This is a genomic window from Amycolatopsis sp. NPDC000009, assembly GCF_055563465.1.
In genome coordinates, this window is sequence record NZ_JBVHDI010000018.1 from 1 (window position 1) to 102,671 (window position 102,671).

Consider the following 102,671-nt stretch of genomic DNA (forward strand, 5'->3'; position numbering starts at 1 on the left):
TCGGTTGAAAGTTTTCCCGCCCTCTCTAGCTCATTACTTGCGAAAGTCTCAAACAGCGCTTTAGGTGCCGGGGTTCGGGTGTCGGTCCGTGAAGGCCTCCTTGAGGGACCCAGAGTCCCTCAAGGAGGCCTTCACGGACCGCCTCTGAGGGCTGGGGGAGAGCGAGCGCGCCCCGGCGCTGGGGTCCTTCTAGACTGAGCGGCGATGTTCGCCCAGTCAGAGGTACCCGTCCCCCCGGCGGAGGTGCGTTGATGCGCCTCGTCTTCGCCGGCACCCCCGAACCCGCCGTCCCGTCGCTGCGCGCGCTCCTCGCGTCCGAGCGGCACGAGGTCGTCGCCGTCGTGACCCGCCCGGACGCGCAGGCGGGCCGCGGCCGCCGGGTCGTCCGATCGCCGATCGGCGCGCTGGCCGACGAGCACGGGATCGAGGTGCTGACCCCGCCGAAGGCGAGCGACCCCGCGTTCCTCGCCCGGCTCGCGGAGATCGCGCCCGACGCGTGCCCGGTGGTCGCGTACGGGGCGTTGCTGCCGCAGGCCGCGCTGGACATCCCGGCGCACGGCTGGGTCAACCTGCACTTCTCGCTGCTGCCCGCGTGGCGTGGCGCCGCGCCGGTCCAGGCCGCGATCCGCGCCGGGGACGAGATCACCGGCGCCTCGACCTTCCGCATCGTCAAGGAACTCGACGCGGGCCCGGTCTTCGGCGTGATCACCGAACAGATCACCGCCACCGACACCGCCGGGGAACTGCTCGCCAGGCTGGCGGAGTCCGGGGCGAAGCTCCTCGAGTCCACGATGGACGGAATCGCCGACGGAACGCTGCGCGCGGTGGAGCAGACCGGCGACGGGATGACCTACGCGCCCAAGGTGACCGTCGAGGACGCACGGGTCTCGTTCGCCGACCCGGCCGCCGCGGTCGACCGGCAGATCCGCGCGGTCACGCCGGAACCGGGCGCGTGGGCGGAGTTCCGGGGCGAGCGGCTGAAGCTCGGCCCGGTGACGGTCGTCGACGAGCCTGGGCCCCCGCCCGGTGAACTGGTCGTGGAGCGCAAGCGGGTCCTGGTCGGCACGGCGTCGAAGCCGGTGCGGCTGGGCGAGGTGCAGGCGCAGGGGAAGAAGCGGATGGCGGCCACCGACTGGGCGCGCGGTACGAGGATCGAACAAGGAGAGCGCCTGCAGTGAACGAGCGTAGGGAACGCCGGCCGTCGAGGCCGGATCGCGGCCGTCCGGGCCAGCGTAAAGAGGGGCCGAGCCGCCCGCCGCAGATCGACCCGGCTCGTCAGGTCGCCTTCGACGTCCTGCGCGCGGTCCGGGAGGACGACGCTTACGCGAACCTGGTGCTGCCGCAGCTGCTGCGCAACCGCCGGATCTCCGGCCGCGACGCGGCGCTGGCCACCGAACTGACCTACGGCACCTGCCGCGCGGTCGGCATGCTGGACGCCGTCATCGCCGCCTGCCTGGATCGCCCCCTGGAGAAGGTCGACGCCATCGTGCTGGACGGGCTGCGGCTCGGCGCGTACCAGCTGCTGCGCACCCGCATCCCCCAGCACGCCGCCGTCGGGTCCACTGTGGACCTCGTCCGCGCCGAAGTCGGTTCGTGGATCGCGGGTTTCGTGAACGCCGTACTGCGCTCGGTGTCCGAAAAGGACGAAGAGACCTGGTTGAACGAGCTGGCCCCCGACGAGGCCGCCGACCCGATCGGGGCCTACGCCCTGCGGACGGCGCATCCGCGCTGGGTCGCCCGGTCGTTCGCGGAAGCCTTGGGGGACAAGGGAGCGGAGCTGAAGGCGGCCCTGGAGGCCGACGACGACCGCCCTGACGTCCACCTGGTCGCCCGGCCCGGCGAGATCAGCGCCGAGGAGCTGGCCGCCATCACCGGTGGCGATGTCGCGCCGTACTCGCCCTACGGCGTCCGGATGCCCGCCGGCTCCGGCGACCCCGGCGACATCGAGCCGATCAAGGAAAAGCTGGCCGCCGTGCAGGACGAGGGCAGCCAGCTGTGCGCCGTCGCCGTCACCAGGGTGCCGCTCTCCGGCTCCGGCTCCGACGTGCGGTGGCTGGACCTGTGCGCCGGCCCGGGTGGCAAGGCGGCGCTGCTCGGCGCGCTGGCGGTGGCCGCCGGCGCGACCGTCGACGCCGTCGAGAAGGCGCCGCACCGGGCGAAGCTGATCGAGAAGGCCGTCCAGGACCTGCCGGTGACCGTGCACGTCGCCGACGGCCGCGAGACCGGTCTCGAACCGGGCTACGACCGCGTCCTCGTCGACGCGCCGTGCAGCGGTCTCGGCTCGCTGCGGCGCCGCCCCGAGGCGCGCTGGCGCCGTCAGCCCAGCGACATCTCGGACCTGACGAAACTGCAGGGCCAGCTGATCACCGCGGCGCTGGACCTGGTCCGGCCCGGTGGCATCGTCACCTACGTCGTCTGCTCGCCGCATCTGGCCGAGACCGAAGGCGTCGTGGGGGAGACCGCGCGCCGCGCCGGTGCCCAGATCGTCGACGCGCGGGAGTTCTTCCCCGGTGTCCCGCAGCTCGGCAACGGCCCGTACGTCCAGTTGTGGCCGCACCGCCACGGCACGGACGCGATGTTCTGCGCCGTCCTGCGGAAGCCGGACTCCGCCGGGTGAGCAGGGTCCTCGGCCTGGTCGCGAGCTCGTGCGGCGGATTGGACACCCGGTTCGCCGCGCAGCTCGCGAAACCGGCCGCGGACCGCGGCTGGGAGCTCGCGATCACGCTGACCCCCACCGCGGCCCGCTGGCTCGAGGAGACCGGCGGGCTCGGTGACCTGGAGAAATGCACCGAGCTGCCGGTCCGCAGTACCTCCCGGCTGCCGGGCGAAACCCGTCCGCATCCGGACCCCAAGGTGTTCCTCTTCGCGCCCGCGTCCGCCAACTCCGTGGCGAAACTGGCGCTGGGCATCGCCGACAACCAGGCGCTGACCCTGCTCGGCGACGTCCTCGGCACACCGGGCAGCACGATCGTGCTGGGCTACCAGATCCAGGACACGCGGATCCACCATCCGGCGTGGCGGCGCCATCTCGACACGCTCGCCTCCGCCGGGGTCACCACCGCGAGGCTCAGCCCGGAGGCATCGTGGACCTCCGTGCTGGACCTGCTGCCGCCGGTTTAGCGGGCGCAGAACCCGGTGTCCAGCGCCTTGGCGAGGTCGTCCGCCACCTTGGGCGGCGCGGGATTCAGGTTCACCACGACGTTCACCCGCCTGCCGTGCGGGACGGCGCCCGACAGGTTCGCGTAGCCGACGATGTTCCCGCCGTGCCCCCAGAACGTGCCGCCGCACGACAGCGGGACGGACGCGATCCCGAGGCCGTACCGCGCGCCCGGGAGCCCGACGGGCGCCGGAACGGTCCGCTGCATCTCCGCCAGCTGCGCACGCGGCAGGAGGCGTCCGTCGACGAGCGCGCCGTAGAAGCGGTTCAGGTCCGCGCCGGTCGAGATGAGGCCGCCGGAGGCACCCGCGGCGGACGGATCGAATTCGGTGTAGTCGGTGGTGCCGGCGGGGCCCGGAGCGTAGCCCCTGGCGTGCGGATACGGCAGCCCTTCGTCACCGCGCCGCGGCAGGGAGGTGCCGCGCAGGCCCAGCGGTTCGCTGATCCTGCTCCGGATTTCGGTGGCGACGGAACGACCGGTGAGCTTCTCGATCAGCATGCCGGCGATGATGTAGTTCGTATTCGAGTACGACCAGCTCGTGCCGGGCGCGAACAGCGGCGGATGCGCGAGACCGATCGCCACCAGCTCTTCGGGCTCGGCACCGCGATGACGCCATTCCTCGAGGTCGAGGTCTCGGAGGTAGTTGTAGAGCCCGCTGGTGTGCTGGAGCAGCTGGCGCACGGTGATCTTCGTGCCGTCGTTGCCGTTCCCGCTGACGAGCCCCGGCAGGTACCGGTCGATCGGCGTGTCCAGCCGCACCTTCCCCTCGGCGACCAGCTGCAGGATCACGACGGCGACGAAGGTCTTGGTGACGCTGGCCGCCCGGAACTTCGAACCGTGCGGGAACGGCGTCCCGGTCTCGATGTTCCCGACGCCTTCGCGCTCCGACCACGTCCGCCCGGACGGGTTCGTCACCGTCGCCTGCGCGCCGGGGACTCCATCCTGAACCAGCGTTTTCAGCGCTTTGTCGACGTCGTGATGGGCTCCGGACACGGCGAGCGCCGGGGTGGCCGTCGTCGCCGCGAGCAGCGCGACCAGGGAACCGGTGGCGATGATCTTCTTGCCTGGCAAGGATTTTCGCATGGATACCAAGCTAGGGAGGCTCCAGCGCGGTGACCATGGGGTGTGCCCCCACACCGTACTGAGGTTTGCCCCACCATGCCGGTCAGCGCAGGCTGTGCCCCGGTGCGACGACGCCGGTCTCGTAGGCGAACACCACCGCCTGGCTCCGGTTGGCCGCGCCCAGCTTGCCGAAGATGTTGCCCACATGGGTCTTGACGGTTTCGAGACTGATCACCAGCTCCGCCGCTATGTCCACATTGGACATCCCGGTGGCGATGAGCCGGAGCACCTCGGTCTCCCGTTTCGTCAGCGAGGAAGGCCGCGGAGCGAGGCCGGACGGCGCCGGGCGCGCGGTGACCATCCGCCGGATGGCGTCGGGGAACAGCAGCGTCTCCCCGGCGGCGATGGTCCGGATGGCGTGCGCGAACTCCTCCTTGCGCGCCCGCTTCAGCAGAAACCCGCTCGCCCCGGCCAGCAGCGCGTCGTAGACGTAGTCGTCGTTGTCGAACGTCGTGATCACGAGGACTTTGGGCGGATCGGGGAACCCGGCCAGCACCCGCCGGGTCGCCTCGATCCCGTCCACCCCGGGCATCCGCACGTCCATCAGGACCACCTCGGGACGCGTCCGCCGCACCAGATCGACCACTTCGCCGCCGTCGCCCGCCTCCCCGACCACGGTCAGATCGGGCTGGTTGTCCAGCAGCGAGCGCAATCCGGCACGCAGCAAGGGTTCGTCGTCGACGATCAGGACACGCAGGGTCATGAGCGCGACCGTAGCGGGATCGTGGTCACCAGCCGCCACAGCGGGTCCCCGTCGACGGCGGGGCCCGCGACGAGTTCGCCGCGCAGCGCTTCGACCCGTTCGGTGAGCCCCGGCAGCCCGTTGCCACCGCGGCCGGAGGCGGCCGCGTGCTCCATGAGCGGGTTCACGATCTCGATCCGCAGCGCGTCGGCGAGCACCGCGACCCGCACGGTCACCGGGCCGGGATGGGCGTGCCGCAACGCGTTCGTCAGTCCTTCTTGGACGATCCGGTACGCCTCCCGTGACAGGGTCGCGGGAAGTTCCGCGGCGGGCCCGGTCAGCTCGTAGTCGATCACCGCGCCACCCGCGCGGGCCCGTTCGGCCAGTGTGCCCGCCTCGATGAGCCGTCGTTCGGGTTCACGGGAGGACCGGTCGTCCCGCAGCAGGCCGAGGACGTGGTCGAGGTCTTCGAGCGCGGCCCTCGACGACTCCTCGATGGTACCCAGCGCCCGGCGCACCAGCTGTGGTTCGGAGTCGACCAGTTCGGCGGCCGCGGCGGCCTGGATGGTCGACGTCGTCAAGGTGTGGCCGATGGAGTCGTGCAGTTCGCGGGCCAGCCGGTTGCGCTGCTCGAAGTGGTTCGCCCGGATTTCGGCCGCGGCGACGCGTTCGGCGGCCGAGGGGCCCAGCAGGGCGACCGCGCTGTACTGGAACAGCTTGGTGAAACCGGCGAGGACGTACGCGATCACCACGAGCGTGAACAACCCGATGGGAAGCGTCCACGCCCCGGCGACGCCGGGTTCGATCGTCACCTCTTCGCCGAAGATCGCGATGGGGCTGCCGCCACCGCCCGCCCACACCAGGGTCAGGACGAAGCCGAGGAAGAGGAAGCAGCCGAGGCCGAACAGCACCCAGCCGAGCGCGGTGTGCGCGAGCAGCCAGGCCGCCGAACGCCAGCGCTCCGCCCAGGCGACCTTCGTGTTCGGCAGGGGCTGCGCGATCCGCGTGCCCAGCATCTGGTTGGAGAACCAGATGCCGACCCTCCGCATCGGTCCCGGCAAGCCCGCCAGCGCGACCAGCACGCCCATGGCGAGCACGCCGTAGACGAACTTCAACCGCACATCGCCCGGGACGAGGACGGCGGGGATGAGCGCGATCGGGAACGGGATCGCGGTGATCGCCATGCCGAGGAGCCCGAACGGGACGCTGCGGTAGCTGCCGATCCGCACGAGGGGTTTGAGTGGGTTGACCATGACCGGAACGCTATTCGGCGACGCGTGCGCGCACCTCCCACTGGGGTGCCATTTCGCGTCATACTCCAGACCGGCGGCTGAAGGGGACTTTCCCCGCGTGCGACGCGGTGAAGGGAGCCTTCGTGGCGTCTGATGCGGGGAGAGGCCCCATCAGCCCGCCGGTCACAGCCGGTTAGCGGGCGTTAGCGGCGCCCTCTTACACTCGGGCGCGTGGCTCACCGACCTTTGATCGCACCCAGCATCCTCTCCGCGGACTTCGCCCGGCTCGGCGACGAGATCCGCGCCGTCGCGGGGGAGGGGAAGGGTGGGGGCGATACTTCAGTCCGAGCGGACTGGGTCCACGTCGACGTCATGGACGCGCATTTCGTGCCCAACCTGACCCTGGGCCTGCCCGTGGTGCGGTCGCTGCTCAAGGCCACCGACGTCCCGATCGACTGCCACCTGATGATCGAGAACCCCGACAAGTGGGCCATCGGGTACGCCGAAGCGGGCGCCTACAACGTCACCGTGCACGTCGAGGCCGCGCACGACCCGATCGCGCTGGCGAAGAACCTGCGCGCCGCCGGGGCGAAGGCCGGCCTGTCGATCAAGCCGAACACGCCGATCGAGGACCACCTCGAGACCCTCAAGCACTACGACACGCTGCTGGTGATGTCGGTCGAGCCCGGATTCGGCGGCCAGTCGTTCATCGAGGGCGTCCTCGACAAGGTCCGCACCGCGCGTCGCCTCGTCGACACCGGCCACCTCAAGCTCGTCGTCGAGATCGACGGCGGGATCAACGCCGACACCATCGAGCAGGCCGCCGAAGCCGGGGTGGACTGCTTCGTCGCCGGTTCCGCCGTCTACGGCGCCGAAGACCCTGGTAAGGCCGTCGCGGCGCTTCGCGAGCAGGCGGCCCGCGTCCGCGGCTGATCCCGCCTCGTGATCCGCCGTCGGGTCAGGAGAAGGAATCGGCCCCGATGGGTGTTGGATGAGGGCAGCACCGTTCTCAGCGACGGTGCGAGCCAGGAGGAGGGCAGCAGGAGTGTTCACCGGCATTGTCGAGGAACTCGGCGAGGTCACCGCGGTCGAGCAGGTCCCGAACGCCGCGAGACTGACCGTGCGAGGGCCGCTGGTGACCAGCGACGCCGGGCACGGCGACTCCATCGCGGTGAGTGGCGTGTGCCTCACCGTGGTCGCGGTGGCGGGCGGTGAGTTTACCGTCGATGTCGTGCACGAGACCCTGCAGCGCTCCAGCCTCGCGAAGGTCCACGTCGGTGACGTCGTGAACCTCGAACGCGCGACGCCGGCGGGCGGCAGGCTCGGCGGCCACATCATGCAGGGCCATGTCGACGGCACGGGCGTCTTCCTCAACCGCGACGAGCAGGGACTCACCACGTTCGCGCTGCCGAAGAAGCTGTCCCGGTACGTCGTCGAGAAGGGGTCGATCGCGGTCGACGGCGTCTCCCTCACGGTCGCCTCGGTGACCGGCGAGGAGTTCTCCGTCGCCCTGATCCCGACCACCCTCGAACTCACCACGCTCGGCCGGAACACCCCGGGCGACCTGGTGAACCTCGAGGTCGACGTGGTCGCCAAATACGTCGAGAAGCTGGCCATGCCGCACCTGCGCGCGCAGGGGGACAATGGCGGTACGGAGGAGCGGGCGTGAGCGAGACGAGTGCGATTCCGGGGTCGGTGGATCTGACCCCCTGTGGAGGCGGGGTGGCCGTGAACGCCGATGCCATCGAAGCGGCCATCGCCGACATCAAGGCGGGCCGTCCGGTCGTCGTGGTCGACGACGAGGACCGCGAGAACGAGGGCGACCTGATCTTCGCGGCGGAGAAGGCCACGCCGGAACTGATGGCCTTCATGGTGCGCTACACCTCGGGTTACGTCTGCGTGGCGCTGACCGAGCCCGAGGCGGACCGGCTCGACCTGCCGCCGATGTACCACACGAACCAGGACCAGCGCGGCACCGCGTACAGCGTCACGGTCGACGCCGCCGACGGCATCACCACCGGTATCTCCGCGGCCGACCGGTCGCACACCGTCCGGCTGCTCGCCGACCCGGGGTCCAAGGCGTCGGACTTCCGGCGGCCCGGCCACGTGGTCCCGCTGCGCGCCAAGCAGGGCGGCGTCCTGCGGCGCCCGGGGCATACCGAAGCCGCCGTCGACCTGGCCCGGCTCGCCGGGCTCTCGCCGTCCGGCGTGCTCTGCGAGATCGTTTCGCAGAAGGACGAGGGCGACATGGCCCGCCGCGACGAACTCGAGGTCTTCGCCGCGGACCACGACCTCAAGATGATCACCATCGCCGACCTGATCGCGTACCGGCGGCGCACCGAGAAGCAGGTCGAGCGGGTCGCCGAGGCGCGTATCCCGCTGACCGCGGGCACCTTCCGGGCGGTCGGCTACGACAGCCTGCTCGACGGGATCGAGCACATCGCGTTCGTCTACGGCGAGATCGGCGACGGCGAGGACATCCTGGTCCGCGTGCACTCCGAGTGCCTGACCGGTGACGTCTTCGGCTCGCTGCGCTGCGACTGCGGGCCGCAGCTGGAGGCCGCGCTGGAAGCGGTCGCCAAGGAAGGGCGCGGGATCGTGCTCTACATCCGCGGCCATGAGGGCCGCGGCATCGGGCTGCTGCACAAGCTGCAGGCCTACCAGCTGCAGGACGCGGGCGCGGACACCGTCGACGCGAACCTGCAGCTCGGCGTCCCCGCCGACGCGCGGGACTACGGCACCGGCGCGCAGATCCTGTGCGACCTCGGCGTCCACTCGATGCGGCTGCTGACGAACAACCCGGCCAAACGCGTCGGGCTGGAGGGCTACGGCCTGCGGGTCAGCGGACGGGTGTCGCTGCCGATCTCGCCGAACCCGGAGAACCTGCGCTACCTCAAGACCAAACGGGACCGGATGGGGCACGACCTGTCCCAGCTGGAGCATTTCGACCAGGTCGGAGCCGAGGTCGACCAGGGCAACGGAGGTGGCACGCGGTGAGCGGCGAGGGCCGTCCGGACGTCGAACTCGACCTGTCCGACTGTAAGAACATCCGGCTCGGGATCGTGGCCACGCGCTGGCACACGAAGATCACGAGCGCGCTGCTGGAACGCGCCCTCGAGGCGGCCAAGGCGGCCGACCTGGAGGAGGAGCCGACGGTCGTGCGCGTCGCGGGCGCCGTCGAACTGCCCGTCGCCGCGCAGGCGCTGGCCCGCACGCACGACGCGGTCGTCGCGCTGGGCGTGGTCATCCGGGGCGGGACGCCGCATTTCGAGTACGTCTGTGACGCGGTCACCGCGGGCCTGACCAGGGTCGCGCTCGACGAAAGCACCCCGGTCGGCAACGGCGTGCTCACCTGCGACACCGAGCAGCAGGCCCTCGACCGGTCGGGGCTGCCCGGCTCCGTCGAGGACAAGGGCTACGAAGCGACGGTCGCCGCGCTGGACGCCGCGCACGCGCTGCGGAACCTGCGCCAGCCGTGGACCGAGCGGGGTTTCGTGTGAGCGTCGAGGCGGATGTGATGACGGAATCCGAGGTCGTGGTGGTGCGGCCCCGCCGTGCCCTGGTGATGTGCTCGGTGCTGGCGGTGATCATGCTGGCGACGTTCGTGGTCGTCGCGGTCCTGCTGCGCGGTTCGGACACCGGCGTGATCTTCCAGCCGTCCGACCAGGCGGCGATGATCGGCATCGGCGTCCTGCTCGCCGCGGGCACGATGCTGTTCGCGACCGCGCGCGTGAAGGCCGACGCCGACGGCATCGAGGTCCGGAACGTGCTGATGACCAAGAAGTTCGCGTGGAGCGAGGTGCTCTCGGTGAGCTTCCCGGACGGGGCTTCGTGGGCGCGGCTGGAGCTGCCGGACGACGAGTACTACTCGGTCATGGCGGTGCAGGCGGTGGACCGGGAACGCGCGGTGGCCGCGGTGCGGGCGCTGCGGAAGTTGCACAAGGCTGCTTGGGAAGGCTGACGCCGCTCTTCCCGACCGACCGCGTTTCGTCCTCTGAATGCGATCCTTGCGGGTGGCAAGTACATGAAGGCCCCCTTCCTTGCGCCCAGCGCAAGGAAGGGGGCCCTCATGTACTTGGGTAAGCCGAGGGATGGGGCCCTTCACACGCGGCCGCTGTGACTGCTGATACTCGCGGGCCGCAACTGGCGATCATCGGGTCCGTGAAGGCCTCCTTGAGGGACCCAGAGTCCCTAGTCCCTCAAGGAGGCCTTCACGGACCTGGCACCGGGCAGCCGTTCAGAGCGAAAGATCGACTACGATCGGCGCGTGGTCCGAGGGGCCCTTTCCCTTCCGCGCCTCACGGTCCACATAGGAATCCGTGACCGCGCCCGCCACCGTCGCGTCGGCGTACACGAGGTCGATCCGCATTCCCTTGTTGTTCGGGAAGTTCCCCGCCCGGTAGTCCCAGTACGTGAACGGGTGGTCGTACTTCAGCGGCCGCGGGAACACGTCGGACAGCCCGAGGTCCCGCAGCGCGGCGAGCGCCTTTCGCTCCGGTTCGGTCACGTGCGTCGATTCGGCGAACACGCCGATGTCCCACACGTCCGCGTCGGTCGGCGCGATGTTGAAGTCGCCGAGCACCGCGAACGGCAGCCCGCGCGCCTGCTCCTCCCGCACGGTCGCCTCCAGCGCCGAGAGCCAGGCGAGTTTGTAGCCGTAGTGCGGGTTCTCCAGGTCACGCCCGTTGGGCACGTACACCGACCAGAGCCGCAAGCCACCGCAGGTGGCGCCGATGGCCCGCGCGTCGGCCTTGTCCTCGAAGGTGGGCTCGCCGGTCAGCCCGCGTGTCACGTCTTCCAGCCCGACGCGGGACAAGATCGCGACGCCGTTCCAGCGCCCGATGCCGTACGCGCCCGTTTCGTAGCCCAGTTCTTTCACAGCGTCGAAGGGGAAGGCGTCGGTTCCGCATTTGAGTTCCTGCAGGCACAGCACGTCCGGCCGCACCGAGCCGAGCCAGTCCAGCACCCTCGGCAGCCGGGGCCCGATCGAGTTCACGTTCCAGGTCGCGATCCGCATGCCCGCGAGCGTCCCACACCCCACCGACACTCCGACGCGAAAGGCCCCTGTCGCGACGGGTCACGTCGCGACAGGGGCCGCCGGGGTGGAGGTCAGACCCCGGTGGTCGAGCGGATCCAGGAGCGGGCCGAAGCGACGCTGCCGTAGTTGTTGGTGCCGCGGATGTTCGAACCGCTCTGGTTCTGCACGGTCGAAGCGACACCGACCTGGACGCCGTTGTAGACCTGGGGGCCGCCCGAGTCGCCCTTCCACGCCGAGCCGTTGATGCCGACGCTCTGGATGGCCGGGCCGCCGTAGGCGTCGCGCGAGCTGCCGGTGACGCGGACGTCGGCCACCTTCAGCGCCGAGGCGGGCGGGCCGGTCGGGGTCTCGCGGCCCCAGCCGTAGAGCTGGTTGGTGCTGCCGACCGGCGGGTTCGAGCCGGCCAGGCTGATCGGCGTGACACCGGCGTCGGAGGCCAGGTGCAGCAGCGAGATGTCGGCGCCGTTCGGCGAGGACACCTTGCGGTCGACGGCGATTTCACGGCCGCCCTGGAGCTGGTTGCTGCCGACGCGGACCCGCATGCCGCTGCCGTCGGAGTCGAGGCAGTGCTTGGCGGTCAGGACCCAGCGCTGGGCGATGACGCTGCCGGAGCAGTTGAACCCGTCCCACTGACGGCCCGGGGTGTTGACGTAGACCTGGGCGCCCCAGCTCACGGTGGGGGCGGTGCCGCCGCCCACGATGTTGGGCTGGACACCGGTGGGGGTGCCCGCGGAGGCGACCGCGCCGGCGGTCATGGTGAGGGCTGCGGCGGCGAGGGTTGCGGCGCCCAGCATACGAAGACGGCTCACGGTGCAGGAGTCCTTTCGAGCGTCATCTGACGAAGAACCGAGTGAAGTGGAACTGGGACGGAAAGTAATCAACACGTTCACCCGCTAGGAACCAACGAACGTCTGATCCGGCCGAAGACCCGACTTAGGTCGGTATACGTAATGAAATACGGACCGCATCGTGGTAGTCGCCACTCGAACGAGGGCTAGAGCATGGGGGCTCGCAAGACTGTCGGTGGTGCCCCATAGGCTTGGCGGCGTGGCTGACCCGACCACCTACCGTCCCTCGCCGGGGAGCATCCCGGACGCCCCTGGCGTGTACAAATTTCGTGACGCCACGAAGAGGGTCATCTACGTCGGCAAGGCGAAAAGCCTCCGCAGCAGGCTGAACTCGTACTTCGCGGACCTCACCGGCTTGCATCCGCGCACGCGCCAGATGGTGACGACGGCGTCGAGCGTCGAGTGGACCGTGGTGAGCACCGAGGTCGAGGCGCTCCAGCTGGAGTACAACTGGATCAAGGAGTTCGACCCGCGGTTCAACGTCCGGTACCGCGACGACAAGAGCTATCCGGTCCTCGCCGTCACCATGAACGAGGAGTTCCCGCGCCTGCACGTCTATCGCGGCGCCCGCAAGAAGGGCGTGCGGTATTTCGGTCCGTACGCGCACGCCTGGGCCATCCGCGAAACGCTCGACCTGCTGCTCCGGGTCTTCCCGGCGCGCACCTGCTCGGCGGGCGTCTTCAAACGGCACGGCCAGATCGGCAGGCCCTGCCTGCTCGGGTACATCGGCAAGTGCTCCGCTCCGTGCGTCGGCAAGGTTTCCGCCGACGAACACCGCGCGATCGTCGAGGACTTCTGCGACTTCCTCGCCGGCCGCACCGACGCGCTGATCCGCCGCCTGGAACAGGAAATGGCCGCCGCGTCCGAGGAGCTGGAGTTCGAGCGCGCGGCCCGGCTGCGCGACGACCTCGGCGCGTTGCGGCGCGCGATGGAGAAGCAGGCGGTCGTGCTCGGTGACGGCACCGACGCGGACGTCGTCGCCTTCGCCCACGACGAACTCGAAGCCGCCGTCCAGGTCTTCCACGTGCGCGGTGGCCGGGTCCGCGGCCAGCGCGGCTGGGTGATCGACAAGGCCGAAGAGATGGACGTCAAGGATCTCGTCGACCATTTCCTCACGCAGTTCTACGGTGAGGAGGCCGAACGCGCGGACGACCCCGACCTCGGGTCGCCGGTGCCGCGCGAGGTCCTCGTCCCCGAGCTGCCCGCCGACGCCGAAGCGCTCGGCGAATGGCTTTCCGGGCTGCGCGGGTCGAGGGTGAGCCTGCGGGTGCCGCAGCGCGGGGACAAGCGCGCGCTCGCGGAGACGGTGACACGCAACGCCGGCGAGGCGTTCACCCAGCACAAGCTGCGCCGCGCGGGCGACCTCACCGCGCGCTCGGCCGCGCTGGCGGAACTGCAGGACTACCTGGCGCTGGAAACCGCGCCGCTGCGTATCGAATGCGTCGACATCAGCCATATCCAGGGCAGTGACGTGGTGGCGTCGCTCGTGGTGTTCGAGGACGGGATCCCGCGCAAGTCCGAGTACCGGCGCTTCGCCTTGCGCGAGGCCGCGGAGGAAGGCGACGTCGCTTCGATCGCCGAGGTCGTCCGGCGCCGGTTTTACCGCTATCTCAAAGAAAACGCTGACGGTACCGCGGTCGATCCGGACCGTCCGGGTATCGACCCGGAGACCGGCAAGCCGCGCAAGTTCGCGTACGCGCCGAACCTGCTGGTCGTCGACGGCGCGGGCCCTCAGGCCACCGCCGCCGCGGACGTCCTGTCCGAATTGGGCGTCACCGACGTCGCCGTGGTCGGCCTGGCGAAACGGCTGGAGGAGGTGTGGCTGCCGGGCGATCCCGATCCGGTGATCCTGCCGCGCACCTCCGACGCGCTGTATCTGCTGCAGCGGCTGCGTGACGAGGCGCACCGCTTCGCCATCCGGTACCACCGCGAGAAACGGTCCAAGCGGATGCAGGTGTCCGCATTGGACGGTGTGCCCGGGCTGGGGCAGGCTCGCCGTACCGCGCTGATCAAGCATTTCGGCTCGGTGAAGAAACTCCGCGAGGCGCGGATAGAGGAGATCGAGGCGGTGCCCGGCTTCGGCAGGCGCACCGCCGAAGCGGTCGTCGCGGCGCTCGCAGGGGAGCCCGCGGTGACGGGGGAGTCCAGTACGTGATCGGTGAAGGGACCATCGTGAGTGCGCAAGAAGAAGGCCGCGGTTCGGGGATGGAGGTCGCGGTCGTTTCCGGTCTGTCCGGCGCCGGCCGCAGCACCGCCGCGAAATGCCTGGAGGATCTGGGCTGGTTCGTGGTGGACAACCTGCCGCCCGAACTGATCGCCACCATGGTCGAGCTCGGCGCGCAGGCGCGGGGCGCGATCACCAAGGTCGCCGTGGTGATGGACGTGCGTTCGCGCGCGTTCACCGACGACCTGGCCTCGGTCATCAAGGACCTCGACGCCCGCGGGTACAAGCCGCGCGTCCTGTTCCTGGAGGCCACCGACGCGGTGCTGGTGCGCCGGTTCGAGGCCGTCCGCCGCGGGCACCCGATGCAGGCCGACGGCAGGCTCGCCGACGGCATCACCGCCGAGCGCACGCTCCTGGAGCCGCTGCGGGAGGAGGCCGACCTCGTACTCGACACGTCGTCGCTTTCGGTGCACGACCTGCGCGCCAAGATCGAGGACGCCTTCGGCTCCGAGGCGAGCACGCAGACCCGCGTCACCGTGCTGTCGTTCGGCTACAAGTACGGCCTGCCGATGGACGCCGACCTGGTGATGGACGTCCGCTTCCTGCCGAACCCGTTCTGGATCCCGGAACTGCGCGACCACACCGGTCTCGAAGGCGAGGTCCGCAACTACGTGCTCAGCCAGGAAGGCGCGGACGAGTTCCTCGACCGCTACCACCAGCTGCTGCGCCTGATCGGCGCGGGCTACAAGCGCGAGGGCAAGCGATACCTGACGCTGGCCGTCGGCTGCACGGGCGGAAAGCACCGCAGTGTCGCCATTTCCGAGGAGCTCGCCCAGCGTCTGTCCAATGAGGACGGTATGGCCGTGAAGGTGGTGCACCGCGACCTTGGCCGCGAGTGAACCGCGCGCGGTCGCACTGGGGGGCGGGCACGGCCTGCACGCCACCCTCACCGCGCTGCGCCGGGTGACCTCGCAGGTCACCGCCGTGGTCACCGTCGCGGACGACGGGGGCTCGTCCGGAAGGCTGCGCCGCGAGCTCGGGCTGCTGCCGCCGGGCGACCTGAGGCAGGCCTTCGCCGCGTTCGCCGCCGAGGACGGCGGGGTCCTGTGGGCGGAGGTGTTCCAGCATCGCTTCGGCGGCGATGGCGCGCTCGCCGGGCACGCGGTCGGGAACCTGTTGCTGGCCGGGCTGTTCGAGGTGCTCGGGGATCCGGTCGCCGCGCTCGACGAGGCGAGCAGGCTCATGGGCATCTCCGGCCGGGTCCTGCCGATGTCACCCGAACCGCTGGAGATCCAGGGTGAGGTTTCGGGGCTGGACGCCGAGAATCCCGGGGCGCTCCGGCGTATCCGCGGTCAGGTGGCGGTGGCGACGACGCCGGGGCAGGTGCACCGGATCAGCCTCCACCCGGCAGGCCAGGCCGATCGGCCGCCGCGCGGCTGCGCCGAGGCGATCGAGGCGGTGCTCGCCGCGGACGCGGTGTTCCTCGGCCCGGGGTCGTGGTTCACCAGTGTGCTGCCTCATCTCCTGGTGCCGGATCTGCACGACGCGCTGCTCCGGACGGACGCCACGAAGGTCGTGATTCTCAACCTGATCCCCCAACCGGGGGAGACGGCGGGGTTCTCGCCGGAGAAGCATTTGGACGTACTCTTCGAACACGCCCCGGAATTGCGGGTGGACGCGGTCATCGCGGACCGTGACTCGGTGCCCTCACCAGCCCGGTTGCGGGACGCGGCCGGGAGACTGGGCGCGCGGGCGTTGCTGGGGGCGGTGGCTGACCCGGTCGTGACGGGGCGGCATGATCCTGATGCGCTCGCGGGCTGTATGCGAGACGCTCTCGGTCTTACCGGGGGAGGAGCCGAAGGTATGGAGGGGCAGCGATGGCGATGACCGCCGCCGTGAAGGACGAGCTGAGCCGGCTGGAGATCACCAAGATCGGCCCGCGCCGCGCGGAGGTCGCGTCGATGCTGCGATTCGCGGGCGGGCTGCATATCGTGGCCGGCCGCGTCGTGGTGGAGGCCGAACTCGACACCGGTTCGGTGGCGAGGCGGCTGCGCAAGGAGATCCACGAACTGTACGGACACCAGTCCGACGTCCACGTCATCTCCTCCAGCGGATTGCGCAAGGGCACGCGGTACGTCGTCCGGGTGGTCAAGGACGGTGAGGGGCTCGCCCGGCAGACCGGTCTGATCGACCAGCGCGGCCGTCCGGTGCGCGGGCTGCCCGCCGCCGTCGTGTCCGGCGGTGTCGCCGACGCGGAAGCCGCCTGGCGCGGAGCGTTCTTGGCGCACGGGTCGCTCACCGAACCCGGGCGCTCGTCGTCGCTCGAAGTCACCTGCCCCGGCCCTGAGGCCGCGCTGGCACTCGTCGGCGCCGCCCGGCGGATGGGCATCCAGGCCAAGTCGCGCGAGGTCCGCGGCGCGGACCGGGTCGTCGTGCGTGACGGTGACGCGATCGGCGCGCTCCTGACCCGTCTCGGCGCGCACACGAGCGTGCTCGCCTGGGAAGAGCGGCGTATGCGCCGCGAGGTACGCGCCACCGCGAACCGGCTCGCGAACTTCGACGACGCGAACCTGCGGCGTTCGGCCCGCGCGGCCGTCGCGGCGGCGGCCAGGGTGGAGCGGGCGCTGGACATCCTCGGCGAATCCGCCCCGGAACACCTGCTCGCCGCGGGCAAACTGCGCCTGTCGAACCGGCAGGCCTCGCTCGAAGAGCTGGGTCAGCTGTCCGAACCGCAGATGACCAAGGACGCCGTCGCCGGCCGGATCCGCCGCCTGCTGGCGATGGCCGACAAGAAGGCGAAGGAACAGGGCATTCCGGACACCGAATCCGCGGTCACCCCGGACATGCTGGAGGAAGACGAGGCCTGAGTAGCACGCATTCAGTCCTCTGGATGCGGTAGTTGCACACGCAAGGACCGCATCCAGAGGACTAAATGCGGTGTTCGCCGAAGACTTCGCACGTGGCCGGGTCGCCGTCGAGCGCGGCGGTCGCCAGGAGGACGGCGCCCGAGGTCCACGTCGTGCGCTCGTCCGGCCAGAATTCCTCGTCCGCGTACTGATAGCCGGTCCAGTACGAGCCGTCGTCGAGCCGGAGCCGGGTCAGGCACGCGAGGAGTTCACTCGCGCGGGCACGGTCCCCACGGGCGGCGAGAGTCAGCGCCAGTTCGGCGGTCTCCCCACCGGTGACCCACGGTTCGTGGTGCACGCAGCGCACTCCCAGGCCGGGTACGACGAACCGGTCCCAGCCCGCCGCCAGCCGCGCCGAGACGTCGGCGCCGGTCACCACGGAACCCAGCACCGGGTAGTACCAGTCCATCGCGTGCGGTTTCGCCGCGAACAGTCCCGGCTCGCCGACCAGGGCCGCACGCAGCCGGTGTGCCGCGTCGCGCCATTGTGGACGGTCCAGCCCCATCGCGGACGCGAGCGCCAGCGCCTGCGTCAGCGCGTGGTGGATGCTGCTGCATCCCGTGACCAGCCGGATTTCGGGGTCGTCGCGCCAGGAGATGGCGCCCGACGGTTGCTGCCGCCGCAGGACTGCGTCGATGGCCCGCTCCAAGACGGGCCACATCCGGTTCAGCCAGGCGCGATCCCCGGTCAGCAGGAAATGGTGCCGAGTGCCGACCGCGACGTAGGCGGTGAAGTTCGTGTCCATAGTGGACAAGTCGATTCCGTCGTCGCGGTACCGGGCCGCCCACGATCCGTCGGGGCGCTGGTTCCGGAGAAGCCAGTCGTACGCGGCTTCGGCCTCGGCCCTGAACCCGGCGACGTCCAGGCCCATGGCGGCTTCGAGATGGTTCCACGGGTCGAGGTGCCCGTCGGTCGCCCAGGGGATCCCGCCGTCGGGCCGCTGCACGGCCGCGATGGAGGCGGCGGTGGCCTTCACGGTTTGCGCGCGTAGACGACGAGGCTCTTGCCGAGCACGGGGTTCAGCGCCCACTCGGCGAACCGCACCGGCCGGGGGCTGCGCATGATGTCCCAGACCAGGAACCGGTGGTACAGCGCGCAGAGCCGGTGCTCTTCGTCGGGACCGACCGCGCATTTGAGCCACCAGTACGGCGAGTGCAGGGCGTGGGCGTGGTGGGCGCTTTCCGTCCTCAGCCCGGCTTCGGTGAGCTTGCCGAGCAGTTCACGGCGGCGGTAGATCCTGATGTGCCCGCCTTCGACCTCGTGGTACGCGTCCGAGAGCAGCCAGCAGATCCGCTCCGGCCACCAGCGCGGCACGGTCGCCACCAGTCTGCCGCCGGGCGCCAGCACGCGGCTCGCCTCCGCGAGCACCGTCCGGTCGGCGTGGATGTGTTCCAGCGTCTCGGCGACGATCACCCGGGTGAAAGAACCGTCCGGGAACGGAAGCCGGAGGGCGTCCGCGCGGACGGTCAGCGCCGCAGCCGTGGCGGGAACCTCGCCCGCCTCCGCCAGGTTGGCGAACATGTCCCGCACGTGTTTGAGCGCGGTGTCGTCGAGGTCGGCGGCGACCACGTCCGCGCCGCGTTTGTACGCCTCGTAGGCGTGACGGCCGTCCCCGCAGCCGAGGTCCAGCACCCGGTCTCCGGGGCCGACGGGGAACCGTCCGAAGTCGACGGTCAGCACCCCGCACGCTCCCGGCCGAGGACACGCCGGTAGTACGCCGCGGTCTCCTCGGCGGTGCGCCGCCAGCTCAGCGCCCCGGCCGTCTCCAGGCCGCGGGCCGCGAGGTCGGCGCGCAGGTGTTCGTCGCCGAGGACCTTGGTGAGCGCCTCCGCGAGCGCCGGTACGTCACCCGGCGGCACCAGGATCCCCGCGTCGCCGACGACCTCGGGAAGCGCCCCGCCCGTCGTCGCGACGATCGGTGTCCCGCAGGCCATCGCCTCGACGGCCGGGAGCGAGAACCCCTCGAACAGCGAAGGTATACAAGCGATTTCGGCCGAACACAGCAATCGCGCGAGTTCGTCGTCGGTCAGCCCGCCGACGAACCGGACGTCGGCGCCGGGGCCGAGCCGGGCGAGTGCCCGCGCCGCCGGGCCGTCCGGTTTCGGTTTGCCGACGATCACCAGTTCGCCCTCGATCCGTTCCCACGCCGACAGGAGGTGTTCGAGCCCCTTCAACGGTTCATCCGCGCTGGCGATGGCCACGACGCGCCCCGGGACCCGTGGGATCTCCGGGCGCGGCCGGAAGATCCTGGTGTCGGCGGCGAGCGGGACGACGTGGATCCGGTCCTCCGGCACGCCCATGTCCCGGCCGATGGCCGCGCGGGACGCCTGGGACACCGTCAGCGTCGGCATCCGCCGTGCGACCCGGTGCTGCATGTCGACGAACCCGTACCACCGCTTGACCCGTGCCGCTTCGCGCCCGGTTACGGTGGCGAGCTTCAACGCCCGGTCCACGGCGATCGGATGGTGGACGGTGGCGACCGTCGGCAGTCCACAGTGGAGCATTCCGTACCCGAGCCCCTGGTTGTCGTGGACGATGTCGAATTCGCCCCGGCGTTTCGCGAGATGGCGCGCGGCACGCAGGGAGAACGCGAGGGGTTCGGGGAAGCCGCCGCGGCGCATGCCGAGGAACTCCACCCACGACGGCAGATCGCGCAGTTCCTTCGGTCGCGGTGTCCGGAAGGGATTCGGCTCCGCGAACAGGTCGAGCCCCGGGATCTTCGTCAACCGCACGCCCTCATCCACCTCCGGGTAGGGCGGCCCGGACAGCACCTCGACGTGATGCCCCAGCGCGGCGAGTTCGCGGCTCAGATGCCGGACGTACACGCCCTGACCGCCGCTGCGCGGGTTCCCGCGGTAGGTCAGGAGCGCGATCCGCAGTGCGCTCACCGCTCACTCCCGCGTACCCCAGTACTCGAGCTGCTCACGGATCTTCCGGGTTTCGTCGTGCCGTTCGCCGCGGACCTCGACGGAATCGCCGAGCAGCAAGGTCCAGATCGAAAGCGCCTCGGTGACCTGGCCCGCCTTGGCGAGGGCGAGCGCGAGACCGAATCGGAGATCGAGGGCGTCGGGATGCTTCTCATTCAGCCGTCCCGTCGCTTCGCCGAGGAGCCGTCGATACTCCGAAACGACGGGGGGGGGTGCTCGATTTCGGCGCTCCAGAACGCGATGTTGTGCCGCACGTGGCTGACGATCTCGTCGTCTCCCAGCGCCTGTTTCGCCTGCGGCAGCAGCTCCCGGGAGAGGCGGAGGGCTTCCTCCCCGTTCCCGGTCTTGCCGGTCGCCACCGCGAGGAAGTGCCGGGCGTGCAGCGTCTCGCGATGGTCGGCTCCGAGAGCGTGGGTGGCGTCGCGGACGAGGGCTTCGAACTCGGCCCGGGATTCTTCGAAGCGGCCGAGCTCGGCGAGCAGGTGCCCGATGTTGTTGCGGATGCTCAAGACGTCTTCGTCACCACCCGACAGGGTGGCCGTGGCGATCGGCAACAGCTCTTCGAACCGGGCGAGTGCCGCGGCCGCGTCGCCCGCCTTGCCGGTCCATGTCGCGTGCCGTGCCTTGCAGCGCAACGTGACCCGGTCGGTCTCGCCGAATTCCCGTTCCGCGCGGTGCGCCCAGGCCGCCCAGCGTTCCCGGTTTTCAACGGGGATGTGCGACGCCCGGCGTTCCAGCGCGGCGAGAGCGTCTTCGTGGAGTCCGGCGAGCCAGAAGTGCTCGGCCTCGTTGGCCGCCGCGTAGCCCTGTTCCGGCGTCGGCTCGTCGTCTCCGGTCACGAGTGCCACCTCCGAGGTCGCCGCCGCCAGCCGGGCGTGGAGCCGGGTCACCGCATCGGGGGAGAGAACGGGCGGCGCTCCGGTCCACAGGACGGTTTCGTCGGCGAGGCCCGCTCGCGTGCGGCTGACCGAGTCGCCGAGCCCGGCCAGGAAGTCGCGGACGTGCACCCGCCGATCCGGGCCACCCGCCGCCGCGCTCGCCGCGGTGAGGATCGAGATCGGGATGGGGCCGCGGTTGGCGGCGAGACCCAGCAGCTCCAGCAGGACCGCGTGACCGGGCCGCGGCGAGGCCACCGCGCCGGTGCCCTGCTCGATGTCGGGCTCCTCTTGCGCCACGCTGATGAAGGTGACCGTCGAATCGCCGAGCCGGAGCACGTCACCATGCGCCAGCGTGGCGGCCGGCACCCGCTGTCCGTTGACGAAGGTGCCGTTGGCGGAATCCAGGTCGGTCAGCCACGCGTTCGTGCCGTCCCAGCGGATCTTGCAGTGCAGCCGGGACACCCGCGAGTCCCCGAGCCGGATCGCGGCGTTCCTGCTGCGGCCGAGGGTCGTGAGCCCGAAGGACAGCTCGTGGTGCGCGGGCGGCTGACCGGGGACGTCGATGATCAGCGTGGCCGGGGTGATCCTCGGCGAGGTGGGTGAACCGGTGTCGTAGCCGCCCCAGCCGCCGGTGTCCGTCTGCTCCCGCGCCGCCGGAGCGGGGTCGACGCTCGGCTCCCACCGCCCGTCCGGGGTCAACGGCTCGAACGGAACGGCCCGTACCAGTGCTACTTCCGTCGCAGGCGGCAGGAGTGCAGGCTCCCGCGTCGCCACGACCGTCGTCACCGGTTCCAAGCCCACTTCCGTCGACAGGCTCCGGACCAGTCCGCACAGCCGTTCCCGGACGTCGGGGTCGAGGTCGTCGAGCCCGTCGATCGCGATCCGCACCGGCGCTCCGGTCCACTGTGGAGCGAGCGTCCGAAGTGGGCCGAGCAGCGCCAGGTCGAAGGCGCTCGCACCGCTGCGGGCGGTGTCGTCGAGCCCGGCGCGGTGCGCCTGCTCGGCTTCGGCGAAACCGGGCACGGTGCGCCGCAACTGACGGGCCAGTTCCCGCGCGAGCCGCTCCGCCGTGTCACCACGGCTCGCGAAGAGGACGCCGTGCAGGAAGTCGGGCGGCACATAGGATCCCGCCACCGATGGGCGGGCGAGCGCGGCCAGCATGGTCGACTTCCCCGCGCCGGCTTCACCCGTGATCGCGACCAGCCGGGCGCCGGTGAGCAGGCGTCCGACGGTCTCGCCGAGTTTCGGATCCTGCTGGTAGTTCCCGGTCAGGCGTTCGATCCTGGGCGCGGCCGGGTTGCCCGCCAGCGGGGATCGCCGCCAGGCGGGGGAGGAGTTCAGCGCGAGCCACAGCCCTTGATCGGCCTCGGCCACCTCACGGGTGCCGTCGAAACCGAGGTGGATGGCGGTCTGCATCGGGCACAGGCCGGTGATCACGCGTTTGAGATCCGCGCACCGGACGCGTTCGCCGAACTCCGCGTGCCCCGAACGCAGTACCGAGACCAGTGATCGGCTGAAACACCCGTTGGCCGCGACGCGGTCGTCCGAAGCGGTGAGCAGGTCGAAGCGTTTGCCCGCCTCGCCGACGATCCTCAGCCAGCGTTGGCCCGCCTGCCTCGCCCCGATGCCGGCGTGACAGGTGTCGAGCAGGATCACCAGACCGTCGAGCATCGAGTAGCGGCCGAGCAGCTCTTTGATGCGCTGGGCGAACAGGAAAGACCGGCGGCTGTCCACCGGCAGTCCGGTGTCCTTCGTGAGGAAGTAGAAGTCGTCGTCGGCGTATTCGCCGTGGCCGACGAGCGAGAGGAAGAGTGTCGCCTCGTCGTCCGACGCCCGCTCGAAGGCCTCCACGAGCGCGTCGTCCAGCTCGACCATGGTCGGGTCGACGAGGAGGCCGCGGCCGTCTTCGAGCGCGGGCACGCAGCCGCCGATCTCGGGGTCGAGCAGGGCCGTCGACACCTGATGCCCCGCGTCGGGGAGGAACGAGAGAAGGTTCAGTGAGTCGCATTGCGACGCGACCACCAACGACCTCCGCTCTCCCACGGAGATCACTTTGTCTCATCGGGCGGTCACCGGCAAGGGCGGCCCGGGATACTGTGCGCCATGGCTCGGATCGTTCTGGTGCACGGCATCGCCCAGGAACAGAAGTCCGCGGACACCCTCGAGGCCGAATGGCTGCCCAGTCTGGCGGGCGGCGTCCGCCTCGCCGGTGACTCCGCGCTGGCCGACGCCGTATGGCGCGACGCCCGGCCCGGCGACGCGCGGATGGCCTTCTATGGTGACCTTTTCCGCAAGGACGGCCAGCAGGGTGGCGCGGACGAACTCACCGCGGACGAGTGGGCGCTCGCCGAGATCCTGGCGGCGGAATGGCTCCGGAACGCGGCTTCGTCGGCGTCCCGCGAGACGGACCGGGACCGGGCGAAGGCCGAGTTGGCCCAGCTCGGCGGCCCGGTGGGGGAGACCCAAGGCGTGCGCGCGGCCGCCCGCCCGGTGCTGAACGCGCTGGTGCGGCTGAAGCCGTTCGCGCGGCTCGGGGTCGCGTTCGCCGAACGCGTGGTGGTCAAGGCACTCAAACAGGTGACGCTGTACCTCACCGACGAGACGATCCGGGAACGCGTGCAGGAGCGCGTCGCCGAGCACATCGGACCGGAGACGGAGGTGATCGTCGGGCATTCGCTCGGTTCGGTCGTCGCCTACGAAGCCGCCCATCTGCACGGCCGTCCGCTGCCGCTGCTGCTCACCCTCGGCTCGCCGCTGGGCCTGCGCACGGTGGTGTACGAACGGACCCGTCCGCAGCCGCCGTCCGTCCCGCCCGGCGTCGCGCGCTGGGTGAACCTGGCCGACCGGGACGATCTCGTCGCCGCCCGGCCGGACCTCAGCGGGATGTTCCCCGGCGCCGACGGTGTCCTGGACAGCGGTTACACCGTCGACAACGGGGCGAAACCGCACGAGGCGGCGTTCTACCTCGCGAAGCGCCGCACCGGTGAGGTCCTCTCCCAGGCGTTGACCGGCGGCGGGCAGGCGTAACGCGGCGGTCGACGGCCGAGGGAAGGGTGCGGCCATGCGGGTATCGGCCGAGGTCGGGCACGTGGCTCGCGCGGCGCAGCAGCCGCCCACCGCGGGACCGGGTTTCGGTGGTGATCCCCGTGGTGGACAGCCATTCCACTGCAGGGCTCGACGCGCTCGCGCAGGTCGGCCTCGGCCACCGGACCCACCGCCACCAGAGCACACAGGAGAGCCTGCCGCCCGGAGAACTCACCCGACCTGCGCGGGAGCGCTTAGCGCCTCCTTGGGCTGCCAACCCGGCGGCCCGAACACGAACCCGAGTTTGTCCCGCCACGACTCCGCCGCGCGGACGTCACGCAGGATCGAGCCGTACTCGTGGAAGCCGACCTTGAGCAGGTTGTAGGACTCGACGTTCTTGGTCAGCCCGTAGGTCGGGCGTTTGCCCTCCGGCACGAAACTGCCGAACATCCGGTCCCAGATGATCAGGATGCCGCCGTAGTTCGCGTCCAGGTACTCCTGATCGCTGCCGTGATGCACACGATGGTGTGAAGGCGTGTTGAACACGTACTCGAACCAGCGCGGCAGCTTCCGGATCTTCTCGGTGTGCACGAAGAACTGGTACACGAGGTCGATCGACAGGCCGGTGAGGATCATCCACGGCGGGATGCCCGCGAGGGCGAGGATCGACCAGAACGGCAGCTGGAAGTAGGGGGTCCACTTCTGCCGCAACGCCGTCGAGAAGTTGTAGTGCTCGCTCGAATGGTGCACCTGGTGGCCCGCCCACATGAGCCGGACGCGGTGACTCGCCCGGTGGTAGGCGTAGAAGACGATCTCCTGGCCCAGCAGCATCAAGACCCAGGTCCACCAGTCGTGCGGGCTGAACTTCACCGGCGCCAGCTCGTAGAGCGCGGCGAACACGAACAGCATGGCGATGCGGAAGACACCGTTGATCACCACCGCCACCGCGCCCATGGACATGCTCGTGCGGGTGTCCTTGACGCTGTAGCCGATGACGTTGTCGTCGTGGCCCAGCACGTGCAGCGCGAGGATCTCGATCGCGACGAACAGCAGGAACACCGGTGTCGCCAGCAGCACCGGGTCACTCAGATGGGCAAGAAAATCCGCCACCGCACCTCTCCCTCGTCCGCCCCCGTGATCTGACCATCAGGTAACTTACCTAAGGGTCACTTACCTCAGGGTAAGATAACCGCCGTGACAGAAGCAAGGGCCGTCGGCACGAAGGGGGTGCCCCGCGAAGAGCGGGAGACCCAGATCGTGCGCGCCGGGACGGAGGAATTCGGCAAGAACGGGTACGCCGGGGCGTCGATGGTGGAGATCGCCCGCCGGGTCGGCGTCACGAAACCCTTGCTGTACCAGTACTTCGGCTCGAAGGACGGGCTGTATCTCGCCTGCCTGCACCGGGCGGGGGACAGGCTGACTGAGGGGGTCGCCGAGACGATGGCGGCGGAGGGCGAGCCGCCGGAACGGATGCCGCTCGCGGTGCTCTCGGCCATTTTCGAGACGTTCGACAACGACCGGTACGCCTGGAAGCTGCTCCGCGACCCGACGGTGCCCTCGACGGGTGAGATCGCCGGCGTCGCGATCGACTACCGCTACCGGCTCGACGGGTTCGCGCTGGTCGGCGCCGCCCAGCTGATGCACTCGCGGGGCCTGGACGACGACCGCGACATCGAGGCGATCGCGCAGGTGTGGACCGGTGTGGTCGATTCGCTGATCAGCTGGTGGATCGACCAGCCGGATCAGGACGCCGCGGCGATGATCGAGCGGTGCGCGCGGATCATGCGGAACCTGTTCGGCTGGTGAACGAAAAACCACCCCGCCGGGAGGTCCCGGGCGGGGTGGCTTTCCTCCAGCTCACACTGGATACGGTCGGGGTGCCCGGCGCCGCTCCGGACACCCCGGCCGTGACTCAGGACGCGGCGCTGGATTTGCCGCGCAGCTTGACGTTGGCCGTCGAGGCGTTCTTGATCGCCGTCTCGATCTGCGCCATCGTCGAGGACGAGGACAAGCCCGGAACCGTCGCCGACTTCAGCGCGTAGAGCGTGAAGGTGTAGGGATGGCTGGAGCCGCCGGGGCAGGGACCGAAGTATTTCTGCGAGTTCGCCCCGCTGCCCATGGCCTTCTGCTTGGCGCCGTTCTGGTTCGGGACGGTGTAGCCCGCTCCCAGGCTCTCGGGCAATGAAGCCGTGGACGCCGGGATGTCCCAGATCGCCCAGTGCAGTTTGTTGCCGTTGTTGGCCACGTCGGCGAAGACGATCGCGTAGCCCTTGGCGCCGGTGGTCCCGGCGCCCCACGCCAGCGGCGGGGACGTGTCCTGGCCGGCGGTGCCGTCACCGGCGCAGGTGAACTTGTCCGGGATCGACGCGTTGTCGGCGAACGCGGAACTGGTCAGCTTGAACGCTCCCGGCTGCGAGGCGCCGGGGAACTTCAGCCGGACCACGACGTTGTCGATCCCGCTCGGGGTGCCGCCGTTCTTGTCCGCGTTGGTCGAGGTGACCCACAGGCCGCCGTCCGGGGTCTTGGTGACCGAGCGGAGCCTGCCCCAGCGGCCGGAGAACAGCGACTGCACCGAGCCGACGCCGTTGCCCGCCGCGTTGATCTGGGTGGCGAAGAGCTGCTCGCTCGTGACGGCCGCGACGTAGATCCAGTCGTTGACGATCTCGATCCCGCTCGGCCCGCCGGAACTGGTCGCCCAGGTCTTCTTCGGCGCGACCGTGCCACCGCAGGAGCCACTGGTGCCTTCGCACTGGGGCCAGCCGAAGTTGCCGCCCTTCTGGATCAGGTTCAGCTCGTCGAGCTTGCCGTCACCGAACTCCGAAGCCCACAGCTGGCCGCGGGAGTCCCACGCCAGGCCCTGCGGGTTGCGGTGCCCGAAGCTCCACACGTAGCGGGCGTTGCCGCCGGTGGAGAAGAACGGGTTGTCGCTCGGAGCCGATCCGTCGGGGTTGACCCGCAGGATCTTCCCGTTGAGCGAGCCCTTGTTCTGCGCGGTGTCCTTGTTCTGCCCGTCGCCGACGGTGGCGTACAGCTTGCCGTCCGGGCCGAAGCGCAGCCTTCCACCGTTGTGGTAACGGTTCTTGGCGATCCCGGTGAGCACCGGCGTCGAGGACGAAGACAGCTTTCCGTTGTCGTAGGTCATCTTCACGATCCGGTTGTCGCCGGATGCCGTGTGGTACAGGTAGATCGCGTGATCGGTGGCGTGGTTCGGCGAGATCGCGATACCGAGCAGGCCGCCCTCGCCGTTGGTGCCGACCGCGCCGGGCACTTTGCCGACCGTGGTCTTCTCGCCCGACGGCGTGATCCGCAGGATCTCGAACCGGTCCCGTTCGGTCGCCAGCGCCGTGCCGTCCGGCAGGAAGCCGACCGACCAGGCGAGGTCCGCCTTCGTGATGTCCTTGTCGTACTCGGGAATCCCGCCGCCCGCGGCGCCGCTCGTCTTCGCGGTCAGCGCGTTGCTCGCGGCCGAGGCGTTGCCGTCGAGGTCACGCGCCTTCACCGTGAACGTGTACGACGTGTTCGCCGTCAGTCCGGTCACCGTGGCTTCGAGCGAAGGCGTCGTCGCGACCTTCGTGGTGCCCTGGTACACGTCGTAACCGGCGATGGTGCCGCTGTTGTCCGTGGAAGCGTTCCACGCCAAGGAGACGCTGTTCGCCGTCACCGACGTCGAGCGAAGGTTCCCCGGTACCGTCGGCGGTGTGGTGTCCCCGCTGGGCGGCGTCGTGAACTGGACGACATTGCTTTGCTGCGAAGGGTTTCCGGCCGCGTCGAAGGCGCCGACCGAGATGTCGTAGGCCGTGTTCGGCTGCAGGTTGTCGACGGTCGTGGTGAGTGTGTTCCCGTCGACGCTCTTGAGGACGTTGCCGCCGCGCATGACGTCGTATCGGACCACACCGACGTTGTCGGTCGCGGCCTCCCAGGTGAAGGTGGCGCTGCGGGCCTTGATGTCCTTGGCGGCCAGGTTCTTCGGCGGGGTCGGCGCCTCGGCGTCGAGCACCCCGCTCGCGGTGAGCTTGTCCGCGTTGGGGCCGCCGTTCGCGGTCGTCGCGGTGGTGCGGATCTTGTTGGCCCCGGCGGCCAGGGTGACGTCCTTGGTGACGGTCTTCCAGGTGGCCCACGCCCCGGTACCGGGGAAGGACAGTGTCCCGGCGGCGGTCCCGTTGACGCTCAGGGAGACGGGCCGGTCGATCGTGGTTCCGTTGGCGTAGCGGAAGGTCAGTGTCTGGGTGCCGGCCTGGGCGGCGTTCACCGTGTACTCGACATAGCTGCCGACGACGTTGTCGAAGTTCACGAACCCGGTGCCGGAATAGCCCGCGTGGTTCTTTTCGACAGCGCCTTGGGAGATGGTCGCGGCTTCGGATTCGTGATCGGTCGGTGCCGCGCCGGCGGGCAGAGCCGGCAGGACGGCGAAGGTCATCGTCGTCGCGGCGGCACACGCGAGCAGCGCTCGCCACGGTGGTCGGGGTGCCACTGGAGCCTCCATGCGTGAAGTCGGGGTTCGGGAGGTGCAACGGCGGACCGGGCGAGCCCGGCGGGGGACGTGGAGTTTTAGTTAGGAAACTTTCCTATCTATGGTTCAGATCACACACCAGCGGGTGCTTCGTGTCAATACTTGACCAACATCAACACGGAGAGTCATGCCCCCCTGTCGCATTTAAGTCCTCTGGATGCGGTACTTGCGTGTGCAAGGACCGCATCCAGAGGACTAAATGCGACAGGGGAGGGTGTCGCGGCCAGCGGGACACGTGGCTTCGGCGCCGGCGGGTTGCGAAAGCCACTTTCGCAACCTTGAGCGTTGCGAAAGTGGCTTTCGCAACGTCCTCGGCTGAGGCGGCGACGCCGGAGGGGTGACGTGGTCGCTCGCTCACCCGCGCGCCGACTTCGCGACACGCTCAAGCCTGCGACCACACCCAGCCCACCCGACGCGCGTGAAGGCCCCCTTCCCTCGGCTCAGCCGAGGGAAGGGGGCCTTCACGCGGAGCCAAAAAGCGTCAGCCGGCGATGTCCGCCCGCGCGATCACCTTCGTGATCCGCGCCCGCACCAGCGACTCTTCCGGGACGGCGTTCCGCTTGCCGTAGGCCTCGGCCTTGTCCTCGCCCATGTACCGCCCACCGAGCCTGGTCGCCCATTCGAGCATCTCGTCGAGATCGTTGTGCAGCACGGCTTCGGCGGTGAACTGCACGTACGAGTACGGCGGCTTCTGGTCGTCGACGGCCAGCGACAGCCGCGGATCGCGTCGCAGCGCCTTCCCCTTGAGGGTGTCCGTGCCGGTGGTGAAGATCAGTTCGTCACCGTCCGGCCCCTCGTTCAGCAGGAACCACACCGGCGTCACGATCGCCGCCCCGTTGGCGCGGACCAGGCCGAGCATGCCCGTCCGCGTGCCCTCGCTCGCGAACTCCCACCATTCGTCCCTGCTCATTTCACGCATGAACCAGACGCTACCGCCGTCCACCCCGGTCACCCGTGCGGGGTGAAGGGGACGGCGACTAGCCTGACCTGCTGTGCGAGACGACGAGCTGACCGGGATGGGGCTGGCCGACGAGGGGCTGACCCGCCGCCTCAAGGCGCTGGCCTGCACCGCGCCCTTGCACGACCTCGACGCGCGCAAGGCGAAGCTGGACTGGGCGGACGCCACGATCTACCAGATGGCGGAGATCGCCCTGCACACGATCGACCAGGTCACCGTCTCGATGGACTTCGACACCGGCGCCGACCACGACCAGGTGATCGCGCGGCTGCTGCCGTTCGTGGCGCTCCAGGCGCCCGGCCGGACTCCCGACGAGCACGCCAAGGTCGCCCGGTGGGTCCTCGACAACCTGATCAACGTCGGCACCACCGATCGCGGCTTCCGCCGTGTCTACGGCTCCATCGGCCCCGGCGGCGGCTACCAGCGCCGCCAGTTCGACTTCAAACTGCTCGTCGAGCTGGCCGCGCCCGACGGCGAGGTCTACCTGCGCGCCACCGACGAAGCGATCAACGTGCTCGTCGGCGCGCTCGACACCGACGTCGAGTCCGCCCAGATCGCGGCCGAGGTCAAACTGGAGAACCTGATCAACCGCGGCCGCCTCGCCGACGCCAAGCTCGCGGCGGAACAGGCCCGCTACCGGACGGTCCAGTACGGCGAGACCTTGCGCGCCAAGCTCGACGCCACCCGCCGTGACGTGCGCGCGGTCGACTGGGAGCGCGAGGTCCCGGACCTGCTGGACCAGGCGCTTTCCCATATCGAGTCCCGGTTTCGCGCCGAGAACGCGATCCTCAAGAACATCACCGCGTCGAGGGACGAGACCGAGGACCTCGACCGCAAACGCCGCGCGGCCGAACTCGTCGACATCGTCGGCGACTGCATCCGCCGTCACACCCGGCTCCAGTCACGGCTGGCCGACGCGGGCGCGGTGTTCCGCGCCGAACAGGACCGTCAGCAGTTCTCCGGGCCGCCGCAGCGCGCGACGATCGACCTGTTCGGCCAGCTTCTGATGCCGACGCTGGGCCTGCCGATCGCCGAAGCCGTCGCGCCCGCCGAATCGTTCTTCCACGCCGGCGCCGGGATCTCCCCGCCGACCGTGCCGTCGCTGTCGTCGCTGGTGTCGCTCCTGCTGAGGCCCGCCCCCGAACGCGACCAGCTCGTCGGCGAGATCCCCGAACCCGAACTCATGCCGGCCGAGGTCACCGACAGGTTCGGTGACGAGCAGTGGCGCCTCGCCGACGACCTGCTCGACCTGCCGGAGGTGCCGCGGCGGCTGTCCGGGCTGCTCGAAGAGGCCCGCCGGATCGATCCCGGGCTGCCCGCCCTGGTCGCGTTGCGCGCGGTGCACGCCTACAGTCCCGAGGTCGGCGCGGCGCTCCGGCAGGGGGAGCGCCAGGTGCTGCTGGCCGTCGACGACGGCACGCTGCTCGAAGACCCGGAGTTCGGCGGAGCGGACCTGCTGCTTTCGTCGGCCACGGTCGATCGCCACGAAGAAGAGGAGGAGGTCGCGTGACGACAACCGGGGACGTCGAGTCCGCGGCCAGGCTGGTTTCCTTCGGCATGCGCCCGAAGCAGCTCCCGTCGCGGGATGTCGTGTACGGGGATCTCGTCCGGCGCTACGGCGAGGACAGGGCGTTCAAACAGCTCACGCACGCGGTCGCGGCCGGGCTCGGGCTGATGGTGCTGGAGGTCAACCTCCAGGCCGGTGCCGTGCTGGCGGCGACCGACGAGTCCGTCTTCGAGATCAAGATGGACAGCTACGCGCGGCAGAGCAAGATCCGCGAGCGCAGAGAGACAGAGAAGGTCCTGCACGGGCTCGTCCACCTCGCGACGGCCGCGCTCGGCTACCCGCGCCCGGACGATCTCGCCAACGACACCTACATCGGCCGCGTCAGCGTCGAGCAGGTGGACGCGATGGTGCGGGAGGCCTGCCGGATCCTCGACGAGCGCGCGGCGGAGGCGGAGGCGAACAACGACCCGCTGGCCGACGCGCCCGAACTCGAACAGGCCTGGCGCGCCTACGCCCGGCGTCCGGCGGCGGCGGCGACCAAGGACGGCAGGCTGGCGTCGGACACCACCCGCGGCATGGTCGCGCGCGCCCTGCGCTTCCTCGCCGATCAAGGCTTTCTTGTCCAGGTCAGCGGGGAACAGGGCGGGACCTACCGGACGACACCGCGCTATCAGGTGCAGGTGCGCGAACTCGCCGCCGACGCGGCCTTCGACGACCTGCTGGAACTGAACGTGGTCTCGGTCGCCAACGGCGGCGGGACGTTGCGCGCGGCCGCGTCGGACACGCTTTAACCAAGGGGAGTCGATGTACGAGCTTTCGCGGGTTCGCCTGCACTCGGTGGGCCCGGCGGGCGCGCGGTATCAGGACGTCGTGCTGGACTTCAGCGGCGTCGGCGCGGCCATCACCGCGCCCAAACAGGACGCGCTGTTCAGCGCCGGGATCCACCTCGCCGGCGAAGGGCCGCCGCGGCGCCCGTCTCCGGCGAGTGTGCTGTTCCTGGAGAACGGCGGCGGCAAATCCGTCCTGATCAAGCTGATCTTCTCGGTCATGCTGCCCGGCCGCCGCCAGGTCGTCGGCACGACGAACACCAAGGTGCTGGAGAAGTTCGTCGCCGCCAAGGACGTCTCGCACGTCGTGCTGGAGTGGCTGCAGGTCGAGACCGGCCACCGGGTGATCACCGGCAAGGTGTCGGAATGGCGCGGACACGTGGTGTCGGCCGACTCGGAGAACCTCGTCGATTCCTGGTACTGCTTCCGGCCGACGCCCTCGCTCGATCTGGACTCGCTCCCGCTGACGTCGGACGGCAGGCTCCTGACGATGTCCGGCTTCCACGACCAGCTCGACAAGGTGCACGGCGGCGAACCGGAGCTGGAGCTGTTCTGGACCCGGCGTCACCACGAATGGACGTCCCGGCTCGACGGCCTCGGCCTCGACACCGAGCTTTTCCGGTACCAGCGCGCGATGAACGCCGGTGAGGGCGAGGCGGCCGACGCTTTCGCGTTCAGCACCGACGAGGCGTTCGTCGAGTTCCTGTTGCGCGCGGTGCTTTCGGAGGAGGAGCCGAAAGATCTCGCCGAGGTCGTCGCGACGTATGCGCACAACCTCGCCCAGCGCGGGGATCTGCTGTCGGAACGCGATTTCGTCGCCGGTGCCCTCGACCTGCTCACGCCGCTGGCGGAGGAGGAAGGTGTCGCCGCCGCGTCACGGAAGCTCGCCGACGCGGCCCGCGCCGAGATGAGGACGCTGGCCGGCCAGGTCGCCGCGCGCGACAAGCTGGAGAACGAGCGGCTCAGCGGGCTCGAACAGCACGTCGACGAGGTGAAGTCCGCGGAGAAACTGGCCGAGGGCGACCACCGCCGGCTCACCGCCGGAGTCACCGAACTCCGCCGCCTGGTCGGGAAACTGCGGCTCGAGGAGGCGCAGGAGAGCAAGAAGCGGATCGACGGCGAACTGGCCGAGGCCAAGACCGCCGCCGAGGCCTGGCGTGAATGCGCGACCGTGCTCAACCACCTCAACGCCTCTCGCAAGGCCCGCGATTTCCGGGAACTGGTGGGGAATCGCGAGCAGAAGGCGCAGCCCGCCCTGCAGGCGCGCAACGCCGCCGCGGGCGCGCTCGCACGGGGGCTGCTGGCGCTGGCCAAGAATGCCACCGAGCAGGCGGCGAAGGCCGAAGCCCATGTCGGTGCCCTGCGTGCCGAGGCGGAGAAGGCTCAGGCGGAACGCGACGAGTCGGCGAACCTCGCGGCCTCGCGCCGTGCGGAGGCCCGCGGGCTGGGCGCGCGGATCGCCGAAATCCGTGAGGAGATCGCGGAAACCGTCCGGTCCGGCGCGCTCAAGGCCGGTGCCGACGTCGCCGAAGCGGCGCGCGCGGCCAGGACGGACGCCGAGGAGAGCGCCGCGGAACTCGTCCGGCGCGAACAGGAACTCGAACGCGTCGCCGAAGATCTGCGGTCCGCGCAAGCCACCGTCAACGACGCGCACCGCCTCGCGGGGTCCACAAAGGACCGTCTGGAGCGCGCGGCCGACGAACTCGACCGGGCGAACCGGCGTACCGACGCGCTCGCCGTCGAACCGCGGCTGAGTGAACTCCTCGGCGCGGACGACGTCACGCTGGAGACGGACCTCCCGGTGTTGCTGGAGCGTCTGCGCGAGGCGGGTTCGGCCGCGGAGAAGGAACAGACCGCGCTGCGGATGGAGGAATCCGTCGACGAGCGCGCGCTGAACGCGCTCGGTTCGGGTGGCCTCCTGCCCGCCACCGAAGAGGTCCAGGCCGCTTTGGACGCGCTGGAAGCCGCCGGGATGAACGCGTGGTCCGGCTGGCGTTACCTGTCTACTTTGGACAAGAAGCGGCGGGCGGCCGTGCTGGCCCGCGCGCCTCAGCTCGTCTCGGGGATCCTGCTCAACGAGCCGGAGCAGGTGCGGCTCGCCGAGAAGGTCCTGGCGGAGCGGCGTCTGCTGCCCACCACGATCATCCCGGTCGCGACGACCGAGGCCACCACGACCGAGCGCTTGCCGGGTGAGGCGGGGATCGAGTTCCTCGTGCCGCCCAATCCGGCGATGTACGACGAGGAGGCCGCCGACGCCGAGCGCGAGGCCATCGCGCTCCGGCACGCGGAACGTCAGCGACGGCTGGAAGCGCTGGCGACGTCGCTGGCCGACGACAGCGCCCTGTCCTGGAAGCTCAAGACCTGGCGCGAGGACTACCCGCCCGGCAGCATCGCGACTCTGGCGGAACAGCTCCAGAACGCGCGCACCGCCCACGAAACCGCGCAGACCGCGTTGGAGCAGGCGGAGAAGGAGTTCCAGCGCCTCGGCGAGAAGGCGGCCGGGCTCCGGGAACGGGTTCCCGAGCTGCGCGCGGCTTCGGCCGAGGCGGGGGAGCGGGCCCGCGGGCTCGAAACGCTCGCCGCGCGCGCCGCGAAGATTCCCGAGTGGACGGACGACGTCGAACGCGCGACCGAGACCGCCGAGCGGGCCGAGACGACGGCGTCCGAAGCGGCGGCGAAGGCGTCCCGGCTGCGTGAGCAGGCGAGCGAGGAGCAACGCACCGCCGACGGGCACCGGCGCACGGCGACGACCGCGAAGGCGGAGCTGGCCGAGGTGCCGGGGTCGAGTGACGTCACCGAAAACGACCCCGTGCCCACCGAACCGGTGGACGCGTTGCGGCGGACTTTCGCGTCGGCTTCCGAGGCGTACGCGAAGGTCGAGGTCGGCAGCGACCTCCGTGCCGAACTCGACCAGGCCGAGAGTGTCGAGGCGTCCGCGCGGGCGGCCGTGGCGGCGCTGGACGACGCCGTCCGCGAGCGGGCCTCGGCGTTGCTGGAGACACCGGACGGCTCCGACGCTTCGGCGCGGGCGGCGGCGCAGGCGCGGGCGAACCGCGCGGTCGCGGTGCTGGAGGAAGAGCGCACCGAGATCGTCGGGCTCGTCGCGACCCGAAAGGCTGAACTGAACCAGCTGCCGGAACAGCCGTCCGCGATCGCTTCCGACGCGCGGCCGAAGGACATCGAGCACGGCCTGGAACTGATCGACGAGGCGAGTCTCGAAGTGTCCGCCGCCGCGCGGAAATGGGAGGAACTGCAGGAGCGCCGCGCCGCGGCCGAAGCGACGCTCGAGTCCGCGAAGACCTCCGCGTCGGGATTCGGCCTGCTGGCCGAATCCATGGCGCACCTTTTGACGAAAGAGGACGACGCGGCGGCGTTCGAGGGCGACGTCGAATCCGCGCGCGCCAAGCACTCCCGGCTCAACACCTCGCTCACCGAGGCGCAGGACGCCGCCGACGCGGGTGACCGCCGGGTGCGGGCCGCGGCCGACCAGCTGGCGCAGTACGCCACCGACAAGCGGTTCGAGAAGCTCAGCACACCGGTGCGGCAGCAGGTGATCTCGGTCCGCCGCGATCAGCTGCCCGCCCACGCCGCGGAATGGGCGGAGGCGCTGCGGCCCCGGCTGCGCACGCTCACCGACGATCTCGCGCAGATCGACCGTCACCGCGGCGGCATCATCACCCGCCTGCAGGGCATGGTCGACGGCGCGCTGCGCACTCTCCGTGCGGCACAACGGGTTTCGCGGCTGCCGGACGGCCTCGGCGACTGGTCGGGCCAGGAGTTCCTGCGGATCCGCTTCACCGAACTCGAGGAGAACGTGCTCGCCGAGAAACTGGGCGAGGTCGTCGACGAGGCCGCGGTGGGCAAGACCTCCGACGGCCGGGATGTCAAGCGGGACGGGCTTTCGCTCGTGCTGCGCGGTGTGCAGGCCGCCGCTCCCAAGGGTTTCCGGGTCGACATGCTGAAACCGGACTCCGTGCTGCGGACCGAACGTCAGCGGGTCTCCGAGATCCGGGACGTGTTCTCCGGCGGGCAGCAGCTGACCGCGGCGATCATCCTTTACTGCACCCTGGCGGCGCTGCGGGCGAACAACCGCGGCAAGGCGCGCAACCGGCATTCCGGCGTGCTGTTCCTCGACAACCCGATCGGCCGCGCGTCGGCGGGCTATCTGCTGGAACTGCAGCGCGCGGTCGCGGAGGCGCTGGGCGTCCAGCTCATCTACACCACCGGCCTGTTCGACGCCGGCGCGCTGAGCGAGTTCCCGCTGATCGTGCGGCTGCGCAACGACGCGGACCTGCGGGCGGGCCGCAAGTACCTGTCCGTCGACGCGACGATCCGGAACGCGACCGACGAACTCGGCGAGCCGGACGGCGTCGCGCGGCTCTCGGCGACGCGGCTGTTCACGCGGCCGTCGGACGAGCCGGAGCCGGAGGAGGAGACGGCCTGACGAGAGGGGTGGCACACGGTGCCACCTGGCGCTACCATGGGGCCATGAGCGTTCAGCACGAGATCTCCCAGCGTGATCTCCGGAACCGGTCCGGCGAGATCATGGACGCGGTCGAGCACGGGGAGACTTTCACTGTGACCCGCAGCGGTTCGCCCATCGCCCAGCTGGTCCCGCTGTGTCGCCGTCACGCCGTTTCCCGGGACCAGTTCGCCACCGGCTCGGCCAACGCTCCGCTCATCGACCCGGACAGGTTCCACGCGGACCTCGACGACGCTTTCGAGGGGGAGGCGGAAGATCCCTATGGCCGCTGAGGTCCACGGCCTGCTCGACACGAACATCCTCATCCTCCGGCGGACGATCGACCACGCCCAGCTGCCGGACCTGATGTCGATCAGCACGATCACGCTCGCCGAACTGTCCGCCGGACCGCATTACGCCGCTGACCCGGCCGAACGAGCCCGGCGCACGGATCTTCTGCAACGGGTGGAATCGGAATTCGACCCACTGCCGTTCGGTACCGAGGCGGCGCGGATCTTCGGCCGGGTGTCGGCTTCCGTGCTCGCGATGGGCAGGACGCCCCGGCGGCGGGTGGCCGATCTGATGATCGCCAGCGTGGCCATCGCGCACCGGATGCCCTTGTACACCACCAATCCGCAGGATTTCGAAGGCTTGAAGGAACTCCTCGAGGTCGTTCCCGTCACCCGGCAGGCTTGAGGTCTTCCCGCGTCGAGGCCCGGTACTGCCCAGGAGCCTGACAGCGAGCGCGGCGGAAGGCGCGGCTGAACGCGTACACCGACGTGTAGCCGACCGAACGCGCGATGGTGTCCACCGTGTCGCCGGTGTCGCGCAGCCGGACGGCGGCCAGGTCCATCCGCCACCGGGTCAGGTACTCGCCGGGTGTCCGGCCGGTGGTTTCGCGGAAGCGGCGGGTCAGCGTGCTGCGCGAGGTCGCCAGTTCCGCCGCGAGCAGGTCGGTGGTCCACGGTTTCGCCGGGTCCTCGTGGATCTTCGCCAGTGCCACGCTGATCAGCGGATCGCCGAGGACACCGAGCCAGGTTCCCCGCGCCTCGGCTGGTTTCTCTGTCCGCCACGCGCGCAGCAGTTGGACCAGGAGGATGTCGACGAGCCGGTTGAGCACGAACTCGGTGGCGATCTGCGGGGAGGCCAGTTCCCGCGACAACAGCCGGACGGTGTCGTCCAGCCCGCCGCCGACGTGGTTCGCGCGGATGTGCACCAGCTCCGGCAGGGTGGCCAGCACCTGGGTGGACACCGCCGGGTCGTAGTCGTAGGACGCGCCGAGGACATGCGTCTCCACGTCTCCGGAGCCGAGGCGCAGGACGCCACCGCAGTCCCGTGCCTTCTCGGCCGCCGTGCACAGATTGGGAATGATCGCGACGTCCGGGGCGCTGCGCAGAGTGTGCTCCGGGCCGTTCGGCAACAGGACGACGTCGCCGGGCATGAGCTGCCGCGGCGGGTGCCCGGCCAGTTCCAGCCAGGCCGTGCCGCAGGTGATGGCGTAGAAGGCGGCGCGGGTGATGCCGTGCCAGAGGATGCCCCACGGTCCGGACGCCTCGATCCGCGCGCCGGCGGTGCCGCGGACTCCGCCCACGGCGAGCGCTTCGGCCAACAGGTCCATGACATCGAGGATAGTGCGACAAACGGATATGTTCATGGCATTCTCGGCCATCGATACAGTCACCGAGCGCGTCATACGATCGAGGTCATGACTGACACGTTCGACTTCGACCAGATCAATCGCACCGTGATCGCCGAGTTCCGCGAGACCGGCGGCAAGGCGGGCGGCATGTTCGAGGGGTACCCGCTGGTCCTCGTCCACCACACCGGCGCGAAGTCCGGCACGCAGCGCATCGCGCCGCTCGTCCCGCTTCTCGAAGGCGACCGGATCTACATCTTCGCGAGCAAGGGCGGCGCCGACGACAACCCGGCGTGGTTCCACAACCTGGTGGCCAACCCGGACACCAAGGTCGAACTCGGCACCGAGACCTTCCCGGTCCGCGCGCGGGTGCTCGCCGGTGCCGAACGCGACGAGGTCTACGCCAGGCAGTCCGCCGTCCAGCCGCAGTTCGCCGACTACCAGGCCAAGACCAGCCGGGTCATCCCGGTCTTCGAGCTGGAGCGGGTCTAGCGCGCCTCGTGAGTGGTGAGGGCGGTTCTGGCCGGGTACCTACTGGCTTCCGTCCGGAGCCGGTGTCGCGAAAGCCACTTCGGGACATCAGACGTCTCGAAAGTGGCTTTCGCGACATGCTCACCAGGACGGTGCCGGGGCCGGACCCGGCCAACGTTGCGAAAGCCACTTTCGCAACGTTGAAGGTTGCGAAAGTGGCTTTCGCAACCCAGTCAAGCCCGCCACCCAGCCGAACCCCGGTACCGAGCGGGTCTGGTCTCGTGAGTGGTTAGGGCGGTTCTAACCGTCCTAACCACTCACGAGGCTCGCCACTCGGTGCCAGTGGTGGGCCGGCGCGAGTCCGTGAAGGCCTCCTTGAGGGACTCTGGGTCTCTCAAGGAGGCCTTCACGGACCGAGACCGGATCACGAGGTCGGAGGAACGGCCATACCGCGCAGGTTGAACCGGATGCCGAACCGTTCCGCGATCCCGGGCACGGTGATTTCGGTGATCAGGGTCCCGGTGGCGCGGTCGAACCGCTTGATCTTGACGGGGGTCTCGCCGTCGAACCTCTCCTGGATCAGGGTGATCGACCGGTCCGTGAAGCTCGCCTGGCTGGACGAATCGCTGTCCGAGGTGAACCCGGTGCCGAACCGTGGCACGGTGACCCCGGAGGCGATTCCGGTGCTCATGATCCGGCCGTCGGCGGCGAGCCATTCGAGATGGCCTTCCCGCACGGCCTTGGCGTCGTACGTCTTCTGGGAGAACGTCTCGGGGGCGACCAGTTTCTCGGTGATGGGGCGTCCCTCGGCGTCCACGAGGGGCTGTTCGGTGTACTCGCCGTTGCCGGTGTTCCACGAAACGACGGTCGTCCGGGGTTTGCCGTCGGCGTCGGTGTAATCGGAAAGGAACGTGATGACACCGTCGTGACAGGGCACGTGACGGTTGTGGTCTCCAGCGTCGAAGACTCCTCGCCAGGCGAGGACCTTTTCCTTTCCTCCGGTCGCCGGGTACAGCTGGGAAAGCAGTTCCGGCTGCGCACTGGGATCGACCTTCGAGCGCATACCGGGAATATCGGCCGAAGCGGCGGAATGAGCTCCAGCATCGGTGGCGATTCCATTCAGGACATCGCCGCACAACGCGTTCATGAAGTAGTTTCCTTCGACCCGGTAGAGCTGTGAACCGGTCGAAGTGGAGACGGCCACCTGGTTGGTGTACCCGGATTCGGAAAAGCCTTCGTTGTAGACCGAGACGAAACCCTTGTCGCCGGGCAGCGCGAAAGCCGACTGCTGATGCCCTGCCTTCTTGTTTTCGAAGCTGACCAGACCGTCCTTGCCGAGGATGTAGTCGCGGGTGTCGTCGCTGAAGAACAGCCCGGTCTCCGACCACGCGATATGCGATTCGGTCATGCCGCTGGTCTCGATCAGCCGTGTGCCGCCGTCCGCCCGCACCAGGACCAGATAGGCGGGCTGCCGCTTTTCCGCCGGGTTGTCGGCGGAGGTGTCCGGGCTGAGGTAGAACGCGACGACGGTTTCGCCGAGCTTCACCACGGCGGGATCGGCGATGTCCGCCTCTGCTCCGCCGTCCGGCGAACTGCAGGCCGTCACGGCCAGGAGTGCGCAGGCGGCGAGCGCGGCGAGTCGGGGAAGGCGCACCGGGGCGAGTCCTTTCGGACGGTGGATGGTGCGGCCCGCGCCCGGCAGGCCGCACCGCCCATCGGATGTCGTTACTTGATGGTCTCGTAGACGTCGGTGCTGCCGTCATCCTTGATGTTGTCGGGGTAGACGCCCAGCCCGCCGTTGCTGTCCAGGTCGATGTCGACGGAATCCTTGTAGGCCTTCCACACCAGCTCGGAGCAGTTCAGCTTCCCGTTGTCGTTGTACTTGTTGTTCGCGAAGTCCGTGTCGTAGCCCAGGCCGCGGAACTTGTTGTAGGCGTGGTTGGCCGCCTTGTCGCGGCTGGACTGCTTGGCCTTGACGGACATCTTGTAGATGGGGCCGCACTTTTTCAGCGTGGACGCCGTGACGGACTTGCTCTTCTCGCCCTTGCCGGGTGCTTCCACGATCGTCTTCGTCGTGTAGTAGATGCCGACGTGGTTGTGCTTGAAAACGGAGGTCTTGGCGTAGGAGTGGAAAACGTCTCCCTTGTTCTTCGCGTTTCCGACCGTCTTCTTCGTCTTGCAGGCACCGTCGTCGGACGAAGCGATTCCGATCTCGCTCGACGTCGCCGTTTCCGCGGCCTGGGCGGGCGCGGCGAGCAGGCCGAACATCGCCGTTCCCGCCATTACCGCGGTCGCGGCGGAGGAGGTGATGATTCTTCCGAATTTGGACATGGATTTCCCCACTCTTTCAACCAGTGGACAGCGGTACCCGGCGCGATCGCGCACAGGAATTCGGGGCCCGGTCCGTTGACGGAATCGAAAGTAACGGGTTCGAAGAGCCGTGGGAGTCCGGTGAACGCCTGACAGCCCGGACGGCTGTCGTTCAGTTCGAGGTGACGAGGTAGCCGATCACCGCGGTCTCCAGGACGAGCACCAGCACCAGGATCACCACGAGCCCCAGGTTGCGTTCCCAGCGTGAACGATCGGGCTCGGTCACTGTGGGTTGCTCCTTCTGTGCTCTGGGTGTTCAGCGATGGTCAGCGTCGGTACTTTTCCCACCAGAAGTATCGGTATCCCGTACGGCCCCGGCAAGTCACCGGTAACCTCCCGCGCATGGCGGGTTCGGGAGAGGCGCATCGGTTGATCGGATGGACCGGCGACCAGGGACTGCCGTCCGACGTCGGCCGGTCCGACGTGAGCACCTGTTCCGGAGCCCTCGAACGCGACGATCCGACGAGCCTGGTTCGCGTCCGGCTCGCGCCGGTGGTCCATGAGTAGCCCCGGCGCGAAGACCTACGCGAAACCGGACACCGGGTTCGCGTGGCTGCGGATGTTCGGGGCGATTCTGGTCGTCTTCGAGCACTGCTTCCCGATCATCGAACCGACCCGGATCACCAGCCTGCCGGCGAGCTGGAACATCTCGCTGGGGTACTTCGCGCTCATGGGGTTCTTCGCCATGAGCGGCTACCAGATCGCGGACAGCTGGCGGCGGGACTCCTCGTGGTGGCGTTACCTGCTCAAGCGGGTGCTGCGGATCTGGCCGCCGCTGCTGTTCGTGGTCATGGTGACCGCGTTCGTGATCGGGCCACTGGTCACGGTGCTCAGCCCGCGCGAGTACTGGGGGAATCACGACACCTGGGGCTACGTCGTGCACAACGCGATGCTGTACCCGTTGCAGCATCTGCTCCCGGGCGTGTTCACCGAGAACCCGTACCCGTACTCCGCGAACGGTTCGATCTGGACGCTCCCGATGGAGACCACCGGATATCTGATCGTGCTCGTCATCGGCCTGGTGGGCGGCCTCGCGCGCGGCCGGATCGTCCTGGTCCCGTTGCTGCTGGCGTTCATGGTGGCCGACGGGATGATCGGGGCCTCGGTGGGTTTTCATGGCGACGCGGGCTCGTTGTTCAGCGTGCCGCTGGGCTCGATGGTGGCGTTCCTGGTGGCGTTCGTCCTCGGCATGCTGCTGCACAGCTACCGGGACCTGATCCCGTTGCGCCCGGCCGTCGCGTACGCGCTGGTGGCGCTCTACCTCGTCGCGAACTTCACCCCGCCCATCGAACCCGCGACGCGTTTCATCCTGCCCATCGCTGCGGGCTACGGCGCGATCACCTGGGCGTACCACTGGCCGCGCCGGCTGGAGGGCTACGACCAGTGGGTCTATCCCAGTTACGGGATGTACGTGTGGGGCATGCCGGTGCAGCAGCTGTACACCCTCGCCGGGGTGCGCGATTCGTACCTGCTGATCGTGCTCGCGGTGCCCACCGCCTACGTCTGCGGGCTGGTGTCCTGGCGGCTGATCGAACGGCCGACCCAGAAGCTGCGCGTCTACCTCCGGGCGCCGGACGAACCCCGGTCCGGCAACGGAAGACCCGCGCCGCACCCGGACGCCGAGATCACCCAGGTGATTCCTGCTGTCGCTCCCGCGCCGCCGCATCCGGACACCGAGATCACCCAGGTGATTCCCGCCGTCGCTCCCGCGCGGCCGCCGCACCCGCGGGCACGGCATCCGCAGGTCGCTCGCTTCGAGCCGCGGCCAGGGGCACCGGTGCCGCGAGTGGCCCACGGCCGGGAGCGCCGGAACTGAGCAGCTCCGAACCGGGGTTTTGTCGGACCCCGGTGGTAGAACCGATCCGTGACCCCCAAGATCGACACCGCGCAGCGCCGCGCCCGCCTCGCGACGCGGCATCGCCTCGCCACGCCCGCCGAGTCGGTGCACGCCGCCGCGGACGCGGTCGTCGCGCTGCACGCCACGGACCCGGCGTCGGTGCACCTGTCGGCGTGGGCGCGGGTGAAGGGCGACGGCGTCGCCGAGCTGGAAAACGCGCTCTACGAAGAACGAACGCTGATCCGGATGCTCGGCATGCGCCGCACGGTCTTCGTCCTCGGACACGAGAACGCGGCGCTCGTGCAGGCCGCCTGTTCCGCCGACATCGCCAAGAAACAGCGTCGCCTGCTCGAACAGCACCTCGGCACGCAGGGGCACCCGGAGAACGTGTCTGAGCCGGAGCGCTGGCTCGCCGAGGTCGAGGACGCGACCGAGCGTGCGCTGAAGGCCAGGGGAGCGGCGACGGCGCAACAGCTGTCCGAGGACGAGCCGCGGCTCAAACAGCAGCTGCTGATGGCGAAGGGCAAGCCGTACGAGGCGATCGCCAACGTCACCAGCCGGGTCCTGTTCCAGCTCGCGGTCGACGGCCGTATCGTGCGCGGCCGCCCGCGCGGCAGCTGGATCAGCAGCCAGTACCACTGGGCGCCGATGGCGGGCTGGCTGCCGCGGGGCCTCGCCGAATGGGATGCCGACGCCGCCCGCGTCGAGCTCGCCCGAAGGTGGCTCTACGCCTACGGCCCGGCCCCGATCGCCGACCTCCGCTGGTGGACAGGCTGGACGGCGGGCCAGACGAAGAAGGCACTCGCGGAGATTCAACCGGTCGAGGTCGACCTCGACGGTGTTCCCGGCGTGGTGCTCGCCGACGATCTGGAGCCGATCGCGGAGCCCGGGCCCTGGGTCGCGCTGCTCCCGTCGCTCGATCCGACGTCGATGGGCTGGATCGAGCGGGACTGGTACCTCGGCCCGCACAAGGCGCCGCTGTTCGACGGCACCGGGAACATCGGGCCCACCGTCTGGGCGGGCGGCCGCATCGTCGGCGGCTGGGCGCAGCGCCCGGACGGCGAGATCGTCCATCACTTCCTGGAGGACGTCGGCGCGGACGTCGAGCGGGCCGTCGAAGCGGAGGCGAACCACCTGGCCGAGTGGTTCGGAGAGGTGCGAGTCACGCCACGGATGCGGACACCGCTGGAGCGACGGCTAGCACAGGGAAGCTGAGAGTTTCCCCAAGACGGCCTGGTAGCGATGGTCTTAATCGATTCTTGACCTGACCCACCGAGTGGTGGAAGTCTCGTCAGGGCAAAGAGGGTCGCCCGAGCACGCACGCTAGGGTTGCGCCCGAGTAAAGGACGTCTTACCGGGGCGATCCCGGACGAGTCTCAAGGGAGTGGCAGCAGTGACGGTTCGCGTAGGTGTCAACGGCTTCGGCCGCATCGGCCGCAACTTCTTCCGGGCCGTGCAGGCCGCCGGTCACGACATCGAGGTGGTCGCGTTCAACGACCTCGGCGACGTCGCCACCATGGCCCACCTGCTCAAGTACGACTCCATCCTCGGCCGTTTCCCGGGCGAGGTCAGCGTCAGCGACGAGGGCATCGTCGTCGACGGCAAGACGATCAAGGCCCTCGCGGAGCGCGACCCGGCCAACCTGCCCTGGGGCGACCTCGGCGTGGACGTCGTCGTCGAATCGACCGGTTTCTTCACCAACGGTGACGCCGCCAAGGCGCACATCGCCGGTGGCGCCAAGAAGGTCATCATCTCCGCGCCCGCCAAGGGCGAGGACCTGACCGTGGTCCTGGGCGTCAACGACGACAAGTACGACGGTTCGCAGACGATCATCTCGAACGCGTCCTGCACCACCAACTGCCTCGGCCCGCTGGCCAAGGTCCTCAACGACGCCTTCGGCATCGAGCAGGGCCTGATGACCACGATCCACGCGTACACGCAGGACCAGAACCTGCAGGACGCGCCGCACAAGGACCTGCGCCGTGCCCGCGCCGCCGCGCTGTCGATGGTCCCGACCTCGACCGGTGCCGCCAAGGCCATCGGCCTGGTCCTGCCGGAGCTCAACGGCAAGCTCGACGGCTACGCGGTCCGCGTCCCGGTCCCGACCGGTTCGGCCACCGACCTCACCGTCACGCTGACCAAGAGCGCGACCCTCGAAGAGATCAACGCCGCGTACAAGGCCGCCGCCGAGGGCCCCCTGGCCGGCATCCTGCGCTACAGCGACGACCCGATCGTTTCGGCCGACATCGTCACCGACCCGGCGTCCTGCATCTACGACGCGCCGCTGACCAAGGTCATCGGCAACCAGGTCAAGGTCGTCGGCTGGTACGACAACGAGTGGGGCTACTCCAACCGCCTCGCCGACCTCGTCAAGCTCGTCGGCACCAAGCTCTCCTGACCCATGGCGCTGAAGAACCTCGAAGACCTGCTGGGCGAGGACGTCTCAGGCCGGTACGTACTCGTACGTTCCGACCTGAACGTCCCGCTCGACGGGGAGACCATCACCGACGACGGCCGCGTCCGCGCGGCCCTGCCGACCCTCAAGCGCCTCGCCGAGGCGGGCGCGAAGGTGGTCGTCACGGCGCACCTCGGCCGTCCCAAGGGCGAGCCGGACCCGAAGTTCTCGCTCGCGCCCGTCGCCGCGAAGCTCACCGAGCTGCTCGGCATCGACGTCCCGCTGGCCGGTGACCTGGTCGGCGAGTCCGCCAAGGCCACCGTCGCGGGCCTGACCGACGGCCAGGTGGCCCTGCTGGAGAACGTGCGTTTCGACGCGCGCGAGACCAGCAAGGTCGAGGCCGAGCGTCAGGAACTGGCCGCCGAGCTGGCCGCGCTCGTCCCTGGCGGCGCGTTCGTCTCCGACGGTTTCGGTGTCGTGCACCGCAAGCAGGCCTCGGTCTACGAGATCGCTCGCGCGCTTCCCGCCTACGCGGGCGGCCTCGTGCTCGCGGAGGTCGACGTCCTCAAGAAGCTCACCGAGGACCTCGCGCGGCCGTATGTCGTCGTCCTCGGCGGCGCCAAGGTGTCGGACAAGCTGGGTGTCATCGCGAACCTGCTGACCAAGGTCGACAGGCTCCTCATCGGCGGCGGCATGGCGTACACCTTCCTCAAGGCCCAGGGCCACGAGGTCGGGAACTCGCTGCTGCAGGAGGACCAGCTGGAGCAGGTCCGCGGTTTCCTCGCCGAGGCCGAGAAGCGTGGCGTCGAGCTGATCCTGCCGGTGGACGTCCTCGCCGCGACGGGCTTCGCCGCGGACGCGGAGTTCGACGTCGTCGACGCGAAGGCCATCCCGGCCGACCGCATGGGTCTCGACATCGGCCCGAAGTCGCGCGAACTGTTCGCGGGCAAGCTGGCCGACGCGGCGACCGTGTTCTGGAACGGCCCGATGGGCGTGTTCGAGTTCGAGTCCTTCGCCGGCGGCACCCGTGCCGTCGCCGAAGCGCTGGTCAAGAGCGACGCCTTCACCGTGGTCGGCGGGGGAGACTCCGCCGCGGCCGTGCGGCAGCTCGGCCTGCCGGAGGACGGCTTCTCGCACATCTCGACCGGCGGCGGCGCGTCGCTGGAGTACCTGGAGGGCAAGGAACTGCCCGGAGTCGCTGTGCTGGGAGAGAACGACTAGTGGCGCGCAAACCGCTCATCGCCGGCAACTGGAAGATGAACCAGAACCACCTCGAAGCCATCGCGCTGGTTCAGAAGATCGCCTTCGCCCTGCCGGAGAAGTACTACGCGAAGGTCGACGTCGCGGTCCTGCCGCCGTTCACCGACATCCGCAGCGTCCAGACGCTGACCGACGGCGACAAGCTGTCGCTCACCTACGGCGCCCAGGACCTGTCGCCGCACGACTCCGGTGCCTACACCGGTGACGTGTCGGGTCCGATGCTGGCGAAGCTGGGCTGCAGCTTCGTCACCGTCGGGCACTCGGAGCGGCGTGAGTACCACGGCGAATCCGACGAACTGGTGAACAAGAAGGTCAAGGCCGCGCTCAAGCACGGCATCACGCCGATCCTGTGCGTGGGGGAGAAGCTCGAGGTCCGCGAGGCCGGCGAGCACATCGCCCACACCACGACCCAGCTGGTCGAGGGCCTCAAGGGGCTCAAGGCCGAGCAGGTCAAGGACGTCGTCGTCGCCTACGAGCCGGTCTGGGCCATCGGGACCGGCAAGGTCGCGACCCCGCAGGACGCCGAGGAGGTGTGCGGAGCCATCCGCGCCACCCTCGCGGAGAAGTACGGTGCCGAGGTCGCGTCCTCGGTCCGCGTGCTCTACGGCGGCTCGGCCAAGGCCAACAACATCAGTGACCTCGTCGCCTGCGAGAACATCGATGGTGCGCTCGTCGGTGGTGCCAGCCTGGATGGTGACGAGTTCACCAAACTCTGCGCACTCGCCGCGGGCGGGCCCCTGCCCTGATCGGGGCACCTACCGGGTAACCTGGGTATCCGGTCCGTCACACAGCAGTGGACGAGTCCAGGAGTACGGTGTGTTCTGGCGGCCAAGAGCCGCTGGTGGCACACCGTTTTCCTGCATTCTCCAAGAGCGCAGAGGATGACATGAAGCTGTTCCTGCAAATCCTGTTGATCGCCTCCAGCGTGCTGCTGGTGGTCGCCGTGTTGCTGCACCGCGGCCGTGGTGGCGGTCTGTCTTCGCTGTTCGGTGGCGGTATGCAGTCGAGCCTCTCCGGCTCGAGCGTGGCCGAGAAGAACCTCGACCGGATCACGCTGCTGCTGGGCGCGGTGTGGCTGATCAGCATCATCGGCCTCGGGCTCCTGCTCAAGGTCTGATCGATCCAGGTGTTTCGGCGTGCCTATGGGGGGCGCGCCGCCGATCCCTATAGGTGTGAGGATTCATGGTTGGCGGTAACGCGATTCGGGGCACCCGTGTGGGTGCCGGTCCTTCGGGCGAATCGGAACGGGGTGAGTCGGCGCCGAGGCGCCGCATTTCCTACTGGTGCGCCAACGGGCATGAGGCACAGCCCTCGTTCTCGATGGACGCGGAGATTCCCGACGAGTGGGACTGCCCGCGTTGCGGGCTCCCCGGTGGGCAGGACGAGAAGAACCCTCCTGCCGCGCCGCGGACCGAGCCTTACAAGACTCACCTCGCGTACGTGAAGGAACGGCGTTCCGACGCCGACGGCGAGGCCATTCTCGCCGAGGCGCTGGAGCGGTTGCGCCAGCGCCGGGAGATCTAGCTTTCGCTCACCGGTCGAGCGGGTACCGGGCACGCACCCGGAACCCGCCGTCCTCGGTGTCGGCGGTCTCGAAGCTCCCACCCAGCAGTCGAGCGCGTTCGGCCAGCCCGGTCAGCCCGTGCCCTCCCGAGGGCAGGGCCGAACCGGGAGTCCGAGCGCGCTCGTTGCGTATTTCGACCTTGAGCGAACCGTGCTCGCCCTGGATCCGGATGGTCGCGGTGGCGCCGGGCGCGTGCTTGTGCACGTTGGTGAGGCATTCCTGCACGGTCCGGTAGGCCGCCGCCGAAACCTGGCTGGGCAGCAGGTCGGGGATCCGCTCGACGGTCAGATGCACCGGGACGTCGGAGCCGCGGATCAGCCGGTCGAGTTCGTTGATCCCCGGCCGGGGCCCGTCGTCTTCGGAGCCCGAGCGGAGCACGCTCACGAGTGAACGCAGCTCTTCGAGTGTCTTGGTGCTCAGCTTCCGGATGACCTGCGCGGTTTCGAGCGAGCGGGCGTCGGTGGTCTGCGCCTGCAGCGCGCCGGCCTGCATCGCGATCAGCGTGATCTGGTGCGAGACGACGTCGTGCATCTCCCGCGCGAGGCGGGCACGTTCCTCCGCGCGGACGGCGTCGGCGTGGAAGCGGCGTTCGCGGTCGCGGCTGGCGGCGAGTTCGGAGAGCTTCTGCGAGATCTCGGTCCGCGCCCCGATGAGCAGGCCGATGGCCACCGGCATCCCGGCGACGATGACGCCGTAGATGCCGTCCAGGACGTGTTCACGCCAGCTGAGCTCGACGAAGTCGGCCAGCGGCCACTGCACGAACCGGCAGGTGAAGACGAGCGCGAACCCGGTCCAGGTCTGCCAGTGCATCTGTTTGCGGGTGGCGAGGAAGCCGAGCGCGATCATCGCGGCCAGCTGTGACCAGCCGGCGAGGAACCCCGGGACGGTGACGATCACCGCGAGGAACGGCAGCTTGCGCCGGAAGGCGAGGCCGAGGCACGCGGCGCCGGACAGGTAGATCGAGTACGGCTGGGCCTTCTCGGGGATCACCAGCCACACGTCGAGCGCGGCCAGGAAGATCGCGAGTGTGTCGATGCCCAGCGCGACCAGCGCCGGGCGTTTGATCTTGGCGAACGACATGACCCCGGCGGCACGGCGCATCCGGTCGGCGGCGTCCGCTCCGGAGCCGCCCACCGAGATACCTGGCATCGAGAGACCCTCTGTGCTCATCGCTGGCGACCTCACTCGTCTTGTGGACTTGGATGGTGAGACGTGTTCTTCGCCCGATCGGGACGCGCAGGAACGAACAAATGTGCGGATGCTAACGGGTGGATGTACAAGGGCGGTAAGTTTCCCCCAGTCGGGCTAGCGACTGGGCGATCACTGTCCGTTCTGCGGACAAGTGCATGAACGTTCGGTCGGTCGAATCCACACCGGACCACCCGGGCTCGGTGGTCCGTTGATCGTTTCGACGCGCGAACAAGTCCTCTCTGATGCGAGTGTCGCCGAAAGTTGATCTACGTCACGTTTCGTGGTCGCGCGGTGACCCTGCCGCGCGAGTTCCGTGAAGGCCTCCTTCACTACCTTCAGGGTAGGGAAGGAGGCCTTCACGGACTTCCGCCATGAGAGTGTCAGACCCGGATGCGCGTGCTCGAACCCGTGACTCGCGTGCTCGGAGACGTAACTCGCGTGCTTGAAGGCGTAACTCGCGAGTTACGCCTTCAAGCACGCGAGTTACGTCCCTGATCACGCGAGGCACGCGTTGGGGCACCTTGCCGGAAGTACATGAAGGCCCCCTTCCTTGCGCTAGACGCAAGGAAGGGGGCCTTCATGTACTTGGAAGGTCAGGCTGACGGGGTCTGGTAGACCTTCGTGAGCTTCGAGGCGGAGCCTCGGTCCAGCAGCCAGAGCGTGCGACGCGAGCCGCGTGCCCCGGCGACCGGGATTTCGACCTCGCCCGCACCGGCCAGTGCCTGCGCGACGGCGTCGGCCTTGGCGTCGCCGCCGGCGACCAGCCAGATGTCCTGTGCGCGACGGATCGCGGGCAGGGTCAGCGAGATCCGGGTGGGCGGCGGCTTGGGGCAGTCCCGCACCGCGACGACCGTGCGTTCCTTCTCGTGCACCGCCGGGCTGTCGGGGAAGATCGAGGCGGTGTGCCCCTCCCCGCCGAGGCCCAGCAGCATGATGTCGAACGCCGCGTCGTTGGCGGCGAGCACGTCGGCGTACTCCGCGGCAGCGGTGTCCACGTCATCGCCGAACTCGCCGTCCGAGGGTGCCATGGCGTGCACCCGCTTCGGGTCGAGCGGGACGTGGTCGAGCAGCGCCTCACGGGCCTGCTTCTCGTTGCGGTCGTCCGAATCAGCCGGGACGAAGCGCTCGTCGCCCCAGTAGACATCCAGCCGCGACCAGTCGATGGCGTCCCGGGCACTGGAGTCACGCAGCTCCCGCAGGATCGCGATCCCGGTGCCACCGCCGGTGAGCACCACCGAAGCGGAGCCCTTGGCGGCCTGGACGTCGACGATCCGGGTGACCAGCCTGGCCGCCGCGGCGGCGGCCAGGAGGTCCGGGTTCTCGTAGACGACGACCTCGGTTTTGCTCATGAGGCGCTCTTCGCGGTCTTGGCGGCCGGAGCCTTCTTCGCCGCCGGAGCAGCCTTCTTCGCCGGAGCGGGCTTCGCGGTGCCTGTCGAGATCTTGCCGAGCCCGTTCAGCGAAGCCTCGTAGACCTCGTCCGGGTCGAGCCGCCGCAGCTCCTCGATCAGGCAGTCCTTGTTGTCCCGCCGCTGCAGGGCGATCCGGCGCGCCGGCTGGCCCGGCTGGGTCAGCCGGCCGACCCGTCCGTCCGGCCGGTGCAGTTCCACCGGGCCGGAGCGCCGGTCCAGCGTCACCGAGATGATGCCCGCGGCACCGCTGCTCTTGACCCGCTTCACCGGCACCTTGAGGTACTCGGCCAGCCAGCCGGCGAGCAGTTCGGTCGACGGCGAGTCGGCCTCGCCGGTCACGGTCGCGCCGGTGACCTTCTCGTACGGCGGAAGGTCCAAAGCGGACACCAGCTGCGCGCGCCACCGGGTCAGCCGGGTCCACGCCAGGTCGGTGTCACCCTCCACATAGGACTTCGCCCGGGTGGTGAGTGCCCTTATGGGCGCCTTTTCCGCCGCCGAGTCGGTGATCCGGCGCTGGGCCAGCTCGCCGAGCGGGTCCTTGGCCGGAGCCTTCGGACCGGTGCCCGGCCACCAGGTGACGATCGGCGCGTCCGGCAGCAGCAGCGGCACGACCGCGCTCTGCCCCTGCGCGGCCAGCGGGCCGTAGAGCCGCAGGACGATGACCTCGCTCGCGCCGGCGTCGCCGCCGACCCGGATCTGGCCGTCGATCCGCGGCGCCGCGGTCCGCGCGCCCTTGGCCACCACGATCACCCGCGAGGGGTGTTCCCGGCTGGCCTCGTTGGCGGCCTCGATCGCCTCTTCGAGTTTGTCGTCGTCGTCGGCCACTATGACCAGCGTCAGCACCCGGCCGAGCGCCACCTGCCCGCCCTGTTCGCGGATCTCGACGAGTTTCTTGTTCAGCTGCGACGTCGTGGTCGACGGCAGGTCGATGATCACGGACGCCTCCAGTTCCGGCCGGTACGCTCCAGCATTTCGTCCGCGGACGGCGGTCCCCACGAACCGGGCGGGTACGCCTCGGGCGCGCCCTTCTTCGCCCAGTGGTCGAGGATCGGGTCCAGGATCTCCCAGGACAGTTCGACCTCTTCGTTCACCGGGAACAGCGACGGTTCGCCGAGCAGCACGTCCAGGATGAGCCGTTCGTAGGCCTCCGGGGACGACTCGGTGAACGCGTGCCCGTAACCGAAGTCCATGGTGACGTCGCGGACCTCCATCGTGGTCCCCGGCACCTTCGACCCGAACCGCAGCGTGATGCCCTCGTCGGGCTGCACCCGGATCACCAGCGCGTTCTGGCCCAGCTCCTCGGTCGAGGTCGAGTCGAACGGCAGATGCGGCGCCCGCTTGAACACCACGGCGATCTCGGTGACCCGGCGGCCCAGCCGCTTGCCGGTGCGCAGGTAGAACGGCACGCCCGCCCAGCGGCGGTTCTGCACCTCCAGCGTCACCGCGGCGTAGGTCTCGGTGATCGAGTCCTTCGCGAAACCGCCTTCCTGCAGCAGGCCCGGCACCTTCATGCCGCCCTGCCAGCCGCCCGCGTACTGCCCGCGCGCGGTGGTCTCGTCGAACGGCGCCAGCGGCTTGGTCGCCGAAAGCACCTTGACCTTCTCCGCGCGGAGCGCGCGCGGGGCGAACGAGACCGGCTCCTCCATCGCGGTCAGCGCGAGGAGCTGCAGCAGGTGGTTCTGGATGACGTCGCGTGCGGCGCCGATGCCGTCGTAGTACCCCGCGCGGCCGCCGAGACCGATGTCCTCGGCCATGGTGATCTGCACGTGGTCGACGTAGTTGGCGTTCCAGATCGGCTCGAACAGCTGGTTCGCGAAGCGCAGCGCCAGCAGGTTCTGCACCGTCTCCTTGCCGAGGTAGTGGTCGATGCGGAACACCGACTCCTCGGGGAAGACGTCGTTCACGATCTCGTTGAGCTCCTTGGCGCTCTTGAGATCGCGGCCGAACGGTTTCTCGATGACGACACGGCGCCAGGTGTCCTCGCTCGCCTCGGCGAGGCCGGAGCGGGCGAGCTGCTTGGTCACCACCGGGAACGCGCTCGGCGGGATCGACAGGTAGAACGCGGTGTTGCCACCGGTGCCCCGCTCGGCGTCGAGGTCCTTGACCGTCTGAGCGAGCCTGTCGAAGGCGTCGTCGTCGTCGAAGGTGCCCTGGACGAAGCGGATCCCTTCGGCCAGCCGGTTCCACACCGACTCCTTGAACGGCGTCCGCGCGTGCTCCTTGACCGAGTCGTGCACGAGCTCGCCGAAGTCCTGGTGCTCCCAGTCCCGGCGGGCGAACCCGACCAGCGAGAACCCGGCGGGCAGCAGGCCGCGGTGGGCGAGGTCGTAGATCGCCGGCATCAGCTTCTTGCGGGCGAGGTCACCGGTGACGCCGAAGATCACCAGGCTGGACGGCCCGGCGATCCGCGGCAGCCGCTTGTCGCGCGGGTCGCGCAGCGGGTTGTTCCAGGCTCGTGTCACTCGCCGGCCTCCTGTACCGCGCGGACCAGTCCGGCCAGGCCGGCGGCCCGGTCGGTGAGGTGCAGGCGCAGCACCGGACGGCCGTGCTCGGCGAGCACCTGGCCGTCACCCAGCGCCTGCGCGTGCTGCAGGACGCCGAGCGTGTACGGCCGGTCCGGAACGTCGAGATCGTCCTCGACGGCGCCGGTGATCTGCAGGAAGACACCGTTCTGGTGCCCGCCCTTGTGGTACTGCCCGGTCGAGTGCAGGAACCGCGGCCCCCACCCGAAGGTGGTCTGCCGTCCGGTGCGCTTGGCGATCTCGCCGCGCAGGACCGCCGTCGACGCGTCGTCGAGACGGTCGAGGTACGCCTGCACCGCGATGTAGCCGGTTTCCGGGGCGGAATCGAAGAAAGCCCGCAGGATGTCCGCGAGCTTTCCGTCGGTGGTCACGCCTTCCGAGCCGAACACCTCGACCGCGCCGTCCACAGTGGACGGCTTCTCGCCGCCCTTCAGCTTGTCCGGGTTGTCGAGCAGCGACCGCGCGGCCTTCTTGGCGGCCTCGACGTCGGGCTGGTCGAACGGGTTGATGCCGAGCAGCCGTCCGGCGAGGGCGGTGGCGAACTCCCACAGCAGGAACTGCGCGCCGAGCGAGCCGGTCACGGAGATCTTCGCCGCGCCTTCCGCCGGTCCGACCGCCACGGGGGTGGCGTCGGCCTTGGCGTCCGCGAACCCGGGGGAGTCCGGACCCTCTACGGCGACCGGCAGGAGACCGGTGCCCTGCTTGCCGGTGGATTCGGCGATCAGCTGCTCCGCCCAGTCGGCGAAGCCCTTGATACCGGAACCCGTGTCCCCGATGACGACCTTCTCGGCGCACTTTTCGTGCGCCGCGACCCACGCCGCCGCGAGCTTGACCGCGGGGTTGTCCACGGAGTCGGCGGCGAGGGAGTCGGCCACCGAAGCGGCCTGGTCGAGCAGGCGGGCGACGTCCGCGCCGGCGAGCCCGGCCGGGACGAGCCCGAACGCGGTCAGCGCCGAATAGCGGCCGCCGACGTTCGGGTCGGCGAGGAAGACCTTGCGGTAACCCTCCTTTTCGGACAGTTCCGCGAAGGGCGAGCCGGGGTCGGTGACGACCACGATCCGCCGGGCCGCGTCGATGCCCGCGTCGGCGAAGGCCTTCGCGAAGATCCGGCGGTGGCTGTCGGTCTCGACGGTGCCGCCGGACTTCGACGACACGACGATGACCGTGCGCTCCAGGTCACCGGCCAGTGCGTCGGCGACCTGACCCGGGTCGGTGGTGTCGAGGACCGTCAGCGCGACGCCGTCGGTCGCGGTGATGACCTCGGGGGCCAGCGACGAACCGCCCATGCCCGCGAGGACGACGCGGTCGACGCCCTCGGAACGCAGGTCGGTCCGCAGCGCCTCGATCTCGCCGATCAACGGCCGCGAGGACTTGTGCAGCGTCGTCCACGAGAGACGGATCGACGCTTCGGACTCGGCTTCGGGACCCCACAGTGTGGCGTCCTGGGACGCCAGTTTCGATGCGACCTGGTCGGCGACGAGCCGCTCCGCGAACGGAGCGGCTTCGCCGGCCAAGGCGGCGTCGACGATTTCGACGCCGGTCGTTTCCCCTGCCATGGTCCAGATCAGTCCTTCGCCTTTTCCAGCTGCCCGGTGACGGTCTCGAGAAGCTCGGTCCACGACTTCTCGAACTTCTCGACGCCCTCGTTCTCGAGGGTGAGGAACACGTCGTCGATGTCGATGCCGACCACACGCAGCTTGTCGAAGACGACCTGCGCGTCGGGGCCCTTGCCGGTCACCGTGTCACCGGTGATCTCGGCGTGGTCGCCCGCGGCTTCGAGGGTCTTCTCCGGCATCGTGTTGACCGTGTCCTTGACGACGAGCTGGTCCACGTAGCGGGTGTCGGAGTACTGCGGGTCCTTCACGCCGGTGGAGGCCCACAGCGGACGCTGTGCGTTCGCGCCGGCCTCGGCGAGCGCCTTCCAGCGGTCCGAAGCGAACAGCTCTTCGAACGCCGCGTACGCGAGCCGCGCGTTGGCGATGGCGGCCTCACCGCGCAGCGCGGTGGCGGCGTCGGTGCCGATGGCGTCCAGGCGCTTGTCGATCTCGGCGTCCACACGGGACACGAAGAACGACGCGACCGAGTGGATGCCCTTGAGGTCGTGGCCGTTGGCCTTCGCCTGCTCCAGCCCGGCGAAGTAAGCCTCGATGACCGCCCGGTACCGCTCGACCGAGAAGATCAGCGTGACGTTGACGCTGATGCCCTCGGCCAGGGTCTTGGTGATCGCCGGGAGACCCTCTTCGGTGGCCGGGATCTTGATCAGCACGTTCGGCCGGTCCACGGTCTTCCACAGGTCCTGCGCCTCGGCCACCGTCTTGTCGGAGTCCTTGGCCAGCCGCGGGTCCACCTCGATGGACACCCGGCCGTCGACCCCGTTCGTGGCGGTGTACACGTCGCGGAACAGGTCCGCGGCGTTGCGCACGTCGGTGGTGGTCAGCTCCCGGATGGTGGCCTCGACGTCGGCGCCGCGCGCGGCGAGCTCCTTGGTCTGCTCGTCGTACGCCTCGCCCTTCGACATCGCGTTGGCGAAGATCGTCGGGTTGGTCGTGACGCCCACGACGTGCTTGTCGCGGATCAGGTCGGCGAGGTTGCCGGTGTTCAGGCGCTCACGGGACAGGTCGTCCAGCCAGATCGACACCCCGGCCTCGGACAGCTGCGCGAGCTTGTCGTTGCTCATTGGAGTCCTCTCAGTTCTTGGTGTTGGCGATCGAGCGACGGGCGGCGTCGACGACGGCCTCCGCGGTGAAACCGAACTCACGGAACAGCGTGGCGGCGTCGGCCGAGGCACCGAAGTGCTCGATCGAGACGTTCTCCCCGGCGTCACCGGTGAAGCGGTGCCACGACTGGGCGATACCGGCTTCCACGGAGACGCGTGCCTTGACCGACGGCGGGAGGACGGAGTCCTTGTAGGACTGGTCCTGCGCGTCGAACCACTCGACACACGGCATCGAGACGACGCTCGCCGGGATGCCGTCGGCCTCGAGGGTCTTGCGGGCCTCGACGGCCAGCTGGACCTCGGAGCCGGTCGCGATCAGCACGACCTCGGGGCTGCCGTTGGACGCCTCGGCGAGGACGTAACCGCCCCGCTTGACGCCTTCGGCGCTGGTGCCCTCCAGGACCGGCACGTTCTGCCGGGTCAGCGCGAGGCCCGACGGGTGGTGGACGTCCTCCAGGACGGCCTTCCACGCGTACGCGGTCTCGTTGGCGTCCGCCGGGCGGACGACGTTGAGGCCGGGGATCGCGCGCAGCGAGGAGAGCTGCTCGATCGGCTGGTGGGTGGGGCCGTCCTCGCCCAGGCCGATCGAGTCGTGCGTCCACACGTAGGTGACCGGCGCCTTCATCAGCGCGGCCAGCCGCACGGGCGGGCGCATGTAGTCGGAGAAGATCAGGAACGTCGCGCCGTAGGGGCGGGTGCCGCCGTGCAGCGCGATGCCGTTGAGGATCGAGCCCATCGCGTGCTCGCGGATGCCGAAGTGCAGCGTCCGGCCGTACGGGCTGGTCTTCCACATGTCGGTGGAAGCCTTCTCCGGGCCGAACGAGTCGGCCCCCTTCATGGTGGTGTTGTTGCTCTCCGCGAGGTCCGCGGAACCGCCCCACAGCTCGGGAAGCGGCTCGGCGAGCGCGTTGAGCACCTCACCGGAGGCCTTGCGGGTCGCGATGCCCTTGGCGTCCGGCTCCCACGTCGGCAGGTTGTCCGCGAAGCCCTCGGGCAGCGAGCGGGTGGCCATCCGGTCCGCGATCTTCTTGCGCTCCGGGTTGGCGGCGCCCCACGCCTCGAACTTCTCCTGCCATTCGGCGCGGGCGGTCTTGCCGCGGTCGACGGCCTGGCGGGTGTGCGCGATGACCTCGTCGTCGACCTGGAAGCTCTGCTCCGGGTCGAAGCCGAGGATCTCCTTGACCGCCGCGACCTCTTCGGCACCGAGAGCGGCGCCATGGGCCTTGCCGGTGCCCATCTTCTTCGGCGCCGGGTACCCGATGACGGTCTTCAGCGCGATGAACGACGGGCGCTCGGTCTCGGCCTTCGCGGCCTTGATGGCCTCTTCGATCGCGACGACGTCTTCGCCACCCTCGACGACCTGGGTGTGCCACCCGTAGGCCTCGTAGCGCTTCACGACGTCCTCGGACAGCGCGATCTTGGTGTCGTCCTCGATCGAGATCTCGTTGTCGTCCCAGAAGACGATCAGGTTGCCCAGCTCCTGGCGGCCGGCGATCGAGGAGGCCTCGGCGGTGACGCCCTCTTCGATGTCACCGTCGGAGGCGATCACGTAGACGTGGTGGTCGAAGATGCTCTCGCCCTGCGGGGCGTCCGGGTCCAGCAGGCCGCGCTCGCGGCGGGCCGCCATCGCCATGCCGACCGCGTTGGCCAGGCCCTGTCCGAGCGGGCCGGTGGTGGTCTCGACGCCCTTGGTGTGCCGGTACTCCGGGTGGCCAGGGGTCTTCGAGTCCCACTTGCGCAGCTGCTTCAGGTCTTCCAGCTCCAGGCCGAACCCGGCGAGGTACAGCTGGATGTAGAGGGTGAGGCTCGAGTGACCGGCGGAGAGGACGAAGCGGTCACGGGCGGGCCACTCGGGGTCCGCCGGGTCATGACGCAGCGTCCGCTGGAAGAGCGTGTACGCGAGCGGCGCCAGGCTCATCGCGGTGCCGGGGTGACCGCTGCCGCAGTTCTCGACCGCGTCCGCGGCGAGCACCCGCACGGTGTCGACGGCCCGCGTGTCGTTCTCGGTCCAGTCGGCGGGCACGTTGCGCCGGAGGAGTGGGTTCTTCTCGCTGGTAGAGGCGGTTTCGGACACTGAACTCGAACTCCCCGTCATCAGGTTGTGGCTTCTCTTCCCTCGTGGGTAACCCACGTGTACCGCTACTAATCTCAATCGATCCGGAAGGGACGATATTCCTGGTCCGGGCCGTTCGCAGAGGTACGCCGCGAGCTATCGCGGCCAGCCTAATGGTTCGGCCGGTCGAGGACCCGCGATCACCCTCTGGAAACAGCACGTCTAACATCGGGGAAGGGTTCAGAGCACTCCGGATCCGGGGCCGCCACATCACCCGGAAGCCTGGTGGACCCCGCCCCGAAAACTGACGCAGGGAGTGAAATGTCGTTGGTGAACGCTGCGCACGGACGCAGTGACAGCACCAGCGCCGTACATCCGACCGGTGAACTGCCGCACGGTGGCCGGCGAACAATCCGCCAGGTCGTCGGCGCGTACGCCGCCCTCGCGAAGCCCAGGGTGATCGAGCTCCTCCTGGTCACCACGATTCCCGCGATGTTCCTGGCAGGCCGGGAAATCCCGTCGCCGTGGCTGGTGCTCGCGACGCTCGTGGGCGGCACGATGGCCGCCGGCAGCGCCAACGCCTTGAACTGCGTGATCGACGCGGACATCGACAAGGTGATGAACCGCACGAAGCGCCGGCCGCTGGTGAAGGAATCCGTTCCCCGGCGCGGCGCGCTGATCTTCGGTCTCGTGCTCGGCGTCCTGTCGTTCGCCGTGCTCTATTTCACGGTGAACCTGCTCTCGGCGATCCTCGCGATCGTGACGATCCTCTTCTACATCTTCGTCTACACGCTGGTGTTGAAGCGGCGTACGTCACAGAACGTGGTCTGGGGCGGCGCGGCGGGCTGCATGCCGGTCGTCATCGGCTGGGCCGCCGTCACCGGCACCGTCGAGTGGCCCGCCTTCGTGATGTTCGGCGTCATCTTCTTCTGGACCCCGCCGCACACCTGGGCGCTGGGCATGAAGTACCGCGACGACTACGAGCGCGCCGGCGTGCCGATGCTGCCGGTGGTCGCCACCCCGCAGCACGTGGCGCGGCAGATCGTCATCTACTCGTGGGTGATGGTCGCGTGGACGCTGCTGCTGGTCCCGGTGACGAGCTGGATCTACACGACGTTCGCGCTCCTGGCGGGCGGCTGGTTCCTCTTCTACGCGCACAGCCTGAACGCGGCGGTGCGGCGGGGCGAGGAGACCAAGCCGATGTCGCTGTTCCACCGGTCGAACACGTACCTGATGATCGTGTTCGTCGCGCTGGCGGTGGACTCGGCGATCGGGCTTCCCGCCATCGGGCTGCCTTTCTGATCTTGTAAGCGCGTGAAGGCCCCCTTTCCTCGGCTCAGCCGAGGGAAGGGGGCCTTCACGCGTGTCGGGGAGAACGCGGGAATGAGATGATGGCAGGCGCCGTTGTACTTCGTTCGGCCCCTGTCCCACCTCTCGAAAGCAGGCTGCTTTGTCCGTGTCCCCGGACCGGGAACTCGACGCGCTCGAACAGGACGTCGCGCTCGAGCAGCAGTACGTCACCACCGTCTACCACAAGCTCGACGCCGAACGTGCCGGCGCGCAGCGCAGGCTCGACGAGACGTTGCGCCAGACCGGCGGCACCCCGCAGGCACGCACCGAACGCGACGTCGCCACGACGCTGTACACCGACAGGCTGGCCCAGCTGAGCTCCGTCGAGCAGGGGCTGTGCTTCGGCCGCCTCGACTTCCTCCCGGAGCACGCGGAGGAAACCACCTACATCGGGCGGCTCGGGCTGTTCGACGAGGACGACGACTACCGCCCGCTGCTCGTCGACTGGCGCGCGCCGGTCGCGCGGCCCTTCTATCTCGCCACCGCCGCTTCGCCCGAAGGTGTGCGGCGTCGCCGCCATATCCGGTCGCTGAGCCGGAAGGTCGTCGGTGTCGACGACGAGATCCTCGACCTCTCCGCCGCCGACCAGGGCCAAGACCTCGGTCTCGCGGGCGAGGCGGCGCTGCTGGCCGCGCTGGAACGCCGTCGCACCGGTGAGATGAGCGACATCGTCGCCACCATCCAGGCCGAACAGGACCGCATCATCCGCGCGTCGCCGAACGGGGTCCTGGTGGTCCAGGGCGGACCGGGCACCGGCAAGACCGCCGTCGCGCTGCACCGCGCCGCGTACCTGCTCTACACGCATCGCCAGCAGCTCACCACGCGCGGCGTATTGGTGGTCGGGCCGAACAGCACGTTCCTTCGCTACATCGGCCAGGTTCTGCCGTCGCTGGGCGAGACCGGGGTGCTGCTGGCCACGATCGGGCAGCTGTACCCGGGGCTGGACGCCGACGGCCCGGTCACCCGCGAGGCCGCCGAGATCAAGGGCCGTCCGGTGATGGCCGACGTCCTCGCCAACGCGGTCCGCGACCGCCAACGCGTGCCGGAGCCGGTGCTGGAGATCGAGTTCGAGCGCGAGATCCTCATGCTCGACCGCAAGACCTGCACCGAGGCGCGGACACGGGCCCGCCGGTCGCGCCGTCCGCACAACCTCGCGCGGCGGATCTTCGTCTCGGACCTCCTCGACGCGCTGACCAGGCAGGCCGCTCGCAAGCTGGGCGAGGATCTCCTCGACGCACGCGACGTCCAGGACATCCGGGCCGAGGTCGCCGCCGACAAGAACGTGGCCGCCGCGATCAACGGGCTGTGGCCGAAACTGACCCCGGAGGTCGTGCTCGACGAGCTGTTCGCCGACCGCGAACGGCTACGCAGCGCGGCGGGGAAAGCCTTGTCGGACACCGATCGTGAGCATCTCTACAGTCCGACCGACGCCAAGTGGAGCCCGTCGGACGTCCCGCTGCTCGACGAACTCGCCGAGCTGCTCGGCGAGGACGACACCGAAGCCCGCGCCGAGGCCGCTCGTCGCGAACGGGAAGACCGCGCCTACGCGGAAGGCGTGCTCGACATCCTCGAACAGGACGAGGAGATCGTCGACGAGGAGCTGCTGCGGGTGGGCGACGTCCTCGACGCGGAGCTGTTCGCCGAGCGTCAGCAGCGGCGCAGCGAGATGACCGCGGCGCAGCGGGCCGCCCAGGACCGGACGTGGACCTTCGGGCACGTGATCGTCGACGAGGCGCAGGAACTGACCGCGATGGACTGGCGGCTGCTGATGCGCCGGTCGCCGAACCGGTCGATGACTCTGGTCGGCGACGTCGCCCAGACCGGAGCGGCCGGCGGGGCGCGGACGTGGGGCGAGGCGCTCTCGCCGTACGTCGCCGACCGCTGGCGGCTCGAGGAACTGACCGTGAACTACCGGACCCCGGCGGAGATCATGGCCGTCGCGTCCCGGGTGCTCGCCGAGGTCAACCCGGAACTGGAGGCGCCGGTTTCGGTGCGGGAGACGGGTTTCGAGCCCTGGCTGCGGTCCGTCGGCCCGGCGGATCTCGCCACGGAACTGCCCGGCCTCGTCGACGCCGAACTGTCCGCTGTGGACGGTGGGACGGTCGCCGTGCTGTGTCCGTCGCCGTTGGCCGCTTCGCTCTCGGAGACGCTCGGCGAGGCGGGGGACCGGGTGTCGGTGATGCCGGTCGAGCGGGCGAAGGGCCTGGAGTTCGACTCGGTGCTGCTGGTGTCGCCCGACGAGGTCGTCGCCGGGTCGCCCCGCGGGCTCAACGATCTTTATGTGGCCCTGACCAGGGCGACCCGGCGGATGGGCGTAGTGCAGACCGGTGACCTTGTTCCCGCGCTGGAGGGTCTTGGCTAAGGTCGGCCGCATGCGCACATTCGGCAAGATCGTGGTCATCGGCGCGGGCGTCCTCGCCCTGGCGGCCTGTGGCGAGAAACAGAACACCGCAGGTTCGGTCCAGACCTCCGGCGCGGACCCCGCCTCGGCGGCCTCGTCGGCTCCGGCCGCCCCGAAGGGCAAGGAATGCACCGCCGAGGACGTGAAGACCACCGGGAAGTTCGGCGAGGCGCCGACCATCACCATCCCGGACGACTGCGACCCGCCGAAGAAGCTCATCACCAAGGACCTCGAACCCGGCACCGGCGAGGGCGCCAAGGCGGGCGCGAACCTGAAGATGAACTATTCGCTGGTCACCTGGTCCAACAAGCAGAAGCTGGACAGCTCGTTCGACCGCGGTGAACCGTTCGAGCTGACGCTCGGCGCCGGCATGGTCATCCAGGGCTGGGACAAGGGCCTCGAAGGGATCAAGCAGGGCGCGCGCCGGCTGCTGATCATCCCGCCGGACCTCGGCTACGGCCAGGGCGGCAACGGTATCGCGCCGAACGAGACCCTGGTGTTCGTGACCGACGCGGTGAGCGTCCCGACCGACAAGGGCTGATGGGTACTTCCGACGGCCGCGTCCACCGAGGACGGGTTCGTTCCTGGCTGGTCGACGACGGCTGGGGAGTGGTCGAGTCGGCCGATTTCGCCGATCCGATCTGGGTCCACTACGCGATGCTGGAGGGTTTCGGGCCCGGAGAATTCCGGAAGCTCGACGTGGGCGACGAGGTCGAGCTGACCGTCGAGCACGCGGAACAGGACGAGTTCCGGCTGCGGGCGCTCTGGGTCCGGCCGGTCTGACCGGCCCTGTGCCCTTGCCCGAAGTACATGATGGCCCCCTTCCTTGCGCCTAAGTACAGGAAGGGGGCCTTCATGTACCTAGGTCACGTGCGAAGGCCGAGGTTCCTCGGCTGAGCCGAGTGAAGGAGGCCTTCACGCGCAGCCGCTGTTACTGCTGGTACTGGTGGGGCGAACGTGGCGATCGCCTGAAGTCCGTGAAGGCCTCCTTGAGGGACCCAGAGTCCCTCAAGGAGGCCTTCACGGACTTCCGTCAGCCGGCGTACTCCCAGGTGAGCAGCGTGATCTCCAGTCCCTTCTCGACCTTCGTCTCGGGCGGAGCGCCGGTCAGGGCGTAGCCGACCCGGCGGGCGACCGCCTGGCTCGCCGCGTTCTCGGCGTCGATCTTCAGCCGCAGTGGTCCGAGCCCGAGGTCCAGCGCGTGAGCGGTGAGGACACGCAGCGACCGCGCCGCCAGGTCCTGCCCGCGGTGGGCGGGACCGACGGCGTACCCGAGTTCGGCCGAATCCTCCCTCAGGAACAGCACCACCTCGCCGAGCGGCTCGCCGCCGTCGGACGTGATGGCCAGCCGCAGCCCCGTGCCTTCCTCGCGGCGAGCGACGTACTTCGCGTAGTGCGCCTTCGCCGCCACCTCGTCGAACGGGGAAGGCAGCGGCGTGAACCGGGCGACGGCGGGATTGTCGAACAGCCCCGGCATGAACGCGATGTCGTCCTCGACCCACTCCCGCAGGACGAGACCCTCACCTTCGAGCCGGACCTCCTCCGGCCAGAGCGTCGTCACGGGATCAGCAGGAGCTTGCCGGTGGTGCGGCGCCCCTGGAGGTCTTCGTGCGCCTGGCGCGCGTCGGCCAGCGGATAGCGGCCGCCGATCCGGATCTTCAGCGAGCCGTCCTGGACGGCGGCGAACAGTTCGTTCACCCGCCACTCCAGTTCCTCGCGCGTGAGCACGTAGTGCGCGGAGGTCGGGCGGGTGAGGTACACCGAGCCGCTGCGGTTGAGCAGCTGCGGGTCGATCGGCGGCACCGGGCCGCTGGCCGCGCCGTAGAGGACGAGCAGGCCGCGGATCTTCAGGCTCGCCAGGCTGCCGTCCACAGTGGACTTGCCGACGCCGTCGTAGACGACCTCGACGCCCTTGCCGCCGGTGAGGTCGCGGGTGGCCTTGGCGAAGTCGACCTGGTCGTAGCGGATGACGTCGTCCGCGCCCGCCTGCCTGGCGAGTTCGGCCTTCTCGTCGGTGGAGACGGTGCCGATCACCCGGGCACCGCGGGCCTTGGCCAGCTGGACCAGCAGCAGGCCCATGCCGCCCGCCGCGGCGTGGATCAGCACGTCGTCACCGGCCTTGACCTCGTAGGTCGAGGCGATCAGCGCGTGCGCGGTGATGCCCTGGAGCATCGTGGCCGCGGCGGTCTCCTCGGACACGCCGTCCGGGATCTTCACCGCGATGGTGGCGGGGAGCAGCCGTCGCTGGGCGTAGCTGCCCAGCGAACCCTGCCAGGCGACCCGGTCGCCGACGGCGAAACCGGTCACGTCCGCGCCGACCGCGGCCACCGTGCCCGCGCCTTCCATGCCCAGGACGAACGGGGTGTCGACCGGGTAGATGCCCTCGCGGTGGTAGGTGTCGATGTAGTTGACGCCCGCCGCCGCGACGTCCACGAGCAGTTCGCCGGAACCGGGTTCGCCGACCTCGACTTCCGACAGCTCAAGGACTTCGGGACCACCGGTTCGCCGGATCTGCACTGCCGCGGACATACATCCTCCTCGTTCAAGGTCGTTCCGACCGGCACAACTATGGCCGACGCCACGGTTATTCCGCGTCCTGGGCCTTTCGCGGTTAAGCTCGGCGCGTGGCTGAGACCGAAGAGAAGACCGAGACCGCCGCCCCCACGTCGCGCCAGGTCGCGGCCGCCCGCGACTTCGTGAAGCGGCACGGGAAGCCGTCGCGCGCGGTGGTGGAGAACATCGGCCGGGTAGGCGCGCGGGTCGTGCTCGTGGGCGCCGACGGCGCGCTGGGCGACGTCGTCGTCACCTCCGTGGAGGCGGGCGAGGCGCTGGTCGAGGCCGTCGAAGACCTCGAGCCAGCCGAGTGGGACAGCGAGACCGTGAAGGCCACCAAGATCGGCGCCGAGCACCGCCGCCGGATGGCGGGGAAGTGAGCGGATCCGCGATCTTCGTCGCCTGCTCCGCGCTGCCGGAAGGCGACGGCGACGAGCACGCCGTTCCCGAGGCGCTGGCCGACCTCGGTTTCAAGACCCGCTGGGCCGCCTGGGACGACACGACCGTCGACTTCGCCGCCGCGGACATCGTCGTGCTGCGCGCCACCTGGGACTACGCCGAGCGCCGTGAAGAGTTCCTGTCGTGGACCGAGTCCGTGCCGGCGCTGGCCAATTCGGCCGAAGTCGTGCGGTGGAACACCGACAAGTCCTATCTGGCCGAACTGGGGGACGCCGGGGTCGCGGTCGTGCCGACGACCCTGATCGCGCCGGACGAGAAGGCTCCGCGCTGGCCCAAGGGCGAGTTCGTGCTGAAGCCCGCCATCGGCGCCGGTTCACGCGGTGCCGGCAGGTTCACCGCGGGCGACGCGGCCGCCGCGCACCTGTCCGGGTTGCAGGCGGACGGGAACACCGTGGTGCTCCAGCCGTATCAGTCCAGTGTGGACAGTGCGGGCGAGACGGCGCTGGTGTACTTCGGCGGCGTGTACTCGCACGCGTTCTCGAAGGCCGCGATGCTGGGCCGGGAACTCGACGAATCCGGGCTGTACGTGACCGAGAAGCTCGCACCCGCGCAGCCCGCTGCGAGCTTCCGAGCACTGGCGGAAGACGCTTTGGACGCGACGGCGGCGCTGTTGGGCATCCTGCGCGCGGAACTGCTCTACGCCCGCGTCGACCTCGTCGCCGGGCCGGACGGCAGGCCGCTGCTGCTGGAACTGGAGCTCGTCGAGCCTTCGCTCGGGTTCCGGCAGACCGACGCGGCCGCGGCTTGGCGTTTCGCCTCCGCCGTCCGCCAGCAACTCGCCTGACGTCCCGCATTTAGTCCTCTGGATGCGATCCTTGCGTGTGCAAGTACCGCATCCAGAGGACTAAATGCGCCGGGGGTCAGGCGGGTTTGGCGAGTTTCGCGGCCAAGCGCTCCGGCTTCGGCCACCGCACATCGCGGGCCCAGCCGAACTTCTCGAACAGCCAGATCACCCGCGCCGACACGTCGACCTGGCCGCGCAGGACACCGTGCCGCGCGCAGGTCGGGTCGGCGTGGTGGGAGTTGTGCCACGACTCGCCCATGGACAGGATCGCCAGCGGCCAGAAGTTCGCCGCCTTGTCCCGGCTGGCGAAGGGGCGCTCGCCGACCAGATGACAGATCGAGTTCACCGACCAGGTGACGTGGTGCAGGAACGCGATCCGGACCAGCCCCGCCCAGAAGAACCCGGTCACCACACCCCACCACGACCAGCTGATCAGCCCGCCGAGCACCGCGGGCAGCGCGAGGCTCAGCGTGATCCACAGCCAGAAGTAGCGGTTGACCACGCGAAGGTCCTTGTCGGCCACCAGATCCGGGGCGAAGCGGTCGTAGTTGGTCACCTCACGGCTGAACATCCAGCCCATGTGGGCGTGCCAGAAGCCGCGCAGCAGCGCCGAGGGCGACGTCCCGAACAGCCAGGGGGAGTGCGGGTCGCCTTCGCGGTCGGCGAAGGCGTGATGACGGCGGTGGCTGGCCACCCAGAAGATGACCGAACCCTGCACCGCGAAACTGCCGGCGATGGCGAGCGCCACGCGCAGCGGGCGCCCGGCCTTGAAGGCGCCATGGGTGAAGTACCGGTGGTAGCCGACCGTCACCCCGAGCGTCCCGACGGTGTAGAAGACCGCCGCCAGCGCCAGATCGACCCAGGTCATCCCCCAGCCCCACACGATCGGCACGGCGGCGAGCAGCGCGACGAACGGGACCAGCAGGAAGGTCTTGAGGATCAGCATCTCCCCGGAGCCTCGCCGGTGGGAGATCAGGGGTTTGGACGGACTGGCCGGTGCGTCCGGCTCGGTGCTGGCGGTCATACGACACCTCGTGCCTCGACTCGGTGGTGACCCCCGTGCGGGGCACCGAGCGCAGCGTAAGGGCAGTGTCTGGCGAGCACGCCGCCCGGGGGTTACGTCCGGTTTGCCGGGGGGTCAGTTCGAAGTGGCGAGTTCCCGGTCAGCGGCGGGTGAAACCGGCGCGGAACCACGATCGCGTGATCCGCACCACAGCGCCGCCGTCGAGATGATCACCAGCGCGGAGCCGAGGACGTGGAACGACACCAGCGCCTCCGGGACACCGAGGCCGTACTGCACCGAGCCCACGATGCCCTGGAGGACCGCGACGATCCACACGATGGTGTACCGCTGCCACAGCTGCTTCGGCGTCTCGCCACGCATCAGCTGGAGCCCGAAGACGGCCAGCACGATCAGGTAGATCACCAGCAGTCCGCCGTGGATCTGGGTGAGCGTCTCGATCGGGGCCTGGAGCCGGTGGGTGCCGGGGTCGCCACCGTGCGGGCCGGCGCCGGTCACCGTCGTACCGGCCACGAGGACGGCCCACATGGCCACGGCGAGCGCGATCAGCGTCTTGCGGCCCGCGTCCGGGATCAGCCAGCGGGCGGGCTCGTCACCCTCCTTGAACGCGCGCAGCAGCAGGACCGCGAGCCAGACCAGGGGAGTGGAGGCCAGGAAGTGGAGCGCGACGGTCCACCATTCGAGTTTCGCGAGCACGGTGATCCCGCCGACGACGGCCTGCAGCATCACGCCGGCGGGCATCGTCCAGGCCAGCTTGACCAGGCGGCGGCGGCTCGGGTGCTCGATCTGCACGCGCCACGCGGTGATCACGCACAGCGCGGCGACGGCGATGACGACGCCGGTCAGCATCCGGTTGCTGAACTCGATCCACTGGGTGAGCGCGTCGAATTCCGGGTGCGCGACGGGCACGATGCTGCCTTCGACGCACTGCGGCCAGGTCGGGCAGCCGAGGCCCGAACCCGTCACCCGGACGACCGAGCCGGTGACGCCGATTCCGGCCTGTGCGATCACCGCCGCCATCGCGACCGCTCGCTGGACCGCGAACGAGGGATACGGCAGACGCGCTACAAGGCTCTGGAACGGCACCGTCCGATGCTAGAACGCCCTTCCTGAGAGCGTTCCACCGGCCGCACCCGCTGTGTCGGCCGCCTCAGGTCAGCTTCGTGGTCTTGCTCGCCAGCGCGCCCGCGACGACGCCCCAGCCGACGAGCACCGCGAAGGGACCCCAGCCGAACGAGCCGTCCAGCAGCACCGACCGCAGGCCCTCGGCGAGCGCGCCCGAGGGCAGCAGTTCGACGATCCACGCGACCCCGGACGGCATGGTCGACGGCGCCAGCAGGATGCCGCCCGCGAGCAGCAGCACGAACCAGACGATGTTCGCCAGCGCCAGCACGGCCTCCGCGCGCAGTGCCCCGCCGAGCAACAGGCCCAGCGCGCCGAACGCGAGCGTGCCGACGATCAGGAACGGGATCGCGCCGAGGAGCCCGCCCAGCGACGGCGACCAGCCCAGCAGCGCGGCGACGGCACCGAGGATCACCGCCTGCAGCGCGACCACGACCAGCGCGGCGGCCACCCGGCCCGCGACGAGCAGCCAGCGGGGGAGCGCGGTGGCGGAAAGTCGTTTGAGGACGCCGTAGCGGCGGTCGAAGCCCAGCGCGATCGCCTGCCCGGTGAACGCCGAAGACATCACCGCCAGCGCCAGGATCCTCGGCGTGATCCAGTCCACTTTGGACGAATCGCCGAGCTGCGAGGACGGCAGGATGTCCAGCAGCGACAGGCCGATCAGCAGCGCGAGCGGGATCAGCAGGGTCAGCAGGATCTGCTCGCCGTGGCGCAGCGTCAGGCTCGCCTCGACCTTCGCGTGCGTGCGCAGCATCTTGCCGAGCGAACCGCGGCCGGGAGCCGGGGTGAACGTGCCCGGGGCGAACCGGGGCGTGGGAGTCGTCGTCATGCGCGCAGTTCCCGTCCGGTCAGCTCCAGGAAGACCTCTTCCAGCGTGCGCCTGCCGACCTGCAGCTCCTCGGGCATGACACCCTGCTGCGCGCACCACGCCGTCACCGTCGACACCACCTGCGGATCGATCGCGCCCTCGACGAGATAGGTCCCCGGCGCCGACTCGTGGACGAGGTGCCCCTCGGGCAGTGCCGCGGTCAGCAGCGCGGTGTCGAGCCGCGTCCTTGCCTTGAACCGCAGCTGCGCGGTCTCCCCGGCCTCGACGGTCAGCGACTGCGGAGAGCCTTCGACGACGACCTTGCCGTGGTCCACGATCACCACGGTGTCGGCCAGCGTTTCGGCCTCCTCCATCAGATGCGTGGTGAGCAGCACGCTGACCCCGTCGGCGCGCAGCGCCGCGAGCAGATCCCAGACCAGGCGGCGGGCCTGCGGGTCCATCCCCGCCGTCGGCTCGTCGAGGAAGAGCAGCTCCGGCCGCCCGACGAGCGCGCAGGCGAGCGAAAGTCGTTGCTGCTGCCCGCCGGAAAGCCGTTTGAACGGCGTCTTCCTCGCCCCCGCGAGACCGAGGACGTCCAGCAGCCAGGCCGGGTCGAGCGGGTTCGCCGCACACGCGGCGACCAGCCCGAGCATCTCGTCGGCGCGGACGCCGGGATACGCGCCGCCGCCCTGGGGCATCACGCCGATCCGGGGCCGCAGCGCGGCGCCGTCGCGCGCCGGGTCCAGGCCCAGCACGCGGACTTCGCCGGCGTCAGGCCTCAGGAAGCCTTCGCAGATCTCGACGGTGGTGGTCTTGCCGGCCCCGTTCGGGCCGAGCAGAGCGAGCAGTGTGCCACGTTCCATCCGCAGGTCGAGTCCATCGACGGCGGTGGTGGATCCGTAGCGTTTCACCAGCCCGGTGATCTCGACGGCGGGGGCGTTCACGACAGGTCACGATACGGCCTCACGCCGGGACCGAATGCTCCGGGGACGGTCTGGACAGCAGCAGTGGTGAGAGGCGATGCACGATGAACAGCCCCAGTAGCGTGACGACCCCGGCGGCGGCCCACGCGAACGGCAGGACGAAACCGCGGCCCTCGAAGGTGCTTCCGGTCGTCGGCAGCAGGAACGGCAGGACGGCGGTGACGATCGTCGCCGCGATGCGGAACCGCGAGGTCCCCGCCGCCGCGGCGAGCGGGATGATCGCCCACAGCAGGTACCAGGGCTGGAGCGCGACGTGCAGCACCATCACCGCGCCCAGCGAGACACCGAGGCCGATGATCGGCCGGTAGCGCCATTTGAAGCTGTCCCAGAGGAATTTGACCGTCACCGCGCCCGCGACGAGGTAGCCCAGCGTGCCGAGGATCGGCACCATCGCGTTGGTGTGGTTGCCGAGGCCGAGCGCGATGCCGAGGACGCCGCCGAGCGCGGCGAGTTCCGACGTCGGCGAGATCCACGAGCGGACCAGTCCCGGCGTCCCGAGCGCGCCGACCCAGCCGAAACCGAGGCCGGTGCCGTAACAGACCGCCACCAGCACCACGCCGAACAGCAGCGCCATCGGCACCGCGGCGGTGACCAGGTCCTTGATCCGGCCGTGCCAGCGTCTGGCCACCATCACCGTGAAGAACGGCAGCGCCAGGATCGCGTTGATCTTCACCGCGACGCCGAGGGTGATGAGCGCCACCCCGAGCCCGATGTAGAGCAGTTCGCCCTTGGCCAGCGGGGGGACGGCGTCGTCCTTGAACCGCACCGGCATCCGCTGGAGACCGACCTCCAGCCCGGCCACCATGAGCCCGATCGCGAGCGCGTCGTTGTGGGCGCCCGCGACGAAGTGGAAGATCAGCAGCGGGTTCGCGGCGCCGAGCCACAGCGCGGTGGCGGGCTGCACGCCGAATCGCCGGGCCAGCCGGGGCAGCGCCCAGATGATCAGGATGACGCCGATCAGCGCGAGCCCGCGCTGCAGCAGCACGCCGGTGACGATGTTGCCGCTGCTCAGCGGGGCGAGCCAGCCGCCGAGGCGCAGCAGCAGCGGGCCGTAGGGCGCCGGGGTCTCGCGCCACATGTTGGAGACGCCCGAGGTCAGCGGGTCGGAGACGCCGAGGGCTTCGGCCGGGCCGAGGGAGTACGGGTCCATCCCGCGGGCGACGATCTCGCTCTGCGCGAGATAGCTGTAGACGTCGCGGGAGAACAGCGGCGGGATGAACAGCAGCGGCGCGCACCAGAGCGCGATCGTGCGGGCGAGCTGGCCCTGGGTGGCGAGGCGGCGGCGCGCGGGCTGCGCGAACCGGCCGAGCAGCAGCCAGCTGAGCACGATGATCGCCATCCCGGCCAGGCCCATCGCGAGCGAGACCATGGGGATGCGGGTGAACAGCCGCAGGACCGGGATCTCCTGCACCGGGTTGATCACCGGGGCGGCTCCCGCGCCGAGCGAGCCGAGGGCGAGGAACAGCGAACCGACCGCGCCGAACCGGCGGACCACGTTCAGCCCGCGCAGTTCCTTGTCGTCCAGCGGCTCCGGATCGTGCGGGCGCCCCGGGACGAGCGTCGCCACCGACCCCGACGGCCTTACGGCCCGGTCTTCCGGCTCTGCCCCGTCCGTGTCCCGCTGTGCCGGGTGATCGCCCACTACCACGCACGAAGGGTAGCGACCGGCGGGAACAGACCGGGCGGGTACGTGGTTACCCCTGGAAGATCAGCGGCCGACGTGACCCACGCCACTCCGTGAGGCACCCCTCTTTGCCGTCTCCCCGGAAATACGTCACACTTGTGTTGTGAAAAAGACGGGGACGCAGGACGAGGCCGGTGGCGACATGCCCCGCGCCGAGGTCCAGCCTGTCCCCGCGCAGATCGGCCCCGAGGGCCGGACCAGGCACGAAGTGGCCCGCTTGCTGCTGGAACAGGGTCCGATGACCGCCGTCGTGGTGGCCGAGCAGCTGGGGATCAGCGCCGCCGCCGTCCGCCGTCATCTCGACGCCCTGCTCGCCGACGGCGAGGCCGAAACCCGGGACGCGCCCCGTCGTGGCCCCCGCGGACGAGGCCGCCCGGCCAAGAACTTCCTGCTCACCGAGGCCGGCCGCGCCCGGTTCGGGCACGCCTACGACGACCTCGCGTCCTCGGCCATCCGCTTCCTCGCCGAACACGCCGGGGAAGACGCCGTGAAGGCCTTCGCGGAGGCCCGGGTCGCCTCGCTGGTCGGCCCGCATCAGGACGCGATCACCAAGCACACGGACCCCGCCTCGCGCGCCGAGGCCCTCGCTGCGGCGCTGACCAGGGAGGGTTACGCTGCGTCGACCCGTCAGGTCGGTGTCGGCGAACAGCTCTGCCAGCACCATTGCCCGGTCGCCCACGTCGCCGCCGAGTTCCCTCAGTTGTGCGAAGCCGAGACAGAGGCTTTCGCGGAACTTCTGGGTACTCACGTCCAGCGGCTCGCGACCATCGCACGCGGTGACAACGCGTGCACCACACACGTACCCGTCGTCTCGACGGGTCACCCGGCCACACCCGGGCCGGGAAGCACGGCGCCCTCTCCAGGGCGCACAGCACGGATCCCGAATGGAGGGAAACCCGCATGACTGCCGCTGCCGAGCAGCGCACTCCCACCACCGCGCCCATGAGCCAGGAAGAGACCATCGAGTCCCTTGGCAAGTACGCGTTCGGCTGGGCGGACTCCGACGAGGCGGGCTCAACGGCCCGTCGCGGACTGAACGAGGACGTCGTCACCGACATCTCCTCGAAGAAGTCCGAGCCGGAGTGGATGCGCGAAGCGCGACTCAAGGCGCTCAAGCTCTTCGACTTGAAGCCGATGCCCAACTGGGGTGCGGACCTCTCCGGGATCGACTTCGACAACATCAAGTACTTCGTGCGGTCCACGGAGAAGCAGGCCACTTCCTGGGAAGACCTGCCCGAGGACATCAAGAACACGTACGACAAGCTCGGCATCCCCGAGGCGGAGAAGCAGCGCCTCGTCGCCGGTGTCGCCGCGCAGTACGAGTCCGAGGTCGTCTACCACCAGATCCGCGAGGACCTGGAGGCCCAGGGCGTCCTGTTCCTGGACACCGACACCGCGCTCAAGGAGCACCCGGAGATCTTCAAGGAGTACTTCGGCTCCGTGATCCCGGCCGGGGACAACAAGTTCTCCGCGCTGAACACCGCGGTGTGGTCCGGCGGTTCGTTCATCTACGTGCCCAAGGGCGTCAAGGTGGACATCCCGCTGCAGGCGTACTTCCGCATCAACACCGAGAACATGGGTCAGTTCGAGCGGACCCTGATCATCGTCGACGAAGACGCCTACGTGCACTACGTCGAGGGTTGCACCGCGCCGATCTACCAGTCCGACTCGCTGCACTCGGCGGTCGTGGAGATCATCGTGAAGAAGGGCGCCCGCTGCCGCTACACGACCATCCAGAACTGGTCGAACAACGTCTACAACCTGGTCACCAAGCGCGCCAAGTGCGAAGAGGGCGCGACCATGGAGTGGATCGACGGCAACATCGGTTCCAAGGTCACGATGAAGTACCCGTCCGTGTTCCTCATGGGCGAGCACGCCAAGGGCGAGGTCCTCTCGGTCGCGTTCGCGGGCGAGGGACAGCACCAGGACGCCGGCGCGAAGATGGAGCACCTGGCGCCGCACACCTCCTCGACCATCGTGTCGAAGTCGGTGGCGCGCGGCGGTGGCCGCACCTCGTACCGAGGCCTGGTCAAGGTCGCGAAGCGGGCGCACCACTCGCGGTCCAGCGTCGTCTGTGACGCGCTGCTGGTGGACACGATCTCGCGGTCGGACACGTACCCGTACGTCGACATCCGCAACGACGAGGTCTCCATGGGCCACGAGGCGACCGTCTCGAAGGTCAGCGAAGACCAGATGTTCTACCTCATGTCGCGCGGTCTCGACGAGGCCGAGGCCATGGCGATGATCGTGCGCGGGTTCGTCGAGCCCATCGCGCGTGAGCTGCCGATGGAGTACGCGCTCGAGCTGAACCGCCTGATCGAGCTTCAGATGGAAGGGTCCGTCGGCTAGTCATGTCGGTTACCGAGAACAACGTTTCCGAAGCGATGCGCGAAGGAGTGGTCATTCCGGCCACTTCTCGCGCGGAGCGCTTCACCTCCTACGACGTCGAGGCCTTCGAGGTCCCTGGCGGCCGTGAGGAGAACTGGCGTTTCACTCCGATGAAGCGGCTGCGCGGCCTGCACGACGGGTCCGCCCCCGCTTCGGGTTCGGCCACAGTGGACGCCGACGCCGCGCCCGAACTGAAGATCGAGACGGTCGGCCGGGACGACGAGCGCCTCGGCGCCGCCGGTGTCCCGAGCGACCGGATCGCCGCGCAGGCGTACTCCTCGTTCACCGAGGCCACCGTCATCACGGTGCCCAAGGAGACGAAGACGTCCAAGTCGTCGACGGTCAAGATCACCGGCCCCGGTGAGGGCAAGGTCGCCTACGGGCACGTGCAGGTGCGCGCCGAGCAGTTCTCCGAGGCCGTCATCGTCCTCGACCACGCCGGCTCCGGCACCTACGCCGACAACGTCGAGTTCGTCATCGGCGATTCGGCCAACGTGACCGTGGTCAGCGTCCAGGACTGGGCCGACGACGCGGTGCACGTCTCCGAGCAGCACCTCAAGCTCGGCCGCGACGCCACGCTCAAGCACATCGTCATCACCCTGGGCGGTGACCTCGTCCGCGTCTCGCCGACGGCGACCTTCGCCGACAAGGGTGGCGACGTCGAGATGCTCGGCCTGTACTTCGCGGACGAAGCACAGCACCAGGAGCACCGTCTCTTCGTCGACCACGCGGTGCCGAACTGCAAGTCGCGGGTGATGTACAAGGGCGCGCTGCAGGGCGATGGCGCGCACACCGTGTGGGTCGGCGACGTGCTGATCCGCGCCGCCGCCGAGGCCACCGACACCTACGAGCTCAACCGCAACCTGGTGCTCACGCCCGGCGCGCGGGCGGACTCGATCCCGAACCTGGAGATCGAGACCGGCGAGATCGAAGGCGCCGGCCACGCCAGCGCGACGGGAAGGTTCGACGACGAGCAGTTGTTCTACCTCCAGTCGCGCGGAATCGGCGAAGACGCCGCGCGCCGCCTGGTCGTACGCGGGTTCTTCCACGAGATCCTGGTCAAGATCGGTGTTCCCGAGGTGCGCGAGCGTCTCGAGGCCGCGATCGAAGCCGAACTCGAAGCCGTGGGCGCCTGAGCCCTCGTCCGTCCACATCAGACTTTTAGGAAAGAAATGCCTACGCTGGAAATCAAGGATCTGCACGCCTCGGTCACGACCGAGGAGGGCCCCAAGGAGATCCTCAAGGGCGTCAACCTGACCATCAAGTCGGGCGAGACCCACGCGATCATGGGCCCCAACGGTTCGGGCAAGTCCACGCTGTCCTACGCCATCGCCGGTCACCCCAAGTACGAAGTCACCTCCGGGCAGGTCCTGCTCGACGGTGAGGACGTGCTCGAGATGAGCGTCGACGAGCGTGCCCGCGCGGGCCTGTTCCTCGCCATGCAGTACCCGGTCGAGGTTCCGGGCGTGTCCATGTCCAACTTCCTCCGCACCGCGGCCACCGCGGTCCGTGGCGAGGCCCCCAAGCTGCGCCACTGGGTCAAGGAGGTCAAGGACGAGATGGGCAAGCTGGAGATCTCGTCCGAGTTCGCCGAGCGTTCGGTGAACGAGGGCTTCTCCGGCGGTGAGAAGAAGCGCCACGAGATCCTGCAGCTGGCGCTGCTCAAGCCGAAGATCGCCATCCTCGACGAGACCGACTCCGGTCTCGACGTCGACGCGCTGCGCGTCGTGTCCGAGGGCGTCAACGAGTTCAAGGCCAACAACGAGGCCGGCGTCATGCTGATCACGCACTACACGCGGATCCTGCGCCACATCACGCCCGACTTCGTGCACGTCTTCGCCGGCGGCAAGATCGTCGAGTCCGGCGGCCGTGAACTCGCGGACGAGCTCGAGGAGAACGGGTACGTCAAGTACACCGGCTCCGCCGAGACCGCCGCCGTCTGATCACTGAACTTCACGACTACACCGAGAGGAGTTGGCCCGATGACCACCACCACGGCTAACTCTGTACCGCTGGACGTAGCGGCCATCAGGGCCGACTTCCCGATCCTGACCCGCACGGTGCGGGACGGGAAACCCTTGGTGTATCTGGATTCCGGTGCGACGTCCCAGAAGCCGGCGCAGGTGCTCGAAGCCGAGCGCCGGTTCCTGGAGACCTCGAACGCCGCGGTGCACCGCGGCGCGCACCAGCTCGCCGAGGAGGCGACCGACGCCTACGAGTCCGCCCGCGTGCGGATCGCGGAGTTCGTCGGCGCCTCCCCGCACGAGCTGGTGTTCACCAAGAACGCCACCGAGGGCATCAACCTCGTCGCCTACGCGATGAGCAACGCCGCCACGGCCGGTCCCGGGGCCGAGCGGTTCAAGATCGGTCCCGGCGACGAGATCGTCATCACCGAGATGGAGCACCACGCGAACCTGGTGCCGTGGCAGCAGCTCTGCCAGCGCACCGGCGCGACGCTGAAGTGGTTCTCCGTCACCGCGGACGGCCGCCTCGACCTGTCCAATGTGGATGAACTGATCACCGAGCGGACCAAGGTGCTCGCGTTCACGCACCAGTCCAACGTGCTCGGCACGATCAACCCGGTCGACTTCCTGGTGAAGAAGGCCCGCAAGGTCGGCGCGCTGGTCGTGCTGGACGCCTGTCAGTCGGTGCCCCACTTCCCGGTGGACCTGCACGCGCTGGACGTCGACTTCGCCGCCTTCGCCGGGCACAAGATGGTCGGCCCGTACGGCATCGGTGTCCTTTACGGCCGCCGCGAGCTGCTCGAAGCGATGCCGCCGTTCCTGACCGGTGGCTCGATGATCGAGCTGGTCCGCATGGAGCAGACCACCTTCGCCGCGCCGCCACAGCGGTTCGAGGCGGGCACCCCGATGACGTCGCAGGCCGTCGGCCTCGGCGCGGCCGCCGACTACCTGGCGGCGATCGGCATGGACCGGGTCGCCGCGCACGAACACACCCTCACCGAGGCGGCGCTGGCCGGGCTCGGCGAGATCCCGGGCGTGCGGATCATCGGCCCCACCGACATGGTCGACCGCGGCGGACTGGTGTCGTTCGTCATCGACGGCGTCCACCCGCACGACTCGGGCCAGGTGCTGGACAGCCTCGGCGTCGCCGTCCGCGTCGGGCACCACTGCGCGTGGCCGCTGCACCGGGCCTGCTCGGTGCCCGCGACCGTGCGCGCGTCGTTCTACGTCTACAACACCCTGTCCGAAGTGGACGCACTGGTGAACGGGGTGCGTGAGGCGCAGAAGTTCTTCGGGGTGGCGTGATGAACCTCGAAAGCATGTACCAGGAGATCATCCTGGATCACTACAAGAACCCGCACGGCCGAGGCTTGCGCGAGCCTTTCGACGCCGAGTCGTTCCAGGTCAACCCGACCTGTGGCGACGAGGTGACGCTGCGGGTGAAGGTCGACGACGGGAAGGTCGCCGACGTCTCCTACGAGGGACAGGGCTGTTCGATCAGCCAGGCCTCCACGTCGGTCTTGACGGATCTCGTCGTCGGGCACACCGTGGAGGAGGCGTTCACCACCATGGACGCCTTCGTCGAGCTGATGCAGGGCAAAGGGCAGATCGAACCCGACGAGGACGTGCTGGAGGACGGCATCGCCTTCGCCGGCGTGGCCAAGTACCCGGCCCGCGTGAAATGCGCCCTGCTCGGGTGGATGGCGTTCAAGGACGCCGTCGCCCGCACGACCAACGGAGTTGAGACGGCATGACCGAACAGCAGACCGAAACCCGCGAGGGGCGCACGGCCGCCGACCTCGACGCCGAGACCGCCGCCGCCCCGGACGCCGCCGACGTGGCGAAGGTCGAGGACGTCGAAGAGGCGATGCGCGACGTCGTCGACCCGGAGCTCGGCATCAACGTCGTCGACCTCGGGCTGGTCTACGACATCCGCGTCGAGGCGGACAACACCGCCACCATCGACATGACCCTGACCTCGGCGGCCTGCCCGCTGACCGACGTCATCGAGGACCAGACCGGTGCCGCGCTCGTCGGCGGGGGAACCGGGCTGGTCAAGGACTTCCGGATCAACTGGGTCTGGATGCCGCCGTGGGGCCCGGAGAAGATCACCGACGACGGCCGCGAGCAGCTGCGGGCGCTCGGCTTCACCGTCTGATCCCTGTTTTCGCGCGTGAAGGCCCCCTTCCCTCGGCTCAGCCGAGGGAAGGGGGCCTTCACGCGCAACGCCGGTGTCGGTGCCGGGTCTCGTGAGTGTTTAGGACGGTTCTAACCGTCCTAAACACTCACGAGACCCGACCCACTCGGTACCGGGGTTCTGCTGGGTGCTGGGCTTGGCCGGCGGGTTGCGAAAGCAACCTTCAACGTTGCGAAAGTGGCTTTCGCAACGTCGACCGCGGCCGGGCCCGGCACCGTTCTGGCGAGCACCGGCTCCAAACCCCCAGGCCCGCACAGAACCGGCCCGGGATCAACGGCGGCCGGAAGCCGGTAGGTACTTGAGACACCCCGGCCAGAACGACCCGAAGCCCTCACGACCACCAGGGGCATGCCCGTACGGTACGCGTCTGGTTGAGTGACGGAATGATCGTCCGGTCCGTCGCGCTGTTCGCGCTCGCCGCCCTGCTGGAGATCGGCGGCGCCTGGCTGATCTGGCAAGGGGTGCGGGAACATCGCGGCTACCTCTGGATCGGCGCGGGCGTCATCGCGCTCGGCCTCTACGGTTTCGTAGCGACCCTGCAACCCGACGCGAACTTCGGCCGCATCCTCGCCGCGTACGGGGGAGTGTTCGTCGCGGGATCGCTGGCGTGGGGCATGGTCGCCGACGGCTACCGGCCGGATCGCTACGACGTCATCGGCGCGCTGATCTGCCTGGCGGGAGTCGGAGTAATCATGTACGCGCCCCGAGGTTGAGACGCTAATCTGCGCTGTGACCGAAATGGACTTTCCCGCCCCGCCTCCCGAAAAGGCCGGGCCGAAGCGAAGATCCTCCCCGCTCCTGTGGGTGATGATCCTGGTGGCGGTCGTCGGCGTGGGTGCCGGCGGCTACGGCTTCTGGAGCTTGTCGGACTACGGGATGAAGACCGTTGCCAGCCCGGCGATGAGTCCCACGCTCAAACCCGGCACCATCGTGACCTACCGGTGGTCCGATGTCGGCGACATTCCGCGTGGCGCTGTGGTTCTCATGGATCTCAGCGCGTATCCGGACGCGAGTCCCAGCGAGGGCCTTGCCATCCAGCGGGTGATCGCCGTCGGTGATGATCAGGTCGTCTGCTGCACGAAGGACGGCCTGATCACTGTCAACGGGAAAGCCGTCAAGGAGACCTACGTCGACTACGAGGGCACCGGCGGGAGGCGCTTCGACGTCAAAGTCCCACCGGGCACCGTGTTCCTCGCGGGCGACCAGCGGAACAATTCCCGCGACTCGCAGATTTACGCGGGGTCACCGGGTGACGGCGCCGTTCCGCTGGACAAGGTGCACGGGGTCATCGTCGGCATCGGCAGGAGCATCAACGCGGAACCCCTTCCGCAGACAACGGCTTTCGTCGATGCCGGTCTGCCAGGGGAACCGGTGTCCGACACCGGATTTCTCGCCGCGCGCTACTTCATGCTCGCCGGCGTCGGCCTCGTTGCGATCGGTGTCATCGGGGCGATCGTGACCGTTGTCCGCTCCGCCGGAAAACGACGAAGAGCAGCCGCAATCCCACCAGCGCACTGACCACCAGCAGGTTGTAGCCGAACATCTGGTGCAGCGTGACCCCGTCCAGTACCTCCGGGCCGGTCGCGCTGCCCAGCAGCAGGACGGCCATCAGCCCGGTGGCCACCCCGACGAACGCCAGCAGGATCTCGTGCACCAACCCGGTGACCACGTCGCGGTCGCGTTCGTCGGAGAACAGCCGGACATTGACCGAAAGCCTGCCCTGTTCCAGCGCGTTGCCGATCCGGTCGACGCGGCGCGGTAGCCGCCGCAGCACCGGCAGGAGCGCCATCAGTTCGTTGGTGGCCGTGGACCGCAGCGATTCCGGTCGCAATCCGGCACCCACTTGCTCGGCGGCGTAGGCGCGGGATTCGACGACGATGTTGAATCCCGGCGCCAGCGCGGCCAGCGTTCCCTCCAAGGTGGCCAGCGCGCGGAACACCGCGGCGATCGGCGGGGGCACGCTGAGCCGGAAGTCGGCGATCACCCGGAACAGGTCGGTGAACATGTCGAGATCGGGCGCCTGTCCGTGGTTGAAATGCTTGGCCACCAAGGAACCCAGCGCCCGCTCCAGGCGCCGCTCGTCGATCTCGTCCGGCTGGTCGACGATCTCCAGCAGGCCGTCGCGCAACGCGGCCGGGTCGCCCCGGTCCAGGGCGAGGATGAGGTTCTGCAGCCCGCCGCGCAGGCCCGAGTCGAGCCGTCCGACGGAGCCGAAGTCGAGCAGGCCGAGCCTGCCGTCGGTGAGCAGCAGGACGTTGCCGGGATGCGGGTCGGCGTGGAAGACGCCGCTGCCCATCACCTGGCCGAGTACGCACCGCAGCATGGACCGCGCGAGGCCAGCCCGTTCCGCGGCCGGGACCTGGTCCCGCGCGGCGGCGAGCGGTTTGCCGTCGAGGCGCCGCATCACCAGGACACGTTCGGTCGACAGTTCTTTGTGGACGGTCGGCAGGGCGACCTCGGTACCGGGGTAGGCCGCCGCGACCGCTTCGATGTTCCTGGCTTCGGTGCGGAAATCGAGCTCTTCGACGAGTGCGTCGGCGAATCCTTCGGCGAGGTCGACGACGCCGAGCGAACGCGCCCAGCCCGCGCGCTGGTCCAGCGCGGCCGCCACCCGGCGGACGATGTCGAGGTCCCGGTCGACCAGTGCCTGCACGCCGGGGCGCTGCACCTTGACGACCACGTCCTGCCCGTCACGCAGCTTCGCCCGATAGACCTGCGCGATGGACGCGGCCGCGATCGGTTCCGGGTCGAATTCGGCGAAGATCTCGTCCGGGTCGCCGCCCAGTTCCTCTCGCAGCACCGTCGCGACCTCGTCTGCGTCGGCGAAGGCGACCTGGTCCTGGAGTTTGCTGAGCTCGTCGACGAACACCGGCGGGAGCAGATCGGACCGCGTCGAGAGCAGCTGGCCGAGTTTCACGAACGTCACGCCACCCTCCTCCAGCGCTCGGCGAAGCGACCGCGCGAGTTTGGCGTGCCGGACCTGGGCCAGGCCGGGTTCGCGACGGCCGGTGAGGTACCGGCCGAGGCCGTGCTTGATCGCGATCCGGGTGATCTGCGAGTAGCGCCGCGTCCGGGCCACGCGGCGGCGGAGCGACCGGATCCTGCCGATCAGGCCGAGCCCCGAACCGGACGGCAGCGCGAGTTCCGCGACGAACAGGAAGATCAGCGTCGCCAGGAAAGCGCCGCCCGCCACCGGGATGACCAGTCCGGCGAAGGCGCCGCCCGAGTACATCGCCCGCGGGAACGCGCTGAGGATGCCGCCCGCGACGAGCCAGCCGAAACCGGCCGCGCAGAACGCCCGGATCACGCCGATCCGCACGCCCAGCACGCGGCGGGCCGCGACCACGAGGGGCCACAGCATCAGCGCGTAGACGGGCAGGGTGAGCAGGCCGAGCAGCAGGTTCATGCCGAAGAGCACATCACGCGCGGTCCGCGCTGGATTCCCGCTCCGGCGGGACGGTACTCACCCTCGAGAGGGAGCGGACCCCGAAGTTGTACGCCGGGGTCGCTTCGCGGGGAGCGAAGAGAACGCCGAGGACCGCGATCGCCGCCGCCGCGAGGAATCCGGCGCGGAGGTCGAGAAGATCGCCGAGGAGGCCGATGAGCGGCGCCCCGGCGGCTTGCCCGAGTGCCAGCGCCAGGAAGGCCACGCCGACACCGAACGCGGGCGCCGTCGGGTAAGTCCTGGTCCCCCAGAGGATCAGGACGCCGGTCAGTCCGATGTAGACGGCTCCGAAGAGCGCGGCCGCGATGACGAGCGCCGGGAGGGACCGAGTGGCGAGGGCGAAGAGCGCCGTGGCGGCGGCGAACAGGACCATTCCCGCCGACCAGGCCCGCCGCAGTCCAGCCCGCGAGGTCAGTTCGGCGGTGAACGCGCCCGCCAGGCCCACCGCGCCGAGGACGATCCACACCACCGTCGACTCGGTCTCGTCGAGCCCGCCGGCGCTCACGGCGATGTCCCGGCCGAACGTCCAGATCGCCGCACTGGCCAGGCCGAGCGTCGCGGCGGCGGGCAGCAGCCGCCCGGTGGCGGGCGGGAACAGGGGCACCGGCAGCCCGCGCGCGCGGTCCTCCTTGACCGGCGGCACGACCCGGGCGATCCACAAGGTCACCAGCGCCGAGGCCGCGGCGAAGGCCCACCAGGCCATGCGCCAGTCGCCGATGGCGAGCAGGGAGACCGGGCCGGAGATCAGCACGCCGAGACCGGTCCCCGCGTTCACCACGGATTGGGCACGGTCACGGCGGGTCGCCCGGACGACGCGGGAGACCGCGTCGGCGAGCGAAGGAGAGGCCAGGCCGGTGCTGGCGCCGGCGAGGACGACACCGAGGGCGAGCACGCCGGCGTTCGGCGCGGCCGCGATCAAGGCGGTTCCCGCGGTGGCCGTCGTCCCGGCGGTGAGCGCCCCCGCCCGCGCTCCCCAGCGAGTCGTGATGGCGGTCGAGGCGACGACGGCGAGGCAGTACGCGACGTAACTTCCTGCCGCGATGGCGCCGAGGGCGCTGCCATCGAGAGCGAACTCCGTCCGGAGGGTCGGCGCGAAGAGACCGTACGCGTACCTCGCGAGTCCGTAGGAGACCGCGATCAGTGCCAAGCCGGCCGCGGTGAGCGTCAGCTCGCGTTTGTACGAAGAAACCATCAACTCTCCTCCATGTGTATACCGATCGGTATAGTTCACGAGTGTTCCCGCATTTCGCGCTCAGGTCAACCGATCGGTATACTCGACACCATGCTGACCCCAGCCGGCGAGCGTGTCCTGAGCGCCGCGAGCGAGCTCTTCTACCGAGAGGGCCTCAACGCGGTGGGTGTCGCGGCGGTGGCCGAAGCCGCCGGCGTCACGAAGAAGACCCTGTACGCGTGTTTCGGGTCGAAGACGGAGCTCACCGTCGCGTACTTGCGACGTCGTCATGACGTCTGGTGGGCATACCTGGAGGAGCGGCTGGCCGAAGCCGGCCGTCCTCGGGCACTCGTGGTCTTCGACGCCTACGTCGACCACCCCCGGCTCGGGAGCGAGAGGGGTTGCGCGTTCCTGAACGCGGCCGCCGAACTGCCCGCGGGGCATCCCGGCCTCGACGTGATCCGGCGGCACAAGGCGGCGGTACGAGCCAAGTTCGCCGAACTGATCCGTGAGGACGCCCCGGGCGCGGACGATCCGGAGAGGCTCGCGGAGCAGCTCTTCCTCCTCGTCGAGGGCGCTGTCGCGCACACCGGTATCGACGGGGACGCGCACCGCGTCACGCTGGCGAGGGAGATCGCCGGGATACTCATGAGGGATACGCGGGAGGCCGGCGCACGCTAGAAAGAGCGCATGCGACTTTTCGGCCCGCTCGTCGACCGCGCGACCTACCGCCGGTGGGTGTATTTCATCCTCGGCGGAGCGCTGAGCGTGCCGTACATCCTCTTCGCCGCCATCGTGGTGCCGTCGTTGCTGCCCCTCGTCGTGACGGTGGAGCGAGGGCTCGTCATCGCGATGATCACCGCCGTCCTCGTGATCGTCGCGTCGTCGTTCATCCCCGCCGTCCGGGTACTGGAGGGCGCGGCCGTACGGGAACTCCTGGACGACCCCGTGCCCGGAGTGACGTTCGGGCCCGCGACGAGCTGGCCGGTCCGCCTGCGATCGACCGCGATGTTCCTGCTGCACGTGAGCACCGGCTGCGTCGTCAGCCTGGCGAGCCTGGTCGTCCCGGTCGCGTTCGGGTTCACGATCGCGGCCCCGTTCACCGGCCGCATCGCACTGTCCACCGAGGACCCGATCGAGGTGCCGAAGGGCTGGGCGAGCGCGTGGATCCCGGTGGCGTTCCTGCTCGGTGTCGTCGTGCTGGCCTACGCGGTGTGGGGAGCGGGCGCGGTTCTGACCCGCTGCGCCAAAAGCCTGCTGGGGGTCTCAGCCGCGGAGCGGATCGCCCAGCTGGAGAAACGCACCGAACAACTCGCCGAACGCAACCGGCTCGCGCGCGAACTGCACGACTCGGTCGGGCACGCGCTGAGCGTCGTGACCATCCAGGCCGGGGCCGCGCGCCGGACGCTGCGGTCGGATCCCGATTTCACCGAGCAGGCGCTCACGGCCATCGAGGACTCCGCCCGCGCGGCGCTGGACGATCTCGACCACGTGCTCGGGCTCCTGCGTGACGAGGCGTCGTCGCGGACGCCGCAATCAGGGCTGGCGGAGCTGTCCGCGCTGGTCGAAGCGACGCGGCTGGCGGGTGCCGAGGTGGCGGCGGAGGTGCGGGGTGACCCGTCCTCGGTGCCGCCGGTCGTCTCCCGCGAGGCGTACCGGATCCTGCAGGAATGCCTGACGAACGCGCTGCGGCACGCCGGTAAGGTTCCGGTGACGGTCCTCGTTGACGCCGGAACGGAGCTGTTGAGCCTGCGGGTGTCCAACCCGCTCGGCGCCGCCGGGCCGTCACGCGACGGGGGCGGCCGGGGGCTGCGGGGAATGACGGAACGGGTGGAAGTGCTCGGCGGCACGATCACCGCGGGCCGGGCGGACGGATTCTGGAAGGTCGAGGTGGCGGTGCCATGGGGGAATCGGCGATGAGCATCGGAGTGCTGCTGGTCGACGACGAACAGCTCATCCGGGCGGGGCTGCGGGCGATCGTCGCCTCCGAGCCCGACCTGGAGGTCGTGGGCGAAGCGTCCGACGGCGCCGAGGTGCCGGGGCTGGTCTCGCGGTTCCGGCCCGACGTCGTGCTGATGGACGTCCGGATGCCCTCGGTCGACGGCATCCGCGCGACGGCGCATCTCATGTCCACTATGGACAACCCGCCGAAGGTGATCGTGGTGACCACCTTCGAAAACGACGACTACGTCTACGACGCGCTGCTCGCCGGCGCGAGCGGCTTCCTGCTGAAGCGGGCCAGGCCCGAAGAGATCGTCGCGGCGATCCGGACGGTGGCGGCGGGGGAGTCGCTGCTGTTCCCGGCCGCGATCCGGCGGCTGGCCGCGCAGCAGGCGAACCGGGGCCCGCAGGACGGTCTCGCCGGCGCCGGGCTCACCGAACGCGAAAGCGAGGTGCTGCGGCTGATGGCGGGCGGACTGTCCAATGTGGAGATCGCGGGCGAGCTGTACCTCGGTGTGCAGACGGTCAAGACGCATGTGGGGAACGTGCTCGCGAAACTCGGCGCGAGGGACCGGACGCAAGCGGTGATCAAGGCCTACGACACCGGATTCGTCACACCGGCGGGCTGAACGCGGTAGGGTTCCGGAGTGGACAACAACGTCAATCGCCGTCGCCTGCTGGGGCTGGGCACGGTCGCCGCCGCGGGCGCGGTGCTCGGGACGGCACAGCTCGCTCAGGCCGCCGAAGAGTCCGAATCAGACACTCCCGCCGCCGACGCTTCGGCCGCCGCGCGCCGGATTTCCGCGGTATACGGCCGGGAAACCGCGAAGGCGGGCGGCACCTGGTCGGCCTACGTCAGTGTCGCGGACGCCGCCGGGAACCTCGTGCCCGCCGTGTCCGAGCGGGCCGGCGAGGTGGTCGAGGCGTACAGCGTCAACAAGATCGCCGTCGCCACCGCGGTGCTCGACAAGATCGACCGCGGGCTGCTCACTTTGGACCAGCGCGTCGAGGTCACGGCCGACATCGTCATCAAGGACACCGACGGCATCTTCGCCCTCGACGGCGCGTACCCGAGTTCGGTGACGCTCGGGCACGCGATGGCCGCGCTGCTGACGCTGTCGGACAACACGGCCGTCCGCTTGTGCGGCCTGGTCTGCCCGGCCGCGGAGCTCAACGAGATCCTGCGCGGCAAGGGATTCGTGCACACCCAGGTCGTTCCGGTGGCGAACCCGAACCGGTTCTTCCTCGGCAAGACGACCCCGGCCGAAACGCATACGCTGCTGCGGAAACTGGTCGGGGGGACGCTGCTTTCGGCGAAGTCCACCGAGTACCTGCTGAACATCCTGCGTTCGCTGAGCGCGTTCACCGACGGCGTCCGGCTCGGCCTGACCTCGGCCGAGCGGCTGCGGGTCGCCACGAAGGCCGGTTGGTTCAACGACGGCCGCAACGAGGCCGGGGTGATGTTCAGCGCGGACGGCAAGCCGGTCCTGACCTATTCGCTGTTCGCCTCCGGTGAGTTCGCGGGCGATCCGGCGGTGAACAAGGACGACTACGCCGCGACGCATCCGGCGTTGAAGGCGCGGGCGAAGCTCGGGAAGACGATGTTCCGTTCGGTCGAGAAGCTGACGGCCGTCACCGCCCGCACCTACGCGACCGCTCCGTATCGGGCGACCAACGGCGGCTGAAGGAGGCGGGGTCGGCGCTCATGTCGTGAAAGCCAGGCGGATTCATGCGGTGGTCGCAACGTGCTCTGTTTAGGACAGTAGCGTGGTGAGTTTTTCGAGTGGGGTGTGCCAGTCCAGTGTTTTGCGGGGGCGGCTGTTGAGTCGTGCGGCGACTGCGGTGAGGTGTTCTGCGGTGTGCTGGTGCAGGTTGGTCCCTTTGGGGAAGTACTGGCGAAGCAGGCCGTTGGTGTTCTCGTTCGTCCCGCGTTGCCATGGGGAGTGCGGGTCGCAGAAGTAGATGGCCAGGTCGGTGGCGAGGGTGATGTCGGCGTGACGGGCCATCTCGTTGCCCCGGTCCCAGGTCAGTGACCGCCGCAACTGGTGCGGGAGGGTCTGGATCGCGTCGATCATCGCGTCCCGGACCTGGATCGCGTCGTGGCCGTGGGGCAGGTGCAGCAGTATGACGAACCGAGTGGAGCGTTCCACGAGGGTGCCGATCGCGGACTTGTTACCGGCACCGGTGATCAGGTCGCCTTCCCAATGCCCCGGGACTGCCCGGTCCTCGGCTTCGGCCGGCCGTTCGCTGATCTCGACGAGGTCAGGGATCCGTGACCGTCGTGCCTGTGCTTGCTTGCGCGGGCGGCGCAGCGCCCGTCCTGTCCGCAAACACGCGGTGAGCTCGCGGCGCAGCGCTCCCCGGCTCTGCACATACAAGGACTGGTAGATCGTCTCGTGTGACACTCGCATCTCCGGCCGGTCGGGGAACTCCATCGCCAGCCTGGCTGTGATCTGCCCCGGAGACCACTCCTGCAGCAACCGCGCCTGCACATGATCCCGCAACTCGCGATTACCGGCCTCGGCCAGCTTCGCGGTCTTCGGCCGCCGGGCCCGATCCCGCGCCGCCGACTCCGCCCGATGCGCTCGATACCCGCCCCGGCCACCATTGTTCGTCACCTCCCGGCTGATCGTCGACGGGGCCCTGCCCAGCTGCCGAGCGATCTCCCGATACGAGAGATCCCCGGACAGACCACGAGAAATCTCCTCCCGCTCAGCCAAACTCAGATAGCGCTCGCCCAACGAGCCAGGTGCGTTCCCGATCACCCCGCCAGCCTGCGCGAACCACCGCCGCCCGGTCTCGTGCGACACATCCACCAAACGGGCGGCAGGCTTGGGCAGACACCCCGCCCGCACCGCATCCCAGAACCGCACCCGCACCACACGCGGCAACACCAACCCACCAGCCACCACAACTCCCAGCTCACGAAGGATGTTGCAACGACCCCATGAATCCGCCCCACTTTCGGGACATCAGACGTCGCGAAAGTGGCTTTCACGACATGACCCCATTCTGCCGACCGCCCGCCCCCGAGGACGTTGCGAAAGCCACTTTCACAACGTTGAAGGTTGCGAAAGTGGCTTTCGCAACACGCCTCATCCCTCAACAGGCCACCATGAGTTCAGCTACTCCAGAGCGGCGAGGATCAGCGCGGCCATCGCGGCCGGGTCGCCGTTGTCCGGGCGCAGCACCAGATCCGGGCTCTCCGGCTGCTCGTAGGGAGCGTCGACCCCGGTGAACCCGCTGATCTCGCCCGCCCGCGCCTTCGCGTACATCCCCTTGGGATCGCGGTCTTCGCAGACTTCGAGCGGGGTGTCGACGAAGACTTCGAGGAACGGCAGCCCGGCCGCCTCGTGCGCGGCGCGGGCGAGTTCGCGGTCGGCGCGGTACGGGCTGATCAGGGAGACCACCGACACCACACCGGCGTCGGCGAACAGTTTCGCGACCTCGGCGACGCGACGGACGTTCTCGGCGCGATCGGCGGGGCCGAAGCCGAGATTCCCGTTCAGCCCGTGCCGGAGGTTGTCGCCGTCCAGCAGGTACGCGGGCCTGCCGGACGCGACCAGCCGGCGCTCCAGCTCCACGGCCACACTCGACTTCCCGGACGCGGAAAGCCCGGTGAGCCAGACGGTGAGCCCGCGTGTCGCCCGTTCCGCCCTGCTGACCGCGGCGGTGTGCCAGACGACGTTCGACGCGGTCACGCTCGGGCCGGTGATCATGCCCGCCGCGACCGTCGCCCCGGAGTGCTCGTCGACGAGGAGGAAGCCGCCGGTGGAGCGGTTGCGGCGGTAGGAATCGAAGAACAGCGGTTGTCGCGCGCGAAGCCGGATCCGGCCGATTTCGTTGAGGGACAACGATTTCGCGGTCTCGTCGCGGTGCAGGGTGGTGACGTCGAGCCGGTAGTCCAGATCGCGGATCTCGGCCTTGGTCTCCCTGGTGGTGTGCCGCACGAGGAAGCCGTCCCCCGTCTTCAAAGCTCCTTGTTCGGAGAACCAGCACACCATCGCGTCGACGTCCCGGCTGGTGTGGGGCCGGTTGCCGGGGCGGCAGATCAGATCGCCGCGGCCGAGGTCGAGGTCGTCTTCGAGTTCGATCGTGACGGCCTGCGAGGCGAAGGCTTCGGTGACCGTGGTGCCACCCGGACCCCAGATCGCGCGCACCGTCGTGGTGAAACCGGACGGCAGCACGGCGACCTCGTCACCGGGTTTGAACACCCCTCCCGCGACTGTGCCCGCGTAGCCGCGGAAGTCGCGGCTGTGCTCCCGGATCACGTACTGCACGGGGAATCGCGCGTCGATGAGGTTACGATCCGAGGCGATATGCACCTGTTCGAGATGGTGCAGCAGGGAAGTCCCTTCGTACCAAGGCATACTGGCGCCCCGGTGCACGACGTTGTCGCCGTGCAGCGCCGACATCGGCACGAAGGTGAGGTCGTGCACCTGGAGTTTCATGGCGAAGCGGCGGAAGTCCTCGCGGATCTCTTCGAAGCGTTCCTGAGACCAGCCGACCAGGTCCATCTTGTTGACGCACAACACCAGATGCGGGATGCCCAGCAGGCTCGCCAGGAACGCGTGCCGCCGCGACTGTTCGAGCAAGCCCTTGCGGGCGTCGATGAGGATCAGCGCGAGATCCGCGGTGGACGCGCCGGTGACCATGTTCCGGGTGTACTGCACATGCCCCGGCGTGTCGGCGATGATGAACTTCCGCCGGGGCGTGGCGAAGTAGCGGTGGGCGACGTCGATGGTGATGCCTTGCTCGCGTTCCGCGCGGAGGCCGTCGGTGAGCAGTGCGAGGTTCGGGTACGCCTCGCCGCGGTCGCGGCCGGCACGTTCGATGGCTTCGAGCTGGTCGGTGAACACCGTCTTCGAATCGAACAGCAGACGGCCGATCAGGGTCGACTTCCCGTCGTCGACACTGCCCGCGGTCGCGAGGCGGACCAGCGAAGCGCTCATCAGAAGTAGCCTTCCTTCTTCCGGTCTTCCATACCCGCCTCGGAGATCCGGTCGTCGGCGCGGGTGGCGCCGCGTTCGGTGAGCCTGCTGACCGCCACCTCGGCGACCACCTCACCCGGCGACGTCGCCGTCGACTCGACGCAGCCGGTGCAGGTCGCGTCGCCGACGGTCCGGAAGCGAACCGTCGCCTCGTAAGGACTTTCGCCTTCGTTCAGGGTGAGGAACCGGGTGTGCGCGAGCAGCATGCCGTCCCGCTGGACGACCGGGCGCCGATGCGAGTAGTAGATCGACGGCAGGTCGACGTGCTCGGCTTCGATGTACTGCCAGATGTCGAGTTCGGTCCAGTTCGACAGCGGGAAGACGCGGATGTGCTCGCCCTTGCGGTGCCTGCCGTTGTAGAGGTCCCAGAGCTCCGGCCGCTGATTGCGCGGGTCCCACTGGCCGAACTCGTCGCGGAAGCTGAATACGCGCTCCTTCGCGCGGGCCTTCTCCTCGTCACGCCGCGCTCCGCCGAACACGGCGTCGAAGGAATGTTCGCGGATGCCCCGGAGCAGGGCGGCGGTCTGGAGACGGTTGCGGCCGGCCTTCGGGTCTTCGACGACCCGGCCCGCGTCGATGTCGTCCTGGACGCTGGAGATGACGAGTCTGAGCCCGTACCTGTCGACGGTGCGGTCACGGAACGCGATGACCTCGTCGAAGTTGTGCCCGGTGTCGACGTGCATCACCGGGAACGGCGGCGGCGACGGCCAGAACGCCTTGGCCGCCACGTGGAGCATCACCATCGAGTCCTTGCCGCCGGAGAACAGCAGCACCGGCCGTTCGAAGGTCGCCGCGACCTCGCGGAAGATGTGCACGGCTTCGGCTTCCAGTGCTTCGAGGTGGGTGAGCTCGTATGCCGGGGACGCCATCGTGACCTCCGTGGTTCGAGATCAGAAAAGTAGAACAAGTTCTTGTGCTTGGTCAAGGGCTGGGGGACGCTGTCGGCATGGACCTGGTCGCGCTCGAAGAGATCCGTCGCCTCAAAGCCCGCTACCTCCGCTGCCTCGACCTCAAGCTGTGGGACGAGATGGCCGGGACCCTGACCGCCGACGCGCACGCGCGCTACGGCACGCCGTCGTACGGCAAACCGCTGACCTTCGAAAGCCGCGAAGCGATCGTCGAGTTCTTTCGGAACGCCGTCGGCCCCGGCGTCACGACGGTGCACTTCGCCGGGCAGCCGGAGATCGACGTCGACGGCGACACCGCGACGGGCACCTGGCTGATGCGGGACAAGGTGATCGTGCCCGAGCACCGGGTGATCATCGAGGGCGCGGCGTTCTACGAGGACACCTACCGGCGGGTGGACGGCGTATGGCTGACCGCCTCGACCCAGTACGACCGGCTGTACGAAACGATGATGTCGATGGACGACGTGCCGAGCCTGAAGCTGACCGCGAACCGCTGGTCTTCCTGACCGCGTTTAGTCCTCTGAATGCGGCGGTGGGCGCGGGCTCGCCTGTCCCGAAGGGCACCTTTGAGACGTTGTACCCCCTGAAGGTGCCCTTCGGGACGCTCGCGTTTAGTCCTCTAAATGCGGCAGGGCGCGGGGCTTGGGGACGCCAAGCGCCGGCGTAATGCGGTCCTTGCGTGTGCAACTATCGCATTCAGAGGACTAAACGCGGGGGTGGCGGCCCCCGGATTCGGCGGTGACGGCGTCGGCGGTGGCGGCCAGCGCCGCGCCCCGCCGCGCGATTTCCGCGCCGGTGATCGGTTCGCCGACCGAAAGCGTGAGCACGAGCTCTTGCCGTCCCGAAGCGTCGAACGTCGGTGCGGCGAGGAGGCTCACCGCGTGCTTGCGGCGCGGCTCCAGATCGGCACCGAGGTAGACGCGTTCGCCGAGGCTCGACACGAGTTCTCCCACCAGGCCCCGCACTTCCGGCGGCAGTTCCTCCGCGCCGACGCCCGCCATCAGCGCGTAGAGCCGGCGGCCCGCGGTGGTCAGGCTCTCCACCAGGTACCCGTGCTCCCGGCATTCGGCGACGACGCGGCGCAGGTGCGCTTCGTCCAGCCGCACCGGCACCGTCGGCGGTTTGGCGAGCCACGCGTCGAACGCCGCGTCGGAATCCCACAGCACGTACATCAGGCCGACCGGCGGCGCGAACGGATAGGTCTCGCCCAGTTTGATCCGGCCGGGACCGGCGCTCTGCAGCATCAGGATCCGGTCGCCGACCACGGCCGACGCCGTGCACGTGGCGCCGTATCGCCTGCTGAGCTCCTCCAGATGCCGTCGCGCGACCTCGCTCGCGCCGAATCCCTCGCCGGCGACGCGGCCGGCGGCGACCATCGCGGGCCCCAGCCGGTAGGTGACCGGCTGAGGGTCGCGGACCAGGTAGCCGCCCGCCGTCAGCTCGGTGACGATGCCGAGGCAGGTCGGTTTCGCCAGGTCCAGCTCGCGGGCGAGTTCTGAAAGGCCGAAGCGACGGCCTGGGTGCGCCGCGAAGAAGTCGAGGAGCCGCACGACTCGCTCGGTGGGCGGGGAGCGCCGGGTCATTGACCCATCCTTAGAACGCGTTCTAGTCTGATGGCACGAAGAACGTACCAAGCCGGTACGTATTTGTACCAGTATGAGGAGTCGCCGGTGCTCACTCAACCGTTCGCGGACGCGATCGTCGAAGCCGAGAAGATCATCGCGGAGGCGCCGCACATCCGGACCGAGCAGGATCTGGTCGAGGGGTACGACTACCTCGCGGGCAGCATCCGCGCGTCCTTGCAGATGGCGTGGGCCTACGAACGGGACCATCCGTTCTTCACCCAGTCCACCGGGCCGTACACGAAGATGGGCCTGGACAACCCGGACACGCTGTACTTCAACGCGAACATCCGCGAGGACCGCGAATACGTCGTCACCGGGACGCGGGGGAGCACGGCCGACGTCAGTTTCCAGATCCTCAACGGCGACTACTCGCCCGTCGAGGTGCCGGACAGCCTCGCCGCCTTCGACGACCGCGAGATCGAGATCGCCGGGGACGGCTCGTTCGAACTCCGCTTCGGGCCGGCGAAACCCGACCCCGGCCCCAACTATTTCGTGCTCGGCCCGGGTTCGTCGATGCTCGTGGTGCGTGAGGTCTACAGCGACTGGGCCGCCGAACGCCGAGGGACGATCCAGATCCAGTGCGCCGACACCGCGGGTGGCGCGCCCGCGCCGCTCACCCGCGACGGGCTGGCCAAACGCTACGGCGTGACCGGCAAGATCCTGCTGAGCAGGCTCCGCACCTTCCTCGCCTTCCCGAAGTGGTTCTACCTGAACCTGCCGGTGAACACGATGACCGAGCCGCGGCCCACGCCGGGCGGCCTGACCACGCAGTACTCGTCGGCCGGGCACTACGAACTCGGCGACGAAGAGGTCATGATCGTGACGGTGCCGCGCTCGGACGCGCCGTATCAGGGCATCCAGCTCGGCAGCGTCTGGTATCTCTCGCTGGACTACATCAATCATCAGACGAGCCTCACCGCCGACCAGGCGCGGGTCGACCCGGACGGCAAGATCCGCTTCGTGATCAGCGAACGCGACCCCGGCCTGGCGAACTGGCTCGAACGCACCGGCCACGACCGCGGCTACGTCCAGATCCGGTGGCAGCGCCTGTCACGCGCACTGGAGAAGGCCGACGGGCCCGAGGTCGAGGTGGTGAAGTTCGGCGAACTCGCCGACCGGTTGCCCTTCTACGACGAGGCGCGCGTGACCCCGCAAGAGTGGACAAACCGGATCTCGGCCCGGCAACAGGCGGTCGCGGCGAGGATGCTGGGATGACGGATCTCTTACGGGACAAGGTGGTCGTGGTCTCCGGTGTCGGGCCGGGGCTCGGCCGGTCGATCGCCGTCCGCTGTGCCGCGGCCGGGGCGGACGTCGTCCTCGCCGCCCGCACCGAATCCCGGCTCGCCGAGGTCGCCAAGGAAGTCGACGCGCTCGGTCGCCGCGCCGTCGCCGTGCCCACCGACATCACCGACGACGCTTCGGCGGTGAACCTCACCGAGGCCGCGCTGGAAACGTTCGGCCGGGTGGACGCCTTGGTGAACAACGCTTTCGCCATCCCGCCGATCATGGATCTCGCCGACGTCGACCTCGCCGACGTGCGGGCGGGCTTCGAGACCAACGTGCTCGCCGCGCTTCGGCTCACTCGCCTGTTCACGCCCGCGCTCGCCGAGAGCGGCGGTTCGGTGGTGATGATCAATTCGGCCGTGCTGCGGCATTCCCGGCGGACATTCGGCGCGTACAAGATGGCGAAGGCGAGCTTGCTCGCGCTCGCCCAGAGCCTCGCCTCGGAACTCGGGCCGCGCGGGATCCGGGTCAACTCCGTGGCGCCCGGCTACATCTGGGCGGACTCGCTGAAATGGTATTTCGCTTACCTGGCCAAGGAACGCGGGGTGCCGCCGGAGCAGGTGTACGCCGAGACGGCGGAGACGATCGACCTGCGCCGCCTGCCGGAACCGGACGAGATCGCCGACACCGTCGTGTTCCTGGCCTCGTCGCTCGCCCGGTGCGTCACCGGCCAGTGCCTCGACGTCAACGCCGGCGAATACCACCACTGAGAGGGAGAACATGCTGCCAGGGCGGGAAAACGTCGGCACCGTGGAGGATCTGCACGCGTCGGCGGCGAAACTCACCGGGCTGGACGATTTCGGCGGTGAGGACCATCTCGAAGGTCTCCGCGTGCTGCTGGATTCGTATGCCGGCGAGGCGGGTTTGACCCCGTATGGCAACAAGATCCATCGCGCGTTCCTGCGCGGTGCGCTGGTGGCGAGGTCGTTGAGCGAGGCCTCGTGGAAGCAGAATCCGGACTACGCCGGCGTTCCCGTCGAGCGGCCCATCTTCGTCACCGGTCTGCCGCGCACGGGGACCACGGCTTTGCACCGGCTGCTCACCGAGGACCCGGCGCACCAGGGGCTGGAAGTCTGGCTGACCGAAGTGCCGCAACCGCGTCCGCCCCGCGAGACCTGGGCGGAGAACCCGGTCTTCCAAGGGATCCAGGCGGGCTACGAGAAACATCACGTCGAACATCCCGAGTTCATGGGCCTGCACCACATGTCCGCCGATCAGGTCGAGGAATGCTGGCAGCTCCTGCGGCAGTCGCTGAAATCCGTGTCCTATGAATGCCTCGCGCACGTGCCCTCGTACTCGCGCTGGCTGGACGGGCAGAGCTGGACCGACGCCTATCGCCGGCATCGGCGCAACCTGCAGCTCATCGGCCTGCCCGACGCCGGGCGCCGCTGGGTGCTGAAGAACCCGAGCCATCTCTTCGCGCTCGACGCGCTGCTGGAGGTCTATCCGGACGCGCTGATCGTCCAGACCCATCGCGCGCCGAGCACGATCGTCGCGTCGGTGTGCAGTTTGAACGAGCAGGCTTCGGCGGGCTGGTCCGACGTCTTCCGCGGCGACGTGATCGGCCGCAGCCAGCTGGACCTGTGGGCGCGTGGTGCCGAAAAGTCGCTGGAGGCCAGGAAACGGCACGATCCGGCGCAGTTCTGCGATGTCCGGTACGAGGATTTCGTCGCCGATCCGATCGGCACGGTCGAGGGCGTCTACCGGTATTTCGGGCTGCCGCTGAGCGACGCCGCCCGGGACGCGATGACCGTGGTGCACGCCGAAAGCCGTTCCGGGGAAAGGAAACCCGTGCACCGGTACGACCTCGCGGACTTCGGGCTCACCGCAGGCGAGGTCGACGAACGCTTCTCGGCCTACCGCGCCGCGTACGCCCTCTGACCCCCCGCATTTCGTCCTCTGAATGCGGTCGTTGCACGCGCAAGGACCGCATTCAGAGGACGAAATGCGGAGAGGGGGTCAGAATCCGGCGGCGCGTTGCGAGGGGAGGCCGCGCGTCGTGATCCCGCGCAGGACCTCGACCCGCTCCGAACCCGGCCGCCCGAGCACCCAGCTCGACCCAGGGACCTCCTTGGCCTGCTTCTTCAGCGGCGCCAAGAGCCGGGACGCGTCCTTGTAGGACCGGATCGCGCCGGTACCGCACACCAGGGTCGCGAGCGAAACCGTCACCGGCAGCCCGTCGGCCGACCACGCCGTGTCCAGCAGCGCGGCGGCGACCGTGCCGATCTCGTCGACGTCGCAGGCGATCAGGAAGTCGTCCCCGCCGACGTGACTGACGCGCATCCGGCGCAGCCGGTTCTCCAGGTCGGTGAGGGTCCGGCCGAGCGTGCGGATCAGGTCGTCGCCCGCGGCGAACCCGGCGGTGTCGTTGACCGTCTTGAACGAGTCGACGTCCAGCCAGGCCGCGACGAACGGCTCCCGCGCGTTGATCCGGCGGTCGACGTCCCTGGCGACGGCGTCGCTGCCGGGCAGGCGGGTCAGCGGGCTCAGCGAGACCGCCTCCTCGACCTTCGCCTCCGCGACCCCGCGGACGACCTCGTTCACCAGTACCACGCCGACACACCGGCCGCGGTCGTCGACCACCACGACGTCGTCGCCGGTCCGGCCCCAGTCCGCGTCGGTGACCAGTTCGAGGAATTCGAGCGCGCTCGCGTCGGCGTGGATCGTGTGCGGCCGGTCGGCGAGCCGCGAAGCCGGCCGTTTGGCGTGCAGGGCGTGGCCGTACAACCCGGTGACCGCGACCAGGAACCGGGTCCGGTCGATCGACCACTGTGGACGGTGCCGGTCGTCGATGCCGACGATGCCGCTCGGCCCGTCGGCGGCGGCCAGCACCTCGCGCACGTCGTCGCAGGTCGCGTCTTCCGGCAGCGTGGTCGCGGGCCGGAGGAAATCACCGACGCGGCGGGCGCGGGCGGTGCCGGGGATGAACGGCCCTGGCGCGTCCGGCGCGGGCAGCGGCGCGTGGTCGCCGTCCGGCGGGGCGAGCAGGTTGCCCTGCGCGATCCGCACGCCGAGCCGCCGCGCGGATTCCAGCTGCTCGGTGGTTTCGAGCCCGGTCGCCACCAGGCGGTTGTCCGTGCGCGACGCGAAATGCAGCACCGCCTCGACCACCGCGACGGCGGCCGGGTCGTGCGGCAGGCCGCGTAACACGCTGCGGTCCAGTTTCACCAGGTCGACGGGCGCCGAGGCGAGCAGCGTGAGCGGGAGGTCACCGCGGCCGAGGCCGTCGAGCGCGAGCCGGAACCCGACTTCGGTGAGCCGGCGCATCCCGGTGAGCAGCAGGTCGGCGGGGATCTGCGTGAACGGCGGCCCGATCTCCAGCACGACGTCCCTGGTCCGGCGGCCCGCCAGGCTGAGCGCGTCGGTCAGCGGGTCGAACTGCGACGGCGGTGCCGCCACTGTTCGCGCGGACAGGTTCAGGTGCAGGGGGAGGGTGGCCTGCGGTTCGCGCAGTTGCCGGACGGCCTCGGCGGCCAGGCCGACGTCGACCTCGGCCAGCCTGCCGCTGCGCCGGGCGTCGGCGAGCAGTTCGTGGGCGGTGCCGCGGCCTGGCCGTGCCAGCGCTTCGAACGCGACGACGCCACCGGTGTGCAGGCTGTACAACGGCTGGTAAGCGAAGCGGACAGCGATCTGCAACGTCACAACCGCATGGTCTCGGCTGGCGACACGAAACGAAATACGTGTCAACTGATGTTCATCGTGAAGGCACCCGGGTTACCTAGAACGGCGTAACGCAGGCCACCCGATCAGGTGTTTTCTCACTGGCCATGGTGACATCCGGAAAAGCGCCGACATCGCTTCGATGGTGCCCGGGACATCTTCGCGACCGCTGGTGAACGCCCTCTGATGCGCGATGGGCAAGGTGAAGAACCGATCGAAGAACACCGGGACCAGTTCGGGCGGCATTCCGCACAGCGCCCGCAACCCGTACCTCCGCAATCCGTGCACGGCGCGTGCCGAAGACGGCCACAGCGCCCGGTGCGCGGCCGACGCCACCGCGGCGGGTCCTCGATCCCAAGCCCGGACCACGGCGTCGGCGACCGGTTCCGCGAGCCGGATCGACGTCGCGACGCTGTACCCGGTCGCCGGATGCACCAGGGCGGCGGCGGTCCCGAACGGCACGGTCCGGCCGCGTCGCGGCACCGGGGCGTCGAGCACGATTCGCACGCGTTCTTCGCGCCCGCGCGACGTCAGCCCGACGGCCTTCAGGCGGGCTCGCAGCCGTGCCGCCAGGACGTCGAGCGGCAGGCCGGGCCTGCGGGCCAGCGAGGTCTCCTCGACCAGGACGGTCCCGTCGCCGAGCGGCAGCACGTACAGGAATCCGGACTCGGTCTCCCGCCAGTCCATGAACACGACGGTGTCTGGGTCGTCCACCAGTCGCAGCGCGTCCTCGGCCGGGAGGACGGCCCCGAACGCCGTCTGTTCGTACCGGTCGCCTCGCGGCCGGACACCGGACGCGTCGACGTACAGGCCGGTCGCGAGGGTCCGTCCGTCTTCGAGGCGCACCGACGAACCCTGCCCGCCGTGGTCCACGCCGGACACGGTCCCGGCGACGACGTCGTAGCCACCGTCGAGCCACCGGCGCAGGCCGGCGTTGTCCATCACCAGGTAACGCCGATCCAGGAGGTGACGGCTGGTCCCGAAGGCGAGCGTGGTCGAAGGCGCGCACGCGACGGCGCTCCCGGGCAGCGCGGGCAGTTCGTCGGCGAACAACCCGTAGGTCGCCCGCCAGCGCCGGCCGGGCGCCGGGTCGACGAGGACCGTCTCCAGGCCGCGCCGGGCGCAGGCGCGCGCGAGCGCCCGCCCCGCCGGGCCGCCGCCCGCGATCACCACGTCCGCCACCTGGACATCTCATCACGCCACCGCGACGGATACGGTGTCACGCATGGAACAGACGGACCCGAGGACGTGGCGGCGCGATCCGGAGAGCGAGAGCGCCGGGTTCACCGACCTCGCCACGAGCCCGTTCCGGATCGACCGGGACCGGATCGCCGCGTCGCCGTTCTTCGCCCGGCTCGGCGGGGTGACGCAGGTGGTCAGCGCCGGCGGTTCCGGGCTGCTGCACAACCGGCTCACGCACAGTCTCAAGGTCGCGCAGGTCGCGCGCGCCATCGCCGAGCGGATCAACGCGAGCAGCGATTCCGCCGAACTCGCCGCGAAACTGGGCGGCTGCGATCCGGACGTCGCCGAGGCCGCCTCGCTCGCGCACGATCTGGGGCATCCGCCGTTCGGGCATCTCGGCGAGCAGACCCTGGACCGCATCGCCCGCCACCGCTTCGGCCTCGCCGATGGTTTCGAAGGCAACGCGCAGTCGTTCCGGATCATCACCACCACCGACGTCCGCGGCCCGTCCGCCTCCGGGCTCGACCTCACCACGGCGGTGCGCGCCGCGGTGCTGAAGTACCCGTGGGCGCGGTTGCACGTGCCCGACCCGCATCCGACGTCGATGCCCGTCCAGCCGCGCGGCGCGGCCGAGCCCGCCGACGCCCCCGGCACCGGTGCGAGCAAGTTCTCCGCCTACAGCACCGAACTCGACGACTTCACCCAGGCGCGGGCCCCGTTCGACGGCCGGATCGAACCCTGGCAGCAGACCGTCGAAGCGTCCGTGATGGATACCGCCGACGACATCGCCTACGCCATCCACGACCTCCAGGACTTCCACCGGATCGGGGTCCTGCAGCACGCTCCGGTCGCCGCCGAGTTCTCCGGCTGGGTCGATCACGCGCTGGAACTGGCCGCGCTGGACGACGCGACCTTGACCGCGGAACGGCGGCTGCCCGGCCGTTCGCTGGAGCGGCTGCGGCGCCGGATGCACGCCAAGGACGGCTGGATCGTCGACGACGACGCCTTCACCAGCGCCGTCGCCCGCGTCCGCGCCGAACTCGTCGACGGCCTGCTCGCCACCGGATTCGACGGGTCCATCGAGGCCGAGCAGGCCACCGCCGCCTTCTCCGCGAAGTGGACCGCGCGGCTCGTCGACGGTGTCCAGGTGGTGGCTTCGCCGTCGGCCCGAACCGGGCATCTCACACTGCGTCCCGCCCAGTGGCACGAGGTGCAGGTGCTGAAGTTCGTGCACCGGCGGTTCGTGCTGCTGCGCCCGGAACTGGCGCTGCACCAGCGCGGACAGGCGAGCCTGGTGACCACGCTGGTCGACGCGCTCGACGCGTGGCTGCTCGATCGCGACGAGTTCTACCGGCTCCCGCGACGGTTGCACGACTTGGTGGAATTGGCCCAGTCCGAGTTCTCCGCGCTGGCGCGGACGTCGCCGGAACTGCTCATCGGAGCGACCGGGGAACCGGTCACCGGTGCCGACGCGGTACGCGGCCTGGCGCGGGGGCGGGCGGTCGTCGACTTCGTGGCGTCGCTGACGGACAAGCAGGCGGTGACCCTTTTGGACGGCTTGTCGGGCCGCGCTTCGCAGCCATGGTCGGACTCGTTCGTCCTGTAGCGACGCGATTACCCTGAACGGCCCACGGCCTGCGGCCGAATCCGGAAAATATCCATCCGACGTCACCCGAACGGCTCCTGCCGCCGGTGCGCGCCCGGTACTTAGCTTGATCGAGCCGGTGATCGCCGGCGTCGGTCAGCGTGAGTCGGGGCACGCGCCTAGGAATCGGAGGCGCACGTGCGTCCAACCCGTTCTAGCAGGAGAAGAAGAACGATCCTGACCGCGGGCACCGCTGCCCTCGTCACCGCGCTCGGCCTGGTGAGCCCGCCCGGCGCGGCGGCGGAAAGCGGCGGATCCCCGGACGCGTTCTCGGCGAACACCGTCCGGCAGATCGAGGCACTGCAGTCGATCAAGAAGAGCCAGAACGCCGGCGAGTCCAAAGTGGACAGCAGGCTGCTCGTCGAACAGAAACTCCGCGCTCAGCGGATGTCGGCTTCCGCGGTTCCCGCACTGGGGTCTGGGGCGAATGTCTCCGCGGCCGGCACCGTACTCGTGGACATCCGTGGCCAGGTTTCGGAAGAACTCCTCAAGGGACTGCGTGAATCCGGTGCGGGGATTCGGGCGGTGTCGCAGCGGTACGGCAGCGTGCGCGCCGAGGTTCCGCTGAACGCGGTTCCGGCGATCGCGGCCCGCGCCGACGTCAAGAAGGTCGAGACCGCCAACGAGGCGTTCACCGCCCGCCAGCTCGCCGAACCCGCCGCCGCGGGCAAGCGGGAGAGCAAGGAAGAGAAGGCCGCCCGGATCGCGGACGAGCTGAAGAAGGCCGTCGACGCCAAGGGACAGCCGGGTATCGCCGCCGGACCGGTCAACAGCGAGGGCGATCGAGCGCACAACGCCGACACCGCGCGCCAGCAGTTCGGCGTCACCGGCGTGGGCACGAAGATCTGCGCGCTCTCCGACGGGATCGACTCGCTCGCGACCTCGCAGGCACGCGGCGAACTCCCGGCGGGCGTCGACGTGATCCCCGGCCAGGAAGGCGACGGCGACGAGGGCACCGCGATGCTCGAGATCATCCACGATCTCGCGCCGAACGCGGAGCTCGGCTTCGCCAGTGCGTTCAACTCCGACGCCAGCTTCGCCGACAACATCCGCAAACTGCGGTTCGACGCGGGCTGCGACGTCATCGTCGACGACGTGCTGTACTTCAAGGAATCGCCGTTCCAGGACTGGATCATCGCCCAGGCCGTGAACGACGTGACCGCCGACGGCGCGCTGTACTTCTCCTCGGCCGGTAACGAAGGCAACGTCACCGACGGCACTTCCGGTCACTGGGAAGGCGACTTCGTCGACTCCGGCAAGGGCGTCGGCAAATTCGCCGGTACCGCGCACAACTTCGCCGGTGCCGCGGGCAACCAGATCTTCCAGCCGATCTCGAACGCGTCGGGCCGGGTGCCGGTCACGTTGTTCTGGTCCGACCCGCTGGGCCGCTCGAACAACGACTACGACCTGTACCTGCTGAACGCGGCGGGCAACGTCGTCGACTTCAGCCAGGACGTCCAGACCGGCACTCAGGACGCTTACGAACGGGTGGACACCACGGGTGTCGCCGGCCTGCGCCTGGCCATCGTCAAGTTCTCCGGTGAAGGCCGCTACCTTTCGCTGTCCGCGCTGCGCGGCCGGTTCACCGACTCGGCCGACGGCCTCAAGGCCTACACCAGCCCGGGCGTGACCGTCGGCCACTCGGCCGCGCGGGACGCGTTCAGCGTCGCGGCGGCCCCGGCGGCCAAGGCGTTCCCCCGAGCCCTCGAACCGGGCGACCCGGCCAACCCGGCAGGCCCGTTCCCCGGTGCCTTCGGCGCGACCACGAAGGTCGAACGGTTCACTTCGGACGGTCCGCGGCGGATGTTCTACCAGGCCGACGGCACGCCGATCACCCCTGGCGACGTGTCCGCGACCGGCGGCGAGGTCCGCGCCAAACCGGACATCACCGCGGCCGACGGCGTCTCCACCAGCGTCACCGGTTTCACCACGTTCTACGGCACGTCGGCCGCCGCGCCGCACGCCGCCGCGATCGCGGGCCTGGTGCTTTCGGGCAACCCGGGGCTGCCCCCGGCCGAAGTGCGCGAGGCGCTGATCAACACCGCCGTCGACATCCTGGCGCCGGGCCGCGACAACTCCAGCGGCGCGGGCGTCATCCTCGCCGACAAGGTGCTCGCCTACACCGGTGCCAGCCCGCAGCCGCTCGCGTCCGCGGGCCGGCCGACGGTGACCCCGGCCGACGGCGGCTCCGCGCTCGACCCGGGCGACACCGCCAAGGTCACCCTTCCGGTGACCAACCGCGGCGACGGCACCGCGACGTCCACCAGCGTCGTGCTCTCCAGCCCGACCTCCGGTGTCACGGTGGCGCCGCGGTCGAAGTCGTACGGCACGATCAGCCCCGGGCAGACCGGTGTGAACGACTTCACCATCACCGTTCCCGCCACGCAGGAACTCGGGGTGCCGGTGGTGCTGAACGCGCGCGTGACCTTCGCGGGTTCGTACTCCCCGACGACGTCCACGTTCTCGCTGCCGGTCGGTACCCCGTCGCCGGTGGCGCAGAACTTCGCCTACGCCGGTGACGCCGTGGCGATCCCGGACAGCGACCCGACCGGTGTGACCGTGCCGATCACGGTGAGCGGGGTCGGGCGCGCGTCGAAGCTGACGTTCTCGGTGGACGGGGCGACCTGCAACGCCGACCAGGCCTCGACGACGGTGGGTATCGATCACTCGTACGTCGGTGACCTGGTCGGCACGCTGACCTCGCCCTCGGGTGCGAAGGCGACCGTGTTCCAGCGCAGCGGTGGCTCGGGCAACAACCTGTGCCAGGTCGTCTTCGCCGACACCGCGGCCGCCGCGTTCAGTTCGGTGAGCGCGGCGAACGCGCCGTTCACCGGCACCTACAAGCCGGCGCAGGCGCTCGGCGGCCTGGCCGCCGGTGTCGCCGACGGCATCTGGAAGTTCACCGCGGTGGACGTCGCCGGTGGCGACACCGGGTCGATCCGCTCGATCTCCTTGCACATCAACGGTTTCGTTCAGCCCGGGGTGGCGGAACGGCCGGCGGGTGTCGGGAAGTCGGTGGGCCGGGGACCGGTGAAGCCGGTCTAGGCCTCTCGTTTTGCGCGTGAAGCCCCCCTTCTTTCGGCTCAGCCGAGGGAAGGGGGCCTTCACGTGGTGGCTGGTGTTGCGAAAGCCACTTTCGCAACCTTCAACGTTGGGAAAGTGGCTTTCGCAACGCCCGCACGCGTCTGGCCTTCTGGCTTGCCAGGCGGGTCGGGTGGTGTCGCGAAAGCCACTTTCGCGACGTCTGGTGTCCCGAAAGTGGCTTTCTCGACACCGCCGATCGGGAGCGTCACGCTTACTCGCCCCAGCCGCGGCGCGTGTTGCGAAAGCCACTTTCGCAACCTTCAACGTTGCGAAAGTGGCTTTCGCAGCATCGCTACCGAAGCCTGCTGGCCGGCGCCGACTGTATCAGTGCCCCAGCACCCCCCGGATCTCG

90 protein-coding genes are annotated in these 102,671 nt (G+C 69.5%); 53 read left to right on the plus strand and 37 right to left on the minus strand.

Translation table 11 applies throughout. From position 1 onward, the window contains the following. The first annotated feature begins 251 nt into the window (after positions 1-251). The 3 genes from fmt to ACZ3HL_RS33830 are packed head-to-tail and all read left to right on the plus strand — an operon-like array spanning position 252 to position 3,120. Positions 252-1,178, plus strand: a complete 927-nt coding sequence (gene fmt / locus ACZ3HL_RS33820; protein ID WP_465535390.1) for a methionyl-tRNA formyltransferase — start codon at positions 252-254, stop codon at positions 1,176-1,178. Further along, a complete protein-coding gene (locus ACZ3HL_RS33825) occupies positions 1,175-2,617 on the plus strand; it encodes an RsmB/NOP family class I SAM-dependent RNA methyltransferase (protein ID WP_465535391.1) in 1,443 nt (480 codons plus the stop codon). The genes fmt and ACZ3HL_RS33825 overlap by 4 nt, the downstream gene beginning before the upstream one ends. Continuing rightward, positions 2,614-3,120 carry a flavoprotein gene (locus tag ACZ3HL_RS33830; RefSeq protein ID WP_465535392.1) on the plus strand — a complete coding sequence of 169 codons (507 nt, stop codon included), beginning with the start codon at positions 2,614-2,616 and terminating at the stop codon, positions 3,118-3,120. Before ACZ3HL_RS33825 ends, ACZ3HL_RS33830 begins: the two co-directional genes overlap by 4 nt. Here the strand turns inward: ACZ3HL_RS33830 and ACZ3HL_RS33835 are convergent. The 3 genes from ACZ3HL_RS33835 to ACZ3HL_RS33845 all read right to left on the minus strand — a co-directional run bounded on the left by ACZ3HL_RS33835 (position 3,117) and on the right by ACZ3HL_RS33845 (position 6,215). After that, positions 3,117-4,241 carry a serine hydrolase domain-containing protein gene (locus ACZ3HL_RS33835; RefSeq protein WP_465535393.1) on the minus strand — a complete coding sequence of 375 codons (1,125 nt, stop codon included), beginning with the start codon at positions 4,239-4,241 and terminating at the stop codon, positions 3,117-3,119. The two genes, ACZ3HL_RS33830 and ACZ3HL_RS33835, sit on opposite strands and share 4 nt — an antisense overlap. A gap of 82 nt (positions 4,242-4,323) precedes the next feature. After that, positions 4,324-4,983, minus strand: coding sequence for a response regulator transcription factor (locus tag ACZ3HL_RS33840; RefSeq protein WP_465535394.1), 660 nt, complete (start codon positions 4,981-4,983; stop codon positions 4,324-4,326). Continuing rightward, on the minus strand, positions 4,980-6,215 hold the full coding sequence (locus ACZ3HL_RS33845) for a sensor histidine kinase (protein ID WP_465535395.1): 1,236 nt from the start codon (positions 6,213-6,215) through the stop codon (positions 4,980-4,982). The genes ACZ3HL_RS33840 and ACZ3HL_RS33845 overlap by 4 nt, the downstream gene beginning before the upstream one ends. A gap of 225 nt (positions 6,216-6,440) precedes the next feature. Between ACZ3HL_RS33845 and rpe the strand changes: the two genes are divergently transcribed. The 5 genes from rpe to ACZ3HL_RS33870 all read left to right on the plus strand — a co-directional run bounded on the left by rpe (position 6,441) and on the right by ACZ3HL_RS33870 (position 10,155). Next, positions 6,441-7,127: a ribulose-phosphate 3-epimerase gene (gene rpe, locus ACZ3HL_RS33850; RefSeq protein ID WP_465535490.1), complete on the plus strand. Its 687-nt coding sequence runs from the start codon at positions 6,441-6,443 to the stop codon at positions 7,125-7,127. A 112-nt stretch (positions 7,128-7,239) separates the two neighbouring features. Beyond that, the gene (locus ACZ3HL_RS33855; RefSeq protein WP_465412329.1) at positions 7,240-7,863 is read left to right on the plus strand and encodes a riboflavin synthase; all 624 of its coding nucleotides are present in this window, start codon (positions 7,240-7,242) and stop codon (positions 7,861-7,863) included. 53 nt (positions 7,864-7,916) lie between these two features. Beyond that, positions 7,917-9,191, plus strand: coding sequence for a bifunctional 3,4-dihydroxy-2-butanone-4-phosphate synthase/GTP cyclohydrolase II (locus ACZ3HL_RS33860; RefSeq protein ID WP_465535492.1), 1,275 nt, complete (start codon positions 7,917-7,919; stop codon positions 9,189-9,191). Beyond that, complete coding sequence (gene ribH / locus ACZ3HL_RS33865) at positions 9,188-9,694, plus strand: 6,7-dimethyl-8-ribityllumazine synthase (protein ID WP_034311710.1); 507 nt, start codon at positions 9,188-9,190, stop codon at positions 9,692-9,694. The genes ACZ3HL_RS33860 and ribH overlap by 4 nt, the downstream gene beginning before the upstream one ends. A 17-nt stretch (positions 9,695-9,711) precedes the next feature. Next, a complete protein-coding gene (locus tag ACZ3HL_RS33870) occupies positions 9,712-10,155 on the plus strand; it encodes a PH domain-containing protein (RefSeq protein WP_126731744.1) in 444 nt (147 codons plus the stop codon). Positions 10,156-10,431: 276 nt separating this feature from the next. Here the strand turns inward: ACZ3HL_RS33870 and ACZ3HL_RS33875 are convergent, their stop codons facing one another. Next, complete coding sequence (locus tag ACZ3HL_RS33875; protein WP_465412332.1) at positions 10,432-11,211, minus strand: exodeoxyribonuclease III; 780 nt, start codon at positions 11,209-11,211, stop codon at positions 10,432-10,434. 92 nt (positions 11,212-11,303) lie between these two features. After that, positions 11,304-12,041: a S1 family peptidase gene (locus ACZ3HL_RS33880; RefSeq protein WP_465535396.1), complete on the minus strand. Its 738-nt coding sequence runs from the start codon at positions 12,039-12,041 to the stop codon at positions 11,304-11,306. A gap of 238 nt (positions 12,042-12,279) precedes the next feature. Here ACZ3HL_RS33880 and uvrC point away from each other — a divergent pair, with 238 nt between their 5' ends. The 4 genes from uvrC to whiA are packed head-to-tail and all read left to right on the plus strand — an operon-like array spanning position 12,280 to position 17,111. Further along, on the plus strand, positions 12,280-14,235 hold the full coding sequence (gene uvrC, locus ACZ3HL_RS33885) for an excinuclease ABC subunit UvrC (RefSeq protein ID WP_465535397.1): 1,956 nt from the start codon (positions 12,280-12,282) through the stop codon (positions 14,233-14,235). Positions 14,236-14,285: 50 nt separating this feature from the next. Then, the gene (gene rapZ, locus ACZ3HL_RS33890) at positions 14,286-15,143 is read left to right on the plus strand and encodes an RNase adapter RapZ (protein WP_240601237.1); all 858 of its coding nucleotides are present in this window, start codon (positions 14,286-14,288) and stop codon (positions 15,141-15,143) included. Beyond that, the gene (locus ACZ3HL_RS33895) at positions 15,130-16,131 is read left to right on the plus strand and encodes a gluconeogenesis factor YvcK family protein (protein ID WP_465535398.1); all 1,002 of its coding nucleotides are present in this window, start codon (positions 15,130-15,132) and stop codon (positions 16,129-16,131) included. Before rapZ ends, ACZ3HL_RS33895 begins: the two co-directional genes overlap by 14 nt. Next, positions 16,122-17,111 (plus strand): DNA-binding protein WhiA, encoded by a 990-nt coding sequence (gene whiA, locus ACZ3HL_RS33900; protein WP_457955890.1) that lies wholly within the window; start codon positions 16,122-16,124, stop codon positions 17,109-17,111. The genes ACZ3HL_RS33895 and whiA overlap by 10 nt, the downstream gene beginning before the upstream one ends. Before the next feature lie 61 nt (positions 17,112-17,172). Here the strand turns inward: whiA and ACZ3HL_RS33905 are convergent, their stop codons facing one another. The 4 genes from ACZ3HL_RS33905 to ACZ3HL_RS33920 all read right to left on the minus strand — a co-directional run bounded on the left by ACZ3HL_RS33905 (position 17,173) and on the right by ACZ3HL_RS33920 (position 22,998). Next, complete coding sequence (locus ACZ3HL_RS33905; RefSeq protein ID WP_465535399.1) at positions 17,173-18,126, minus strand: prenyltransferase; 954 nt, start codon at positions 18,124-18,126, stop codon at positions 17,173-17,175. Continuing rightward, positions 18,123-18,830: a class I SAM-dependent methyltransferase gene (locus tag ACZ3HL_RS33910; RefSeq protein WP_465535400.1), complete on the minus strand. Its 708-nt coding sequence runs from the start codon at positions 18,828-18,830 to the stop codon at positions 18,123-18,125. The genes ACZ3HL_RS33905 and ACZ3HL_RS33910 overlap by 4 nt, the downstream gene beginning before the upstream one ends. Further along, complete coding sequence (locus ACZ3HL_RS33915) at positions 18,824-20,038, minus strand: glycosyltransferase family 4 protein (RefSeq protein WP_465535401.1); 1,215 nt, start codon at positions 20,036-20,038, stop codon at positions 18,824-18,826. Before ACZ3HL_RS33915 ends, ACZ3HL_RS33910 begins: the two co-directional genes overlap by 7 nt. 194 nt (positions 20,039-20,232) lie before the next feature. After that, positions 20,233-22,998, minus strand: a complete 2,766-nt coding sequence (locus ACZ3HL_RS33920) for an FHA domain-containing protein (protein WP_465535402.1) — start codon at positions 22,996-22,998, stop codon at positions 20,233-20,235. A 60-nt stretch (positions 22,999-23,058) separates the two neighbouring features. Here ACZ3HL_RS33920 and ACZ3HL_RS33925 point away from each other — a divergent pair, with 60 nt between their 5' ends. Then, positions 23,059-23,982: a hypothetical protein gene (locus tag ACZ3HL_RS33925; protein ID WP_465412338.1), complete on the plus strand. Its 924-nt coding sequence runs from the start codon at positions 23,059-23,061 to the stop codon at positions 23,980-23,982. 228 nt (positions 23,983-24,210) lie between these two features. Here ACZ3HL_RS33925 and ACZ3HL_RS33930 read toward each other — a convergent pair whose 3' ends face one another. After that, a complete protein-coding gene (locus ACZ3HL_RS33930) occupies positions 24,211-25,089 on the minus strand; it encodes a sterol desaturase family protein (protein ID WP_465412339.1) in 879 nt (292 codons plus the stop codon). An 84-nt stretch (positions 25,090-25,173) separates the two neighbouring features. On the opposite strand from ACZ3HL_RS33930, the gene ACZ3HL_RS33935 reads away from it, so the two are divergent. Then, complete coding sequence (locus ACZ3HL_RS33935) at positions 25,174-25,785, plus strand: TetR/AcrR family transcriptional regulator (RefSeq protein WP_465535403.1); 612 nt, start codon at positions 25,174-25,176, stop codon at positions 25,783-25,785. Positions 25,786-25,891: 106 nt separating this feature from the next. Here ACZ3HL_RS33935 and ACZ3HL_RS33940 read toward each other — a convergent pair whose 3' ends face one another. Beyond that, entirely contained in the window at positions 25,892-28,396 is a 2,505-nt protein-coding gene (locus ACZ3HL_RS33940) for a PQQ-dependent sugar dehydrogenase (RefSeq protein WP_465535494.1), read from the minus strand. Between the two features lie 574 nt (positions 28,397-28,970). Then, positions 28,971-29,408: a PPOX class F420-dependent oxidoreductase gene (locus tag ACZ3HL_RS33945; RefSeq protein WP_465412341.1), complete on the minus strand. Its 438-nt coding sequence runs from the start codon at positions 29,406-29,408 to the stop codon at positions 28,971-28,973. A gap of 97 nt (positions 29,409-29,505) precedes the next feature. Here ACZ3HL_RS33945 and ACZ3HL_RS33950 point away from each other — a divergent pair, with 97 nt between their 5' ends. From ACZ3HL_RS33950 to ACZ3HL_RS33970, 5 genes are read left to right on the plus strand one after another with little or no spacing between them, the layout of a single operon-like run. Then, positions 29,506-30,957 carry a hypothetical protein gene (locus ACZ3HL_RS33950; protein WP_465412525.1) on the plus strand — a complete coding sequence of 484 codons (1,452 nt, stop codon included), beginning with the start codon at positions 29,506-29,508 and terminating at the stop codon, positions 30,955-30,957. 47 nt (positions 30,958-31,004) lie between these two features. After that, positions 31,005-31,745: a hypothetical protein gene (locus ACZ3HL_RS33955; RefSeq protein ID WP_046199931.1), complete on the plus strand. Its 741-nt coding sequence runs from the start codon at positions 31,005-31,007 to the stop codon at positions 31,743-31,745. Between the two features lie 13 nt (positions 31,746-31,758). Further along, the gene (locus tag ACZ3HL_RS33960) at positions 31,759-36,225 is read left to right on the plus strand and encodes a coiled-coil domain-containing protein (protein WP_465535404.1); all 4,467 of its coding nucleotides are present in this window, start codon (positions 31,759-31,761) and stop codon (positions 36,223-36,225) included. A 44-nt stretch (positions 36,226-36,269) separates the two neighbouring features. Continuing rightward, positions 36,270-36,536, plus strand: a complete 267-nt coding sequence (locus tag ACZ3HL_RS33965) for a type II toxin-antitoxin system Phd/YefM family antitoxin (protein WP_465412343.1) — start codon at positions 36,270-36,272, stop codon at positions 36,534-36,536. Beyond that, the gene (locus ACZ3HL_RS33970; RefSeq protein ID WP_465412344.1) at positions 36,526-36,939 is read left to right on the plus strand and encodes a PIN domain-containing protein; all 414 of its coding nucleotides are present in this window, start codon (positions 36,526-36,528) and stop codon (positions 36,937-36,939) included. Before ACZ3HL_RS33965 ends, ACZ3HL_RS33970 begins: the two co-directional genes overlap by 11 nt. Here ACZ3HL_RS33970 and ACZ3HL_RS33975 read toward each other — a convergent pair. After that, complete coding sequence (locus tag ACZ3HL_RS33975; RefSeq protein WP_465535405.1) at positions 36,923-37,861, minus strand: AraC family transcriptional regulator; 939 nt, start codon at positions 37,859-37,861, stop codon at positions 36,923-36,925. The two genes, ACZ3HL_RS33970 and ACZ3HL_RS33975, sit on opposite strands and share 17 nt — an antisense overlap. Before the next feature lie 87 nt (positions 37,862-37,948). Between ACZ3HL_RS33975 and ACZ3HL_RS33980 the strand changes: the two genes are divergently transcribed. After that, entirely contained in the window at positions 37,949-38,371 is a 423-nt protein-coding gene (locus ACZ3HL_RS33980) for a nitroreductase family deazaflavin-dependent oxidoreductase (RefSeq protein ID WP_465535406.1), read from the plus strand. Between the two features lie 403 nt (positions 38,372-38,774). Here the strand turns inward: ACZ3HL_RS33980 and ACZ3HL_RS33985 are convergent, their stop codons facing one another. Together ACZ3HL_RS33985 and ACZ3HL_RS33990 are read right to left on the minus strand one after the other, a co-directional pair. After that, entirely contained in the window at positions 38,775-40,004 is a 1,230-nt protein-coding gene (locus ACZ3HL_RS33985) for a hypothetical protein (RefSeq protein ID WP_465535407.1), read from the minus strand. Positions 40,005-40,075: 71 nt separating this feature from the next. Then, a complete protein-coding gene (locus tag ACZ3HL_RS33990; protein ID WP_465535408.1) occupies positions 40,076-40,681 on the minus strand; it encodes a hypothetical protein in 606 nt (201 codons plus the stop codon). A 381-nt stretch (positions 40,682-41,062) separates the two neighbouring features. Here ACZ3HL_RS33990 and ACZ3HL_RS33995 point away from each other — a divergent pair, with 381 nt between their 5' ends. The 8 genes from ACZ3HL_RS33995 to ACZ3HL_RS34030 all read left to right on the plus strand — a co-directional run bounded on the left by ACZ3HL_RS33995 (position 41,063) and on the right by ACZ3HL_RS34030 (position 47,736). After that, positions 41,063-41,227 carry a hypothetical protein gene (locus ACZ3HL_RS33995; protein WP_465412349.1) on the plus strand — a complete coding sequence of 55 codons (165 nt, stop codon included), beginning with the start codon at positions 41,063-41,065 and terminating at the stop codon, positions 41,225-41,227. Next, the gene (locus ACZ3HL_RS34000) at positions 41,220-42,536 is read left to right on the plus strand and encodes an acyltransferase family protein (RefSeq protein ID WP_465412350.1); all 1,317 of its coding nucleotides are present in this window, start codon (positions 41,220-41,222) and stop codon (positions 42,534-42,536) included. The genes ACZ3HL_RS33995 and ACZ3HL_RS34000 overlap by 8 nt, the downstream gene beginning before the upstream one ends. A gap of 48 nt (positions 42,537-42,584) precedes the next feature. After that, positions 42,585-43,772, plus strand: coding sequence for a winged helix DNA-binding domain-containing protein (locus ACZ3HL_RS34005; protein WP_465535409.1), 1,188 nt, complete (start codon positions 42,585-42,587; stop codon positions 43,770-43,772). A 178-nt stretch (positions 43,773-43,950) separates the two neighbouring features. Beyond that, a complete protein-coding gene (gene gap / locus ACZ3HL_RS34010) occupies positions 43,951-44,955 on the plus strand; it encodes a type I glyceraldehyde-3-phosphate dehydrogenase (protein ID WP_038515534.1) in 1,005 nt (334 codons plus the stop codon). Positions 44,956-44,964: 9 nt separating this feature from the next. Continuing rightward, entirely contained in the window at positions 44,965-46,173 is a 1,209-nt protein-coding gene (locus ACZ3HL_RS34015) for a phosphoglycerate kinase (RefSeq protein ID WP_465535495.1), read from the plus strand. After that, positions 46,173-46,958 carry a triose-phosphate isomerase gene (tpiA, locus tag ACZ3HL_RS34020; protein WP_034311753.1) on the plus strand — a complete coding sequence of 262 codons (786 nt, stop codon included), beginning with the start codon at positions 46,173-46,175 and terminating at the stop codon, positions 46,956-46,958. The genes ACZ3HL_RS34015 and tpiA overlap by 1 nt, the downstream gene beginning before the upstream one ends. Positions 46,959-47,098: 140 nt before the next feature. Beyond that, positions 47,099-47,329: a preprotein translocase subunit SecG gene (gene secG, locus ACZ3HL_RS34025; RefSeq protein ID WP_016333144.1), complete on the plus strand. Its 231-nt coding sequence runs from the start codon at positions 47,099-47,101 to the stop codon at positions 47,327-47,329. 65 nt (positions 47,330-47,394) lie between these two features. Next, on the plus strand, positions 47,395-47,736 hold the full coding sequence (locus ACZ3HL_RS34030) for an RNA polymerase-binding protein RbpA (protein WP_034311760.1): 342 nt from the start codon (positions 47,395-47,397) through the stop codon (positions 47,734-47,736). Positions 47,737-47,743: 7 nt separating this feature from the next. Here ACZ3HL_RS34030 and ACZ3HL_RS34035 read toward each other — a convergent pair whose 3' ends face one another. From ACZ3HL_RS34035 to tkt, 7 genes are all read right to left on the minus strand, one after another. Beyond that, positions 47,744-48,946, minus strand: coding sequence for a sensor histidine kinase (locus ACZ3HL_RS34035; RefSeq protein WP_400943168.1), 1,203 nt, complete (start codon positions 48,944-48,946; stop codon positions 47,744-47,746). A 614-nt stretch (positions 48,947-49,560) separates the two neighbouring features. After that, the gene (pgl, locus tag ACZ3HL_RS34040) at positions 49,561-50,316 is read right to left on the minus strand and encodes a 6-phosphogluconolactonase (protein WP_465535410.1); all 756 of its coding nucleotides are present in this window, start codon (positions 50,314-50,316) and stop codon (positions 49,561-49,563) included. After that, positions 50,313-51,314 carry a glucose-6-phosphate dehydrogenase assembly protein OpcA gene (gene opcA / locus ACZ3HL_RS34045; RefSeq protein WP_465412353.1) on the minus strand — a complete coding sequence of 334 codons (1,002 nt, stop codon included), beginning with the start codon at positions 51,312-51,314 and terminating at the stop codon, positions 50,313-50,315. The genes pgl and opcA overlap by 4 nt, the downstream gene beginning before the upstream one ends. Next, positions 51,311-52,840, minus strand: coding sequence for a glucose-6-phosphate dehydrogenase (zwf, locus tag ACZ3HL_RS34050; RefSeq protein ID WP_034311769.1), 1,530 nt, complete (start codon positions 52,838-52,840; stop codon positions 51,311-51,313). Before zwf ends, opcA begins: the two co-directional genes overlap by 4 nt. Further along, positions 52,837-54,456, minus strand: a complete 1,620-nt coding sequence (locus tag ACZ3HL_RS34055) for a glucose-6-phosphate isomerase (RefSeq protein ID WP_465535411.1) — start codon at positions 54,454-54,456, stop codon at positions 52,837-52,839. The genes zwf and ACZ3HL_RS34055 overlap by 4 nt, the downstream gene beginning before the upstream one ends. 8 nt (positions 54,457-54,464) lie before the next feature. Then, positions 54,465-55,577, minus strand: a complete 1,113-nt coding sequence (gene tal, locus ACZ3HL_RS34060; protein ID WP_465535412.1) for a transaldolase — start codon at positions 55,575-55,577, stop codon at positions 54,465-54,467. A 10-nt stretch (positions 55,578-55,587) separates the two neighbouring features. After that, positions 55,588-57,690, minus strand: coding sequence for a transketolase (gene tkt, locus ACZ3HL_RS34065; protein WP_465412356.1), 2,103 nt, complete (start codon positions 57,688-57,690; stop codon positions 55,588-55,590). 300 nt (positions 57,691-57,990) lie between these two features. On the opposite strand from tkt, the gene ACZ3HL_RS34070 reads away from it, so the two are divergent. The 4 genes from ACZ3HL_RS34070 to ACZ3HL_RS34085 all read left to right on the plus strand — a co-directional run bounded on the left by ACZ3HL_RS34070 (position 57,991) and on the right by ACZ3HL_RS34085 (position 62,203). After that, a complete protein-coding gene (locus ACZ3HL_RS34070) occupies positions 57,991-58,971 on the plus strand; it encodes a heme o synthase (protein WP_465412357.1) in 981 nt (326 codons plus the stop codon). 154 nt (positions 58,972-59,125) lie between these two features. Then, on the plus strand, positions 59,126-61,381 hold the full coding sequence (locus tag ACZ3HL_RS34075; RefSeq protein WP_465535497.1) for a HelD family protein: 2,256 nt from the start codon (positions 59,126-59,128) through the stop codon (positions 61,379-61,381). A gap of 10 nt (positions 61,382-61,391) precedes the next feature. Then, positions 61,392-61,961 (plus strand): FKBP-type peptidyl-prolyl cis-trans isomerase, encoded by a 570-nt coding sequence (locus tag ACZ3HL_RS34080; protein ID WP_465412358.1) that lies wholly within the window; start codon positions 61,392-61,394, stop codon positions 61,959-61,961. Then, positions 61,961-62,203: a cold-shock protein gene (locus ACZ3HL_RS34085; protein ID WP_465535413.1), complete on the plus strand. Its 243-nt coding sequence runs from the start codon at positions 61,961-61,963 to the stop codon at positions 62,201-62,203. The genes ACZ3HL_RS34080 and ACZ3HL_RS34085 overlap by 1 nt, the downstream gene beginning before the upstream one ends. 250 nt (positions 62,204-62,453) lie before the next feature. Here the strand turns inward: ACZ3HL_RS34085 and ACZ3HL_RS34090 are convergent, their stop codons facing one another. Then, positions 62,454-62,981, minus strand: coding sequence for a GNAT family N-acetyltransferase (locus ACZ3HL_RS34090; protein WP_465535414.1), 528 nt, complete (start codon positions 62,979-62,981; stop codon positions 62,454-62,456). Further along, positions 62,978-63,949: a quinone oxidoreductase family protein gene (locus ACZ3HL_RS34095; protein WP_465412361.1), complete on the minus strand. Its 972-nt coding sequence runs from the start codon at positions 63,947-63,949 to the stop codon at positions 62,978-62,980. Before ACZ3HL_RS34095 ends, ACZ3HL_RS34090 begins: the two co-directional genes overlap by 4 nt. A gap of 95 nt (positions 63,950-64,044) precedes the next feature. On the opposite strand from ACZ3HL_RS34095, the gene ACZ3HL_RS34100 reads away from it, so the two are divergent. Continuing rightward, positions 64,045-64,353 (plus strand): hypothetical protein, encoded by a 309-nt coding sequence (locus ACZ3HL_RS34100; protein WP_034311792.1) that lies wholly within the window; start codon positions 64,045-64,047, stop codon positions 64,351-64,353. Further along, complete coding sequence (locus ACZ3HL_RS34105; protein ID WP_465535415.1) at positions 64,350-65,216, plus strand: ATP-grasp domain-containing protein; 867 nt, start codon at positions 64,350-64,352, stop codon at positions 65,214-65,216. The genes ACZ3HL_RS34100 and ACZ3HL_RS34105 overlap by 4 nt, the downstream gene beginning before the upstream one ends. Before the next feature lie 76 nt (positions 65,217-65,292). On the opposite strand, the gene ACZ3HL_RS34110 is transcribed toward ACZ3HL_RS34105, so the two are convergent. From ACZ3HL_RS34110 to mptB, 5 genes are all read right to left on the minus strand, one after another. Beyond that, on the minus strand, positions 65,293-66,240 hold the full coding sequence (locus tag ACZ3HL_RS34110; RefSeq protein ID WP_340683096.1) for an acyl-CoA desaturase: 948 nt from the start codon (positions 66,238-66,240) through the stop codon (positions 65,293-65,295). Positions 66,241-66,354: 114 nt separating this feature from the next. After that, complete coding sequence (locus ACZ3HL_RS34115; RefSeq protein WP_465412364.1) at positions 66,355-67,323, minus strand: COX15/CtaA family protein; 969 nt, start codon at positions 67,321-67,323, stop codon at positions 66,355-66,357. A 64-nt stretch (positions 67,324-67,387) separates the two neighbouring features. Further along, on the minus strand, positions 67,388-68,188 hold the full coding sequence (locus tag ACZ3HL_RS34120; protein WP_465412365.1) for an ABC transporter permease: 801 nt from the start codon (positions 68,186-68,188) through the stop codon (positions 67,388-67,390). Next, positions 68,185-69,111 (minus strand): ABC transporter ATP-binding protein, encoded by a 927-nt coding sequence (locus tag ACZ3HL_RS34125; protein WP_465535416.1) that lies wholly within the window; start codon positions 69,109-69,111, stop codon positions 68,185-68,187. The genes ACZ3HL_RS34120 and ACZ3HL_RS34125 overlap by 4 nt, the downstream gene beginning before the upstream one ends. Positions 69,112-69,130: 19 nt before the next feature. After that, the gene (gene mptB / locus ACZ3HL_RS34130; RefSeq protein ID WP_192746822.1) at positions 69,131-70,717 is read right to left on the minus strand and encodes a polyprenol phosphomannose-dependent alpha 1,6 mannosyltransferase MptB; all 1,587 of its coding nucleotides are present in this window, start codon (positions 70,715-70,717) and stop codon (positions 69,131-69,133) included. A 220-nt stretch (positions 70,718-70,937) separates the two neighbouring features. Between mptB and ACZ3HL_RS34135 the strand changes: the two genes are divergently transcribed. The 9 genes from ACZ3HL_RS34135 to lepB all read left to right on the plus strand — a co-directional run bounded on the left by ACZ3HL_RS34135 (position 70,938) and on the right by lepB (position 78,901). After that, positions 70,938-71,738, plus strand: a complete 801-nt coding sequence (locus ACZ3HL_RS34135) for a helix-turn-helix transcriptional regulator (protein WP_465412367.1) — start codon at positions 70,938-70,940, stop codon at positions 71,736-71,738. Between the two features lie 38 nt (positions 71,739-71,776). Continuing rightward, positions 71,777-73,183: a Fe-S cluster assembly protein SufB gene (sufB, locus tag ACZ3HL_RS34140; protein ID WP_435832241.1), complete on the plus strand. Its 1,407-nt coding sequence runs from the start codon at positions 71,777-71,779 to the stop codon at positions 73,181-73,183. A 2-nt stretch (positions 73,184-73,185) separates the two neighbouring features. Continuing rightward, complete coding sequence (gene sufD, locus ACZ3HL_RS34145) at positions 73,186-74,358, plus strand: Fe-S cluster assembly protein SufD (protein ID WP_465535417.1); 1,173 nt, start codon at positions 73,186-73,188, stop codon at positions 74,356-74,358. A gap of 36 nt (positions 74,359-74,394) precedes the next feature. After that, positions 74,395-75,165 carry a Fe-S cluster assembly ATPase SufC gene (gene sufC, locus ACZ3HL_RS34150; protein ID WP_465412369.1) on the plus strand — a complete coding sequence of 257 codons (771 nt, stop codon included), beginning with the start codon at positions 74,395-74,397 and terminating at the stop codon, positions 75,163-75,165. Positions 75,166-75,204: 39 nt separating this feature from the next. Beyond that, positions 75,205-76,491, plus strand: a complete 1,287-nt coding sequence (locus ACZ3HL_RS34155) for a cysteine desulfurase (protein WP_465412370.1) — start codon at positions 75,205-75,207, stop codon at positions 76,489-76,491. Beyond that, positions 76,491-76,940: a Fe-S cluster assembly sulfur transfer protein SufU gene (sufU, locus tag ACZ3HL_RS34160; protein ID WP_007029705.1), complete on the plus strand. Its 450-nt coding sequence runs from the start codon at positions 76,491-76,493 to the stop codon at positions 76,938-76,940. Before ACZ3HL_RS34155 ends, sufU begins: the two co-directional genes overlap by 1 nt. After that, positions 76,937-77,344: a metal-sulfur cluster assembly factor gene (locus ACZ3HL_RS34165; protein ID WP_034311811.1), complete on the plus strand. Its 408-nt coding sequence runs from the start codon at positions 76,937-76,939 to the stop codon at positions 77,342-77,344. The genes sufU and ACZ3HL_RS34165 overlap by 4 nt, the downstream gene beginning before the upstream one ends. A gap of 422 nt (positions 77,345-77,766) precedes the next feature. Beyond that, positions 77,767-78,096: a YnfA family protein gene (locus ACZ3HL_RS34170; protein WP_465535418.1), complete on the plus strand. Its 330-nt coding sequence runs from the start codon at positions 77,767-77,769 to the stop codon at positions 78,094-78,096. A 25-nt stretch (positions 78,097-78,121) separates the two neighbouring features. After that, the gene (gene lepB, locus ACZ3HL_RS34175; RefSeq protein ID WP_465535499.1) at positions 78,122-78,901 is read left to right on the plus strand and encodes a signal peptidase I; all 780 of its coding nucleotides are present in this window, start codon (positions 78,122-78,124) and stop codon (positions 78,899-78,901) included. Here lepB and ACZ3HL_RS34180 read toward each other — a convergent pair. After that, positions 78,825-80,789, minus strand: coding sequence for an ABC1 kinase family protein (locus ACZ3HL_RS34180; protein ID WP_465412372.1), 1,965 nt, complete (start codon positions 80,787-80,789; stop codon positions 78,825-78,827). The two genes, lepB and ACZ3HL_RS34180, sit on opposite strands and share 77 nt — an antisense overlap. Before the next feature lie 13 nt (positions 80,790-80,802). Continuing rightward, positions 80,803-82,020, minus strand: a complete 1,218-nt coding sequence (locus tag ACZ3HL_RS34185) for an MFS transporter (protein ID WP_465535419.1) — start codon at positions 82,018-82,020, stop codon at positions 80,803-80,805. Positions 82,021-82,110: 90 nt separating this feature from the next. Between ACZ3HL_RS34185 and ACZ3HL_RS34190 the strand changes: the two genes are divergently transcribed. The 4 genes from ACZ3HL_RS34190 to ACZ3HL_RS34205 are packed head-to-tail and all read left to right on the plus strand — an operon-like array spanning position 82,111 to position 85,625. Further along, positions 82,111-82,680 (plus strand): TetR/AcrR family transcriptional regulator, encoded by a 570-nt coding sequence (locus tag ACZ3HL_RS34190; RefSeq protein ID WP_465412374.1) that lies wholly within the window; start codon positions 82,111-82,113, stop codon positions 82,678-82,680. 9 nt (positions 82,681-82,689) lie between these two features. After that, positions 82,690-83,919 (plus strand): sensor histidine kinase, encoded by a 1,230-nt coding sequence (locus tag ACZ3HL_RS34195; RefSeq protein ID WP_465535420.1) that lies wholly within the window; start codon positions 82,690-82,692, stop codon positions 83,917-83,919. Continuing rightward, complete coding sequence (locus ACZ3HL_RS34200) at positions 83,916-84,569, plus strand: response regulator (protein WP_410649814.1); 654 nt, start codon at positions 83,916-83,918, stop codon at positions 84,567-84,569. Before ACZ3HL_RS34195 ends, ACZ3HL_RS34200 begins: the two co-directional genes overlap by 4 nt. 18 nt (positions 84,570-84,587) lie before the next feature. After that, positions 84,588-85,625, plus strand: coding sequence for a serine hydrolase (locus ACZ3HL_RS34205; RefSeq protein WP_465535421.1), 1,038 nt, complete (start codon positions 84,588-84,590; stop codon positions 85,623-85,625). Positions 85,626-85,694: 69 nt separating this feature from the next. Here the strand turns inward: ACZ3HL_RS34205 and ACZ3HL_RS34210 are convergent, their stop codons facing one another. The 3 genes from ACZ3HL_RS34210 to cysD all read right to left on the minus strand — a co-directional run bounded on the left by ACZ3HL_RS34210 (position 85,695) and on the right by cysD (position 89,800). Then, positions 85,695-86,852, minus strand: a complete 1,158-nt coding sequence (locus tag ACZ3HL_RS34210; RefSeq protein ID WP_465485040.1) for an IS30 family transposase — start codon at positions 86,850-86,852, stop codon at positions 85,695-85,697. A 213-nt stretch (positions 86,853-87,065) separates the two neighbouring features. Beyond that, positions 87,066-88,892, minus strand: coding sequence for an adenylyl-sulfate kinase (gene cysC / locus ACZ3HL_RS34215; RefSeq protein WP_465535422.1), 1,827 nt, complete (start codon positions 88,890-88,892; stop codon positions 87,066-87,068). Next, positions 88,892-89,800: a sulfate adenylyltransferase subunit CysD gene (cysD, locus tag ACZ3HL_RS34220; protein WP_465535423.1), complete on the minus strand. Its 909-nt coding sequence runs from the start codon at positions 89,798-89,800 to the stop codon at positions 88,892-88,894. Before cysD ends, cysC begins: the two co-directional genes overlap by 1 nt. Positions 89,801-89,877: 77 nt before the next feature. Between cysD and ACZ3HL_RS34225 the strand changes: the two genes are divergently transcribed. Then, positions 89,878-90,345 (plus strand): nuclear transport factor 2 family protein, encoded by a 468-nt coding sequence (locus tag ACZ3HL_RS34225; protein WP_465535424.1) that lies wholly within the window; start codon positions 89,878-89,880, stop codon positions 90,343-90,345. A 198-nt stretch (positions 90,346-90,543) separates the two neighbouring features. Here the strand turns inward: ACZ3HL_RS34225 and ACZ3HL_RS34230 are convergent, their stop codons facing one another. Then, positions 90,544-91,422 carry a helix-turn-helix domain-containing protein gene (locus ACZ3HL_RS34230; RefSeq protein WP_465535425.1) on the minus strand — a complete coding sequence of 293 codons (879 nt, stop codon included), beginning with the start codon at positions 91,420-91,422 and terminating at the stop codon, positions 90,544-90,546. 87 nt (positions 91,423-91,509) lie between these two features. Between ACZ3HL_RS34230 and ACZ3HL_RS34235 the strand changes: the two genes are divergently transcribed. The 3 genes from ACZ3HL_RS34235 to ACZ3HL_RS34245 are packed head-to-tail and all read left to right on the plus strand — an operon-like array spanning position 91,510 to position 94,629. Then, a complete protein-coding gene (locus ACZ3HL_RS34235; protein ID WP_465535426.1) occupies positions 91,510-92,679 on the plus strand; it encodes a hypothetical protein in 1,170 nt (389 codons plus the stop codon). After that, positions 92,676-93,458 (plus strand): SDR family oxidoreductase, encoded by a 783-nt coding sequence (locus ACZ3HL_RS34240; protein ID WP_465535427.1) that lies wholly within the window; start codon positions 92,676-92,678, stop codon positions 93,456-93,458. Before ACZ3HL_RS34235 ends, ACZ3HL_RS34240 begins: the two co-directional genes overlap by 4 nt. 10 nt (positions 93,459-93,468) lie before the next feature. Further along, positions 93,469-94,629: a sulfotransferase family protein gene (locus ACZ3HL_RS34245; protein WP_465535428.1), complete on the plus strand. Its 1,161-nt coding sequence runs from the start codon at positions 93,469-93,471 to the stop codon at positions 94,627-94,629. Between the two features lie 78 nt (positions 94,630-94,707). Here the strand turns inward: ACZ3HL_RS34245 and ACZ3HL_RS34250 are convergent, their stop codons facing one another. Both ACZ3HL_RS34250 and ACZ3HL_RS34255 read right to left on the minus strand, forming a co-directional pair. Continuing rightward, positions 94,708-96,390, minus strand: coding sequence for an EAL domain-containing protein (locus ACZ3HL_RS34250; RefSeq protein ID WP_465535429.1), 1,683 nt, complete (start codon positions 96,388-96,390; stop codon positions 94,708-94,710). A 72-nt stretch (positions 96,391-96,462) separates the two neighbouring features. Then, on the minus strand, positions 96,463-97,590 hold the full coding sequence (locus ACZ3HL_RS34255; RefSeq protein WP_465535430.1) for a lycopene cyclase family protein: 1,128 nt from the start codon (positions 97,588-97,590) through the stop codon (positions 96,463-96,465). A gap of 43 nt (positions 97,591-97,633) precedes the next feature. On the opposite strand from ACZ3HL_RS34255, the gene ACZ3HL_RS34260 reads away from it, so the two are divergent. Both ACZ3HL_RS34260 and ACZ3HL_RS34265 read left to right on the plus strand, forming a co-directional pair. Beyond that, positions 97,634-99,196: a deoxyguanosinetriphosphate triphosphohydrolase family protein gene (locus tag ACZ3HL_RS34260; RefSeq protein WP_465412386.1), complete on the plus strand. Its 1,563-nt coding sequence runs from the start codon at positions 97,634-97,636 to the stop codon at positions 99,194-99,196. 213 nt (positions 99,197-99,409) lie between these two features. Continuing rightward, entirely contained in the window at positions 99,410-102,280 is a 2,871-nt protein-coding gene (locus ACZ3HL_RS34265) for a S8 family serine peptidase (protein WP_465535500.1), read from the plus strand. Positions 102,281-102,671: the final 391 nt, after the last annotated feature.

What these genes read in the sequence shown, in the direction of transcription:
- fmt (WP_465535390.1), top strand. Translation starts at nt 252, where the DNA reads ATGCGCCTCGTCTTCGCCGGCACCCCCGAACCCGCCGTCCCGTCGCTG.
- ACZ3HL_RS33835 (WP_465535393.1), bottom strand. Translation starts at nt 4,241, where the DNA reads ATGCGAAAATCCTTGCCAGGCAAGAAGATCATCGCCACCGGTTCCCTG.
- ACZ3HL_RS33840 (WP_465535394.1), bottom strand. Translation starts at nt 4,983, where the DNA reads ATGACCCTGCGTGTCCTGATCGTCGACGACGAACCCTTGCTGCGTGCC.
- ACZ3HL_RS33845 (WP_465535395.1), bottom strand. Translation starts at nt 6,215, where the DNA reads ATGGTCAACCCACTCAAACCCCTCGTGCGGATCGGCAGCTACCGCAGC.
- ACZ3HL_RS33870 (WP_126731744.1), top strand. Translation starts at nt 9,712, where the DNA reads ATGACGGAATCCGAGGTCGTGGTGGTGCGGCCCCGCCGTGCCCTGGTG.
- ACZ3HL_RS33875 (WP_465412332.1), bottom strand. Translation starts at nt 11,211, where the DNA reads ATGCGGATCGCGACCTGGAACGTGAACTCGATCGGGCCCCGGCTGCCG.
- rapZ (WP_240601237.1), top strand. Translation starts at nt 14,286, where the DNA reads ATGGAGGTCGCGGTCGTTTCCGGTCTGTCCGGCGCCGGCCGCAGCACC.
- whiA (WP_457955890.1), top strand. Translation starts at nt 16,122, where the DNA reads ATGGCGATGACCGCCGCCGTGAAGGACGAGCTGAGCCGGCTGGAGATC.
- ACZ3HL_RS33925 (WP_465412338.1), top strand. Translation starts at nt 23,059, where the DNA reads ATGGCTCGGATCGTTCTGGTGCACGGCATCGCCCAGGAACAGAAGTCC.
- ACZ3HL_RS33940 (WP_465535494.1), bottom strand. Translation starts at nt 28,396, where the DNA reads ATGACCTTCGCCGTCCTGCCGGCTCTGCCCGCCGGCGCGGCACCGACC.
- ACZ3HL_RS33945 (WP_465412341.1), bottom strand. Translation starts at nt 29,408, where the DNA reads ATGCGTGAAATGAGCAGGGACGAATGGTGGGAGTTCGCGAGCGAGGGC.
- ACZ3HL_RS33950 (WP_465412525.1), top strand. Translation starts at nt 29,506, where the DNA reads ATGGGGCTGGCCGACGAGGGGCTGACCCGCCGCCTCAAGGCGCTGGCC.
- ACZ3HL_RS33955 (WP_046199931.1), top strand. Translation starts at nt 31,005, where the DNA reads ATGCGCCCGAAGCAGCTCCCGTCGCGGGATGTCGTGTACGGGGATCTC.
- ACZ3HL_RS33960 (WP_465535404.1), top strand. Translation starts at nt 31,759, where the DNA reads ATGTACGAGCTTTCGCGGGTTCGCCTGCACTCGGTGGGCCCGGCGGGC.
- ACZ3HL_RS33965 (WP_465412343.1), top strand. Translation starts at nt 36,270, where the DNA reads ATGAGCGTTCAGCACGAGATCTCCCAGCGTGATCTCCGGAACCGGTCC.
- ACZ3HL_RS33970 (WP_465412344.1), top strand. Translation starts at nt 36,526, where the DNA reads ATGGCCGCTGAGGTCCACGGCCTGCTCGACACGAACATCCTCATCCTC.
- ACZ3HL_RS33975 (WP_465535405.1), bottom strand. Translation starts at nt 37,861, where the DNA reads ATGGACCTGTTGGCCGAAGCGCTCGCCGTGGGCGGAGTCCGCGGCACC.
- ACZ3HL_RS33980 (WP_465535406.1), top strand. Translation starts at nt 37,949, where the DNA reads ATGACTGACACGTTCGACTTCGACCAGATCAATCGCACCGTGATCGCC.
- ACZ3HL_RS33990 (WP_465535408.1), bottom strand. Translation starts at nt 40,681, where the DNA reads ATGTCCAAATTCGGAAGAATCATCACCTCCTCCGCCGCGACCGCGGTA.
- ACZ3HL_RS33995 (WP_465412349.1), top strand. Translation starts at nt 41,063, where the DNA reads ATGGCGGGTTCGGGAGAGGCGCATCGGTTGATCGGATGGACCGGCGAC.
- ACZ3HL_RS34000 (WP_465412350.1), top strand. Translation starts at nt 41,220, where the DNA reads ATGAGTAGCCCCGGCGCGAAGACCTACGCGAAACCGGACACCGGGTTC.
- secG (WP_016333144.1), top strand. Translation starts at nt 47,099, where the DNA reads ATGAAGCTGTTCCTGCAAATCCTGTTGATCGCCTCCAGCGTGCTGCTG.
- ACZ3HL_RS34030 (WP_034311760.1), top strand. Translation starts at nt 47,395, where the DNA reads ATGGTTGGCGGTAACGCGATTCGGGGCACCCGTGTGGGTGCCGGTCCT.
- ACZ3HL_RS34035 (WP_400943168.1), bottom strand. Translation starts at nt 48,946, where the DNA reads ATGAGCACAGAGGGTCTCTCGATGCCAGGTATCTCGGTGGGCGGCTCC.
- pgl (WP_465535410.1), bottom strand. Translation starts at nt 50,316, where the DNA reads ATGAGCAAAACCGAGGTCGTCGTCTACGAGAACCCGGACCTCCTGGCC.
- ACZ3HL_RS34055 (WP_465535411.1), bottom strand. Translation starts at nt 54,456, where the DNA reads ATGGCAGGGGAAACGACCGGCGTCGAAATCGTCGACGCCGCCTTGGCC.
- tal (WP_465535412.1), bottom strand. Translation starts at nt 55,577, where the DNA reads ATGAGCAACGACAAGCTCGCGCAGCTGTCCGAGGCCGGGGTGTCGATC.
- ACZ3HL_RS34070 (WP_465412357.1), top strand. Translation starts at nt 57,991, where the DNA reads ATGTCGTTGGTGAACGCTGCGCACGGACGCAGTGACAGCACCAGCGCC.
- ACZ3HL_RS34080 (WP_465412358.1), top strand. Translation starts at nt 61,392, where the DNA reads ATGCGCACATTCGGCAAGATCGTGGTCATCGGCGCGGGCGTCCTCGCC.
- ACZ3HL_RS34085 (WP_465535413.1), top strand. Translation starts at nt 61,961, where the DNA reads ATGGGTACTTCCGACGGCCGCGTCCACCGAGGACGGGTTCGTTCCTGG.
- ACZ3HL_RS34095 (WP_465412361.1), bottom strand. Translation starts at nt 63,949, where the DNA reads ATGTCCGCGGCAGTGCAGATCCGGCGAACCGGTGGTCCCGAAGTCCTT.
- ACZ3HL_RS34110 (WP_340683096.1), bottom strand. Translation starts at nt 66,240, where the DNA reads ATGACCGCCAGCACCGAGCCGGACGCACCGGCCAGTCCGTCCAAACCC.
- ACZ3HL_RS34120 (WP_465412365.1), bottom strand. Translation starts at nt 68,188, where the DNA reads ATGACGACGACTCCCACGCCCCGGTTCGCCCCGGGCACGTTCACCCCG.
- sufB (WP_435832241.1), top strand. Translation starts at nt 71,777, where the DNA reads ATGAGCCAGGAAGAGACCATCGAGTCCCTTGGCAAGTACGCGTTCGGC.
- sufD (WP_465535417.1), top strand. Translation starts at nt 73,186, where the DNA reads ATGTCGGTTACCGAGAACAACGTTTCCGAAGCGATGCGCGAAGGAGTG.
- sufC (WP_465412369.1), top strand. Translation starts at nt 74,395, where the DNA reads ATGCCTACGCTGGAAATCAAGGATCTGCACGCCTCGGTCACGACCGAG.
- ACZ3HL_RS34155 (WP_465412370.1), top strand. Translation starts at nt 75,205, where the DNA reads ATGACCACCACCACGGCTAACTCTGTACCGCTGGACGTAGCGGCCATC.
- sufU (WP_007029705.1), top strand. Translation starts at nt 76,491, where the DNA reads ATGAACCTCGAAAGCATGTACCAGGAGATCATCCTGGATCACTACAAG.
- ACZ3HL_RS34165 (WP_034311811.1), top strand. Translation starts at nt 76,937, where the DNA reads ATGACCGAACAGCAGACCGAAACCCGCGAGGGGCGCACGGCCGCCGAC.
- ACZ3HL_RS34170 (WP_465535418.1), top strand. Translation starts at nt 77,767, where the DNA reads ATGATCGTCCGGTCCGTCGCGCTGTTCGCGCTCGCCGCCCTGCTGGAG.
- lepB (WP_465535499.1), top strand. Translation starts at nt 78,122, where the DNA reads ATGGACTTTCCCGCCCCGCCTCCCGAAAAGGCCGGGCCGAAGCGAAGA.
- ACZ3HL_RS34180 (WP_465412372.1), bottom strand. Translation starts at nt 80,789, where the DNA reads ATGAACCTGCTGCTCGGCCTGCTCACCCTGCCCGTCTACGCGCTGATG.
- ACZ3HL_RS34185 (WP_465535419.1), bottom strand. Translation starts at nt 82,020, where the DNA reads ATGGTTTCTTCGTACAAACGCGAGCTGACGCTCACCGCGGCCGGCTTG.
- ACZ3HL_RS34190 (WP_465412374.1), top strand. Translation starts at nt 82,111, where the DNA reads ATGCTGACCCCAGCCGGCGAGCGTGTCCTGAGCGCCGCGAGCGAGCTC.
- ACZ3HL_RS34195 (WP_465535420.1), top strand. Translation starts at nt 82,690, where the DNA reads ATGCGACTTTTCGGCCCGCTCGTCGACCGCGCGACCTACCGCCGGTGG.
- ACZ3HL_RS34200 (WP_410649814.1), top strand. Translation starts at nt 83,916, where the DNA reads ATGAGCATCGGAGTGCTGCTGGTCGACGACGAACAGCTCATCCGGGCG.
- cysC (WP_465535422.1), bottom strand. Translation starts at nt 88,892, where the DNA reads ATGAGCGCTTCGCTGGTCCGCCTCGCGACCGCGGGCAGTGTCGACGAC.
- cysD (WP_465535423.1), bottom strand. Translation starts at nt 89,800, where the DNA reads ATGGCGTCCCCGGCATACGAGCTCACCCACCTCGAAGCACTGGAAGCC.
- ACZ3HL_RS34225 (WP_465535424.1), top strand. Translation starts at nt 89,878, where the DNA reads ATGGACCTGGTCGCGCTCGAAGAGATCCGTCGCCTCAAAGCCCGCTAC.
- ACZ3HL_RS34230 (WP_465535425.1), bottom strand. Translation starts at nt 91,422, where the DNA reads ATGACCCGGCGCTCCCCGCCCACCGAGCGAGTCGTGCGGCTCCTCGAC.
- ACZ3HL_RS34240 (WP_465535427.1), top strand. Translation starts at nt 92,676, where the DNA reads ATGACGGATCTCTTACGGGACAAGGTGGTCGTGGTCTCCGGTGTCGGG.
- ACZ3HL_RS34245 (WP_465535428.1), top strand. Translation starts at nt 93,469, where the DNA reads ATGCTGCCAGGGCGGGAAAACGTCGGCACCGTGGAGGATCTGCACGCG.
- ACZ3HL_RS34260 (WP_465412386.1), top strand. Translation starts at nt 97,634, where the DNA reads ATGGAACAGACGGACCCGAGGACGTGGCGGCGCGATCCGGAGAGCGAG.